Genomic DNA, 114,599 nt, shown 5'->3' with positions numbered 1-114,599 from the left:
CCGCGCCCAACATCTCGGAGATCCGGGCGCGCTTCTCACCGGCGGTGAAGTAGCTGCGCACCCGGGTGGCGATGTCGCCCGAGGTGCCGACGTAGAGCGGCCGGTCGTCGGCGGCCCGGAAGATGTAGACCCCCGGCACCCTGGGCAACCCCTCGGCCAGGTGGCGCTTGCGGCGCTGCGTCGGGGTGACCGCCCGGGCGAACTCGATGGCGTCGCCGACGGTGTCGACCCGGTGCCCGCCGAGCCGGCCGATCAGCCCGTGCAGCACGTCGACGGTGGCCTTCGCGTCGTCGAGCGCCCGGTGGGTGGGCTGGGTGGCGGTGCGGAAGTAGGCGGCCAGGGTGCCCAGCTTGCGGTTGGGCACCTCGTCGCGGGTCAGCACCCGCCGGGCCAACGCCGCCGTGTCCAGCACGCGCGGGTTGGGCCAGCGGTGCCCGTGCTTCGCGCAGGCGGCCTTGAGGAACCCCACGTCGTACGGGGCGTTGTGGGCGACCAGCACCGCGTCGGCGATGAACTCCAGGAAGCTGGGCAGCACCTGCTCGATCGGCGGCGCCGGCACCAGCATGGCCTGGGTGATCCCGGTCAGCACGGTGATGAACGGCGGGATCGGCTGCCCCGGGTTGACCAGGGTGGCCAGCTCGCCCAGGTGCTCGCCACCGCGCACCTTGACCGCGCCGATCTCGGTGATGCCGCCGCCGTCGGGTGCGCCGCCGGTGGTCTCCAGGTCGACCACCACGAAGGTCGTCGCGTACAGCGGCAGGGCCGGGTCCACCCCGCCCACCGCCGGGTCGAGACCGGCCAGTGACTCCTGGACGTACTCCGCCTGTGCCATCGGCGGCACGCTAGCGCCCCGGTCCGACACTCCCGTCGCAGCCGTCCCAGCAGTCACCATGGGGCTAGGATGAGAGATCGGCTCACTCACCGGGCGGTGGGCCCGGTCGCGGTGGGAGACTTGCCACATGCCCCTCACCGAGCCGTACGACGACCACCTCCCGCAGGAGGATCCGGTCGGGGGCGGCGGTGCCGTGGGCGACCCGGACAGCAGTGACACACCTGCCGATTCGGGTGCCGATCCGGCGGTCGAGCCGGAGCCGACGTTGCCCGAGCCGGTCCGGCAGCGGATCGTGGCGCTGACCGCCACCGTGCTGCCCACCCTGCCCGCCGACGAGGTGCCGGTGCCGCTGCGCCGGGTGGCCAAGTTCGCCCCCAACCGACGGGCCCGGCTCGGCACCCCGGCCATCGCCGCCCAGCTCACCGCCGACCCGCTGTTTCGGCAAAGGGTCACCGCCCGGGTGCTTGCCGACGCCGGCGACCTCGGCGCGGCCGTGGTCGAGGGCACCGCGCCGGCCGCCGCCGACCCGGTCGAGGTGGCCGCGCTGGCCTACCTGGCCCGACCCCGCGGCTGGCGGGAGCTGATCGACGCCAGCGGCGCCGCGGTCCGCGCCGAGGCGGACAGCGCCGTCGTCGCCGAGCTGGTCCGTGAGGCCGAGCAGCGGGCCACCCGCGCCGAACACGACCGGGCGGTGGCCCGGGTCGAGGCCGAGAAGCTCCGCGACGAGCTGGCGCGGGTCCGCGAGGAGCTGGGCCAGCTCCGCGAGGAGTCCCGTCAACTGGCCCGTACCCTGCGCGAGACGCAGGCCCGTGAGCGCAAGGCCAGCGAACTCCTGGCCACCGAACGCGGCCGGGCCGCACGCGCCAGCGCCGACGTGGACGCCGAACTGCGCCGCGCCCGCGCCCGGCTCGCCGAGGCCGAGGCCGCCGCCGGGGTGGCCCGGGCCAGCGCCAAGGAGGCGCGTTCGGTCGACGACGCCCGCCTCTGGCTGCTGCTGGAGACCATCGGTCAGGCCGCCGTCGGGCTGCGCCGGGAGCTGGCGCTCGACCCGGTGGACAAGCTCCCCGCCGACTTCGTCGCCGACGCGTTCGCCGAGCAGCCGGGCACCGCCCCGGCCGGCCCGGCCGCCCGTGCCCGCGACACCGACGACCCGGCCCGACTGGACCAGCTGCTCGCCCTGCCCCGGGCGCACCTCGTGGTGGACGGCTACAACGTCACCAAGCGCGGCTTCGGCGAGATGTCGTTGGAGCAGCAGCGCAAGCGCCTCATCACCGGGCTGGGCGGGATCGCCGCGCAGACCGGAGACGAGGTCACCGTCGTGTTCGACGGCGCCGAACGGATGCACGGGCTGCCGCCCGCGCCCCGCGGCGTCCGGGTGCTCTTCTCCCGCAAGGGCGAGACCGCCGACGAGCTGATCCGCCGCCTGGTCCGCGCCGAGCCGGCGGGCCGCCCGGTCGTCGTGATCTCGTCCGACCGCGAGGTCGCCGACGGCGTACGCCGGCACGGCGCGTACCCGCTGGGCGCCGACTCGCTGCTGCGCCGCCTCGCCCGCTCCTGACCACGCGCCCGGGCCGAGCCGTCGGGGCGGGCAAGAATACGGCGAGGTTCCTGCAGGTTCGGTCGGCGACGGTGTCCGCATCGGCCCGGCACCGTCGGGCACCGGACAAAGGCAGGCGAACGGTATGAGAAAAAGACTGCTGGGCACCATCCTCGGCACGGTTGTCACACTGGCGGCGCTCCTCGTCGCCCCGGGACCGGCCCTGGCGGCCTCGGGTGGCGGCTGCACCGGGGCCTACCCGATCAGCTCGTGCATCTCGTACCAGGGTTCCAACCAGACCGTGGTGGGTGACTTCTACATGAACGCCACACCGGACCAGTCCCGGTGCACGGCGTACCTGCAGTTGCGGACCACGAACAACGGCAACACCTCCTGGATCTACTACGACCTCAACCGGACCGGCCGATTCGGGCCGATCAGCCGCAACGTCAACGTGATGAACAACTTCAAGGGCTCCGCCGTGGCGGTGGTCGAGGTCTACACGTGCAGCGGAACGTTGCACGGCATCTTCACCAGCCCTCGGGTGTACTACCCGTGACGTACGGATCCGGCCGCTGGTGCGTCAGCGCCAGCGGCCGGATCGCGTGTCAGCCGCAGCGGGAGACGGCGGGGTTCGGGTCGTGGCCGGTGTACATGTAGTCACCGGCGAGCATGCCGTTCGCGCTGCCGTAGAACGCGTTGTACCAGACGGTGTCGCCGTTGACCGACGATCCGGTCGCCCAGCAGTTCAGGTAGACCGACTGGCCCTTGGGGATCGTGAGGATGACCGAGCACTGCGAGTTGTTCAGCCACTGGCAGTAGCGCAGGTTCAGGTCCGTCTTCGTCTGGAAGTAGCCACCGGCGAACGCCGGTGTGGCGACCAGGCCGACCGCTGCGGTCACCGTGACGGCGCACGCGGCCAGGAGACGTCGTGGATTCATGTCTTCAACCTCCGGCGAGCGGTCAGTAGGAGCAGTACGGGGAGTCCATGATGTCGAGGGCCACCGCGTAGCCGTACGGCTCGAGGTAGGCCAGCTCGCCCGGGGAGACGCACACCCAGTCGCCGTTGGAGTAGAAGATCTTCGCGCCGTCGTCGTTGCGGCTGTTGTAGACCCAGTCCGCGCCCCTGCTCCGGGACCCGAGGGTCTGGTAGTAGTTGTCCTGGAACGACGCGGTCGGCGGGGCGCCGTCGTAGGGGTTCCCGGTCACCCAGAAGCAGACGCGGGGGTAGTTGCAGCCGAGCGCCGAGGTGGCCTGCGCCGGCGTGGCGACGAGCCCGCCCGCGGCCGTCGCGGTGGCCGCAAGGAGCGCGACGGCCGAGAGCCGGGAGCGTGTGGTCGAGGATGGTCCGCGCATTCGAATCCTCCGATGGATCAACGTGGACGGCCGGTTGCACCCGGCCCGGCAGGTGCGTCGGTGGACCCTCGTCGGGCGGTGGATCGGCCGTACCGCAACGATCGCAGCGGCCCCGGTCGAGGGAACAGGCGCTTGACCGGCAGTTGACCGGCGATTGGATCGACGACGATCGGGGGCCCGTGGGCTACCGCGGCACCTTGATCGACAAGAGGTCGGCGATGTCGTGGTGTCCAGTCGGCCGGGATACCCCGATTTCGCTGATCTGGAGTCGATCTAGCCCTCAACGGGGCGGTGCGGGCGGTTCTGTCGTACCCGGTGGATAGCGTCGATGTGACCGACGGTGCTCGGGCGACGACGACAGGGCGTCGACCGCGCATCGCCAGCGATCAGGAGGCGTGATGCTCATCGACTGCGACGGGTGCGCGAAACGGGCCGACGGCTGTGCCGGCTGCCCGCTGACCGCCCTGTTCGACGAGACGTCCCCGGCGGCCGGGCTGGTCGCCGCCGAGGTCGAGGCCATCGAGGTGCTCGCCCGAGCCGGCTTCGACGTCGAGGTGCTGGCCGCGCCCGCGCGGCCCGACGTCGCCGCACGCCGGGTCCGCCGGGTGGCCTGAGTTCCCGCACGGCCGTCCGCGTCGCCGGAGCGCGACACCGCGGGCGAAGCGGGCTTTTCGCGGGCCATAGGATGGGCGGTCACGGCGGGAGGAGCGGCGGGATGAACGGGGTACGACGCGAGCACGGCGGGCCCCGGTGACCCCGCGCGGTTGGGCGTTGCTGACGCTGGCCGGATTGGCGGTGGCCCTGCTGGTGACCGCCGCGCTGTTCATTCCCTGGCACCGGCCACCGGCGCCCCGCGCCGACCAGCTCGCCGCGCTGCGCGATCTCCCGGCGGAGCAGGTGGCCAAGGGGCGTGCGTTCCGTGCCGCGCTGCGCCCCGGGAGCTACGCCGCGCTCGCCGTCGGGCTGCTGATCGCCGTCGCGCTCGGCCTCACCCCGCTGGGCAGCCGCCTGGTCGAGCTGGTGGGCCGGCCGTTCGGCGGGCACTGGATCGCGCGGGCGGTGCTCGGCGGTCTCGCCGTGGTGCTCGTCGCCGACCTGCTCACCCTCCCGTTCTCCGCGTGGCGCCAGAGCGTGCTGACCCGCTACGGGCTGAGCACCAACGGATGGAGTGGCTGGGCCGTCGACCTGCTCAAGTCGTACGCGGTCAGCGCCGTGATCGGCGCGGTGGCGCTGTTCGGCTTCTACGCGGTCATCCGGTTCGCGCCGCGCTGGTGGTGGGCGTTCGGCGCGGCGGGCGCGGCCCTGCTGGTGGTGCTGCTCTCGTTCGTGCTGCCGGTGCTGGTGGAGCCGGTGTTCAACAAGTTCACCCCCATGGAGCAGGGTCCGCTGCGCACCGAGCTGATGAGCATGGCCGCCCGCGACGGGGTGCCGGTGCGCGACGTGCTGGTCGCCGACGCCTCGCGGCGCACCAGGGCGGTCAACGCGTACGTCTCCGGCCTCGGGCCGACCCGCCGGGTGGTCGTCTACGACACGCTGCTGAGCGAGGCCACCCCCGCCGAGGTGACCGCCGTGGTGGCGCACGAGTTGGGGCACGCGAAGGACTCCGACGTGGCGGTGGGCACGCTGACCGGGGCGCTGGGCGCCGCTGCCGCCGTGGTGGCGCTCTACCTGCTCGGCTCGTGGGGGCTGCTGCTGCGGTTGGCCGGCGTCGACTCGGTGGCCGATCCACGCGCGTTCCCGCTGCTGATCGCCCTGGTCACGGTGGCCGGCCTGGTCGCCACCCCGGTGCAGGCGCTGATGTCGCGGCGGGTGGAGGCGCGAGCCGACGCGCACGCGCTCGCGCTCACCCGCGACCCGGTGGCCTTCGAGTCGATGCAGCGCCGCCTCGGCTCGGTCAACCTCGGCGACCCCGATCCGCCGCGCTGGGAATACCTCTACTCGGCCTCGCATCCGTCCACCGTGGAGCGGATGGCCGCCGCCCGCGCGTACGCCCGGGAGGCTGGCCGATGAGCCGCACGCTGCTGATCACCAACGACTTTCCGCCCCGTCCGGGCGGCATCCAGTCCTTCGTGCACAACCTCGCCGTGCGTCAGCCGGCCGGGTCGGTGGTCGTGTACGCGTCGAGCTGGCGCGGCGCCGCGAAGTTCGACGCCGACCAGCCGTTCGAGGTGATCCGCGAGCGCACCCGGGTGCTGCTGCCCACCCCGCTGATCGCCCGCCGGGCGGCCCGCCTCGCCCGCGCGTACGACTGCGACACGGTGTGGTTCGGCGCGGCGGCCCCGCTGGGGTTGCTCGCCGGCGGCCTGCGCCGCCGGGCGGGCGTACGCCGGGTGGTGGCGCAGACCCACGGCCACGAGGTCGGCTGGGCGGCGCTGGCGGCTGCCCGGCCGGCGCTGCGGCGCATCGGTCGGGGTGTCGACGTGACCACCTACCTCGGCGAGTACACCCGCGTCCGGCTGGCCCGCGTGCTGGACGGGGTGACCGACCTGCGCCGGCTGGCGCCCGGGGTGGACGTGGACACCTACCACCCGACGGTGGACGGTGAGCCGGTCCGGGCCCGGTTGGGGCTGACCGACCGGCCGGTGGTGGTGTGCGTGTCCCGGCTGGTGCCGCGCAAGGGTCAGGACATGCTGATCCGGGCGCTGCCGGAGATCCGCCGCCGGGTGCCCGACGCGGCGCTGCTGATCGTCGGCGGCGGTCCGTACCGGGCGACCCTGGAGAAGCTGGCCCGGCAGATGGGCGTCGAGCGGGACGTGGTGTTCACCGGTTCGGTGCCGGCGGCCGCGCTGCCGGCGCACTACGCGGCCGGCGACGTCTACGCGATGCCCTGCCGCACCCGCAACCGCGGCCTGGACGTGGAGGGGCTGGGCATCGTCTACCTGGAGGCGTCCGCGACCGGTCTGCCGGTGGTGGCTGGGGACTCCGGCGGCGCCCCGGACGCCGTCCGTGAGGGCGAGACCGGGTACGTGGTCCGTGGCCGGGACGTCGCCCAGCTCGCCGACCGGGTCGCCCGACTGCTCGCCGACCGGGATCTGGCCCGCCAGCTCGGCGCGGCCGGCCGGGCGTGGGTGGAGCGGGAGTGGCGCTGGGAGGCGCAGGCACAGCGGATGGCGGCTCTGCTCGCCGGCTGACCGCCGCCCGTGTTCAGGTGCGGGCCGGCCGGGGCGGGGCGTAGCGGGGCACGTACTCCTGGCCGGTGAGCCGTTGGATCGCGGCCATCACCTCGTCGGTGATCGTCCGGATGTCGCGGGGCCCGGTGATGCGCCCGGCGACCGGGATCGGCGGACCGAACCGCAGGGTGACCGGGTGTCGGCGGGGCAGCCGCGCGTCGACCGGCAGGACCTCGGCGGTGCCGAGCACACCGACCGGGATGATCGGCACCTCGGCGTCGCGGGCGAGCCGGGTCATGCCGACCCGACCCCGGTAGAGCCGCCCGTCCGGGGACCGGGTGCCCTCCGGGTAGATGGCGACGAGACCGCCGGCGCGCAGCACCGGCACGGCCGCGTCGAGGGCCGTGAGGGCGGCCCGGCCGCCGGTGCGCTCGACCCGGATGGCGCCCATGCCGGAGACGACCCGCCGGCTGAGCCAGCCGCTCGGGCCTCGGCCGGTGAAGTACTCGGCCTTGGCCCAGAAGGTGACGTGGCGCGGCGTCAGGCAGCCGAGGAACACCTCGTCGGCGACGGACAGGTGGTTGCCGGCGAGGATGGCGCCGCCGTGGCGGGGCAGATGCTCCAGCCCCTCCACGCGGGGCCGCCAGCCCAGCCGCAGGGTGGTGCCGACGGTCAGTTTGCCGATGTCGTACAGCAGGGGCACGTCTTCTCCCGGTTCAGTGCGGCGCGGGGCCGAGGTGCGCGTCGAGCGCGGCCCGCAGGAGGGTGTCGTCGTCGGTGACGCCGGTGGCCAGCGGCAGGCTGCCCCAGGCCCAGAGCTGGGCGATGCCGTGCAGGTTGGCCCAGAGCGCGCCGGCCAGCACCGGGGCGGGCGCGTCGGTCGGCTGGCGTGCCTGGGCGACCAGGTCGACCAGGAGGGTGAACAGCGGCAGGCTCGTCTCGCGCAGCCGCAGACGACCGCTGGCCAGCAGGTCGTGGCGGAACATCAGCTCGAACATGCCGTGGTGCGCCGCGGCGAAGTCCAGGTACGTCCGGGCCAGCGCGACCAGGCGGGTACGCGGGTCCGGGCCGGCCGCGCGCAGCGTCTCCTCGACGCGGGCGGTGAGGTCGGCGAAGCCCTCCCGGGCGATGGCGGAGAGCAGGTCGACGTGGGTGGGGAAGTAGCGGCGCGGCGCGCCGTGCGAGACGCCCGCCCGGCGGGCGATCTCCCGCAGTGACACCGCCGACTGGCCCTCGCGCAGCACGAGGTCCACCCCGGCGGCCACCAGTCGGGCCCGCAGGCCCGCCTCCCCCTCGCTCATAGACAGTGTCTACCAGGCGGGCGTAGACGCTGTCTACTGGTGGTGCGGGGGTTCAACGGATGCGGGCCAGGATGCGGTCGGCGGGGGCCGGCCGACCGAAATGCCAGCCCTGGGCGGCGTCGCAGCCGATCGCCCGCAGCCGCTCGGCCTGCCCGGCGGTCTCCACCCCCTCGGCGGTCACCGTCAGGTCCAGCGCGTGTGCCAGCGACACCAGCGAGGCGAGGATCCGCTCGTCGGTACGCCCCACCGCCGGCGAGCGCAGGCCGGCCACGAACTCCCCGGCCACCTTCAGCTCGGTGACGGGCAGGTCCCGCAGGTACGCCAGGTTGCTGTAGCCGGTGCCGAAGTCGTCGATGGCGATGCGTACCCCGAGATCGGCCAGCACCCGCAGCGCGCGCACGGGCTCCTTGGCGCTGCTCATCATCGTGCTCTCGGTGATCTCCAACTGGAGTCGCTCGGGCGGCAGACCGGTCTGGCGCAGCAGCGCCCGGACCTCCTGCACCAGGCCGGGCCGGTGCACCTGCCGGACCGCCAGGTTGACGCTCACGAACGGCGCCTGGACGCCCTCCGCCGACCACGCCTCCGCCTCCCGGCACGCCTCGGCCAGCACCCACCCACCCAGTTGCACGATCAGGCCGGTCTCCTCGGCCAGCGCGATGAAGCTGTCCGGCCGCAGGACGCCCAGCTCCGGATGGCGCCAGCGGACCAGCGCCTCCACGCCGAGCAGCCGGCCGTCGCGCAGCGAGGTCAGGGGTTGGTAGTCGAGGTAGAACTCGCCCCGCTCCAGCGCGGCCGGGATGGCCGCCGAGAGGGCGTAGCGGGCCAGCTCGCGGCGGTTGCGCTCGGCGTCGTAGAGCGCCCAGCGCGCCCCGCCGGCCGACTTCGCCCAGTGCAGGGTGCTGTCGGCGGCCCGCATCAGGTCGCTGGGGGTGGCCCCGGCCACCTGCCGCTCGACGATGCCGATGCTCGCCGTGACCTGGAGTTCGTGCCCGTCGACCACCGCCGGTGTGCGGACCGCGGCCAGGGCGCTCTCGGCCACCTCCACCACGGCGTCGGTGCCGCTGGCGCCCTCCACCAGGATGACGAACTCGTCGCCGCCGAGGCGGGCCACCAGGTGTTCACCGAGGGCCTGGCGCAGCCGCTCGGCCACCGTGGTCAGCAGCCGGTCGCCCACCTGGTGCCCCAGGCTGTCGTTGACGACCTTGAAGCGGTCCAGGTCGAGGAAGCACACCCCCATGCGCTGGGCGCCCCGGCCCGGCTCGTTGAGCGCGGCGGTGAGTCGTTCGGTGAACAGCGTCCGGTTGGGCAGGCCGGTGAGCGGGTCGTGGGTGGCCTGGTGGCGGAACCGGGCCTCACTGGCCCGCAGCGCCCGCTCGGCCTGCGTCCGGGCCATCATGGCGGCCCGGCGGATCGACTCCTGCTCGTCGAGCGTCCGGTCGCGCAGCGCGCGGGCGTAGCCGGTCGCCACGGCGGCCAGCAACCGCGCCATCCGGTCCTCGACGTCCTCGGCCACCAGCCCCAGGTCCCGCACGAGCCGGAGCTGGATGACCTCGACCGTACGACCCAGCCCCTCCGCGGACGCGATGTGCGCGGCGACCAACTCGGCGCCGACCCGGTGCCCGGCCCGCAGGTCGAACGGCTCGGCGAGCAGCGCGCCGGCCAACTGCCCGGTGAGCCGGTGCAGCAGGGCCTCGAGCTGAGCCTGGGTCATCGGCAGGTAGCTCGTGCCGGAGACCGCCTTGGCCCACGCGCGGGCGAAGGTGCCCGGGCGGGTGGCCTTCCCGGGCGACTCAGTCACCGAGTCGTCCGACGCCGCCCATGAAGACCGCGCGCTCGGCGTCCTCCGCGCTCTCCGGGGTGTCCGGTCGCCACTGTGGCACCCAGACGACGCCCGGGTCGACCAGCTCGAACCCGTCGAAGAGCGCGGTCAGCTCGGCCCGGTTACGAATCCAGAGCGGGCTGTCGGTACGCCGGTAGACCCGCTCGGCCTCGGCGCGCTCGTCCTCGCTGCGCCCGTCGTCGCTGGCCTGCGACAGCACCAGGTAGCTGCCGGGCGCCAACGCGTCGCGCAGCGTCGCCAGCAGCTCCGCCGGACGGTCGTCGTCGGAGACGAAGTGCAGGACGGCCACGATCATCACGGCCACCGGCTGGCTCAGGTCGAGCAGCTTGCGGACGTCGGGGTGCGCCAGGATCCGCTCCGGGTGCCGCAGATCCTCCTGTACGACCACGGCGCGGTCGTTGCCAGCCAGGATCTCCCGGCTGTGCGCCACCGCGACCGGATCGACGTCCACATAGACCACCCGCGACTCTGGGTCGATGCGCTGGGCGATCTCGTGCACGTTGCCGACTGTGGGAATGCCCGAGCCGATGTCGAGGAACTGTCGGACGCCGGCCTCGGCGAGGTGGTGGACCGCTCGGCGCAGGAACGCCCGGTTGGCCTGCGCCATCAGCGGCGCCTCCGGGACGGCGGCCACCATCGCCTGCGCGGCGGCCCGGTCGGCGGCGAAGTTGTGCGATCCGCCGAGGTAGTAGTCGTACATCCGCGCGACGCTCGGGCGCTCGATGTCGATGGTGTCGGGTGCCCAGTCCGGCCGCTGCATGCGCTCAACCCCTTGAGTCCGCGACGCGGGCGTCGTCGCCCGCGCGGGTATTCTGCCCCCGACGTACCCGCCAGACCATAGCGTGCCGCCGAATTCCCGCCGACGTCGGTCGATACACGAAGGTCCGCGCCGGCGACGAGCCGGCACGGACCTTCGATCGCGGTGTCCCGCTCGACGAGCGGGCGCGGGTCAGAACTTCGGGGCGTCCGGCGCTTCGAGCAGGCCGAGCCGCAGCGCGGTCATCAGCGCCTGTGCCCGGTTGGCGGCGCCGAGCTTCTCGTAGAGCTTCGAGATGTGCGTCTTGGCGGTGGACTCGCTCACGAACAGCTGCTTCGCGATGCCCGCCACGCTCATCCCGTCGGCGAGCAGCCGCAGCACCTGCCCCTCCCGGGGGGAGAGCTGCGGGCCGGACGGGGCGAGCCGACGCTTCATCGCCTCGGCCAGGTCGGCGGCCGTGAACGCGCTGGGCGAGGAGGCGGCGTGCCGCGCGGCGGCCACCACCTCGTCGGCCGGGGCGGTCTTCGGCACGAAGGCGCTCGCGCCGGCCTCCAGGGCGCCGAAGAGCTGGTCGTCGCCCGCGTACATGGTCAGCACCACGATGCCCATCGACGCGCTGGACTTGCGCAGCGCGCGGGTGGCCTCCAGGCCGCTGCCGTCGGGCAGCCGCAGATCCATGATCACCACGTCCGGCTGCAGGGCGCCGGCCTGGCGTACCCCCTCAGCCGCGGTCGCGGCCTCGCCGACGACCTCGAACTGACGGTCGCGCTCGAAGGCGTGCCGCAGGCCCTTGCGAATCAGGTCATGATCGTCGACAAGGAGAACCTTGGTGCGGGTGGCCGGTGTCGGACTTGTGGTCATCCTCGGGTTACTCCCCTTCTGGTGCTGCGCTGTCGCGCACGTTGTCGCGCCGGGACGAGGTGCCGAGAACCACCGCCACGGTCGTGCCGCTGGGTTGCCGCGGCCTGATCTCCAACCGGCCCCGGATACGTTCCGCCCTCTCGGCCATGATCGCAAGACCGTACCGTCCGTCGGGGCGCTGGTCAGCCATCCCCTGACCGTCATCCGACACTTCAATTTGAGCGTACGGGGGGTCCACCTCACACGTGACCCAGAGATTCGAGGCTCCGGCGTGCTTGCGGGCGTTGGTCACCGCCTCCTGCGCGATGCGCAGCAACTCGGCCTCGGTGGCCGCCGGCAGGCGCGCGGTGGACTCGTCCAGCGACAGGTGCACCCGCAAGCCGCCCGAGGCGCCCACCGTCCGGGCGTACTCGGCGATCGCCGCGGCCAGGCCGCCCTGCCGGTCCACCTCGCTGCGCAGCTCGAAGAGGCTCAGCCGCAGCTCGGTGATCACCCGGGTCACCTCGCCGCGCAGCGTACGCAGCGCCTCGGCGGTCTCGTCCGCGTCGTCGAAGACGGTGGCCAGGGCGTTGTCGATGCCGTAGCCGACCATCACCAGCTCCTGCGCCACCCCGTCGTGGATCTCCCGGGCCAGCCGCTGACGCTCCTCGTTGGTGGCCAGCGAACGGACCTCGTCGAACAGCAGAGCCGCCTCCAGCCGCAGCGCGGCCGGCTGGGTCAGCCCGGTGACCCGGGACACCACCGGCGGCGGGTACGCCTGCGCGACGTCCGCCTCCAGCACCACCAGCCCCACCGTGCGCACCCCGGCGACCAGCGGGACGATCAGCGCCGACACGTCCCCACCCCGGTGGGAGCGCGACTGCGAGCGGGCGGCCGTGGTGGCCTGCTGGCTGGCCCAGGCGTCGGCGATCGCCGAGTCCGCGTCCAGGGTCGTCTCCCAGTCCACCCGGTCCACCCCGGCCTGGGCGAGCACCACGAGCCGGCCCCCGCCGCTGGCCGACAGCACCGCGCCCCGGTCCGCCCGGGCCACCGTGCGCAGCTCCTCCAGCAGGTGCTCGGAGATGCCGCCCGGGTCCAGCGTCGCCCCCGGCAGTTGCCGGGCCACCGTCCGCAGCTGGGTCAGCAGCCGGGTCGCCTCGGCGTACGGCTGGGGCTTGCCGTCGGCGCGGACGGCCATCACCCGGTGCAGGGTGCCGGCGGCGTAGAGCCCGAGCGCGGCGAGGATCAGCCACTGCGCGCAGACCGCGAGGTAGCCGACCTGGCCGAGCTGACGCCCGCCGTCGACCTGGGTCAACGCGCCGCTGACCAGCAGCGTGCCGGCGGTCACCGCGAGCAGCGCCGCGCCCTCGCGGAAGCGGCGGCGCAGGGCGGTGACGGTCACCGGCACCGCCAGGTAGGGCAGCACAGCCGAGGCGCCGAGCCCGTCGACCGTGCCCCCGATCGACGCGACAGCGGCGACCTGGCTCGCGGCCAGCCCCAGCACCACCACCTCGGCCACCCGGCTCAGCGGCCCGATCAGCCGGTGCTGCGGGGCGAGCAGGGAGGGCGCTCCGGCGACCGCCAGCAGCGCGATCCACCACAGCTGGGTGACGTCGCGGGTGGCGAACAGGGTCAGGATCGCGACCAGCGCCAGCATCACCAGGCGGGCGGCCGCGGCGAGGGGATGCGGATGTGGTGGGGCGGATGCGGATGCGGGCACGTGACGGATGGTAGTCAGCTGCGGTAGATGTCGGCGATCTCCGCCGCGTACGTCTTGTGGACGACCTGTCGCTTGACCTTCAGCGACGGGGTCAGCTCACCGGTCGCCTCGGTGAAGTCGCGGGGCAGGATCCGGAAGACCTTGATCGCCTCGGCCTTCGACACGGACTGGTTCGCGGTGTCGATCGCGGACTGGACCTCGGCGCGCAGGCCCTCGTTCTCGCGCAGCTTCTCGACCGGGGTGTCCGGGGGCAGTCCGGCGCTCGCGAGGAACGTCGGCAACGCCTCCTCGTCGATGGTGACAAGCGCGCCGATGAACGGCTTCGCGTCCCCGACGACGACGCACTGGCTGATCAGCGGGTGGGCGCGGACCTGGTCCTCCAGCACCGCGGGGGCGACGTTCTTGCCGCCCGCGGTCACGATCAGCTCCTTCTTGCGGCCGGTGATGCTCAGGTAGCCGTCGGCGTCGAGCTGGCCCAGGTCGCCGGTGCGGAACCAGCCGTCGGCGCTGAGCGCCTCCGCGGTCGCCGCCTCGTTGTGCCAGTAGCCCTGGAAGACCAGGTCGCCGGAGATCAGGATCTCGCCGTCGTCCTCGATCCGGACGGTCACGCCGGGCAGCGGCCGGCCGACGGTGCCGATCCGGGTGCCGGTGGGCAGGTTCGCGGCGGCGGCGGGCGAGGTCTCGGTCAGCCCGTACCCCTCCAGGATCGTCACGCCGACGCCCCGGAAGAAGTGTCCGAGCCGGGGGCCCAGCGGCGCGCCGCCGGAGATGGCGTCGCGGCACCGCCCGCCGAGCGCGGCGCGCAGCTTGCGGTAGACGAGCCGGTCGAAGACCGCGTGCTGGGCGCGCAGCGCCAGGCCGGGCCCGCGCGGGGTCTCCAGAGCCTCGCTGTACGCGATGGCGACCTGCTCGGCGCGGGCGAAGACGCCGCCCTTGCCGTCGGCCTCGGCCTTCTGCTTGGCCGCGTTGTAGACCTTCTCGAACACCCGTGGCACGGACAGCACGAAGGTGGGGCGGAACTCCTGCAGCTCGCCGACCAGGTTCTTGGTGTCGGCGCAGTGCGCCAGGGTGGCCCGGGCCTGCACCACGCCGATCTGGATGAGCCGGGCGAACGCGTGCGCCAGCGGCAGGAAGAGCAGGGTGGCCGCGCCGGCGTTGAACAGGTTCGGCAGCACCGGCACCGCGTTGGCGATGTCGGCGTACATGTTGCGGTGGGTGAGCACGCAACCCTTGGGGCGGCCGGTGGTGCCGCTGGTGTAGATGATCGTGGCCAGGTCGCTGGCCCGGACGGCCTTACGGCGCTGCTCGACCTCGGCCAGCTCGACGGCGGCGCCGGCGGCGACCAGCTCGTCGACCCCGCCGCTGTCGATCTGCCAGAGGTGGACCAGCTCGGGCAGGCGGTCGCGGACGCCGGCGACCAGGTCGGCGTGCGCGTCGGTCTCCACCACGGCGGCGACCGCGCCGGAGTCGGCCAGGATCCAGGCGGCCTGCTCGGCGCTGGAGGTCTCGTAGATCGGCACGGTGACCGCGCCGACCGTCCAGATGGCGTAGTCGAGCAGCGTCCACTCGTAGCGGGTCCGGCTCATCAGCGCGACCCGGGCGCCCGGGGAGACGCCGGCGGCGATCAGCCCCCGGGCCACCGCCGCCACCTCGTCGCGGAACGCCAGGCAGGTCACCTCGGCCCAGGTCGTGCCGCTGCCGTCGGCCGAGCGGGTGGCGCGGGCGAACTGGACGGTGTCCGGCGCGGCCTCGGCGTTTTCCCAGACCGGATCGGTGAGGTTGGCCGCGTCGCCAACGGTGACGATCGGCGGAACGGAGAACTCGCGCACCTGCACTCCTTCGTGCTCGCACTGGCCGGCCGCTGCCCATCCACGGTCTTCGGCTCTGTCGAAACCTACCCGGCGGGGGCGGCGCGGCGTGCAGGCGGGACCCGCCGGGTAGCCTCCCCCCATGGCGGACTCCTCCACCCAGTCGATCATCATCGGCGCGTCACCGGACCGGGTGGCGGCGGTCATCTGCGACTTCCCGAGTTACCCGGAGTGGACCGAGGCGGTGCGCCACGCCGAGGTGATCGAGGAGTACGAGGACGGCTACGCCAGCCAGGTGCGGTTCGCCATCGACGCCGGGGTGATGGCCGACGAGTACGTGCTCGCCTACGAGTACGCCGAGGACCTGTCCCGCGTCGAATGGCACCTGCTCGCCCCCTCGAAGATGCAGAAGAGCCAGCGCGGCTCGTACGACCTGGTGGCGAACCCGGACGGGAGCACCACTGTGACGTACACGCTGGAGGTCGAGCTGTCGGTGGGGATGCTCGGCATGTTTCGGCGCAAGGCCGAGAAGATGATCATGGACACCGCGTTGAAGCAGCTCAAGCGCCGGGTAGAAGCACCCGGTGCGGCGCAGTGACGCGTCCGGCGGCAGGGTAGAGGAGCCGAGGGTGGGCGGAACGGATCCGGGTTCGGCCCGGGAAGAGGCGGAGCGACTGGTCGCCACCCTGCTCGCGGGGGCACGACTGGCCTCCGGCGGGTCGGTGGGCGGCGCGTTCGGCCCGCTGGGCGGGATGCTGGCCGGTGTCCTCGGTCACAGTGCCGCTGCGGGCGGCGGCGCCCACGGCGGTGGTGGTTTCGCCACCGGTTCGGCCGAATGCTGTGTCTGCCCGGTCTGTCGTGGCATCGCCGCGTTGCGTGACCCGAGTCCGGAATTCGCCGAACGCCTGGCCACCGGTGCCGGAGACCTCGCGGCCGGCGTGGCCAGCCTGCTCCGCGCGTTCGCGCCGCCGGAGCCACCCCCGGCGACCGCACCGCAGCCGTCCGCGCCGGCGCAGCCGACGTCCGCCGCGAGCAGCGACGACGAGGCCGCACCCTTCGCCCCGGCCGAGCGGTCCGCCGAGACCGACGACGAGCACGTGTGGCGCGATGCCACCCGCACCGGGCATGATTCTCAGCCGGCGCCGGAGCGGGATGTCTGGTCGGTCGCCACCCGGACGGCGGACCCACCCGCCCCGGCCACCGCAGCACCCGTCGACGACGCCGGGTCGGTGGTCGCGCCGGCGCCGACCAGCCGACCCGTGGTGCCCGCGTCGCGGGCGTCCGACGACACCGGCGCGGACGCGCCGGGCGGCGGCGCCTGAGCGCGGGACATCGCGATCCGGACCGGCGCGTCATCGGCGCGCGCGGACCGGACAGCACAGCAGAGGGGAGCGGCAGCGGTGACGCTGACCATCGGAGTCGACGTCGGTGGCACGAAGGTGGCCGGCGGTGTCGTGGACGACACCGGCACGGTTCTCGTGCAGAGCCGACGGGACACTCCCGCCGATGACGTCGGCAAGACCCGCGACGTCATCATCGAGCTGGTCGGCGAGCTGGCTGCCGGGCGGACGATCGAGGCCGTCGGGATCGGCGCGGCCGGCTGGATCGACGCCACCCGCTCGACCGTGCTCTTCGCTCCGAACCTGGCCTGGCGTGACGAGCCGCTGCGCGAGTACGTCAGCAGCGCCGTCGGCCTGCCGGTGATCGTGGAGAACGACGCCAACGTGGCCGCCTGGGCCGAGTTCCGCTACGGCGCGGCCCGGGACGCCGACGACTCCATGATCATGTTCACCATCGGCACCGGCGTCGGCGGCGGCATCGTGCTCGGCGGCGAGCTGATGCGCGGCGCGCACGGCGTCGCCGCGGAGCTGGGCCACATGCTGGCCGTGCCGGACGGGCACCAGTGCGGCTGCGGGCGGCTGGGCTGCATCGAGCAGTACGCCAGCGGCAGCGCCCTGGTCCGCTTCGCCCGCGCGGGCGCCCGGCAGGAACCGCAGCGGGCCGCGGCCCTCCTGGACCTGGCCGGCGGCGAGGCCGAGGCGATCACCGGCCACATGGTGACCGCCGCCGCGCAGGGCGGCGACCCGGTCTCCGCCGAGGCGTTCGCGCAGATCGGCCGGTGGCTGGGCACCAGCCTCGCCGACATGGCGCAGATCCTCGACCCGCAGACCCTGGTCGTCGGCGGCGGCGTGATCGACGCCGGTGACCTGCTGCTCGGCCCGACGCGCCGCTCGTACCTCGACGCGCTCGCCCAGCGGGGGCGCCTGCCGGTGGCCGAGGTGCTCCCCGCCGAGCTGGGCAACAGCGCCGGGGTGATCGGCGCGGCCGACCTGGCCCGCCGGATCTGAGGCCCTCGGCGATGGGTGAGGCTGCCGGCGTACCGCTGCGCGTGGTGTCGTACAACATCCACAGCCAGCGCGACGACACCGCCGCGCTGGCGGCGGTGGTCCGGGCCGCGAGGCCGGACGTGGTGATCGTGCAGGAGGGGCCGCGCCGGTTCCGGTGGCGGCAGAAGTCCGCCACCCTGGCCGAGTCGTTCGGCCTGGTGGTGGCCGCCGGGGGTCTGCCCGCCCTGGGCAACCTGCTGCTGACCAGCCTGCGGGTGCAGGTGCGCGGCACCCGTTGCCAGCGCTTTCCGCTGACCCCGGGCCGACACCTGCGCGGCGCCGCGTACGCCGACTGCCGGGTCGGCGACGCCCGGTTCACCCTCGCCGGGTCGCACCTGTCCACCGACCCGACCGAGCGGCCCGCGCAGGCCGCCGAGTTCCGGCGCGGGCTGGACGCGGCGAGCAGCCCGGTGGTGGCCGGGGCCGACCTGAACGAGGGTCCGGACGGGCCGGCGTGGACCACGGTGGCGCGTGGCCTGACCGACGCGGCGATCGCGGCCGACCGGGCGGACCGGCTCACCTACTCGTGCGCCGACCCGCGCCGCCGCATCGACGCGCTCTTCGTCGATCCCCGGATCAGCGTGGTCGACTACGACGTGGTGGACACCCCGCAGACCCGCCGGGCCAGCGACCACTTCCCGGTCCTCGTCGACCTGCTGCTGCCCACCGCCGGCTGACCCCCACCGGCCGGTACCCGCCGATCGGTCCGCGCCAGGGCTGGACATCCGGCTCCGATGTGGAGAGGATTTCGCGGCGACCGGCACCCGTGCCGCACAAAAGGAGATGTCCCGGTGTCCACCTCCACCGACCACGGCCGGCCCGACCCGGATGCGACCCCGTCCGCGCAGAGCCCCGACGGCCGTCCGCTCTCCGACCGGGGCGACACGGTCTGCGTCATCGGGGCCGGGGCCAGCGGCCTGACGGCCATCAAGAACCTGCGCGAGCACGGGTTCGGGGTGGACTGCTACGAACGGGAGACCGGCGTCGGCGGCGCCTGGAACTGGCGACACGACCGCAGCCCGGTGTACGCGAGCACCCATCTGCTGTCGTCGAAGCCGTTCACCCAGTTCCCCGACTTCCCGATGCCGGACTCGTGGCCGGACTACCCGCACCACAGCCAGCTCCTGGCGTACTTCGAGCGGTACGCCGACCACTTCGACCTGCGGTCGCACGTCTGGTTCGGCACCGAGGTGATCCGGGTGGAGCCCGCCGAGGGGGACCGCTGGGACGTGACCACCCGCTCCACCGGCGGGTACGGGCCGGAGCGCACCTCCCGATACGCCGCCGTGGTGATCGCCAACGGGCACAACTGGTCGCCGAAACTGCCCCGCTACGAGGGACTGGAGGAGTTCCGCGGCGAGATCATGCACGCGTCGTCCTACAAGGACCCGGCGCAGCTGCGCGGCAAGCGGGTGCTGGTGGTCGGCGCCGGCAACACCGGCTGTGACATCGCCGTGGAGGCCGCCCAGCAGGCGTCGCGGTGCTGGCACTCCACCCGGCGCGGCTACTGGTACGCCCCGAAGTACGTCCTCGGGCGCCCGGCCGACCAGGTCAACGACGCCCTGCTGGCGCTGCGGGTGCCGCTGCGGGTCCGCCAGTGGCTCTACCACTGGACGCTGCGCCTGACCGTCGGCGACCTGACCCGTTTCGGCCTGCCCAAGCCCGACCACCGGGTGTACGAGACGCACCCGATCGCCAACAGCCAGCTCGTCTACTACGTGGGCCACGGCGGGATCGGCCCGGTGCCCGACCTGGCCCGCTTCCGCCCGTACGCCGTGGAGCTGGCCGACGGCCGCGAGATCGACCCGGACCTGGTCATCTTCGCCACCGGCTACCTGCCGCGGTTCGAGTTCCTCGACGCGTCGGTGTTCGGCGACAGCGCCGGCACGGGCCGGCCCACGCTCTGGCTCAACGCCTTCACGCCGGGGCACCCCACGCTGGCGGTCGCCGGCCTCGTGCAACCGGACTCCGGGATGTTCACCCTGGCGCACTGGCAGACGGTGCTCTTCGCCCGGCTGTTGCGGGCCCGCCGGGACCGGCCCGAGCGGGCCGCGGCGTTCGCGCAGCGGGTGCGCGACCGGGCCGGGGAGCGCTACTCGGGGCAGGTCAAGGACAGTAGCCGGCACTGGTTCGAGGTCGGGCACGCCGACTACCTGCGCGCCGTCCAGCGCGCCCTGCACGACCTGGAGGCCAAGTGAGCGCGACGAGTGAGCTTGCGAGCCCCGCAGTCGCGAACGGAAGGCGAGTTCAGTGACCGAGCTGCGGATCATGCGGGGCCGGGAGTGGTCCCGGCCGGTCCGGCCGGCGCGACGCGAGGTGCTCAGCGCCATTCCCGAGGTGGAAGAGGGGCGTCCTCCGCTGCTGTTCGTTCCCGGGTTCGGGCACGGCGCGTGGGCGTTCGCCGAGCACTGGCTGGGTCACGCCGCGTCGCGGGGCTTTCCGGCGTACGCGCTCAGCCTGCGGGGGCACGGCGGCAGCGAGCCGGCGCCGGAGGCGACGCTGCGCGCGTACGCCCACGATGTGGTCCAGGTGGCCGCGAGCCTGCCGCGCCAGGCGGTGCTGGTGGGGCACGGCGCCGGGGCGCTCGTGGTGGCGCACGCGTTGGCGCGCTACCCGGCGCGCGGCGCGGTGCTGGTGGCGCCGGTCTTCGGCGGCTGGGGGGTGCTCTCCGCGGCGGTGCGCCGCAACCCGGCCGGGACGCTGCCGGCGGTGTTCGGCGGGCCGCTGCGGCTCAGCCGCACGCAGTTGTTCAGCCGCGAGTTGCCCGACGAGGAGGCTCGGCGGTACGTGGCGCGGCTGGGTCGGGCCGGTCGGCGGGCGCAGTGGGCGCTGCTGGGCGAGCCGGAGGCCGAGCCGGCCGTGGGCACGCCGCCGGTCCTGGTGCTGGGCAGCCCGGACGACCGGGTGGTGCCGGCGTCGACGTTGACGCGGATCGCCCGCCGGTACGGTTCGGCTCCGCTGCTCTTTCCGGGCATGGGGCACGATCTGATGCTCGACGCGCGCTGGGCCGAGCCGATCGACGCGATTCTGGACTGGCTGGAGAAGGAGCCCGCCTCGCGGTGAGCGGTCGCGCCGGTCAGCCGCCGGCGTGCTGCGTCGCGGAGGTGGCCCGGGTCGCCGGGCGCGGCACCAGGGGGGTGCCGTCGGCGCTGGTGAGGCGGCCGACCAGGGCGCCGTGCTCGTCCAGCGCGCTCAGGTAGGAGCGCGCCCAGGCCCGGATGTCGTGCTGGTGCAGGTGGGCGCGCATGGCTCGCATGCGTTCGGTGACGTCGGCGGGGCTGGCGCGCAGCGCCGTTTGCAGCGCCTGCTTGAGCCCCTCCAGGTCGTGCGGGTTCACCAGGTACGCCTGGGACAGCTCGGCGGCCGTGCCGGCGAACTCGCTGAGCAGCAGCGCGCCCGTGTCGTCCACCCGGGCGGCGACGTACTCCTTGGCGACCAGGTTCATCCCGTCGCGCAGCGGGGTCACCGCCATCACGTCGGCGACCCGGTAGAGCGCGGCCAGCTCGGCCCGGTCGAACGGCTGGGTGAGGTAGTGGATGGCGGGCTCACCGACCCGGCCGAACTCGCCGTTGATCCGGCCCACCTCGCGCTCGATCCGTTCGCGCAGGATCTGGTACTGCCCGACGCGTTCCCGGCTCGGCATGGCGACCTGCACCAGCACTGTGTCGCGGACCTTGACGTCGCCGCTGGCGAGCAGCTCGCTGTACGCCTTGAGGCGCTGCTCGATGCCCTTGGTGTAGTCCATCCGGTCGACGCTGAGGATGACCTGGCGGGGGTCGCCGAGATCCTGGCGCAGGCGGCGGGCCCGCGCGGCAACGTCGGGGCGGGCGGCGAGGGCGGCCATCTCGGCCGTGTCGATGGACACCGGGAAGGCGCCGATGCGCACCACCCGGTCGTCGATCCCGATCCGGCGGTCGGTGGCCGGCAGCTCCAGCACCCGGGTGACCAGTTGGGCGAAGTTGTGCGCCGCCTGGGCGCGCTGGAAGCCGACCAGGTCGGCGCCGAGCATGCCGCGCAGCAGTTCGGCCCGACGGGGCAACTGCATGAACAGCTCCGGCGGCGGGAACGGCACGTGCAGGAAGAACCCGATGCGCAGGTCGGGGCGGAGCGCGCGCAGTTGCCCGGGAACGAGCTGCAGGTGGTAGTCCTGCACCCAGACCACGCCGCCCGGCTCGGCCACCTCGGCGGTCGCCTCGGCGAAGCGCTGGTTGACCCGCTGGTACGCCTCCCACCAGCGACGGTGGTGCTCGGGTTGCTCGACGGCGTCGTGGTAGAGCGGCCAGAGGGTGGCGTTGGAGAAACCCTCGTAGTGGTCGCGCAGATCCTCCTGGCTGAGGGCGACGGTGTGCATGTGGACGCCGTCCACGTCCGGCAGGGCGGGCGCGGCCCCGGTGCCTCCGGCCCAGCCGACCCAGGTCGCCGGGGTGTGCCGGAGCAGGGGGTGCAGCGCGCTGACCAGCCCACCCGGGCTGCGGCGCCACTCGCAGGCGCCGTCGGGCGCTTGGCTGTCGTCGATGGGGAGGCGGTTGGCCACCACCACGAGGGAACTCTGTCGCATCTCGGGCATTCCGATCAGCAGAGGACTGACCGCCACGAGCAAGGAAAAACCGGTCAGTCAGCGGGGGAAGTGACGTACAGCGGTATTCCTACTGACAGTAAGTTACACCATTGTTACGCCCCGGACGGGGGCGTCGTCGTCCCGGAATGCGGTCGGCGGGCGCGGGAGTCAGACGACGGCGCCGTTGTCCGGGTCGTCGTCGTTCTCGTCGCCGGGGCGCAGGCGCCAGATCAGCGTGACGAAGCCGGCCAGGATGCCGGTGAACCCGAACAGGATGACCGCCGAGCGGTCCACCGGGAGCAGCGACGGGAAGAGGAAGAGCACGAACCCGACGACCACCGCGAGCGCGCCGACCACCGCGTACTTGGAGATCCGGGGCAGTGGCGGGGGTGGCGGCGGGTGGTAACCCTCGTCCTCGTCGTCGTCGGGCAGATCGGCGCCGAAGGTGTCCAGACCGTCCAGCAGCGAGGGCTCGTCACCGCGGGTGCCCCGGCCGACAGAGATCCCGGAGAAGTCGGTGGCCGACGGCAGCCGGCGGACGTCGGTGGCGGTCGGCCCGGCCTCGTCGGCGCCGGAGCGGGCGAGCGGACCAGCCGTCGGCTCGTCCCGGGTTTCCCGGTCGTCGCGCTCGTCCACGTCCTCCGCTGCCGGCCACGGGCGCTCGTCGGCGGTCGAGGTGGCGTGGAAGCCGGCCACGATCCGGGCCCACTCGGCGTCGATGTCCGGCTCGTCGCGGGCCGGCGGCTGCTCCGGGGCGCTCTCGTCGGCGAGCTGGGTGAGGTAGTCGCGGGCCGTGGTCAGGTGCGAGCGGTCGACGTAGAGCCGGTCGACCGGGCGGGCCGGAACCGTGGTGGTGCGGGTGACGGGGTTGAGGTCGGCGGAGGGTTGCAGGTAGGCGGCGATGCCGCCAGCGGCCAGCACGTCGAGCAGGTGCTCGCCGACGCGCGGATCGACGTCGCCGACGACGGCGTACTCGCTCGCGTCGAGCCCGTTGTCCCGCCGTCCCCGGCGGGCCCCACCCGCTGACACCCGGACATCCTCCTCAACGCGCCTTCCGACGCGGCCACCCTGCCCCCTCGACGCCCGTACTCACGCCGTGCTCTGAATCGTGACACGTCGGAGGCCGGTTCCGGGAGTGCGTTGTGTCGCGTCTTCCAAAGTCACGGCTGCTGTCGCAGGTCGCGGCGGGCCACCTATGTCCGTTCTTGCGCGACACGTGCGATCTCGGTGATCGTTGACGGCGGCGACTCCACGCCGGGGACGGAGGGGGCATACGTGACCGCTGAGGAATACGAGGAGCCGGACGTCCCGCCGAGGTTCCAGACGTTCGCCGACCGTCACCATCTCGAATACCGGCAGACACCGCCCGGGATCGCGCTCTACCTGGGTCTGGGCTCGACCCTGCTGGGGTTGCTGTTCAGCACGGCACCGAAGATCCCCGACGACCGGATCCTCGGCTACCTGATGCTGGGCGGCGGCGGCATGCTTCTCGTGGCCTCCCGGGTGCTGCACCGGCGCATGCGCAGGCGCGAAGAGGAGCTGTACCGCGAGTTCCTACGGTGGAAGAGCGAGCGGGGCGAATAGGGGTGGGTATGGATCCGGCGCTGGCGGTGACACGCTGGCTGGCCGGTCCCGTCGCGAAGTTCCTCGACGCCGACAGGCGGAGCTGGCAATGGTGAACTCGGGCGACTCGGGGCGAAGTCTGTCGGTGTTGGGGCTCATGCTCCTTTTCACCGTGATCCTGTTGCCCGGCATCGTGAGCGAGGGAGGTTGGCGTGCCTGGATCGCGGTGCCCTCCAGCGTCGGACTCGTCGTTGTCTTCCTGCGTGAACTCGCTGCTGTGATCCAACGACGACGGCATCGTCCTAAACCGGAGCGGCCGGACGCCTGACGGCGGACCGTGCTCAGCGGATGTCGGATTTGGTCGTGAGGCCGGGCACGTGTCTGGCCTCAGGACTAGGTCCGTCGTTTGCGGTGGCCAGCGTGGCTTCGCCGGGTGCCTTCCCGCCCTGCGGAATCTGACTGCGTCACGAACCGGGCCTGTCGAGTCCGGCACGGGCGGACCTTGATCGAGGCCCCGAGCACCTGACGAGATCGAAGCGGTCGTTCGTCCGTTGTGGGTAGAGCTGAGGCTTCGTAGGCTCGTCAGCGACGGCGGCGCTCCCGGGCATGGTGTTGTCGCGGGCACACCACGGAAAGGACACCGGTGCTCTACTGGCTGTTGAAATACGTGCTCCTCGGTCCGCTGCTCAAGCTGATCTTCCGCCCGCAGGTGGAGGGCCTGCGCAATGTGCCGGCGACCGGCCCGGTGATCCTGGCGAGCAACCACCTCTCCTTCTTCGACTCGATCTTCATCCCGTTGATCGTTGCGCGGAGGGTCACCTTCGTGGCCAAGGCGGAGTACTTCACCGGCAAGGGGATCAAGGGCTGGTTCATGAAGATGTTCTTCGTCGGCACCGGGACCATCCCGGTGGACCGCTCCGGCGGTCAGGCCGCCCGCGCCGCCCTGGACACCCAGTTGCGGGTGCTGCGCGCTCAAGGAGTGGCCGGCATCTACCCGGAGGGCACCCGCTCCCCGGACGGGCGGCTCTACCGGGGCAAGACCGGTGTGGCGCGGCTGGCCCTGGAGAGCGGCGCGGTGGTGGTGCCGGTGGCGATGCTCAACGCCGACGAACTTCAGCCGCCCGGCAGGCTCCTCCCGCGGGTCGGCCAGGTGCGGGTCTGCTTCGGCGCGCCCCTGAACTTCTCCCGCTACGCGGGGTTGGCCGGCGACCGGTTCGTCGAGCGCGCGGTCACCGACGAGGTCATGTACGAGTTGATGGAGCTCTCCGGCCGGGAGTACGTCGACATCTACGCGCAGAAACTCAAGACGCCAGTCGCCGCCTGAGTCGGGTCAGCGGCTGAGGCTCCCTAGCCGCCGAGCCGGGTGAGCCTGCTCAACACGCGACCGCCGGCCCGGTCGGGCTGATCGGCCGGCCGGCCAGCGCCAGCAGGCCCGGGGCGTCGTTGCGCAGCGCGAAGGTGCGGACCTCGGCTCGCGGCTCCCGGGCGCCCGCCGGGTCGCCGGCGCGGGTCAGCTCCGCCGCCGCCAGCGCCAGCGCCAGCACCCGGTCGCTGACGTCCGGGATCCGCCCGTACGTCTCGGCGGCGGCCAGGTGCAGCTCGGCCGCCCGCCGGTGGTCGCCGTCGGCCGCCGCCACCGCCGCCGTCACCGTCCGCAGCGCCGCCTCCGACCACGGCGTGCGATGCCCGACCCGGTCCAGCATCGCCCGGACCCGCACGGCGGTGTCCCGCCCGGCCAGGGCGGCGGCGTACGCGGCGGCGGCGATCCACTCCCCGCTGGCGAGCGCCGGCACCGCCGACCAGGACCGGTCCAGCTCGTCGATCAGCTCCGCCGCCTCGGCGTCGCGGCCCTGCAGTGCCCGGCACAGCGCCGCCATGCTCAGCATCGTCCACCGCAGGCGGTGAAAGCCGCTGCGCCACGCGGTGGTCAGCGCGTCGGCCAGGTCGGCCGGATCCTCGTCGTCGCGGAGCACCAGCAGACAGCAGCGCAACCCCCGTACCTGCATGTCCCAGCTGCCGGTCGGCGTGTCCACGAACGCCTCCGCCGCGGCGAGCAACCGGCCGAAGTCACCCTCGAACCAGGCCCGCATCGCCTCCGCCGAATAGCTGGTGGTCAGCGTCTGGCCGCTGGCCGTACGCGCCGGCGCGGCCGAGAGCAGGGCGTTCGAGCGCAGCCAGTCGCCCTCCTCGCGGATGGCCCAGGCCAGGTTCTGGGTGGCCCGGGGCAGCGCGAGCAGCTGGCCGGCGCGGCCGAACTCGACGATCGCGTGCAGCTCGTCCAGGCCGACCCGGTCACCGGCCTGGTAGCGGGCGGTGGCCGCGGTGATCCGCGCGTTGGTGCGCGTCTCGGTCAGGCCCAGCCGCTCCGCGATCTCCGCCGCGGTGTCCGCCGCCGACACGGCCGGGTCGCGCTCGTAGTTGAGCATGTGCAGGCGGCCCAGCTCGGCGTACGCGTCGGCCTTCTGCGGGCTGTCCGGCAACGGCTCGAACAACTGGACCGCGCGATCCAGGCAGGCCAGCGCGTCGCCCCGGTCGGCGCGCAGCCAGGCGGCCTGACCGAGCAGCGTCCACGCCCGTGCGGCGCACGCGTCGTCGCCGTGCGCCGACAGCCGGTCCGCCAGCGCGTGCACCTGCTCCGGCCCACCGCCGGAGAGGAACGCGTTGCCGTCGCGGTAGAACGAGATCTCCGTGCTGAGCAGCTCCAGTTGGAGCCGCCCCACCGGGTCGCTGTCGTCGGCCAGGCCCAGCGCCCGACCCGCATGGCTCGCCGCCGCGTCCAGCCCGTGCAGGGCGTACGCCCGGCGGGCCGCCCGGTGCAGCGCCTGCCGCGCCGGCCCCGCGTACCGGCGGACCTGCATGCCGAGCGAGCGGGCGATCTCGTGGGCCGCCCAGCGGTGGTGGGCGAGCACCTCCGCCAAGTCGGTGTCGCGGCTGTGCGACAGCGCGTCGAGCCAGTCCGCGGCCCGCTCGTGCCGGGCCACCCGCTCGGTGCGCGGCAGCCGCTGGTAGCAGACGTCGCGCACCAGCACGTGCCGGAACCGGAACTCCGCCTGCCCCGCCATCGTCGACGCGGCCTGCTCGTGCACGAAGTCGCGCTGCTCCAGCCGGCGCAGCGCACGCTCGACCGACTCGACCGGCTGCCCCAGCGCGGCGGCCACCGCGCCCGGCCAGAACTGCACCCCGACCACCGAGGCCGCCAGCAGCACCGAGCGGTCCTTGGCGTCCAGCAGGTCGACCCGGTTGGCGATCACCGCGTGCACGCTCTCCGGCATGGTCAGTTCGAGCTGCTTGTCCAGCGACCAGCCCCGCCCGGACTGGCGCAGCGCGCCCTGTTCGATGAGCATCCGGACGTACTCGTGCGCGTAGAGCGGATTGCCGCCGGCCACCTCGATGAGCGGGGTCAACATGTCGGCGGAGAACGCCGCCTGGCCGAACAGGTGCGCGTACAGGGCGGCGATGCCGGTGTCGCGCAGGGGCGGCAGGGTGATGGTCACCGAGCCGGTGATGGTGCCGGCCCAGCTCGGGTCCCGATCGACCAGTTCCGGGCGGGCGGTGCAGAGCAGCAGCAGCGGCGCCTCGCGGGCCGCCGCCCCGAGCAGTTCCACGAAGCGCAGCATCGCGTCGTCGGCCCAGTGCAGGTCCTCGAAGACCAGCACGGTAGGGCGGCGGGCGGCCAACGCCAGCAGGAACCGTCGCCACGACGACTCGGCCTCCTCCGCCGGCAGCGGCGTGCCGGGCAGCCCGACCAGCGGGCGCAGGGCGTCCACCACCCGGTCCCGCTCGCCCGGACCGATCAGCTCGCTCACGGCGGCGGCCAGCCGCTGCGCCGCGCTGGCGGCCGGGTCGGTGTCCAGGATGCCGGCCTCGGTCTTGACGATGTCGGCCAGCGCGGCGAACGTGACGTTCTCCCCGAACGGCGGGCAGCGCCCCGTCCGCCACGTCAGCGGCTCGTCGACCAGCCGGCCCGTGTGCCGGTACAGCTCGCGCAGCAGCCGGCTCTTGCCGATGCCGGCCCGGCCGAAGATCGTCACCACCTGCGGCAGCCGGTCGCGCAGCGACCGGTGCAGGGCGTTGACCAGCATGCCCAGCTCGTGCTCGCGGTCGACCAGCGGCGTGGTGTCCGGCTCCCGGTCGGTTGGCAGGCGGCGCAGCGGCGACAGCGCGAGCCACACCTCGGTCGGCGACGACCGGCCGCGCAAAGTGACCGGGGGCTGCTCCTCGTAGCGGATCGTGTCCCTGGTCAGCGCGTGCGTGGTGCCGCACACCAGCACCCCGCCCGGTGGCGCGACCGACTGCATCCGGGAGGCGGTGTTCACCACGTCGCCGGCCACGATCGCCTGCCCGCCGTCGCGGGCGGCGGCCACGTCGACAAGGGCCTCCCCGGTGGCCACCCCCACCCGGAACCGCATCTCGGTGCTGCCGGTCGGCGCGAACCGGGTGAGCACACGTTGCAGCTCCAGTCCGGCCCGGACGCAGCGCAGCGCGTCGGTCTCGGTGGCGATCGGGGCGCCGAACAGTGCCATCACCGCGTCGCCGATGTACTTCTCCACCACCCCGCCGTACTGGCCGACGACCCGGCGGGCCGCGGAGAAGAAGCCGGTCTGCATGCCGCGGACCTGCTCCGGGTCGGCCCGCTCGACGTACGGGGTGAAGTCGATGAGGTCGACGAAGAGCACGCTCACCCGGCGGCGATCCTCCTGCGGCGCGACGGCGACCGGCCGGTCCGCGCCCGGCCGGGGCGACCCGCACGACGTGCAGAACGTGACGTCCGAGGCGAGGGGGCGCAGGCAGTGCGGGCAGACGGCACCGAGCTCGGCACCGCAGCCACCGCAGAAGCGGTCACCGTCGGCGGCCGTGCGTCCACAGCGCCCACACTGCGCGGCGATGACACACCCTCCATGGCGATCCGGGCCGACGCCCCCCGTCGTCCCGTCACAGGGAGTATCACCGCCCGCGCGGCTGTCAGGTACCGGCCTGTTGGCTTGTGGACAGTCCACCAAGGGTCCGACGGACTACATTCAGTCCGCCACATCTTCGATCAGCGACCAGAGGGGGACAGGTCAATGGTGTACGTCAAGCTGGAGAGCGACTGGACCGACGGCAACGGGGTCAACCACTCCGCGGGCGAGTCGGTGGACGTCGACGCCGCCACGCTCGCCACGCTCCAGGCCGAGGGCATCGTCAGCGAGCAGTCCCACGGCCCGGGCGGCGACGGCAAGGGCCCGGACAAGTGGGCCGGCCCGGGCAGCTCCGGAGTCTGAACCACGCGTCGGTGACGCGACGACACGGCCGGGCCGCCCACGGGTGACCCGGCCGTGTCGTGTTGTCGAAGTGCGCTGCCCGTCGGCGCGGCTCAGCGGTCGTTCAGGCCGGTGCGGCGGAGGTGCGGCTCAGCGGTCGTTCATGCCGGCGCGGCGGCGCAGCGCGGCCACGTCGGTGACCACGATCCGGCGCCCCTCGGTCCGCAGCCAGCCCCGGCTGGCGAAGGAGCCGATGGCCTGGTTGACGCTCTGACGGGAACCGCCGGCCATCTCGGCGAGCTGGCTCTGGTTGAGCTCGATCGTGATCATCGGGGCCTGGCTCTCGCCGGCCAGCCGGACCAGTGTCTTGGCGACCCGGCCGGGCAGGTCGAGGAAGACGTGGTCGGCGTTCTGCTCGGTGAGCCGACGGATCAGGCCGCCCAGCGAGCGCATCACCGCGTCCAGGATGCGCGGATTGGAGTGCACCAGTTCCATGAACGCGCCCCGGGAGAGCGCGAGCGCCGCGCAGTCCTCGATGGCCTCGGCCGACGCGGACCGGGTGGAGGCGTCGAGCAGGGAGACCTCGCCGAGCACGTCCGGCGGACGGATCACCGACAGCACCGCCCGCTCGCCGGTCGGCGCGGTGCGGAAGACGGCGACCGCGCCGCGGCGCAGCACGATCAGCGACTCGCCCGGGTCGTTCTCCACGAAGAGCAACTGACCCTTGCGGTAGGTGCGCGGGACGGCGGCCGCGATGACGCGCTGGCGCACCTCGGGCTCCAACCCGGCGAACATCTCGACACCCGTGAGCGCGTCACCCGGCTCCGGCAGGCGCATCTCCACGGCCCAACCCCTCCCGGTCATGGACCACACAATCGCTCACCGGGTGAACCTGATGGCCCTGACAAGGTGAACTGACACCGATTCGGCGTCCGGTAGCGGTACACATCAGATCATGACGGTCCGGTCGCTTGCTGTACACCCCTCGAAGCACTTCCGTGACCGTCGCGAGCTGCGGCGTACTCCCTGCGCCGGCTCCCGGTCGCAGGTCGGCGCTGGTCCGCGACGGACCGGCCGTGGGTCGCACCCGGGCCCCGCCGGGCGCCGCCGGCCGGCCGTGGGCGAGGATGGCCGGAATGGTCTACCGCTATTTCTACGACTGCGAGTTCATCGAGGACGGCCGGATCGTCGACCTCGTGTCGATCGGCGTCGTCGACGAGTACGGCCGCGAGTTCTACGCGGTCTCCACCGAGTTCGACGACTCCCGTGCCGTGCCCTGGGTCCGGCGCAACGTGCTGGACCGGCTGCCGTCTCCGGCGGACCGGGCCTGGCGTTCCCGGGAGCGCATCCGTGACGACCTGTACGACTTCCTCATGGAGCCGGTTCGGGACCGGCCGGGGGAGCAGCTGGAGCTGTGGGCCTGGTACGCGGCGTACGACCATGTGGTCCTCGCCCAGCTCTGGGGGGCGATGCCGGCGCTGCCCCGGGAGATCCCCCGGTTCACCAAGGACCTGCGGCAGCTCTGGGACGACCGGGGCCGGCCGACCCTGCCGGACGCGGACGCGGCCCGGCACGACGCCCTGGTCGACGCCCGGCACAACCTGGCCCGTTGGCGGGCGATGACGGCACGCTGACCGGTCGTCGTACCTTTGCAGGTTTGACCGGTTCTGTCCCGGGCAACGGTTCGACCAGTCGAGCCGAGGGAGACTGCCATGAGCAACGATCCGACCAGCGTCGCCGAGGCCCGGACGCGGGTCACCGAGCTGGTCCGCGCCGCACGGATCTGCATGCTCACCACGATCGCGCTGGACGGGCGGCAGGTGAGCCGGCCGATGGGGCTGCAGGAAGCCGAGTTCGACGGCGACCTGTGGTTCTTCGCCTACGCAGACTCCGCCAAGGTGCGCCAGATCCGGGTGAACCCGGAGGTCAACGTCGCCTTCTCGGACCAGAAGCACAACGCCTGGGTGTCGGTCTCGGGCACCGCCAATGAGGGCTTCGACGCCGAGCGCGCCCGGCGGCTGTGGAACCCGGTGCTCAGGACCTGGTTCCCGGACGGGCTGGACACGCCCGGCCTGACGCTGATCAAGGTGCACGCCAGCTCCGCCGAGTACTGGGACTCGCCGAGCAGCACCGTGGTCAATCTGCTCGGGTTCGCGAAGGCCGCCGTCACCGGCCACCCGCCGGCGACCGGCGAGAACCGCGAGGTGACCTACTGACCCGCCGCCCCCGGGGCGCGCTGTCGTCGCGCAGGTAGGCCGACTACAGTTCGCAGTGACGGCCCGCCCCGGGCCGGCAATGGCGCCGATGGTCTGACTTGACACATACCTGGGGCATATCGGGCTTTACCTGATGCTCCAGGAGGATGAGCGGATCATGCGTATCGGCGTGCTCACCGGCGGCGGCGACTGCCCAGGTCTCAACGCGGTCATCCGGGCGGTGGTCCGCAAGGGCGTCGCCACCTACGGTCACGAGTTCGTGGGCTTCCGGGACGGTTGGAAGGGCCCGCTGGAGGGTCTGTCCCGTCCCCTGGGCATCGCGGACGTCCGCGGCATCCTGCCCCGTGGCGGCACCATCCTCGGTTCGTCCCGGACCAACCCGTTCAAGATCGAGAACGGCGTCGAGCGGATCAAGGACAACCTCGCCAGCCAGGGCGTGGACGCGCTGATCGCGATCGGCGGCGAGGACACCCTCGGCGTGGCCACCAAGCTCTACGAGCTGGGCGTGCACGTCGTCGGCGTGCCGAAGACGATCGACAACGACCTCGGCGCCACCGACTACACCTTCGGCTTCGACACCGCGGTCAACATCGCGATGGAGGCCATCGACCGGCTGCACACCACCGCGGAGAGCCACCACCGCACCCTGGTCGTCGAGGTGATGGGCCGGCACGCCGGCTGGATCGCCCTGCACGCCGGCCTGGCCGGCGGCGCCAACGTGATCCTGCTGCCCGAGCGGCAGTTCGACGTCGACCAGGTCGCCGGCTACGTCGAGAAGCGCTTCCAGCACCAGTACGCCCCGATCGTCGTAGTCGCCGAGGGTGCCCAGCCGCTCGACGGTCAGATGGTGCTCGCCAACCAGGAGCTGGACTCGTTCGGCCACGTCCGCCTCGGCGGCATCGGCCAGTGGCTGGCCGAGCAGCTGGAGGCCAAGACCGGCAAGGAGGCCCGCACCGTGGTGCTGGGCCACATCCAGCGCGGTGGCACCCCGACCGCCTTCGACCGGGTGCTCGCCACCCGCCTGGGCCTGCAGGCCATCGACGCGGTCAACGACGGCGACTGGGGCAAGATGGTCGCGATGCAGAGCACCGACATCGTCCGGGTGCCCCTCGCGGAGGCCACCCGCGAGCTGAAGACCGTGCCGCTGGAGCGGTACGCCGAGGCCGAGGTCTTCTTCGGCAGCTGATCGACGGTAGGCGGCGCGGCGGGCCACGGGGCCAGCCGCGCCGCGACCCGACGTTCGGCGGCGTATCGGGCCCACAGCCCGCCACGCCGCGACCCGACGTTCGGCGGCGTATCGGGCCCACAGCCCGCCACGCCGCGACCCGACGCGAGGGGGTACGGCCGAGATGTCAGCCGAGGTGCACACGGTCGCGGTGATCGGCGCGGGCAAGATCGGTGAGCTGATGCTCTCCGGGCTGCTGCGCTCCGGATGGCCGGTGGAGCGGCTGCTCGCCACCGCCCGCCGACCGGCCCGCGCCGAGGAGTTGACCGCCCGCTACGGCGTCCGGGTGGTCGACAACCTGGCCGCCGTCGACGAGGCGGCCGTGCTCGCGGTCTCGGTCAAGCCACAGGACGCCGCCGCGCTGCTGGACGAGATCGGCCCCAAGGTGCCCGCCGACAAGCTGGTCATCTCGCTCTGCGCCGGCCTGCCCACCAGCTTCTTCAACCGCCGACTGCCCGACGGCACCCCGGTGGTCCGCGTCATGACCAACACCCCGGCGCTGGTCGACCAGGCGATGACGGCCATCTCGGCGGGCGCGTACGCCACCGGGGAACACCTCGCCCTGGCCGAGGAGATGTTCAAGCCCCTCGGCCAGACCATCCGGGTGCCCGAGTCGCAGCAGGACGCGGTCACGGCGCTCTCCGGCTCCGGCCCGGCCTACTTCTACCTCCTGGTCGAAGCCATGATCGACGCCGGGATCCTGCTCGGACTGCCCCGGCAGGTGGCGCACGAGCTGATCGTGCAGACCGCGATCGGCTCCGCCGTGATGCTGCGCGACTCCGGCGAGCACCCGGTCAAGCTGCGCGAGGCGGTCACGTCGCCCGCCGGCACCACCATCTCCGCGATCCGCGAGCTGGAGAAGCACGGCGTACGCGCGGCGCTGCTCGCCGCGCTGGAGGCCGCCCGGGACCGCGCCCGCGAACTGGCCGCCCAGGCCGACTGACTTCCGCCCGTCACCGGAGCGGTGTTTGCTCTTGAGCGCCGTGCCCTGGCGGTGCAGGCTGTCGGTATGCGGCGAGAGTGTCCTTCGATTCTCGATCTGACGTTTGTACGCGGCTCTCGCCGTTTGCCGCGGTCGGAGGAGTCGTGGTAACCGGCAACGGCCACGTCCGTGAAGTACATCGTGTCCCCCGCCGAGACATGACTATCCGGCCGTTCCCTGTCCTGGCCGCGGAGCAGCAGCCGGAGGTTGTCCTGCAACGCCTGCGTGAGTGGGCGGAGGGTCAGGCTGAGGATTGGGTCGCCTGGTACCTGCGTGACAAGGCGATCCGCCGCACAGCTTCCCGCATTCTGCGCGGTTGTGTCATCCTGCTGGGAATCGCCGGAGGTGTCGTACCACTCGTCAGCGCGGCCAGCGCCGGCCGGGGCGCCAGCTGGGGATACGTCCTCCTCGCCATGGCGGGCGGCTGTCTGGCATTCGATCACTTCTTTGGGCTGTCGTCCGCCTGGATGCGGGATATCGCCACCGTGCAGGCGCTTCAGCGGGCACTCACCGAGTTTAGGTTGGACTGGGCAACCGCAGACTTGAGTACCGCACGTGATGACGACGAGGTGGATCTGGCGGTACGACGCCGTGAGAAACTGATCCGTACGCTTGTGCTGCGCACAGCCGAGCTGGTCGAGGCGGAGACTGGCGAGTGGCTCAGCGAGTTTCGTAGCAACATTGGTGATCTGAACCGGCGAAGCGCGTGGTCCCCGTCAGCGACCCAGCCCGGCGCCGGGTTCGCTCATTCGGCGGACCCGGCTGCCCGGCAATTAGACGCCAACTGAGATCGCCGAGATCCTGGGTCAGCCGCGAATGTGTAGTGCCCAGGTAATTCGTGGAAGGCGTCCAACGTGACGTCAGGCCCAAAGCGGGTCAGGTCGTTACTCGTGTTTTCTGCGGCGGTGACGGCTGCGGGGTCCCAGTGGGACAGCGCGACCAGGTCACGCCAGAGCTCGGGGTCGTGGTGGGTGCCATAACGCGCCCACGCTGCGAGCATTCCCGCTCGTTTGGCCATTACGACGTCCTTGCTCAGGTTGTCACCCACATACAGGCAGCGGTTGGGCGGTACGCCGAGTTGCTCGGCGATCCGACGGGCGATGTCGGGGTTGGGCTTGCGCGCTGTCGGCGGAAGTACACGAACCTCGATCGCGGTAGGGGTCGATGGTCGATCGACGCCTAGAGGGTGCGGTGGTCCGATGAACCGAGGCGCGTAGATCGCTTCCAACATCGCTTCCAGCCCGAGCGCGCGTGCTCGGCTGCTGATGTTCACATCCTTGGCCTCCGTGTGGCCCACGATGCGGCAACCTGTCGACTTGATGGCCTGGAGGGTCCGTTCAACGTCCGCGTAGAGGCGAAGGTGGTGTCGTCGGACTTCGTTGAATGCGGCGAAGGCGGGCAGCAGGTACTCGTGTCGTGCCCGCTGGCTCATGCCGGGAAGGTGGCGCTCGACGGCGGTGGTCTCAAGCAGCGCGAACGGGTGCTCCGTGTTGCCGTGTTTGCGGTGTACGGCCTGGAGGTCGCCACGTAGCTCATCCTCGGACACGTCGAGGAGCTTTGCGGCCTCGGACACCATTGCTCGGACCGCAGGCACGAAGTAAGCGACCCAGTCGTACAACGTGTTGTCCATGTCGAGGATGAGAGCGTTCACCCGCGGGCGTCGGGCGGTCATGGAGAGACGACCTGCCAGGGAGCGATCTCCAGCCGGCCGTCTGTGCCAGTGGCCAAGGGTGCCCTCCAGGTCATGAAGCGTTCGAACGCGCCTTCGTGTTGACTCCGGTACATCTCCAACTCCACGACCGGGCCGGCCATCCTGATCAGGTTGAAGAAGTTACGCCGCCCGTCTGACGATTTCGAGCCGCTGCTTCCGCCGCCCACGATGTTGAAGCGCCCCAACTCCCAGCGCTCGTTGCTGTATTCCGGGAGATGGTACGCCTCGGCTCGCCAGACGAACGCGCGATGCTTGTGGCCGTGCACGACGAGATGTACCCCGTCGCGAGCGCCCATGCGCTGGATCCGGGGCGCATCGACGGCGATCCCAAAACCGGTGGCGTATTCATCGGACGACTCCAGGTCCTCGGTCAGCGCGAGATGGTGGTGCAGCGCGAGTACTCGTAGGGCTGAGCCGGGACTCGACCAGGTCAGGGCGCTCGTCACCTCTCGATATGCGGATTCCTGCACACGGCCCATGCCTGCCAGGAACGACTGGCCCTGTTCCAGAGAGCTGGAGTTGACCGCAGCGACATCCACGAGGTTGCCGCCGGGGAAGACGAAGCGGCGGGCCATTGAGAGGTGGGGTGAAGCCGGGTAGCCATAGAGTGCTTTGAAGAAGTTCCGGTAGTTGGCGGTGGCCTCGGATGGCGCCACCTCAACCGGTGCTCCGTAGTCGTAGGAGTCACTGCGGGTCCACGCGATGTCATGGTTGCCGGGAATGACCACGAGATGCTCCATGCCCAGGCCGAGGAGTCCGTTGGTCAACTTGAAGAGGCCGGCTCGAGCCGCGTCGAACTCCTCACGGGCGGCGACGTAGGTGAGATCGCCCGTTACGAGAACCGCTCCGACTGATCGCTGGTGATGAGCGAGCGCGTTCGAAATTGCGTCAACCATGGTGGGGCGTGTCGCCCCGTCCTCGGTTTCCAGCCGCCACTGATGTTCGGGACGGAACCGGCCGGTCGCGTAGTGCGGATCGGTGAGGTGTAGCAGCCACGGCCCCGGACAGGCGATCGGCTCTGCGGACAGCGCGCCGTCCTCACGCTGCGACGCGGTCAGGAACCGTTCACTGGAATCGCCCGGCTGGGCCGACCGGATTTCCCAAATGGTGGTGTCCATCGCGCGCAGCTCGTCGGCGTCCAGAATCCGCTTGCCCACAAGCCGCTCCAACTGGCTCGCGGGGTGGTGCGGCAACGGCGGCGCCGAGGCGAACGAGAATTTCCCAAAGAACTCGATCGGCTCCTCAGCCAAGGCCACCAGCCGCAGCCAGCCCCGACTGTGCCGACTCGATCGGTAGTACGGAGGAACGCCATCCTGCTCGGCGGTGGGCGGACTGAGCGAAACATAGTTACCCAGATCGTCGGCCTGGGGGACGACTACCCGCTCCACGGATGCCGGATGGACGCTGCCCGTACCGGAGTGGAACAGTCCAATCAGCACCCGCTGCCCTGCGCGCGTCTCCTGTTCCAGAGCCCGCCATATCTCCAGCCGGCCAGGTTCGTTGGGCCGCTTCCACCATCCCCACCAGCACCACCCCCGCTCCTGCAGGACGGCACGATGCTCGGGCAGTGTGTCAGCGACCAGATCGCGGTAGCGGAACAAGAACCGAAGAGCTGGGGACGTGGTGGGGGACGAACCATCGCTCATGCCAGTGAGCCTCCGTTGCACCGACGGATTTCCCGAGAATGAAAGGCTGCTCCGCGAGGAGAACTCTGTATACCTGAGCGCAGCGGCAAGTGACACCCCTGTCCACGGCTCCCACACCCGCAGCCCTGCACTTTCCCGTTCAAGTCCCTTATGGAGCTTGTCGGATGTCCGAAGCTAGCCGGTACGGCTGCTAATAGGTGCCCGACGGGAGCTCTGGCAATGGTGGGACGGTACGTACGCCTGCCAATGCTCGACGAGGGCTGCCGACAGGCATACAGCTCAAGATCCACTTAAGGGAATTCTGATCTCATGCCTGGGGTGACCAGCGGCGCTATGTGACGGGCATACTGGCGACGTGTTCACACTCGCCCAGGCCCGGCACCTGGTGGCCACCCTGCAGCCGCGTGTCGACGAGCTGATCCGGCTCCGCGCCGACCTCGCCGAGCTGCGCGTCGACCTGGCCGACCACGGCGTCAGCGCGCTCGGCGGGCTGGCCGAGGTGAAGGGGCTGGAGGCCCGGCTGCACGCCGTCGTCGAGGAGCTGCACCAGCACGAGATCCAGGTCAAGGGCATCGCGCCGGTGCTGCTCGACTTCCCCGGCGAGCGGGCCGGCCGTGCGGTGCTCTGGTGCTGGCTGGAGGGCGACTCCGACGTGCGCTGGTACCACCGCGCCGAGTGCGGCTTCGCCGGCCGCCGCCCGGTCTGACGCCGGCCCGCCCGGTCTGACGCCGGCCCCGCCAGGCGGTGATCGACTCGGAATCCGGGAATCCGGGGCATCGGGCCGAGCCGGACACCCCGACATCCCGCAAGCCGAGTTGATCAGCCGTCGGCGACCGCGAACACCACCACGTTGTCCCGGTAGTGCCCGCGCCGCCGGTCGAAGTCGCCCCCGCAGGTGACGAGACGCAGCTCCGCCCCGGGCGTCGGGCCGTAGACCACGGCCGTCGGGAACCGGTCCTTGCGGGTACGCAGCGACCCGGTCACCCGGAACGACAGCCACCGCCCGCCGCGCCACACCTGGACCCGGTCACCCGGACGCAGCTCATCGAGCCGGGCGAAGACCGCCGGGCCGCTGCGCGAGTCCAGATGCCCGGCGAGCACGGCCGGGCCGGTGTCGCCGGGTGCCGGGCCGCCGCCGTACCAGCCGGCCGTGTCGAACTCGGTCGGCGGAACGAGGACGCCGGCGCGGTCCAGGCCCAGCACCGTGAGCGCCGAGTCGACGTCGATGCGCGGCACGCGTACCCGCGTGGGTGGACCCTGTGGTCGCGGCGGCGCGGCCACGGACGCGCAGCCGTCGGCGCAGCCGGGGTGCCAGCTCGCGGCCGGCGGCGGCGGGCCGGTCGTCGCCAGCCCGACCCCGGTGCCGGCGGCCAGGCAGACCGCCGCGCCGGCCGCGACCAGCGCGGCCAGCGGCGCCCGGCGGTCGCGGTGGCGTCGGATCGCGGCGGCGGGCCCGATGCTCACCAGGTCGTGCGCCGCCGCCGGCGCCACAGGAGCAGGCTCGCCGCGCCGGCCGCCGCGGCCAACCCGCCGGCCACCAGGGCGTACGCGCCGAACCCTGCGTCGGACGTGCCGCCCGCGCCGGTGTCCACACCGCCGGCCGGTACGACAGTGCCGCCCTCGGCGTCGCGGCGCAGCTCGGCCGTGAGCCCGCCCTGCTTGTCGTCGAGCACCAGCAGCGAGTAGACCGCTCCGCCGGTGAGCCGCACCTCCGCGTCGGTGCTCGGGCCGCCCGCGCCGGTGAGTCGCAGCTTCCAGGTGCCCGGCTCGACCTGCTGGTAGTCCGTGGTGGTGGCGAACTGCACGCCGTCGGCGATCGTCGGCCCGTCGGCGGCGGCCACGTCGAGGACGGGCGTCCGCACCGACGCCTGCACGACGCGCACCTTGGCCCGGCCCTGCCTGGGAGCGCTCAGATCGTCGGTGAGCACCCGCAGCCCCAGGTCGGCGTGCCGACCGACACCGGCCACCGTGTACGCGCCACCACTGGTCACCGCTACCTCGGTGGTGAGCACCGGCGGCTCGCTGGCGGGCGTGCCGGCCTCGCGCATCGCCACCGCGTACCGGCCCGGAGGGAGCTGGAGGTAGTCGGAGACCACGCCGTAGCCGACGCCCGGGAACACTCGCGGCTTCGCGGCGTCGGGGGCGGCCAGGTAGACGTCGACGGCCGGGGTGTCGGGGGAGAGGTGGGCGAGCCGGACGTATCCGACGGTGCCCGCGCTGGCCGGGGCCGCAGCGGCGGCGGCGAGGGCGGTGCCGAGCAGGAGCGCGCCAGCGCCGGCCAGCAGCCGGCGGGACGTGGTACGGAGCGTGTGCATGTCGCCTCCGGAAGGCACGTTCGGTGAACGGGCGGCAACCCACGGACAGAGTCCCGTGTATGGGACTCCGGCGCAAGTTTTGCGTGCAATGTTTCTTCTGCCGCGTTGCCCGTGCCGCGTTGCCCGTGCCGCGTTGCCCGTGCCGCGTTGCCCGTGCCGCGTTGCCCGTGCCGCGTTGCCCGTGCCGCGCTGTCCGCGAGATCGCTGCCCGCGAGATCGTGCTCGATCCAGGATGTAGTGGTCTCGCGTCGGGAGGATGCCACTACATCCAGGTCAACACCGTTTCGTTTGGCGGAACGGCTGTTCGTCGACCGGCACTGCCTCGCCGATCATGGAGTTGTGGTGGGCCACAAAACGCCCGTACCCTGCCAAGGCAGGCACCACAATTCCATGATCGCCGGGGCTTGATCTACCAAGAGTCTTGTTATCCAGCACGGGTTGACCCCGCCGGCCACAGCCCTAACGCAACAGTGTTGACATCCAGGTTCGAGGGCGATCTTGCCGCTTCGCGAGGGAGATCCCGACTCTGGACGCGGGGTTGGTGCCGCTACCGCACCGCGAGGAAGCCGAACAGGTCCGGCACGCCTAGAGAGGTGGACTCGACGAACCGGACCGGTCGGAGGCCGGCGGCCACTGTCGCGTTGAGCAGGTCGGCGAGCGGCACGTGCCAGGCGCCGACCCGGACCCGGACGCCGTCGGTGTTCCAGCTGTCGAAGCTGCGTGACCGGTCCGCGTAGCGCTCGTCGACGACGACGCTCGGGCGCCGGCCCCAGTCGGCGAACGCGCCCACGAAGCACGGGTGCACGCCCACGTGCACGAACCGCCCGCCCGGGCGCAGCACCCGGCCGACCTCACGCAGCACGCCCGGGTAGTCGGGCACGTCGGTGCTGGACAGGACGCACATCGCGGCGGGCAGTGAGGCGTCGGCGATCGGCAGGGCGGTCGCGTCCCCCCGGGCCGCCGGCAGTCGCCCGCGCGCGTGCCGCAACTGCCCGCCGGACAGGTCCACACCCACCGGTGTCCAGCCCAGGTCGCCAGGCACGGACGCGTGCGCGCCGGTGCCGCAGCAGATGTCGAGGCAGGGCCCCGCACCCGTGCCGAGCAGGTCGGCCACGGTCGCGTGCACCCTCCGGAGATAGTCGCCACCGCCCGAGATGAAGCCCTCGTACCAGTCCGCGTGAGCGTCGTACGCCGGTGTGCCCGTCGCTTCCATCCACCGATGCTAGGGACGCACGCCTGGCGCGTGGTCCCCGTTCTTCCGAGGGCAGACGCGGTCGGACCCTCGCAGCCGACTACTCCGCTTCGGCGACGAAGACGCCCTGCCCCTGTTGGCCGTAGACCAGGTTTCGTTGGTGCAGTTCGCGTACGGCCCGGTAGGCGGTCGACCGTGCCACGTTGTAGATCTCGCCAATTTCCGAGACCGAGGGCAGTTGATGGCCGGGCGGGTACTCCCCGGAGTTGATTCTGCGCGCGATGTCGTCGGCGACGCGAAGGTAGTGCGGTGGCCTGGTAGGCATGATCGGCTCTCCTGGACTTCAGCGAAGATCATGCTTCCAGCCGGGACCTGGGCAGGACAAGTGACGACGCGACTCGACTGAGCACAGTGAGAACTTGACTACAGTGAGACAGTGGATACAGTGAGACAGCGGTCGGACGCTTCTGGACTTCAGCATCCCGAGGTTTTCGATCCATCCACCCTGGAGGGCGCGACGCATGGCCTCCGCCCTCCAGGGTGTGCATCTCGTGACCTCGGGAAAGGTGCGGGCGATGGCGATCGATGAGCCGGTGTCCAGGGCGACCGAACTCTTCATGGCGGAGCGGGTCCTCGACGCGCACTGGTCCCGAGCGCGTGATCGGCCCTGGCAGACAGGCGGCTGCCTGGAGTGTCAAGGTCATCACGATTGTCCGCAGTTGGACTGGGCTCTCGGAATCGTGGCGGACGTCGCGTCGGTGCTATTCCAGAAATAGCGCCTGTGCCAGACGGTCGAGGTCGTGCTCGTCGGCGTTGGACTGCGCGGCCAACGGTCGACGGGACCTTCGCTCGGCCTTGCGTTCGCCTATTCTCGGGCGATGCGGGATCGCCGGGTGGCGCTGGCGTGGGCGGCGTTCGGCGTCGTCGCGCTGGTGTCCTGTGTGCTCGTGCTCAGGCGCGGCGACCGGCTCAGCGACCTGCACATCTACTACGGCGCACTGTCCGATCTGCACGCCGGCCGGCCGCTGTACGAGTACCGCGCCCGAAACGGCGGGCCGTTCACCTATCCGCCGTTCGCCGCCCTGGTGCTGGGCCCGATCACCGCCGTCAGCGAGGGCGTACTCCAGGGCGTCTGGCTGGTGGCGACGTGCGCGGCGGTCGTCGCCATCGCCGGCCTGGTCGGCGTCGCGCTGAGCACCGGTCGGTCGCACCGCCCGCTGCTCGTCGCGGTGGCCGCCACGGTGCTGATGCTCTCGGCGCCGGTGCAGAGCAACCTGCGTTTCGGGCAGGTCAGCATCTTCATCGTGTTGCTGGCATTGCTGGACGGGATGGGCGTCGTCCCACCCCGGCTGCGCGGGGTGCTCGTCGGGGTGGCCGCGGCGATCAAGCTGACCCCGCTGCTGTTCGTCGCGTACTTCCTCGCGACCGGGCGCTATCGCGACGCCGGCCGCGCGGTGGCGACGTTCGGAGCCTGTGCCGGGCTGGCGGCGGTCGTGCTGCCCGGCGAGAGCTGGACTTACTGGACCCAGGCGGTCCGGCAGACCTCGCGGATCGGCAACCTGGCCTCGCTGGGCAACCAGTCGGTGCACGGGATGCTGTTGCGCCTCGGGGTCGACGAGGGGGCGCTGCCCGTGCTCTGGGCCGGGCTGGTGGCGGTGATCTGCGGGGCGGCGCTCCTGCGCGCCCGGCAGTTGGCCGGGCAGGGCCGCCCCGGGCACGCGGCGGTCCTCGTCGGCTGCGCCACGGTGGCCGCGTCCCCGGTGTCCTGGACCCACCATCAGGTGTGGCCGGTGCTCGCCGCGATGCTGCTGGTCGGCGCGTCCGGCATCACCCAGCGGGTGGCCGGTGGGGCGTTGCTCGCCGCCATGGTCGTCTCGCTGGGCGCGGTCCTCGGCCCGGTGTCGACGCGGCCGGGCGTGCAGTTCCTGTTCGAGAACGCCCGTGCCGTCGGCGTGTGTCTGCTGTGCCTGGCCGGCTTCGGCGGTGTCGCGGTCGCGACCGCCCGGCGCAACCGGCGATCCGCCGCCCGCCGGGCCTGGCTGCGGGTGAGCGTCTCGGCCGCGGTGGCTCTCGCCTTCTTCGCCGTGCAACCGCTGCCCGCCGGAGCGGACCCGACGTTCAAGGCGTACGCCCTCGGCGACGTCGTCAATCCGCGGTATTTCTTCGTCTGTCGAAGCCCAGCTGAGTGCGCCGCCTATGCCACCGACGCGCCGGTCACCTTCGGCACCCGGGCGGAGAAGACGAAGGTCCGGGTCAACGGTGTGGTCTCCGCGCGGGTGGCCCGGCTGGCGTACTACTCCGCCCCGGGGGGAGCGCCCCGGGACATTCCCCTGCTGGCGGCCTACCCCGGTACGCGGACGTTCTCGTTCCGGTCGGCGAGCATGGCGCAGGGCCGACTCGTCGCGTACGCCGTGGACGGTCAGCCCATCTCCAGCTACGACGACGAACTCGCCGCCGCCCTGGAAACGGCCACCCGGTAGGCGGTCGTCCCAGGACGGCGGCGGTGCTCAGCGGGTGGCGGCGGCCAGCGCGGCGCGCAGCTTCTCGGCGTCACCCGGTGCGGGGCGCTGCCAGTCGGTCGGCGTGGCGGAGTAGGGCACGCCGTACGCCGGGGTGTCCGGCTGGTAACGCCACCCCTCGGCGAGCGGGCCGACATCGACCGCGTCATAACCGATCCGGTCCAGGAAGGCGGTCACCTCGGCCTTCGCGGCGGCGTCGTCACCGGCGATCGCGAGCGCGCTGCGGTCGGCCGCCCCGGCCGGCCGGGGGAGCGCGGCGAGGGCCTTGAAGTAGATGTTGTTGAAGACCTTGACGACCCGCGAGTCCGGCAGGTGCCGCTGGAGCAGCTCGCTGCTGGTGATCTCACCAGCGTCCAGCTCCGGGAAGGCCCCGTCGCGCTCCGGGTAGTAGTTGTTGGTGTCGATGACGACCTTGCCGGCCAGCGGCTGCGCGGGCACCGCCCGGTACGCCTTGAGTGGCACGCTGACCACCACCAGGTCGCCGACCTGCGCCGCGTCCTGCGCCGTGGCGGCGCTGGCCCGCTCGCCCAGCTCGTCGACCAGGTCGGTGAGCGTCTCCGGCCCGCGCGAGTTGCTCAGTACCACGTCGTAGCCGGCGGCCACCGCCAGCCGGGCCACCGTGCCGCCGATGTGGCCGCTGCCGATCAGTCCCACAGTTGTCATGCTTCTTCCCAACTTCGTCCACCCACGACGCATTCCCGACCGGCACGGTGGGTTATTCCGGTTGACCGACGCCGAGCGGCTGCGCGGCCGGCCGGCGTGTGCCGGCGCGGACGCCTGGCTGCGCCGCGAGCCGGTTCTGCACAACGTACTGCGCACGCTGACCGCCGACCGGTCCCGCGGGAATGTGCCACCCGACGGTGGTCGGTCCGGGCGACGCCGCCGCCGACCCCCCGCACCTGGTGATCAAGAGGTTTGCGTCAGATGAAGGCTCACCCCTGACGCAAACCTCTTGATCACCGCGGGCGGGTCAGGGGCGGGCGGGTCAGGCGGGGGCGGGGTGGGGTCAGGCGGGGGTGGGGAGGGTTTTTTCGATCGCCGCGCGGAGGTCTTCGGAGTCGGGTTCGACCGTGGGGGCGAAGCGGGCGGCGACCGTGCCGTCCGGGGTCACCAGGAACTTCTCGAAGTTCCAGCGGACGTCCCCGGTGTGTCCGTCGGCGTCCGGAGTGTCCACCAGCGCGGCGTAGAGCGGGTGCCGGTCGGGCCCGTTCACGTCGACCTTCTCGGTCAGCGGAAAAGTCACCCCGTAGTTGACCTGGCAGAAGTCGCTGATCTCGGCGGCGGTGCCCGGCTCCTGCCCGGCGAACTGGTTGCACGGCACGCCCAGCACCACCAGGCCACGCTCGGCGTAGGTGTCGGCGAGGGTCTGGAGGCCGGCGTACTGCGGGGTGAGGCCGCACCGGGAGGCGACGTTGACCACCAGCAGCGCCCGGCCCCGGTACTGGGCGAGGTCGGCGGGCCCGCCGCTGAGGGCGTCGATCGGGATGTCGAAGACGGTCATGGGCCCGAGGCTACGCGCCGGCCCGCGACCCCCGACCGCTGACCGGCGGCTCGGTGCGGGCGCAGTCCACGCACCAGAAGAAATCGAAACATGGACATCTTGACGAACTGATGACGGCGTGAGTACCGTCTCACCATCTCTTTTGGAAAGTTTCCTAACAGTTCGGGAGACGCCTTATGAAAAGATCGCTCCGCCGGGCCCTCTGGGCCGGTGCCGTGGTCGCCGTGACCGTCGCGGCGGTGCCGATGACGACCGCGTTCGGTGCCGGCTCGGTCACCACCACGTTCGCCAAGGCGCAGGACTGGGGGACCGGTCACGAGACGAAGGTGACCGTGACCAACGGCTCCAGCGCCACGGTCGCCACCTGGCGCATCGAGTTCGACCTGCCGTCAGGCACCACCATCAGCAGCGCGTGGGACGCCGACGTCACGAGCAGCGGCAACCACTACGTCGCCGTCAAGAAGAGCTGGGCCGGCAGCCTCGCGCCCGGCGCCTCGTTCAGCTGGGGCTACAACGGCACCGGCGCCTACAAGGCGCCGCTGAACTGCACCGTCAACGGCGCACCGTGCGGCGGTGGCACCCCGACCACCCCGCCGACCACCACCGCGCCGCCCACCACGGCCCCACCCACCACGGCGCCGCCCACCACCGCTCCGCCCACCACGGCGCCCCCGACCACCACCCCGCCGAACACGGGCGGCAAGAAGGTCGTCGGCTACTTCGCCGAGTGGGGCGTCTACGGCCGCAACTACCACGTCAAGAACATCCAGACCAGCGGCTCGGCCGCCAAGCTGACCCACATCCTGTACGCCTTCGGCAACACCACGGGCGGTCGCTGCACCATCGGTGACAGCTACGCCGACTACGACAAGGCGTACACGGCGGCGGAGAGCGTGGACGGCGTCGCCGACACCTGGGACCAGCCGCTGCGCGGCAGCTTCAACCAGCTGCGCAAGCTCAAGCAGCTGAACCCGCACCTCAAGGTGATCTGGTCGTTCGGCGGCTGGACCTGGTCCGGCGGCTTCACCCAGGCCGCCCAGAACCCGGCCGCGTTCGCCGAGAGCTGCTACAACCTGGTCGAGGACCCGCGCTGGGCGGACGTCTTCGACGGCATCGACGTCGACTGGGAGTACCCGAACGCCTGCGGCCTGACCTGTGACACCAGCGGCCCCAACGCGTTCAAGAACGTGATCGGCGCCCTGCGGTCGAAGTTCGGGTCCAGCGCCCTGGTCACCGCCGCGATCACCGCGGACGGCAGCAACGGCGGCAAGATCGACGCCACCGACTACGCCGGTGCCATCGGCAACCTCAACTGGCTCATGCCGATGACGTACGACTACTTCGGCGCCTTCAACGCCCAGGGCCCGACGGCGCCGCACTCGCCGCTCACCTCGTACACCGGCATTCCGCAGCAGGGCTTCAACTCCGACGCGGCGATCCAGAAGCTCAAGAGCAAGGGCATCCCGGCCAACAAGCTGCTGCTCGGCATCGGCTTCTACGGTCGGGGCTGGACGGGCGTCACGCAGGCCGCACCGGGCGGCAGCGCCACCGGCGCGGCGCCGGGCACCTACGAGGCGGGCATCGAGGACTACAAGGTCCTCAAGAACACCTGCCCGGCCACCGGCACGATCGCCGGCACCGCGTACGCCAAGTGCGGCAGCAACTGGTGGAGCTACGACACCCCGTCGACCATCAACGGCAAGATGACGTACGCGAACAACCAGGGCCTCGGTGGCGCGTTCTTCTGGGAGCTCTCCGGCGACACCAGCAACGGCGAGCTCATCGGCGCCATCAAGGGCGGCCTCGGCTGAGCCGACGGTCGACGCACCACCCACACGGCGGGGAGGGGCCCGCACCGCCTCTCCCCGCCCGTGCCGTACCGGCCCGGTCGACGCCCAGCGTCGGCCGGGCCGCCGGCCTTGGGCAGGTCGGGCCCGATGTGGCAGACTCGCGGCTCGGCACGTCTCGATTCCCCGTCGACGGAGGTGGTCATGCGCCCGATCCACCGCAGGCTGGCGGCGGCCGCCACCGGCCTGGTGCTGCTCCCGGCCGCCCTGGTCGGCTGCGGGATCGGCGGCGGTGACGAGGACGAGTCGACCGCCAAGCCCGAGCGTGCCCCCGCCGAGGAGGCCGGCACCCGGTCCCGCGAGCGCGTGCAGGCGTACCTCGACGCGATGACCGCCAAGGACGTCGCCGCCGGCCGCAGCCAGCTCTGCGAGCTGCTGCACGAAGGGTTCGACCTGGCCGCCACCGGCCCCAACGGCGACTTCGCCGACCACTTCGAGGTGCCCGAGGCGGCCATCACCGACGTCCGGTCCGGCCCGCGCGGCCAGGAGGTCAGCGTCTCGGTCTCGGTCACCGCCGGAAAGAGCAAGGTCACCCGCCCGCTGGTGTTCACCGTCACCCGCGACGGCGGCGACTGGTGCATCGCCGGGGAGGCGCCGGGCGGTAACCCCGCCGCCAGCCCGTCGCCAAACGGGGTCGGCGCCTCACCGGTGTCCTGACCGACCGACATCGGTGGGATTGATCTCCCATCTGCCGGAACCGTCCCCCTCGCCGCTCGGGTACGCCCACGGTCGCCGTACGCTTTCTCTCATGCGCCATGAGTGGCATCAGCTGAGCCATCCCGCGGTAGGCAGCCCGGGCCTGCAGACCAGCCGTCCGACAGTCGACTCCGCCGAGGACGCCGCCCTCGGTCTGGACCGCTGGCGGGAGCTGCCCCGCGAGCAGACCCCACCGTGGTCCGATCCGGCCGCCGTCGCCGAGGTCTGCAAGGTGCTCGACACCGTGCCGTCGGTCGTCGCGCCCTACGAGGTGGACCAGCTCCGGCAGAAGCTGGCCCTGGTCTGCGAGGGCAAGGCGTTCCTGCTCCAGGGCGGTGACTGCGCCGAGACCTTCGTCGACAACACCGAGAGCCACCTGCTGGCCAACGCCCGCACCCTGCTCCAGATGGCGATCGTGCTCACCTACGGCGCGTCGCTGCCGGTGGTCAAGGTCGCCCGGGTCGCCGGCCAGTACACCAAGCCGCGCTCGCTGCCCACCGACGCGCGTGGCCTGCCCGCCTACCGCGGCGACATGATCAACTCGCTGGAGGCCGACCCGGCCGCCCGCGTCGCCGACCCGCAGCGCATGATCCGGGCGTACGCCAACTCGGCCGCCGCGATGAACATGCTGCGGGCGTACCTCGCCGGTGGGCTCGCCGACCTGCACGCGGTGCACGACTGGAACAAGGGCTTCGTGAAGACCTCCCCGGCGGGGGAGCGCTACGAGGCGATCGCCCGGGAGATCGACCGGGCGCTGGCCTTCATCCGGGCCTGCGGGATGACCGACGACGAGGCGCTGCGGACCGTCACCCTCTACTGCTCCCACGAGGCCCTCGCCCTGGAGTACGACCGGGCGCTCACCCGGGTCTCTGACCGCCGGGCGTACGGGCTGTCCGGGCACTTCCTCTGGGTCGGCGAGCGCACCCGGCAGATCACCGGCGCGCACATCGACTTCATCTCCCGGATCGCCAACCCGATCGGCGTCAAGCTCGGCCCGACCACGTCCCCGGACGAGGCGATCGAGCTGTGCGAGAAGCTCAACCCGGACAACATCCCCGGCCGGCTCACCCTGATCAGCCGGATGGGCAACCACCGGGTCCGCGACGCCCTGCCGCCGATCGTGGCCAAGGTCACGGCCTCCGGCGCCAAGGTGGTCTGGCAGTGCGACCCGATGCACGGCAACACCCACGAGTCGTCCAACGGCTACAAGACCCGGCACTTCGACCGGATCGTCGACGAGGTGCTCGGCTACTTCGAGGTGCACCGTGGCCTGGACACCCACCCCGGCGGCCTGCACGTCGAGTTGACCGGTGAGGACGTCACCGAGTGTCTCGGCGGCGCCCAGGGCATCGAGGACCTCGACCTGCCCGACCGGTACGAGACCGCCTGCGATCCTCGGCTGAACACCCAGCAGTCGCTGGAGCTGGCCTTCCTCGTGGCGGAGATGCTGCGTGGCTGACGCGAGGAGTGAGCCTGCGAGCCCCGCAGTCGGCAGTCGAAAGGCAGGTGCCGTGGCTGAGCTGGCGGGCCCCGCAGTCGACGGACGAAGGGATGATCATGGCTGACGCGTTCGTGGACCTGCGTTCCGACACGGTGACCCGGCCGACCGCCGGGATGCGGGAGGCGATGGCCGCCGCCGAGGTCGGTGACGATGTCTACGGCGAGGATCCCACCGTGAACGCGCTGGAGGCGGAGGTCGCCGCGCTGTTCGGGCACGAGGCGGCGCTCTTCGCCCCGAGTGGGTCGATGGCCAACCAGATCGCCCTGCAACTGCTGGTCTCGCCCGGCGACGAGCTGCTCTGCGACGCCGACGCGCACGTCGTCACGTACGAGATCGGCGCCGCGGCCGCGTACGGCGGGATCTCCTCGCGGACCTGGCCCGCTGTCGGCGCGGACATCGACCCGGAGCTGGTCGCCCGGATGATCCGTCTGGACGGCTACTTCGCCGTGCCCACCCGCGCGATCGCCGTCGAGCAGACCCACAACCGGGGCGGTGGCGGGGTTATCCCGCTGGCCACCCTGCGGGAGCTGCGCGGTGTCGCCGACGACGCGGGGGTGGCGCTGCACTGCGACGGCGCCCGGATCTGGCACGCGCACGTCGCCGACGGGGTGCCCCTGACCGAGTACGGCCGGCTCTTCGACACGCTGTCCGTCTGCCTCTCCAAGGGGCTCGGCGCGCCGGTCGGCTCGCTGGTGGTGGGCAGCGCGGAGAAGATCGAACGGGCCCGGCTGATCCGCAAGCGGATGGGCGGCGGCATGCGCCAGGCCGGCATCCTCGCCGCCGCCGGCCGGTACGCCCTCGCGCACCACGTCGACCGGCTGGCCGAGGACCACGCGAGGGCGGCCCGGCTCGCCGAGGCGGTCGCGCCGTTCGGGGTGCTCGCCACAGCGGTCCGCACCAACCTCGTCCCGCTGGACCTGACCAAGCACGCGCTGGACGCCCGCGCTCTGGCCGCCGCCGCACGCGCGGAGGGCGTACTGGTCTCGGTGCTCGGCCCCCGTACCGCCCGCCTGGTCACCCACCTGGGCGTCGACGACACCGCGATCGACCGAGCGGCCACCGCCCTGACCAAGGTCCTGGCCGCCTGACCCACCCCCTGTTGATCAAGAGCTTTGCGTCATCCGGAGACCGGATTCTGACGCAAAGCTCTTGATCACCCCGGGGGGCGGGCCCGGAGGGCCCGGGGCCGGGTGGGGTGCGGGTGGGGGGTTAGGGGTTCAGGCGGTTGAGGGTTGCTATGTCGGCGGTGTGGCCGAGCTGCTTCTCGCTGGGGGTTTCCACCACCACGGGGACACCGGCGGTGGCCGGATGGGCCATCAGCTCCGCGAAGGCCGGCTCGCCGATGGTGCCCTTGCCGATGTTCTCGTGCCGGTCCCGGGTCGAGCCGCACAGATCCTTCGAGTCGTTGGCGTGCACCAGCCGCAACCGGTCGGGCCCCACGGTGGCTACCAGCGTGTCCAGGGTCGCGGTCATCCCGCCCTCGGCGGCCAGGTCGTGACCGGCGGCCCAGGCGTGGCAGGTGTCGAAGCAGACCCCGAGCATGGGATGCCGGTCCACCGTGTCGAGGTAGGGCCCGAGCTGCTCCACGCGGGAGGCGAGCGAGCGGCCGCCACCGGCGCTCGGCTCGACCAGCAGCATCGGCCCACCGGCCTCGGCGGCCCAGTCGAGCAGGGGCAGCAGCTCCCGACGGACCTGCCGCATCGCCGCCTCGGCGTACCCCTCGTCGACCGCGCTGCCGGCGTGGAACACCACCGCCCGCGCGCCGATCGCCACACCCCGGCGCAGCGCGTGCGCCAGCGTCTGCGCCGACTTCTCGACCGTGGCCGGCGTGGGTGAGCCCAGGTTGACCAGCAGCGAGGCGTGGATGAACGCGGGGATGCCCCGCTCGGCGCAGCCCTCGCGGAACAGCGCGTCCTGCGCCGGGTCACCCGGAGGCAGCGCCCAGCCTCGCGAGTTGGAGACGTACACCTGCACGGCCTCGGCGCCGGTCGCGTCGACGTACGGCAGGGCGGCCTTGGCCAACCCCCCGGAGGTCGGAGTGTGCGCGCCCACCGGCCGCGAACGAAGCGTCGGCATCAGAAACACGTGATGGTGACCGGGGTGCCCGGGGGCACCTGTGAATTCTCGCCCGGGGCCTGGATCCGGACCGTGGCGTTCGGGTTGAACGCGACGGTCACCGGGTAGCCCTGGCTCTCCAGCAACTGCTTGGCCTGCGGGCAGGGCAGGTCGATCACCCGGGGCACGACGACCAGCGGCGGACCCTTGCTGATCTCCAGCTTGACCTGGGTGCCCTTCTCCACGCCCGCGCCGTCGGCCGGGCTCTGGCTGAGAATCTCGTCCTTGGGTTTGTCGGAGTCCTTGAAGGTCTCCACCGGCACCAGGCCAAGCCCGCTCAGGGTGGCCCGCGCATCGGTGAGGCTCTTGCCGACCAGGTTCGGCACCGACACCGGCGCCCGGCCTCGGCTCAGGATGAGGGTGATCTTCGTGCCCGGCTTGACCTCGGCCCCCACCTTCGGGGAGCTGTCCAGGACGACGCCGGCCGGCAGGGTGTCGTCGTAACGGGGGGTGCCCTTGGCCACCACCAGTTTGACGTTGACCAGATCGGCCTCGGCCAGCTCGTACTCCTTGCCGATCACGTCCGGCACCGGGAAGCGCTCCGGACCCAGCGAGAGGGTCAGGGTGATCGTGCCACCCTTGACGATCTTGCTGGCCGAGGCCGGGTCCTGCCCGAGCACACTGTCTTTCGGAGCCTTCTCGTCGTAGCGCGGCTCCCCGTACGCCAGGGTCAGGCCGGCGCGTTCGGCCTGGGTCTGCGCGTCGGTCTTGCTCAGGCTGACCAGCTGCGGGGCGGACGTGTAGCGGCCGACACCGAACCACCAGCCGCCCAGCGCGGCCACCAGGCCCAGCGTCACCACCACGGCGGCGACGGCCAGCCGGCCCTGCGGATTGCCCAGCACCGTGGTGCGCAGCGCCGCGAGCCGGGCTCCCAGACCCTCCGACGGCTCCGGTGCGGCCCGCCGCCGGCCCGGCCCCTGACTGGCGCCCTCCGGCAGCCGGGCCCAGGTCGGCCGTTCGGCCGGGCGGACCGTGGCGACCATCATGGTCGGCTGGGAGACCGGCGGCTCGTCCGTCACCCGACGCAGCACGGCGGTGCTGGTGCTGTTGACGTCACCCAGGCGGTCCCGGGCGACCTGAACCTCGGCCAGCAGCGCGCCGGCGTCGGCGGGCCGGGCGGCGGGATCACGCCGGGTGGCCCGCTGGACCAGAGCGTCGAGGGCCGACGGCAGGCCGGGCACCAGCGTCGAGGGCGCGGGCACATCCCGGTCGACGTGCTGCCAGGCCACGTCCACCGGACGGTCCCCGTCGTACGGCACCCGGCCGGTGAGCATCTCGAACAGCACGATGCCGGCGGAGTAGACGTCGGTGCGCGGGTCGGCCCGACCCTCGGTGACCAGCTCCGGGGCGACGTACGCCACGGTGGCCATCAGTTGGTTGCCCTGCTCCTCGTCGGCGCTGGCCTCGACCGCGCGGGCCAACCCGAAGTCGGCCACCTTGACGACGCTGTCCACCAGGTTGGCGACGCCGCCGGTGGGCGCCTCGGCGACCAGCACGTTCTCCGGTTTGACGTCGCGGTGCACGAGGCCGGCCCGGTGCGCGGCGGCGATCGCGGCGAGCATCTGCTCGGCGATGGCCAGCACCTCGTCCGGGTTGAGCCGGCGTCGCTCAGCCAGCACGTCGCGCAGCGTACGGCCGCGGACGTACTCCATCACCAGATACGGCAGGCCGGCGTGGGTGCCCTGGTCGTAGACCGCGACGACGTTCGGGTGGGTCAGCCGGGCGATGGTCTTCGCCTCGTCGGTGAACCGCGCCACGAAGTTGGCGATCCGGGCCCGTGCCTCGGGCGCCTGGGTCGGGTGAATGATCTTGACTGCGACGGTGCGCTCGAGGCGTTCGTCGGTGGCGGTGTACACGGTCGCCATGCCGCCACGGGCCACGCGACCGCGAATGCGGTAGCGCCCGTCGATCAGCGAGCCCAGCAACGTGTCGGCGACCTGTGTGTCCATCGGCAGGGAGTCTATGTGTCCAGGGGGTGGGAGTTGAACAGGATGCTACAGCCCGGAGTCGTCCCTGGTCCGTCCCGTCGTGATCGCCACCTCGGTGGTGGCCCTGATCCGCTGCTCACCGACGGTGCCCGTTAGCGGGCGCGGACTGGCCGTGCGGGGTGCCGGTGGCCCTCGCCGGCCGCGGCGTGGCAGGGTGATCGGGTGACCGAATCCGTACCCGACCAGGCCGTACCCGGCCCCGAGCTCGCCGGCCCCACCGACCCGGCGGGCTGGCTCGCCCTGCCCGACGTCGCCGAGCGGCTCGACGTGTCGATCAGCAAGGTGCACCAGATGATCCGCGACCGGGAGCTGTTGGCGGTCCGCCGCGACGGCATCCGCCGGATACCCGCGGAGCTGGTGGCCAACGAGACAGTTCTCAAGCACCTGCCCGGTGTGCTCAATTTGCTCGCCGACAACGGCTACGACGACGAGGCGGCGCTGCGCTGGCTCTACGAGCCGGACGACACGCTTCCCGGCAACACCCCGGCCGCGGCCCTCTCCGGCGACCAGGCCCGCGAGGTCAAGCGCCGAGCCCAGGCCCTGGGCTTCTAGACGACTCCCGGGCCTCCAGATTCACCGTCGATCATGAAGTTGTTGCCACGACACGCCGCGCGCGTGGGCAACAACTTCATGATCGACGCGCTCCGGGAGGGGGTGGGGGTGGGGGGACGGGGTTAGTCGGCTCGGCGGGTTGCCGCTATGGCCAGGTCTACCAGGGCCTGGCGGGCCTCGGTGTCCAGGTCGACGGCCGTCAGCGCGGCCAGCGCGGAGTCGGTGAGTGTGACGATCCGCTGCTCGGTGCGGGCCAGCGCCCCGCTCGCGTCGATCAGCTCGCGTAGCCGGGCCACGCCCCGCTCGTCCAGGCCCGGGTCGCCGAGCTGGCTGAGCAGCAGCTCCCGGCCCGCGTCGTCGGTGGCCTCCACGGCCGCCGCCACCAGATAGGTGCGCTTGCCCTCGCGCAGGTCGTCACCGGCCGGCTTGCCGGTCTGCGCCGGGTCACCGAAGACCCCCAGCACATCGTCGCGGAGCTGGAACGCCTCGCCCAACGGCAACCCGTACGCCGAGTAGGTCGTCCGGATGTCCTCGCCCGCGTCGGCCAGCGCGGCGCCGAGCAGCAGCGGACGCTCGACGGTGTACTTCGCCGACTTGTACCGGGCGACCTTGCTGGCCCGTTCCACCGACGTGTCCCCGGTGACCTGGGTCAGCACGTCGAGGTACTGCCCGACGGTGACCTCGGTGCGCATCTCGTCGAAGACCGGCCGGGCCCGGGCCACCGCCCGCAGGTCCAGGCCGGCGGAGTGCAGCAGCTCGTCGGACCACACCAGGCAGAGGTCACCGAGCAGGATCGCGGCGGAGTCGCCGAACCCGTCCGGGTCGCCGCCCCAGCCGGCCGCCCGGTGCCGGGTCGCGAACCGCCGGTGCACCGCCGGCTCGCCGCGCCGGGTGTCGGAACGGTCCATCAGGTCGTCGTGGATCAGGGCGCTGGCCTGCACGAACTCCAGCGCCGCGAGGGCCGTGAGGACCTGGTCGCCGTCCACCCCGCCGGCGCCCCGGAACCCCCAGTACGCGAAGGCCGGGCGCAGGCGCTTGCCGCCACCGAGCACGAAGGCTTCGATCGCCTCCGCCACCGGGACGAGAGCCTCGTCCACCCGGGTCAACCGGGCCCGCTGGCCGGCCAGAAACTCGGTGAGCGCCCGGTCGACCCGCTCCCGCAGGCCGGCACGGTCGACGGGGGACACGGGAGCAGCGTGGGTCACGCCACGACGCTAGCGGGTCGTCCCGGCTCGCGCTCCACCGCCACGCGTACTGCCGCCGGTACGGCCCGGACCGGTCCGCCCGGCCGGCCGCGCACCGTCCGCGCCGGGTCGGCCCGACCCGCCGGCCGTGGGCGGGCAGGTTCGCCGGGTGCGCACGGCCGCCTCGGTGAGCACCGCCGCCGGTATGTCCAGCACGACGGCGAGCCAGCCGAGCCAGAACCCGCCGGGTACGCGTCGCTGCCGTTCCCACCGGGACACCTCGTGGCGGCTCAACGTCGGCACGCCCGCGGCGGCGCACAACTCGGCGGCGGTGCGCCGCTGGCTCCAACCCCGGGCCAGCCGATGCCGGACCAGGAGCGGCCCGAGTTGGGTGCGGTGCGGCGGTGGGGACGAGGTCACGGGTCCTCCCGGCGGACGTCGACGCGGTGACACCCCGCCCGCGCCACGGGCCGGGCACACCTCGGCTGGGTGACCCCCACGCGGGAACCGGCCACCCCCGCCGCCCCTCCCGCGCTCCCCCTTCCTACCCCGGGGGTACGACGGCTTCCTTCGCCGAACGTGCCGCGCGTCGCCGGGCCGCACCGCCCCCGCGTCGGGCACTACCGGCTGCGGGCCCGGTCTGTCGGCTTAGGTGAGGTCAATCCAGTAGTCCAACTCCACCAGATCGGCACGCCTGACGATTCGCGCCACCTCGACCACGCGCTCACCGACATACGTCTGTCGAGTGATCACCAGGACGTGAACTCCGCCAGGGATTTGCAGAGCCTCCACCTCATCCGGCGTCGGCATCCTCCATCCCGGCCGCTCACGGATGCCAGTGACTGTGTGCCCGAGGCTATAGAGCTGTGACGTGTTGCCGCCTGGCCAGGGCTCGTTCTCCGGGTCGGCTACCGGGGTGCCGGCGACCATGTCGAGCAGCAGCGACGAGACGGACAGCTGTTGCGGCACGCCGTGAGTACGGAACAGGAAATGGCGCTCCAATAGCATCGTCCCCTGCTCCACCCCGAACAGCTCGGCCATGGACTCGGTAGCCGGCACCTCGAAGAAGCTCTTATCGAGGCTGTAGGCAGACCATTCGACCTGCTGGTCAGCAGTGAAGGACGTCCCGAGCTCGCCGCTGCGAACCTGCTCCAGCTCTTTGCGGTACCTCTCGGAAGCGAGTCGACGCACGGGCATGATCGGACGGGCGTAGGTGCCTCGTCCAACCTCTGTCATCACCAAGCCCTCTGCCCGCAGCAGCGCCAAGGCTTCACGAACGGTTCCGCGCGCGACTGCGAACTCGGCCATCAAGGTCGATTCACTGGGCAGCAAGGAGCCGGGGGCGATCACGCCGGCCTCGATCCGGTGGCGTAGCTCGTCGGCGACCTGCCGGTAGCGGCGCGGCTGTGGGTGCGGGGTAGGCACGCCCGTCACCGTACTCCCGATCTTCCCGACCGCCTGTTCGCCATGACACGACATTACCTGTCTGGACAGGTTGCCTAGACAGGATTAGGGTTGCAGCGTGGTCGGCACGCTGAGTGATCTAGGGGTAGGCACTGCGTGTCGGCCACCCAAGGAGTCTCGGGAGGCAGCTCATGCGTCGATGGAAGTGGTTCCAACGTCCTAACGAATCGATCGACGTCGTCGAGCGCTCGGCCTATCAGCCCGTGGCCTGTGACCCTCCTACGCCGCCACGGAAGCAGGGAGATACCACCAGCGCACGGCCAGCCGCGAAGCGGCACAGCCAGCGAGACGACCGTCCTAATGCTTGAGGAGATCAGGCCGGAGCCACCGTTTCTCGTGATCATGGCCGGTTTCATAGTGGATCTGCACATCCGCAAGACGTGCCCACTGCCGGCAGGATGGCTGTCCAAAGCTCAGAGCCGCTGGACTCATTCTGAAGCTCTGGCGAGCAAGGAAGCAGCCGTGAAGGCCGGTGACGTTCTGCGGCTTGATCGGAAGGTCAGCGTTCAGTTCATGAGCCCGATAACCGTTCGGGTCATCAGAAGGCTTGACTGGGTTACCTACGACGGTTGGTGCTGGATCGACTGTTACCAGCTCGACAGCAGAGGTGATGCCATCGCCAGACGTTCGTTGTTCATCCGACCTGAGTTTGTGGAGTCCGCCGCAGACGGCCTGGCCGCGCCGCAGGGCCGAGATCGACCGACTCGCGTACGGCGGTGGGAAGCTCCTGGGTCCCGATGGCGCCGCCCGCTAGAGTCGGGTCGTGGCGCTCGGTCTTCCCTCGGTACTCCCCAATCCGCAGCCGGCGATCGGGGAGCTCATCCGTGACCGCCAGCCGACCTTCTCGTTCGAGTTCTTCCCGCCCAAGACCGAGGCGGGGGAGCGGCTGCTCTGGCAGGCGATCCGCGAGCTGGAGTCGCTGCGTCCGTCGTTCGTGTCGATCACCTACGGCGCGGGCGGTTCGACCAGGGACACCACCGTGGCGGTGACCGAGCGGATCGCCACCGACACCACCCTGCTGCCGATGGCCCACCTGACCGCGGTCAACCACTCCGTGGCCGAGCTGCGGCACGTGATCGGCCGGCTCGCCGGGGTCGGGGTGCGCAACGTGCTGGCCGTGCGCGGTGACCCGCCGGGCAACCCGGGCGGCGAGTGGGTCCGCCACCCCGAGGGCGTCGACTACGCCGAGGACCTGGTCCGGCTGGTGCGCGACTCCGGTGACTTCAGCGTCGGTGTGGCGGCCTTCCCGTACAAGCACCCCCGCTCGCCCGACGTGGCCAGCGACACCGCGCAGTTCGTCCGCAAGTGCCGGGCCGGCGCCGAGTTCGCGATCACGCAGATGTTCTTCGAGGCCGACGACTACCTGCGCCTGCGCGACCGGGTGGCCGCCGCCGGCTGCGACACCCCGATCCTGGCCGGGGTGATGCCGGTGACCCAGATCGGCACCATCGAGCGGTCCGTGCAGCTGTCCGGGGCGCCCTTCCCGCCGGCGCTGGCGGAGCGCTTCGAGCGGGTGGCCGACGACCCGGAGGCGGTGCGCCGGCTCGGCATCGAGCAGGCCAGCGACATGTGCCGTCGACTGCTGGACGAGGGCGTTCCGGGTGTCCACTTCATCACCCTCAACCGGTCCACCGCCACCCGAGAGGTCTGGCAGAACCTCAAGGCCGGCGCGCGGGTGTGAACACGGAGTCTGCGACACCTGATGCCCGGCACGACGGTTGATCCTCAGGTGGGCACACAGCTGAACTGGGACCAGTACGCCACGGCGTGGGCGCGGTTGCACGGCGGGTTCGACCCGCGGGTCGCCGCGCCGGTGGTGCGCGCCTGGCTGCGGTTCGCCTACCACGTCGGGTATGTGCTGGGTCGGCTGCGGGTCGGCCCCACCCCGGTCACCGCGGCGGGGGTGCTGCTCTGCTTCTGCGTACCGTTGCTGGCGACCCGGCCGGGCGACGGCCCGTTCCTCGGCGCGCTGTTCGTGCTGCTCGCCGCAGTGGCCGACAGCGTGGACGGTGCGGTGGCCGTCGCCACCGGCCGCACCACCCGGCTCGGCTACGTCTACGACTCGCTGGCCGACCGGCTCGGCGAGGTGGCGTGGCTGCTGGCGTTCTGGCTGGTCGGCGCGCCGGGCGCGCTGGCCGTCGCAGCCGGGGCGCTGTCCTGGCTGCACGAGTACGTCCGGGCCCGCGCGGTCTCCGCCGGGATGCGCGACATCGGCGCGGTGACCGTCGGCGAACGACCCACCCGGGTCTCGGTCGCGCTGGCGGGCCTGGTGGTCGCCGGGCTGGCCGGCCTGATCGAGCCGGAGCTGGCCGCCGGCACCATCACCATGGCGACCGCGGTGTGGGTGCTGCTGGCCGGCTTCGGGCTGGGGCAGCTGCTGTCCACCGTCCGCCGCGCGCTGCTCGACGCCGGCTGAGCGGCCCCGTCGGGTCTTACCAGGCGGGGCCGATCTCGTCGGCGACGATCTGCGCGGAGAGGGTCACCATCGGCAGGCCACCGCCGGGGTGGCTGGAGCCGCCCACCAGCCACAGCCCGTGCGCCGGGCCCCGGTTGGCCGGGCGGAGCAGGCCACCAGCGGTGCCGTAGATCGCGCCGCCCGGCGCCCCGGTGGCCGCGTCCAGGTCGGCGGGGGTGCGCACCTCGCGGAACAGCAGCCGGTCCCGCACGTCGACGCCGCGCTCGGCCAGGACATCCAGGATCCGGTCGGCGTACGCGTCGGCCAGCCCCGGGCGTCGCCAGTCGACCGCGCCACCGGCGGTGCCCTGCCGGGCGGCGTTGACCAGCACGAACCACGCCTCGTGCCCGGCGGGGCGGACCATCGGGTCGTCGGCCACGGTGACGAACACCGTCGGGTCGGCCGCCGGTCGGGCCCGGACGCCCCGCCCCGGATCGCCGAAGACCGCGTCGAACTCCGCGTCGTAGTCGCGTGGGAAGAAGACGTTGTGGTGCGCCAGGCCGGTGCTGCCGGAGACGCCGAGCAGCAGCACGAAACCGGCGAGGCTGCGATCGGTCAGGCCGGCCAGCCGGCGCGCGTGTGGCAGCAGGTCGCGGTAGACGGTGAGCGCGTCGACGTTGGCCACCACCACGTCGGCGGGCACCGGCGCGGTGACGCCGGCGAGGCGTACCCCGTGCACCCGGCCGCCCGCCGCGTCGATCCGGGTGACCGTGGTGCCGGTCTGCACCACCACGCCGAGGTCCAGGCAGCGGGTCAGCAGCGCGTCGGCGAGCGTGCCCAGCCCGCCGCGCAGGTACCACCCGCCGTAGGTCAGCTCGGCGTAGGGGACCGCGACCAGCGCCGCCGGGGCCCGCCGCGGGTCGGCGCCGGTGTAGGTGGCGTACCGGTCCAGCAGCATCCGCAGCCGCGGGTCGGACAGGTGCCGGCGGCCCAGCCCGCGCAGGGTGCGGCCCGGGGCGATGGCAGCCAGGTCACCGACGCGCCAGGCCAGCGACGCGAGGTCGCGGGGGGAGTCGACGGTACGGCGCAGGATGTCCCGCGAGGAGGCCTCCCACACCCGTGCGGCCCGGCGCCACAGCCGCTGCCAGTCGGCCGCCGCCCGGTCGCCGAGGGCGGCCCCGATCCGCGCGGCGAACTCCACCGGGTCGGTGCACGAATCCAGGGTCGGGCCGCCACCTGCGAAGACGTGCCGGACGATCGGGTCCAACGGGGCCAGGTCCAGGTACTCGTCGAGCTTCGCCCCGGTCGCCTCGAACAGGTCGTGGAAGACCTCGGGCAGGGTGAGCAGGCTCGGCCCGGTGTCGAAGTGGAACATCCCGGCCGGGGTGTCGTGCGCGTACCGGCCGAGCTTGCCGCCGACCGTGTCGGCGGCCTCGAAGACGGTCACCTGGTGCCCGGTTGCGGCCAGCCGGGCGGCGGTGGCCAGGCCACCCACCCCGGCGCCGACGACCACGATCCGCGCCATGCCGCGCCCTCCTAGCTGACCGGGCGGCCCCGCCAGGTCAGGCGGCGTCGCTTTCGCAGATGGTACGACCGCAGCGTCAACCAACCGAGGACCACGACCGACACGGGGTGTGCGAGCGCGTCGGGCCACCACCGGCCGCCGGTCGCCCGGGCGGTGAGCACCCGCCCGGCCACCCCGAGCAGGTATGCGATGAGCGCAACCATTGACATCCGGGGAGCTGTCGAGGCGACCGCCAGCGCGACCAGCGGCGGGGCGGTGTAGAGCAGGAGCAGCAGCGTCACCACGGCGGCCGCCGCGCCGGGGTGCCCGAACGACGCCCACAGCGACTTCGAGTACCCGTCGCGCAGCTGCGGCCAGTCGTCGTACATCCGGCAGGTGGCCAGCCGGGAGCCGTCGGCCAGGGCGATCCGCCTCCCGGCGCGCTTGACGGCCCGGGCCAGCTCGACGTCCTCCAGGATCTTGTCGGCGACGGACGCGTGCCCGCCGGCGGCGGTGTAGCCGGCCCGGTCCAGCACCAGGAACTGCCCGCCCGCCGCGGCCAGCGACGGCCGCCGCGAGCGCTCCATGGCCCGCAGCGGCAGGAAGGTCAGCCACAACCACTGCAACAGCGGCTGCACGAGCCGGTCGGCCGCCGTCGCCACCACGATCCGGGGGTACGGCGACAGCAGCGTCGCGCGGGCGGCGCGCAGCTCGGTGACCGCCGCGGCCACGGCGTGCGGGGCGAGCACCACGTCGGCGTCGACGAAGACCAGCGCGGTGGCCGCCGGGTCGGCCCGGGTGGCCAACTGCCAGCAGGCGTGCGGCTTGCCCAGCCAGCCCGGCGGCGGGGCGACCCCGCTGAGCAGGGTGACCCGCGGGTCGTCGCCGACGACCGCGCGGACCACGTCGGCGGTGCCGTCGGTGGACCCGTCGTCGAGGACCACGATGCGCAGCGCCGGCACACCACGCTGGGCGAGCAGGGCGCGCAGGCAGGGCGTGACCCGGGTGGCCTCGTCGCGCAGCGGCAGCAGCACGGCCACCGGCTCGTCGACGTCATCCGGCCGGTCGGTGGGTCGGCGCAGCCATCGGGCGGCGTTGACCCAGGTGTGCCCGGTCAGCGCGGCGACGGCGAGCAGCAGGGCGAAGAGGACGGTCATCGGGTCGCGTCGACGCCCGGGCGGTGCGGTTGGTGGTCGTCCCGGCGCGCGTGGTGGGGCCGGCGGGCGCGCAGCAGGGTCACCGCCAACGGCACGGCGGTGACCGCCATGCCGGCCGCGCCCCAGAGCGCCGACGCGGGCAGGTCCAGGAAGACCGCGTGGGCCAGGATGCTGGAGAAGTACGTCCACAGGTAGAGCGCGAGCATCGGGTGGTCCCGCCGGTCGGTGTGCTCGGCGGCCGGGCCGGCCAGCGGGCGCAGCGCGCTCATCAGCAGCACCGCGAAGAGCAGCCAGCCCAGGTAGTTGCTGACCGGGATGCCGGCCAGGCCGGGCAGCGCCGGGGTGGCGTCCCGCCAGACCCAGTAGCCCTCGGCGACCATCTGCGGGTCGAGGAAGAGGTCCCAGGCGGCCAGCCCCACCGCGGCCAGCGCGATCCGGCCCACCCACCGGCCGGCCGGCGTGCCGCTGCCGCCGGTCAGGCGGACCGCGGCCAACCAGGCCGGCCAGGCCATCCAGGTCCAGGCCAGCGGGATGATCAACGGCACCCCGGCCAGCTTGGGGCCCAGCTCACCGGAGTAGTCGTAGCTGCCGAACGGCACACCGGTGGCCACCCCGATCGCCTCGATCGCGAACCCGCCGCCGGTGGCCACCGCGACCAGCGCCGCCGCCACCCGAGGGCCCCGGCTGAGCAGCGCGTGGCCGACCGAGAGCAGCCAGCCGAGCACGACCGTGGCCACGGTCAGCCCGGCCCGGGTGGCGCCGGTGGTCAGCGGGTAGCAGATCTGGGCGAGCACCAGGACGGCGAGCAGCGTCCAGGAGATCCGCCGGGTCATGACGCGGCGGGCTCGAGCGGCAGGTCTCGACCGAGTACGCCGAAGGGCCGCTCGTCACCGGGGAAGTGGAAGTCGCGCAGCACGTCGACGAAGCCGAACCGCCGGTACAGCCGCCAGGCCCGCGAGGTCTGCTCCTCGGCCTCCGGGGTGGACAGCAGTGTGGTGTCGCCCTCGGCCATCGTGAGCAGCGCCCGCAACTGCCCGGCGCCCAGCCCGTGCCCCTGCGCCGGCGGGCGGACGTGCAGCTCGACCACCTCGAAGCAGTGGGTGAGCCAGCGCTTGCGGGTCGGGGCGTCCAGCGCCCGGTGCACCTGGTCGTGCCACCACTGGCCCGGACCGCCCAGATAGCCGTACCCGAAGCCGGCGAGGTGACCCTCGCTGGTCAGGCTGGCCACGGCCCGGAACCCGGGCCGGCGGACGTGGGTGGCGATGTAGCCGCGCCGGGCCTCCAGCAGGTCGGTGCGGTACCCCATCGCCTCGCCGTAGACGGCCACCACGTCGTCCAGCCGTCGGACGAGATCGTCCGGCGTCCAGCGCACCAACCTCATGCCCGTCCACCCTTCACTGTCGCCTGGTCGCCGTCGGCGACCCACCCGAGGACCGTCCGGTCGCCGACCACGTCACGTACCTCGAACCGGGCGAACAGCTCCTCGGCGTACCAGCCCGCGGTGGGGGTTCGCATGATCGCCGCCCGATGCTCCGGGTGACGGTACGCGAACGCCACCAGGTCCGTCGGGTCGCGCCACACGCTCACCGTGCCCTGCCATCCCAGCGGGGCCTCACCGACGCCGAACCGGGCCAGCAACCCGGGCGCGTCGCGCAGCGCGGCGGCCACCGGCGGGATCGCCCGCCAGAAGGTGGCCGCCCGGCGGGCCCGTAACCGGGCCCGGGTCAGCGCCAGCACCGGGCCGGTGACCCGGCCGCCCGGCGGCTCGCCGAACGGTCGCTGGCCGGACCACTCGCCCCGGCTGCTCAGCGGGCGCAGGTCGACCCGGGCCTGGGCGTGGGCGATCCGCGCCCAGGCGCGTCCGACCGGCGAGTCGTCGAAGCCGGCCGCCGCGGCGGGGGAGTCCCAGACGGTCAGCGCCGCCCACCGGGTCAGGTCGGCGTCACCCGGCCCGAAGCCGGTGCCGGTCCCCGTGCCCAGCAGCTTGCCGAACCGGACACCCGGCAGGGCCCGCAGTCGACGCGGGTCCACCGCCATCCGGGTCAGCGCCCGGGGCAGCGCGCCGCGGGAGGTCCGCCACACGTGCAGGGTGACCAGCTCCGGTACGGCGCTGCTGTGCCGGCCGGTTCGCTCGCGCGGCTCGCTCACGCCACCTCGGCCGGGACGCCGGCGGTGACGCGCAGCAGCTCGGCGTAGGTGGTCGGGAAGACCGCCTGCGGTACGCCTCCCGCGGCCCAGATCTGCGGGTACGCCGCCAGCGCGGTGTCCACCAGGGTGCGCAGCGCCTGCGGGTGCCCGAGCGGGGCTACCCCGCCGATCGGCTGCCCGGTGTGCTTCCGGACGAACTCCGGGGTGGCCCGGCGCAGCCGGGTGACTCCGATGGACGCGGCGAGGCCGGCGGTGTCGACCCGGTGCGCGCCGGAGGTGAGCACGAGCAGCGGCGCGTCGTCCGCGTCGAAGATCAGCGAGTTGGCGATCTGGCCGACCTCGACGCCGAGCGCCTCGGCGGCGGCTGCCGCGGTGTGCACCGCGTCGGGCAGCAGGCGGACCGTGCTGGGCTGGCCGGCGCCGTCGCGCGCACCGGCGACGTCGAGTGCGTCCTGCACCGCCCGTACGTTCGGGTGTGGCTGCATGGGGACATTCTTCCCGGTCCGCCGGCGCCGGTTCACTCCTGTGCGTACGGACGGCGAGCCTCGGCGCGTCACACGTTGCATTTTCGTCGGAGGGGAGGTGTACTGTCAGGAGCAGTTAGAACGAGTGTTCGATTGCCTCGAACGCCCGTTCCAACCAGCCGGAGCGCGGTGTTTCGCGGCGCCAGCTCCGGGCGGTGTGGCTTCGCGGGCCGCACCTGGGTTTCCGGGCAGTCGCGAGCCCGGTCCCGTCAGGCAGGAGCGTCGCTCGCCGCCCACGACCCCCGGGCGGCGGGCGACGAACCCGCCGGTACGCCGGCCGGGTGTGGTGTGGGGAAGCATCCACACCCGGCCGGCCACCCTCGGTGCGTCTTCCTCCGCACCACCCGACCTCGGCGTCTCGTCGGCGGCACCACTGCCCCGGCCGACGCCCCGGCCATGTGGAGGAGACAGTCCATGCCGACCAACCCGGCTCAGGCACCGACGGTGCCGGCGCACGTGCTGCCGCACCGCACCCCTGCCCAGCTCCTCACCCTGGCCCGCCGTGGGCTGGTCGAGGCCGGCCAGACCCGACCTGACGGCCTGCGCTACGCGGCCGCCCACCTGGCGGCGCTGCGTGCGGCGGCCGCCCTGCTCGCCGCCCGGGCCCGGCCCGCCCCGAGCCGGCGCAACCGGATCACCAGCGTCTGGGTGCTGCTCTGCGCCGTCGCCCCCGAGCTCGACGAGTGGGCCCGGTTCTTCGCCGCCGGGGCCGGCAAACGAGCCGCCGCCGAAGCCGGCATCCCCCGGGTGGTCAGCGCCCGGGAGGCCGACGATCTGCTCCGCGCCGCCGAACAGTTCGTCACGGTGGTGGAGACCTCGCTCGGCGTGGCACACCAACCGGCCCTGGACGGCCTCGCCGCATGAGCCCGCCGTGACGCCGACCGCCTGGAAGGGAAGCCGGGCGGCCGGCGTCACGGTGCGTCGGTCCTGATCTGTTCCACAGCAACGACGGGGGAGTTGGTCCAATGGCGGGCCGCATGGTGGTTGGTTCCGCCGCACTGGCCGATCTGGTACGCCCGGCGAGCGCACCCGATCCGGTCGGCGGCCACCGGGTGCTACCGGTGGCGCCCGAGCTGACCGGCCTGCTGCCCAACCGGGGCCTGCGCCGCGGCAGCACGATCGCGGTCGCCGCTGGTCAGCCCCGACGCAGTGGCGGCACCTCGCTGGTGCTGGCCCTGCTGGCCGAGGCGTCCCGGGCCGGTTCGTGGTGTGCCGTGGTCGGAGTGCCGACGTTCGGCGCGGGTGCGGCAGCCGAGCTGGGCATCGCCCTGGACCGGCTGGCCCTGGTGCCGAATCCCGGCCCCGAGTGGGCCACAGTGGTCGCCGCGTTGATCGACGGGGTGGACGTCGTGGTCACCGCCGTACCCGCCGCGGTCTCCGCCTCGGTCGCCACCCGGCTGGCCGCGCGGGCCCGGCAGCGCGGCAGCGTACTCGTTCCGTACGGCCGGTGGGACGGCGCGGACGTGACGTTGCAGGTGGTCCGTGGGGTCTGGGAAGGGCTCGGCCAGGGCCGGGGGCGGCTGCGCCGCCGGGAGGTCACCGTCTCGGCGCGCGGGCGCGGAGCGGCCGCCCGCCCCAAGGAGATCAAGGTCTGGCTTCCCGGTGCCGAGCTCACCCGGGTCATTCCCCGGGCGGTGCGGTCGACCGTGGGCCGTCCGTCCGTGCCGCTCGCCCTGGTCGGGTCGGGGTGACCGGCTCGCCGATCCGGACCCTGCTGCTGTGGTGCCCGGACTGGCCGGTGCTCGCCGCCGAGATCGTCGACGGGGTGCCGGCCACCGGTCCGGTCGCCGTGCTGCACGCCAACCGGGTGGTCGCCTGCTCCGAGCGGGCCCGCGCCGAGGGCGTGCGCCGAGGGCTGCGCAAGCGGGAGGCGCAGGGCCGTTGCCCGCAGCTCACCGTCGTGGAGTACGACCCCGGCCGGGACGCCCGGGCGTTCGAGCCGGTGGTCGCCGCGCTGGAGGAACTGGTCGCCGGCGTCGAGGTGGTCCGCCCGGGCGCCTGCGCGGTCGCCGCCCGGGGCCCGAGTCGTTACCTCGGCGGTGAGGAGGCGGCCGCCGAGCGGCTCATCGAGCATGTCGCCCAGTCCTGTCTGGTGGAGAGCCAGGTGGGCATCGCCGACGGGGTGTTCGCCGCGGGGTTGGCCGCCCGCGCCGGCCAGGTGGTGGCGCCGGGCGGAACACCGGCGTTCCTGGCCGGGATGCCGGTCGAGGCGCTCGGTCGGTCCGCACTGGCCGATCTGCTGCGCCGGCTGGGGGTGCGGACCCTCGGCGACTTCGCCGCGCTACCGGCCGGTGACGTGCTGGCCCGGTTCGGGTTCGACGGCGCGCTGGCCCACCGGCTGGCCGCCGGCCGGGATCACCGCCCGCTCGCCGTCCGGCAGCCGCCGACCGACCTGACGGTGACCTCCGCGTACGACGAGCCGATCGACCGGGTCGACGCGGCGGCGTTCGCCGCCCGCGCGCTGGCCGAGCAGTTGCACGACCGGCTCGCCGGGCACGGGCTGGCCTGCACCCGGCTCGGCATCGAGGCGGTCACCGAGCACGGGCAGGAGCTGCACCGGGTGTGGCGGCACGACGGCCTGCTCACCGCCGCCGCCATCGCCGACCGGGTGCGCTGGCAGCTCGATGGCTGGCTCTCCGGCAGCAACGGCCGCGCCGGTGCCCGACCGGCCCGGCCGACGGCCGGCATCATCCGGCTGCGGCTGATCCCGGACGGGGTGATCGCCCAGGCCGGCCTGCAGACCGGCCTCTGGGGGGAGACGGGCGAGGAGCGGGAGAGGGCGCACCGGGCATTGAGTCGGGTGCAGGGCATCCTCGGCCCGGAAGCGGTGGTCACGGCGGTGCTCGGCGGTGGGCGTTCCCCGGCCGACCAGGTGCGCCTGGTGCCGTGGGGCGACGAACGCCTCCCCGCCCGGCCCGGCCCGCCGGCCGTTGCCGGCGCCGACCCGGCCCCCGGCGGTGACCGGGCCGGTGGTGACCGTGCCGGTGGTGACCGGGCCGGCGGTGCCGGTCGGCCTGCTGACCGCGGCGGGGGCGTTCCGCCGTGGCCGGGCCGGCTGCCGCCGCCCGCGCCCGCCGTGGTGCTGCCCAGCCCGCTCGCCGCGACCGTGCACGACGCCACCGGCGAGCCGGTGGTGATCAGCGCGCGGTTGGCGGTGAGCGCTGTTCCCGCCCGGCTGGTGGTCGGCGACGGCCGACCGGCGGAGATCGTGGGCTGGGCCGGGCCGTGGCCGGTGGACGAGCGCTGGTGGGCGCCGGCCGAGGCTCGCCGTCGGGCACGGTTCCAGGTCAGCCTCGCCGACGGCACCGCTCTGCTGCTCGCTGTGGAGTCCGGGCAGTGGCTGGTGGAGGCGATCTATGACTGAGTCAGGTTGGCCCATGACCGGCGTTGGCCGGGAGGCAGATGTCCTGATGAGCGGTATGACTGTGAGTCATAAATATGACTCACAGTCATACCGCTCCTGGTGGCTGTTGCCGCTGGCGGGGTCGCGCACCGCCGGGCGGCTGGTCGGTCATGCCACCGCCGTCGGGCCGGCAGAAGCGGGCGGCGCGATCCGAGCGGGCGGCGCGGGCGGCGCGGTCCGAGCGGGCGGCGCGGGCGGAGCGGGCGGAGCGGGCGGATGAGCTTTCACAACCCGAAGATGCCCTGGTCGGAGCTGGAGCGGGTGCTCTCCGGCCGGGCCAGCGGCGGCTCCGGCGGCGGGCGGTCGCGCGAGGAGCGGCACCTGCACGTGGTGGACCCGCTCGCCGTGGACGCCGACGGTGGGGACTCCCCGGCCTGGAGTCGCCGGCGCGAGCAGTACCAGCCGCCGGAGCTGCCCCGCCCCGACGGCGTGGTGCCCTACGCGGAGCTGCACGCGCACACCAACTTCAGCTTCCTCGACGGCGCCAGCCATCCCGAGGAGCTGGCCGAGGAGGCGGCCCGGTTGGGGCTCACCGCGCTCGCCGTCACCGACCACGACGGCTTCTACGGGGTGGTCCGCTTCGCCGAGGCGGCCCGCACGCTGGGCCTGCCGACCATCTTCGGCGCGGAGCTGTCCCTCGGGCTGCCCGGCCCGCAGAACGGCGAACCCGACCCGCACGGCGCGCACCTGTTGGTGCTCGCGCACGGCCACGAGGGGTACGCCCGGCTGGCCACCACCATCGCCCGTGCCCAACTGCGCGGCGGGGAGAAGGGCCGCCCGATCTACGGGGACCTGGAGGAGGTCGCCGCCGAGCTGCGCGACCACGTGCTGGTGCTGACCGGCTGCCGCAAGGGGCACGTGCCGGGCGCGCTGCTCACCGAGGGAGTGGACGCGGCGGCCCGCGAACTGGACCGGCTGACCGCGCTGTTCGGCGCGGAGACGGTGGCGGTGGAGCTGACCGACCACGGGCATCCCGTCGACGCCGACCGCAACGACGCGCTCGCCGAGCTGGCCGCCGCGGCCGGGCTGCCGACGGTGGCCAGCAACAACGTGCACTACGCCAGCCCCGGTCGGCGTCGGCTGGCCACCACTGTCGCCGCCGTCCGGGCCCGGCGCAGCCTCGACGAGATCGACGGCTGGTTGCCCGCGGCGGCCACCGCCCACCTGCGCAGCGGCGCGGAGATGGCGGCCCGGTTCGCCGCGTACCCGGGCGCGGTGGCGCGGGCCGCCGAGTTCGGCGCCGAGCTGGCCTTCGACCTGCAACTGGTCGCGCCGCAACTGCCGGCGTACCCGGTGCCGCCGGGGCACACCGAGATGAGCTGGCTGCGCAAGCTGACCGCCGACGGGGCACACGAGCGCTACGGGCCGCCGCAGGCGCACCCGACGGCGTACGCGCAGCTCGACCACGAGCTGAACATGATCGAGGAGCTGGGCTTCCCCGGCTACTTCCTGGTGGTCTACGACATCGTCACGTTCTGCCGCGAGCAGGACATCTACTGCCAAGGTCGGGGCTCGGCGGCCAACTCGGCGGTCTGCTACGCGCTGCGCATCACCAACGTGGACGCCGTCCGGCACCGGCTGCTCTTCGAGCGGTTCCTCGCCCCGGAGCGGGACGGTCCGCCGGACATCGACGTGGACATCGAGTCCGACCGCCGGGAGGAGGTGATCCAGCACGTCTACACCCGCTACGGCCGGGAGCACGCCGCCCAGGTCGCCAACGTCATCTCCTACCGGCCCCGGTCGGCGGTGCGGGACGTGGCCAAGGCGTTCGGCTTCTCACCCGGTCAGCAGGACGCCTGGAGCAAGCAGATCGACAGGTGGGGCTCGGTCGCCACGGTCGACGTCGAGGGCATCCCGGAGCAGGTGGTGGAGTACGCCAACGAGCTGCAGACGTTCCCCCGGCACCTGGGCATCCACTCCGGCGGCATGGTGATCTGCGACCGTCCGGTGATCGAGGTCTGCCCGGTGGAGTGGGGGCGGATGCCCGGCCGCAGCGTGCTCCAGTGGGACAAGGACGACTGTGCCGCCGTCGGCCTGGTGAAGTTCGACCTGCTCGGCCTCGGCATGCTCTCCGCGCTGCACTACGGCTACGACATGATCGGGTCCCGGCTCGACCTCGGCGACATGACGCTGGACGACCCCGAGGTCTACGACATGCTCTGCCGGGCCGACTCGGTCGGGGTGTTCCAGGTGGAGAGTCGCGCCCAGATGGCCACCCTGCCCCGACTCAAGCCCCGCGAGTTCTACGACCTGGTGGTCGAGGTGGCGCTGATCCGACCGGGTCCGATCCAGGGCGGTTCGGTGCACCCGTTCATCCGGCGCAAGAACGGTCAGGAGCCGGTGACCTTCGCCCACCCGTTGATGCGCAACGCGCTGGAGAAGACCCTGGGTGTGCCGCTGTTCCAGGAGCAGTTGATGCAGCTCGCCATCGACCTGGCCGGTTTCGACGCGGCCGAGGCCGACCAGCTGCGCCGGGCGATGGGGGCGAAACGCTCGGTCGAGCGGATGACCCGCATCGCCGACCGGCTCTACGCCGGGATGGCCGAGCGGGGCATCACCGGCGAGCTGGCCGACGACGTCTACCGCAAGCTCACCGCGTTCGCCAGCTACGGCTTCCCGGAGAGCCACGCGATGAGCTTCGCCTACCTGGTGTACGCCAGCTCGTGGCTCAAGCGCTACCACCCGGCGCCGTTCCTGGCGGCGCTGCTCAACGCCCAGCCGATGGGCTTCTACTCCCCGCAGACCCTGGTCGACGACGCCCGCCGGCACGGGGTGGAGGTCCGCCGCCCGGACATCAACGCCAGCGGGGCGCTGGCGGTGTTGGAGTCCACCCCGGACACCCGGTGGGGCAGCGGGCCGGGGGAGCCGCCGCACGCCTGGGGACTGGGCGGCCCGGCCGTCCGGCTCGGACTGTCCAGCGTGCGTACCCTCGGCGCCGAGGTGGCCGAGCGGATCGAGGCCGAGCGGGCGGCCGGCGGGGCGTACCGCGATATGCCGGATCTGGCCCGGCGGGTCGGTCTCACCGCCGCGCAGCTGGAGGCGCTGGCCACCGCGGACGCCTTCGCCTGTTTCGGGCTGACCCGGCGGGAGGCGCTCTGGGCCGCCGGCGCGGCGGCCCAGGACCGACCGGGCCGGCTGCCCGGCACGGTGACCGGCGCGGCGGCGCCCACGCTGCCCGGCATGGAGGCGGTGGACCGGCTGGTCGCCGACGTGTGGGCCACCGGGTTGTCGCCGGAGAGCCACCCGGCCCGGTTCATCCGGGGGCAGCTCGACGTGCTCGGCGCGGTGCCGATCGCCCGGCTCGGTCGGGTGGAGCCGGGCCAGCGGATCCGGGTCGGCGGCATCGTCACCCACCGGCAGCGCCCGGCGACCGCCGGCGGGGTGACCTTCCTCAACCTGGAGGACGAGACCGGGATGCTGAATGTCACCTGCTCACCGGGGCTGTGGCAGCGTTACCGGCGGGTGGCCCGCACCAGCGCCGCACTGGTGGTCCGGGGGCGACTGCAACGGCACGAGGGAGTGACCAACCTGGTCGCCGACCGGCTGGACGCGATCGAGCCGCCGGTTAGCCCCGCGTCCCGTGACTTCCGCTGATCCAGTGATCCACATTACGGTTTTCGGCGTCGCCGGGCGGGAGACTCGTCCTGAGCGGGCAGAGCGGCCCGTGATCCGTGAGGGGGAATGACAAGTGATGGGGAACCACACGTACACCGGCGGCGGAATCGCCAACGCCCGGCGGACCCGGCTGGGCTCCGGCTGGATGCCGTCGCACCTCACCGATCCCCGCGAGTACGAGGTGACCAACGGTCCGGTGGCCAACGAGCGCCGGTCCCGGGCCGAGGACGCGGTCGAGGGCACCGAGTCCTGACCACTAGGCTCGACCGGGTGGAGCAGACCCGAGGCCGGTTCGCCGGGCCGCCGCTGACCCCCCGTACCGCCGTGATCTGGTCGGTGCTCCGCGCCGAGCTGGACCGGCGCGGCGCCGCCGAGCTGACCGTGCTGGACGTGGGCGGCGGCACCGGCGGGTTCGCCGTCCCGCTGGCCCGCGCCGGGCACCGGGTCACCGTCGTCGACGCGAGCCCGGACGCGCTGGCCGCGCTCACCCGTCGGGCCGCCGAGGCCGGGGTCGCCGACCGGATCGTGGCCGTGCAGGGCGACGGCGACGCCCTGGCCGGGCTGGTCGAGCCGGCCAGCGTCGACCTGGTGCTCTGCCACGCCGTCCTGGAGGTCGTCGACGACCCCACTCCGGTGGTCGCCGCGCTGGCCAGCGCGTTGCGCCCCGGTGGCGCGGCGAGCGTCCTGGTCGCGGGGCGGGCCGCCGCCGTGCTGGGCCGCGCCATGAACGGCCATCTGGAGGTCGCGGCGGCGCTGGCCGCCGACCCGGCCGGCACCGCCGGGCCGCGCGACACGCTGCGCCGCCGCTACGACGCCCCCGGCGCCGCCGCGCTGCTCACCGCCGCCGGGCTGGCGGTCGAGGAGATCCACGGGGTACGCGTACTGGCCGACCTCCTGCCGGCCGCGGTCGCCGACGGGCAGTCCGCGGCCCTGGTCGAGCTGGAACTGGCGCTGGCCGCGCAGTCCCCGTACCGGGACCTGGCCGCCCAACTGCACCTGTTCGCCCGCCGGCCGGCATGATCGTCGCGCCGGGTGGTGGGCCGCCGCCGCTGGCCGTCCTCGGCCCGGCGCACAGCGGGGACCGGCTCGCCGACGTGCTGCCCAGCGCGCTCGCCGTGCTGGGCGTGCCCGGGTCGACCGACCCGCTCGGGCTGGCCCCCGCCCTGGCCGGGGTACGCCGGATCGCCGTGCTGCTGGTCGACGGGCTCGGCTGGTACCAGGTGCCGACCGCCGCGCCGCACGCGCCGACCCTCGCCGGGCTGGCCGCGACGGTGGGTCGGCCGCTCATCGCCGGTTTCCCGTCCACCACCCCGACGAGCCTGGTGACGCTGGGCACCGGCGTCGCGCCCGGAGCGCACGGGGTGCTCGGCTTCACCGTGCGGGTGCCCGGCACCGACCGGGTGCTCACCCACACCGACTGGGCCGCCGACCCGTCGCCGCTGCGCTGGCAGCCGGTGCCCACGCAGCTCCAACGGGCCCGCGCGGCCGGGGTGGCGGTGAGCGTGGTGAGCCGGCCGGAGTTCGGCGGCAGCGGGTTGACCCTGGCCGCCAACCGGGGTGGCGACTTCCGGGGCGCCGCCGGCGTCGACGAGGTGGCTGCCACCATGCTGGCCGCGTTGTCCGCCGGCCCGGGGCCGACCCTGGTCTCCGGCTACCACGCCGACCTGGACCGGCACGGGCACCTCAGCGGAGTCGACTCCGCGCCCTGGCGGGTCGCCGCCGCCGAGGTGGACAACCTGCTCGCCCGGCTGGTCGACGGGTTGCCACCGGACGCGGCGCTGCTGGTGACCGCCGACCACGGGCAGCTCGACGTGCCCCTGACGCACCGTTTCGACCTGGACACCGATCCACGGCTGCGCGACGGGGTCCGGGTGGTCGCCGGCGAGGCCCGGGTGCGTTACCTGCACGTCGAGCCGGGCGCGGTGGACGACGTGGTGGCCGCCTGGTCGGCGGTGCTCGGCGACGCGGCGCGGGTGCGTACCCGGGCGGAGACGGTGGCCACCGGCTGGTTCGGGCCGGTGCCGGAGGAGCACCTGGAACGGATCGGCGACGTGGTGGTGACCTGCAACGACACGTACGCCGTCATGGCCAGCCGCACCGAGCGGCCGATGGCGTCGAAGTTGGTGGCGTACCACGGGGCGGACACCGCCGCCGAGCTGACCGTGCCGCTGCTGGTCGTGCGGGGCTGAGCGGCGCGCGGTCCGGCCGGTCGGCCGGTGGTGCTGTCGTACCCCCGGGTTAACCTGCCGGGATGGGTCGCAGCCAATCGTTGCCCCGGGGCGACGATCCGCGCTTCGGGCCGGACGCCGACGACTCCGCCAGCCCGATCCTGCACGTCGACATGGACGCCTTCTTCGCCGCCGTCGAGGTACGCCGCCGGCCCGAGCTGCGCGGCCGGCCGGTCGTCGTCGGCGGGGTGGGGCCGCGCGGCGTGGTCAGCTCGGCCAGCTACGAGGCCCGCCGGTACGGGGTCCGCAGCGCGATGCCGACCAGCCAGGCCCGCGCCCGCTGCCCCCACGCGGTCTACCTGCCTCCGGACTTCACCGCGTACACGGCCGCGTCCCGGGCGGTCATGCAGATCTTCCGGGACGTCACCCCGCTGGTCGAGCCGCTCTCCCTCGACGAGGCGTTCCTCGACGTGACCGGTGCCCGCAGACTGTTCGGCTCCCCGGCGACGATCGCCCGGCTGATCCGGCGCCGGGTCGTCGACGAGCAGGGGCTGACCTGCTCGGTCGGGGTGGCGCCCAGCAAGTTCGTGGCCAAGCTGGGCTCCACCCGGGCCAAACCCGACGGTCTGTTGGTCGTGCCTCCGGGGCAGGTCCTCGACTTCCTGCACCCGCTACCGGTGGACGCGCTGTGGGGCGTGGGGGAGCGGGCTGCCGAGACACTGCGCCGGCTCGGCCTGGCCACCGTCGGCGACCTCGCCGCGGCACCGCTGGGCATGCTCCGCCGCGCGGTGGGTGCGGCGTCCGCGGCGCACCTGCACGAGCTGGCCGCAGGGCGTGACCCGCGGCGGGTCACCCCGGAGCACGTCGACAAGTCGATCGGCGCCGAGGTGACCTTCGACGCCGACGTGGCCGACCCGGTGGAGATCCGCCGCGCCCTGCTGGCGCTCAGCGCGAAGGTCGGCGTCCGGTTGCGCGGTTCCGGCCAGGTCGGGCGCACGGTCACCCTCAAGGTGCGGCTGGCCGACTTTCGCACCGTCAACCGCTCCCGCACCCTCGGCGTGCCCACCGACGCGGCCCGCGAGATGTTCGACACGGTCTGGGCGCTCTACACCGCACTGGACCCGGGCGAGCGGATCCGGCTCGTCGGTGTCCGGGTGGAAGGGCTCGCCCCGGCGCAGGGCGCTCCCCGGCAGCTCACCCTCGGCGCGCCCGAGCGCGGTTGGCGGGAGGCGGAAGCTGCCGCGGACGCCGCTGCTGCCCGATTCGGGCGGTCCGTCATAGGTCCGGCCAGTCTGATGGGCGACCGTGACGCCCATCGAAAGGAAAATCCGCCCCACCCGTAGGTCGTCCCGCTTTCCGACGCGCGACCCCCCTCGTAGACTTGCGGGTAAGCAGCCGGTTGGCTGCCACGGTCTGTCGGCCCGAGTGGGCCCGACCAACGTGACCGGGGAGGAGTGCCGTGCCGCTCTCGGAGCACGAGCAGCGGCTGTTCGAGCAGATCGAGCGGTCGCTTGCCGAGGACCCCAAATTCGCCTCGGCCGTGCGCGCCAGCGATCCGCGCTTCCACGCGCGGCGTCGCCTGCTCGTCGCTGCCGGCGTGATCATCGCTGGCTTGGCTCTACTGGTCTATGGCGCGGTGATCAAGACTCCACCGCTGGCGGTGGCGGGCTTTGTCGTCATGCTGGCGTCGGCCGCGTTCGCGGTGCAGTCGCACCGGCGGGCGCAGTCACCTGACCTGCACGTGGTGGGTGGCACGACGAGTCGTCGTCCCCGCGGTGGCCGGTCCGGTCGCCGCCGGTCGATCCTGGACCGGATGGAAGACAGGTGGCGGCAGCGCCCGGAGGGGCACCGCTGAGCCCGTCCCGCCGCTGAGGTGGGCCGTACACCGCGACGAGCGGGTCGCCGGGAACGCCCCGGCGACCACTGTCGTATCCGTGCGCCCCGCCACCCTCCCCGACTGCCCGCCGCTTCCCGCGCGCGCCCGCCGCTTCCCGCGCATGCACGCTGCCTGCCGCTCTCCGCGCGTGTCTTCGGTGGGCGCGAAGATCCAGGCCAGGTCGCCGATGTGGGCGTTTCCAGAGGCTCGGATCCGCCCACATCGCCGACCCGGAGTCGATCAAACATTCGGGGCGACGGCCGCCGGCCGTCGCCCCGAACGTGACAGACGTCGGTCAGCGGGCCGCTCGGTCGGCCAGCATCCGCCGCGGATTCCAGCGCAGCAGCCGGTAGCGGATCCGCCCGGTCAGCGCCACCAGGCGGCCGGAAGCGTCCGCCAGGGCGATCCGCCAACGCAACAGCACCGAGGGCGGCAGCACGGTGGCGACCAGTCGGGTCCGTCGATCCGCCCGGGTGGCGAGCGCGCCGCGGATCGCGCGTAGCGCCGGCGGTAGCGGCTCGCCGGTCAGCGGGTTCCGCGCGTACCGGGCCCGCTCCTCCGCCCGGCCGAGCAGACGCGCCGCTCCGACCGCCGCCGTGTCGTCGGCGAGGGCATCGCGGACCAGCCGGTCCGCGGTCGCCCGGGGCGTCTCGGTCTGGTCCACCCGGACCTTGAAGTCGACCATCGTGTCCAGCAGCTCCGCCCAGGCGGCGTGCGCGTCCGCGCGAGCGCGACTGGCGTCCGCCTCGACCACCATCACCGGCTTGCCGTCGGCCGACGGGGTGTCGTCCCCGGCGGCGGTGGCCACCATGGCGTCGGCCCGGCCGGCCCGCCGCCGACGCAGCGCCAGTCGACGAAGCGCCGGCACCGCCAGCAGCGCCAACAGGGCCAGCACGCCCGCCGTCCACCATGGCCAGACCGGCGGCTGCTCGGCCGGCGTCTCACCGCCGAGGGAGAGCCCGGAGTCGGTGTCGCGGTCGGCGTTGTCCGGGCCGGCCGGCCCCGCCGACGAGTCCGGGCCGGTCGGGCTGTCCGTGGCGCCCGTCTCCGGACTGGACGGCTCGGGCGCGTCAGTGTCCGGAGCCCAGGCCGACCGGGTGGAGCCGGGCACGCCGTACGCCGGGGTGGCGTCGAACGGCACCCAGCCGATCCCGTCGAAGAAGACCTCGGTCCAGGCGTGCAGGTTGAGGTTGGTCAGCGTGTACGTGTCGCCGTCGCGCTTGCTGCCATTGGTGAACCCGAACGCGACCCGGGCCGGGATGCCGGCCGAACGGACCAGCCAGGCCATCGCGGCGGCGTACTGCTGGCAGTAGCCGACCTTGTTGGTGAGGAAGTTGACGATGTCCTGGCCGCTGCTGCCGCTCTCGGTGCTGAGCCGGTAGCTGAACCCGTTTTCCGCCGAGAAGTGCTGGTAGATCGCGAGCACGCGGTCGTAGTCGGTGCGCTTGCCCTGGGTCAACCCCTTGACCAGCTCCTCCACCTCGGGCACCGGCCCGGGGGTGGCGGTGAGCTGGCGGCGGACCGGATGGTCGGCGGGCAGCGGCCGAGCGGCCCGCAGCGCCGCCGGCGTGTACGTCGAGCGGACGTAGTCGAAGGAGTACTTGCGACCCCGGGAGTTCTCCCGGTTGGAGAAGATGACCTGCTGGCTGGGGTCGTACAGCCAGTTGCTGTTGAGGCCCTCGGTGCGCACCGGCTCGGCGTACACCGGCATGAGGGACATGCTGAGGCTCTTGGTGACCTCGACGGTCGCCTGGTAGCGGATCTGCTGCACTCCCTGGCCGGCCCGCTCGGTCGGGTCCGGCAGATCCCGGTTGGCCGGCCGGCCACTCGGGTTGCGGGCCTGGAAACCACTCGGGCGCAGCTCGTCGGCCACCGCGTAGCGCAGGTAGAACGGGTTCGGCTCGGAGGTGGTCACCTTGACCAGGTCGGCCACCTCGGACTGGTTGAGCTGGCCGGCGAGCGACGCGAACAGGTCGATCCGGCCGGACGAACCGCCCGCGCCCCGGCCGGTGCCGCTGCCGTTGCCCGTGCCGCCGGAGAGCGTGTCGAGCAGCCCACCGGTCATGCCGGGCACCGCCAGTGGCAGCGCCACGGCCACCACCACGCCGACCACGGCGAGCCGACGGCCGGCGGAGGCCAGCGGCGACGCCTCCCACACGTCGACGTCCCGACCGTCGCCGGTGAACCGCCGGCCGAACCGACGGACCCGGTCGACGTTGTCGGTGACCAGCAGCCACAGGTAACCGGCGGCGCCCACCACGAACGGCGCCGGGGGGACGCTGTCCACGTAGACGGCGACCGGCACCGAGTAGATCGCGAGCATCGGCAGCCCGGCCAGCGCGGGCCGCCGCAGCCCCACCGCCAGCAGGTCCACGAGCACGGCCACCCCACCGACGCCGAGCACGGTGATGAACAGCAGCGGGTCCGTGTCCGGAACCTCGACGCCGTACGAGCGCATGTCCTGCGCCGAGCCGGCGAGCAGGTCGGCGAAGTGCTCGATCGTGGCCGGCGTGGGCAGGAAGGTCAGCAGCTCGCTGCCGCTGGGGAACAGCCAGGTCAGCGCGAGCAACAGGGCGACCAGCATGCCGAGCACCTGACCCCAGAGCGGTGCGCGGACGAGCCGCGTCAGCGCGGCGACCCCGGCCACCACGGCTACCGCGATCACGCACTGGATCAGCCACGTCCAGGTCTGGAAGATGGCCGACAGCGGCGCGGCGGCGAGCAGTGTCGCGGCGGCCGCCACCGCGCCGGTGTTCCGGCTGGCGATCATGAGGGGAACCTTCCGTTCATCGCACGCCGCCGGCGACCGTCTCGGCCAGCGCGGCGCGCAGGGCGAAGCCCTGAGATCCTCGGCCGGCCTGCGGCCACAGCGCGGGCAGTCGGCTGCCGTGGTCGACGCCGACCACCCGCCAGCCACTGCGCACCATGGCCAGCACCGCCGCGCCGTGCGCGTGCTCCGCCTCGGCGCGGGCCTTCTCCGGCAGGCTCAGCCAGGTGGAGCTGTCCAACAGGAAACCGGCGCACGTCGCGCCGTTGCCCCGCAGCCCGGCCAGCAACTCGGCCTCGGCGACGCTCACCATGCCGAACAGCCCGATGATCAGACCACCGTCGGCGCGCTGCCGAACCCGCTGCACCAGCCCGGTCACGTCGGCCCGCTGGTCCAGACGTACCTCGGCCAGGTGGTCGAGCAGCACACCGTCGCCGCCGCCCTCCGAGGCGTCCACGTCGACCCCCGAGCCGGTGACCAGGCGCAGCTTGTAGCCGGCCTGCCGCAGGTGCACGGCGATGCTGGCGGCGGCGGAGACCGCCCACTCGAAACTCGCCGTCGGGCCGTCGCCCCGGTGGCCGTACGCGCGGGTGTCCAGGACGACCGTGGCCCGACTCTCCCAGGGCTGCTCCTCCCGGCGCACCATCAGCTCGCCGGTGCGGGCGGTGGACTTCCAGTGCACCCGGCGCAGGTCGTCGCCCCGGCGGTACTCCCGGGTCGCCGCGTCGTCCTCGCCGTGCACCGCCACCGAACGCGCCCGGCTGTCGCCGCTGCCCGCGTACTCCCCGGGGAGCCGGACCGACGGCAGAGGCGTGACCTGCGGGATGACCGTCAGGTGGTCGGTGCTGGGAAACGCCCGGGTGAGCTCGCAGAGACCGAACGGGTCGGTCATCCAAACCACCAGCGGGCCCACGTCGTAACGGCCCCGCACGTCGGCACGGACCGTGTACGCCACGGAGCTGGCCTGGTGCGCGCCGAGCCGCTCCAGCACGACCCGTGGCCGGCTGCCCAGCGCGTAGGGCAGCCGGTCCTCCAGCAACAGGGTGCCGGTGGGCAGCCGGGAGAGGTTCTGCAGGCGCAGCACCACCCGCGAGTTGGCCCCGACCGGGACCCGGTGCGGGTCCAGCGACCGGTTGCAGGCCAGCTTGTAGCGGCTGCGACCCACGTAGGCGGCGGCCAGCAGCGGCAGGATGGCCAGCAGCACGGCCACCCGGAGCAGGTCCTTCTCGCCCAGGATGACGGCCGAGATCGCCGCCGCGATCGCGGCCGCGAGGAACGAGCGCCCGCGGGTGGTCAACCCGCGCAGCCCGGCACGCACGTCACGGCCTCCGCGGCTCGTAGGGCGCGCGACCGTTGCCGGTGGCGGGCCGGGTGTCGTAGGGGCTGCGTTGCCGGTCGTGCGGCAACGGCAGTCGGTGCACCAGCTCGGAGACGATCGCGTCGGTGGTGCGTCGGGCGAGCTGCGCGTCGGCCGTCGGGATGATCCGGTGCGCGAGCACCGGCACCGCCAGGGCCTGCAGGTCGTCGGGGAGGACGTAGTCGCGGCCCTCCAGCGCGGCGACCGCCCGGGCCGTGCGCAGCAGTTGCAGGGTCGCCCGGGGGGACGCGCCGAGGCGCAGGTCGGGGGCCTCCCGGGTGGCGGTGACCAGGTCGATGGCGTACTGCTTGACGGCGTCCGCGACGTGCACCTGCCGGACGGTGGCGATGAGCTGCCGGACGATGTCCGCGTCGGAGACCGGGCGCAGCTCGTTCAGCGGGTCGGTGCCGCCGTGCCCGTCCAGCATGGCCAGTTCGGCGCCGGCGTCGGGGTAACCCATCGCGATCCGGGCGGTGAACCGGTCGCGCTGCGCCTCGGGCAGCGGGTACGTCCCCTCCATCTCGATCGGGTTCTGGGTGGCGATGACCATGAACGGGGTCTGTAGCTGGTAGGTCACGCCGTCGACGGTGACCTGCCGTTCCTCCATGCACTCCAGCAACGCCGACTGGGTCTTCGGCGACGCCCGGTTGATCTCGTCGCCGACGACCAGGTTGGCGAAGACGGCCCCCGGGCGGAACTCGAAGTCGTGGGTCTCCTGGTTGTAGACGCTGACGCCGGTGACATCGCTGGGCAGCAGGTCGGGGGTGAACTGGATCCGGCGCACCGTGCAGTCGATGGACCGCGCCAGGGCCTTGGCCAGCTTGGTCTTGCCGACGCCGGGAACGTCTTCGATGAGGAGGTGACCCTCGGCGAGCAGAACGGCCAGGGCCAGCCGCACGGTGGCGGTCTTACCCTCGATGACCTGCTCGATGTTGGCCACGATGGCCTCGCTGGCGGCGCGGAACTCGTCGTGCGGCAACAGGCCGCCCACCTCGTCCCAGGTCTGTTGTGTCACGGGCCTCCTCCTCGTCGCCGTCACGGCAGCTCTGTAGAGAGCACCTGGACCCGCCGTTGGGTTCGCGACGTCGAGCCTCGTTTGCCGCAGGATTCTCACTGGCCTCTCAGGCTAACCATGTTTGTCGTTATCGCCGACCCCCGCAGGTAGTCCGCCGCTTACGCACGGATATTCGCCGAGTTGGGGGATCGACCCGACCGCGCCCGGCGGTTCCTCCGGTCCCGTCGGCGACGGGGTACACTGCCGGACATGGCCGGAGTCTTCCTGCTTCTTACCGGGCCGTGCTGATGCGCTGAACGCGCGACAGCACGGCGGCCCCTCCTGCGCGAGGGGCTTTTTTGTGCCCGCCGCCGGTCCGGCCCGGCGGTGCCGAGACGAAGCGAAGCGAAGCGAGGAGAAACGATGAGTGAGGCAGCCGCACCGGCGGGCGACATCCCCCCGTTCCGGTACACCGCGGCCCTGGCCGACGAGATCGAGACCCGTTGGCAGGACACCTGGGCGCGCGAGGGCACCTTTCACGCACCGAACCCGACCGGTCCGCTGGCCGATCCGGGCCACCCCCGGGCCGGGGCGGAGAAGCTGTACGTGCTGGACATGTTCCCGTACCCGTCCGGCGCCGGCCTGCACGTCGGCCACCCGCTGGGCTACATCGGCACCGACTGCTTCGCCCGCTACCAGCGGATGGCCGGGCGCAACGTGCTGCACGCGATGGGGTTCGACGCGTTCGGCCTGCCCGCCGAGCAGTACGCCGTGCAGACCGGCACCCACCCCCGGACCACCACTGTCGCGAACATCGAGCGCTACAAGTCGCAGCTGCGGCGCCTGGGGCTGGCGCACGACGAGCGCCGGTCGGTGGCGACCATCGACACCGACTTCTACCGCTGGACGCAGTGGATCTTCCTGCAGATCTTCAACTCCTGGTACGACCGCGACGCCGGCAGGGCCCGGCCGATCGCCGAGCTGATCGCCGAGTTCGAGGGCGGCAACCGCTCCACCCCGGACGGCCGGCCCTGGGCCGAGCTGAGCGTCGCCGAGCGCCGCCAGGTCGTCGACGACCACCGGCTGGCGTACGTCTCGCAGGCCCCGGTCAACTGGTGCCCCGGCCTGGGCACCGTGCTGGCCAACGAGGAGGTCACCGCCGACGGGCGCTCCGAGCGCGGCAACTTCCCGGTCTTCAAGCGCAACCTGAAGCAGTGGATGATGCGGATCACCGCGTACGGCGACCGGCTGCTGGACGACCTGGACAGCCTGGACTGGCCCGAGGCGATCAAGCACATGCAGCGCAACTGGATCGGTCGCTCCACCGGCGCGCACATCGACTTCCCGACCACCCGGGAGCCGATCCGGGTGTTCACGACCCGCCCGGACACCGTCTTCGGGGCCACCTACATGGTGCTGGCGCCCGAGCACGAGCTGGTCGACACGCTGGCGCCGGCCAGTTGGCCCGACGGCACGAGGGACGCCTGGACCGGCGGGCACGCCAGCCCCTCCGAGGCCGTCGAGGCGTACCGCAAGGCGGCGGCGGCCAAGACCGACGTCGAGCGGCAGTCCGACAGCAAGGAGAAGACAGGCGTCTTCATCGGCGCGTACGCCACCAACCCGGTCACCGGCGGGCAGATCCCGATCTTCATCGCCGACTACGTGCTGGCCGGCTACGGCACCGGCGCGATCATGGCGGTGCCCGCGCAGGACGAGCGGGACTGGGCGTTCGCCGAGGTCTTCGAGCTGCCCATCGTGCGTACCGTGCAGCCGGCGGAGGGCTTCGACGGCAAGGCGTACACCGGGGACGGCCCGGCCATCAACAGCGCCGCGCCCGAGCGCGGCCTGGACCTGAACGGCCTGGGGGTCGCCGACGCCAAGGCGGCGATCATCTCCTGGCTGGAGGCGAACGGGCACGGCACCGGCGCGGTGACCTACCGGCTGCGCGACTGGCTGTTCTCCCGCCAGCGCTACTGGGGTGAGCCGTTCCCGATCGTCTACGACGAGACCGGCGCGGCCATCGCCCTGCCGGAGGAGATGCTGCCCGTCGAGCTGCCCGAGGTGGACGACTTCTCGCCGAAGACGTTCGACGCCGACGACGCGAACAGCAACCCGGAGACCCCGCTGTCGCGGCGGCGGGACTGGGTCGAGGTCGAGCTGGACCTGGGTGACGGGCCGAAGCGCTACACCCGGGAGACCAACGTGATGCCGCAGTGGGCCGGCTCCTGCTGGTACGAGCTGCGCTACCTGGACCCGACCAACAGCGAGCGGTTCGTCGACGCGGAGAACGAGCGGTACTGGATGGGCCCGCGCGCCGAGGGCGACTGCGGGGGCACCGACCTGTACGTCGGCGGCGCCGAGCACGCCGTGCTGCACCTGCTGTACGCGCGGTTCTGGCACAAGGTGCTGTTCGACCTGGGGCACGTCTCGTCGTTCGAGCCGTTCCGCAAGCTGTTCAACCAGGGCATGATCCAGGCGTACGCGTACACCGACTCGCGCGGCAGCTACGTGCAGGCCGAGGAGGTCGTCGAGCGCGACGGCGCCTACTACCTGGGCGACCTGACGGTCAACCGCGAGTACGGCAAGATGGGCAAGTCGCTGAAGAACGTGGTGACCCCCGACGACATGTGCGCCGCCTACGGCGCGGACACCTTCCGGGTGTACGAGATGTCGATGGGCCCGCTGGAGGTGTCCCGACCCTGGGAGACCCGGGCGGTGGTCGGCTCGTACCGGTTCCTGCAGCGGGTCTGGCGGGCCGTCGTCGACGAGCAGACCGGCGCGCTGCGGATCACCGAGGCTCCGGCCAACGAAGCGACCCGTCGGCTGCTGCACAAGGTGATCGACGGGGTCCGCGGCGACATGGACGGCATCCGGTTCAACACCGCGATCGCCAAGCTGATCGAGCTGACCAACGGGCTGACCCGACTGTCGGCCACGCCGCGGGAGGTGGCCGAGCCGCTGGTGCTGATGGTGGCGCCGTTCGCCCCGCACGTGGCCGAGGAGCTGTGGCGCAAGCTGGGCCACGACACCTCGCTGACGTACGCGGACTTCCCGACCGCCGACCCGGAGCTGCTGGTGGCCGAGACGCTGACCTATCCGGTGCAGGTCAACGGCAAGGTCCGTGGCCGCATCGAGGTCCCCGCCGACGCCTCCGAGGAGACCGTCCGCGCCGCCGCCCTGGAAGCGGTGACCGCCTCCCTGACCGGCAAGGAACCCCGCAAGGTCATCGTGGTGAAGGGCCGGATGGTCTCCGTCGTCATGTGATGGTGGTCGGTCGTCATTACGTCCCGTACCGGCCGGCCGCTTGTCCACCGTGCCGGTACGGGATGCACTCAGCGGACGACGGCCGCCACCTCCGGCCGGCGACGGGGATGGCCGTGGCCCGCCGAGAGCTTGTCGCGCAACTGCGCGGCAGCTGGGTGCCGCATGTCGCTATGGATCTCGAAGGCACGCAGCCAGCAGTCGTGTGCGGCAGCCAGGTCGCCGAGGGCCTCGTGGTTGTCGCCCAGGTGGTGCAGCGTCTCCGCCTCGTTGTAGCGGTGTCCCAATTCTCGACTGAGCGCCAGTGACCGTCGAAAGCAGCGGGCTGCCCGGCGGTAGCGGCTGAGATGGTGATGGGCGTAGCCCAACGTGTCCCAACTGTTCGCCTCCCCGACCCCGTCACCGAGCCGGCGCTGCAGGACCAGCGCCCGCTGGCAGTAGCCGACCGCCTCCCGGTACGCGCCGAGCACGGCATGATCCCAGCCGATCGCATTGAGCGCCCGGGCTTCCCCCGCCTGGTGCCCGTCGGCCCGGAAGAGGGCCAGCGCCCGCTCGTCGTGGTGCAGCGCGGTCATCTGGTCACCCTCCTTCTCGTTGATCCAGCTGAGGGTCAGCAACGTCTGCGCCTGCCCGGTCCGGTCGCCGAGTTCCCGCAGCAGCGCCAGAGCCGACTCCAGGTGCTGACGGGCCAACCGGAGGCGGCCGGTCTCGGAGAAGGCCGCGACGACGTCGCGATGTGCCTGCGCCGCTGCGGCCCTGTCGCCGCAGCGTTCAGCCGCGGCCAGCGCGCGGTGCTGTACGGCGATCAGGTCCTCCCAGCAGCCACGACGGGACAGGAAGGTGGTCACCGCCCACGCCAACTGCCACACGTGCCGGTCGAAGCCGTGCCGAGCAGCCAGCTCGACCACCCGGATGAGCACGCCGTGCTCCTCGGCGAGCCAGGCCAAGGCCGAGGCGCCGTCCGCAGGCTCCTCCGGAGTCACGCCCGTCGTCAACGACGGCGGCGTGATCGGCTGCCGTAGCGGGGACAGTCGCGCGTCGGCCGTGCGGGCGCTGAGCAGATAGTGGTCGACGATCCGGCGCCGCGCCGCGTGGCCTACCTCCGGGGGCTCCGACGCGACCAGCTCCGCCGCGTACGCCCGGAGCAGATCGTGGCAGGTGTACCTGCCCGGTGCCCGCTCCATGACGAGTTGCGCACGGGCCAGTTCGGCGAGGACGGGGCGGACCTGCCGCTCGGGCAGTGCGGCGAGGCTTGCGGCGGCCCGCACCGAGATGTCCTGCCCGGGGTGCAGCCCGAGTAGGCGGAACAACCGCGCTGCCGCACCGCCGAGAGCCCGGTACGACCAGGAGAAGACCGACCGGAGGTCGGTGGCCGGATCGCCGGCCGCGAAGCCGTCGAGGCTGCCGCGGGACTCGGTCAGTTCCCGGGCCAGCACGGCGAGCGGGAACCGGGGATGAGTCGCCGCGCGGGCCGCCACGATCGCCAGGGCCAGCGGCAGCCGGTCACACCGTTCGATGATCCCTGCCACGGGCCCCGGCTCCGTCGCCACCCGGTCGCCACCCAGTCGGCTCGTCAGCAGATCGCGGGCTTCGGCGGCAGTGAGCAGGTCGAGGGTGACCGGTTGGGCGCCCTCGACGGTCACCAGGCCGGGTAGTTGCTGTCGACTGGTCACCACCACCGCGCACCCGGCGGCACCGGGCAGGAGTGGGCGCACCTGACCGGCGTCCCGGGCGTTGTCGAGCACGATCAGCATGCGGCGCTCCGACAGCAGCCTCCGGTAGTGGCCGGCCCGACTCTCCTCGCGCGCCGGCGTCTGCTCCGGTGGCACCCGCAAGGCGTCCAGGAAGAGTCGCACCGCCTCGTCCCCGGCGATCGCCGTACCGCCCGGATCGAAGCCGCGCAGGTTGACGTATAGGCATCCGTCCGGGAAATCCTCGGCGAGCAGGTGCGCCAAGCGGACGGCGAAGCTGGTCTTGCCCACGCCGGCCGCACCGGTCACGAGCAGGATCTGCTGCCGTTTCAGCGCCAGGCAGTGCCGCCGAGCCGCATCGAGCTCGGCGGCCCGGCCGACGAAGTGCGGCGGGTCCGGTGGCAGCAGGCTCGCCGGCGCCACCGGCGCGAGTCCGCCGACCACCGCCGCGGGTGCCGGGATCGGCAGCTCGTCGCGCCGCAGGATAGCGGCGTACAGACGGTGGAGTTGCGGTGCGTCCATGCCTCGTTCCCGCAGCAGGGCGATGCCCCGTCGGCAGACCTCGGCGGCCTCGTCCACCCGCTGCTCGGCGTAGAGGGCGAGCGTGAGCAGGTGGCGGACGCCCTCGTCGTACGGGTCGTCCAGAACCGCGCCGGTGAGCACGCCGACGGCTGCGGCGGGTCGCCCGAGCGCGATCAGCGCCTCGGCGTGACCGCGTCGGGCGGTGCGGCGCAACGCGTCGAGGCGGGCCACCTCGGGCAGGGCGAACGGCCGGTCGGCGACGTCAGCGAAGGCCGGCCCCCGCCAGTGGGCCAGTGCGGCGCCGAAGAGCTCGGCGGCGCGTGGGATCAGCGCCGGGTCGCTGGCGTCGAGCAGCCGCCGCCCCTGCGTGGCCTGCTGTTCGAAAAGGCAGGCGTCCACACAGTCGGGGGGCAGATCCAGCCGGTACGCCAGGCCGGGGCCGGTGCCGACGGTGGCGACGATCGAGGCCTCCGCGGGCGCGGACCGGCCGGGCCCCAGGGCACGCCGCAGGTGCGAGACATGGCTGCGGAGCGTCGGCGCCGCGCCGTCGCCGGCGGTGGTACCCCAGAGGAGATCCACCAGGCGGCGGGCCAACACCGGGCGGCCGAGTTCGATGACGAGCACGGAGAGCAGCTCCACCTGCCGCGGGCCGAGCCGGATCACGGCGCCAGCCCGTTCGGCCTCCAGCGGACCGAGCACGGTGAGCCGCAGTTGCTCCATCCGAGACCCCCCGTGCTCGTCGCGGCCACCCCGACGCATTGTATCGATCCTGGCGGATTGAGCGCTGCACCCGACTTCCACTCCGCTTCCACCACGCGCCGGGAGAGTGTGCGCAACGGGGGGCGGCAAAGCGCCTCGACCGGGCGTCGACGAAGCGGCGTCCGGGCACGATGAGGAGGGCACATGAAGCAAGCCTGGCAGCGTGGCCTGCGAACCGTCGTAGCCACCGGCCTTGTCGGGACCGCCGCAGTGGTCCTGTCACCAACGGCCGCGTCCGCGGCCGCATGCCGCAGCGGCACGGCCAGCATCTCCGGAGCCGATCTGACGTACCAGATCTGCCCCGAGGCCTTTACCACCGGCCTCAGCTACTTTCTCGAAGACACGGCCAAGGACGGTCGCCGCGCCGAGGTGTGGATCAGGACACCGAGCACGTCGACTGCCGGCGTGAAGCTCGACGAGGCGACCGGAGGCGTCGGCGACTGGGCCGAGGACGAGTGGTACGGCCCCTTCAGCTCGGGCGTCTACCTCAAGGTCTGCACCAGTGACGGCAACACCAACCGCCGCTGCGGCGGCTGGCTCTGATCGCCGGACAGGAGACAACCGTGAAAGCACTCCGCATGGCCGTGGTGGCCGTGGTCGCCGCCACCTCCAGCATCTTCGTCGTGCCAGGAATTGCGCACGCCGCCGACACCCAACTGGGCATCGACGTCGGTAACATCGCCTGGGAACAGTTCACTTCGGAGAACACCGATGTGCAGTACCGCCTGAAGGAGCGCAGCGGCCAGGACTGCAACTTCTACACCGGCTTCTGGGCCGACCCGAACAACGATCGCTACGACAGCTCGGGGACCGGCACCTGCGGTCCGGTGAGCCCCGGGTACATGTACCGGAACGGGTCAAAGACCTGGGACGACGTGAGGTGGCGGGCCCGGGCGTGGTGCGCCGACTTCGCGAAGTTCGCGTTCTACTGGGGTGGTGCGAAGTACACCGGGCTCAACGCCGCCGCGTCGAGCTTCCGGACCTACGGCATCAACAACGGCACCTGGCACGGCCGGGGCAGCGGCTACGTCCCGCGCAAGGGTGACGCCGCGTCCTACGACTGGGGTGGCGACGGAGTCATCGACCACGTGGCCATCGTGACTTCGTACTACGACACCAGCACGGACGGCAATCACTACGTGGTCGGCGGCAACCAGTCGAACACGGTCTCCCACGTGTTGCACTCCAACTGGGAGTCAGCCGTCGTCGGCTACACGTCGCCGGTGCCGAAGTAGGATCCCGGTTCGCAACCGGCCCTGCGTCTCTCGCCGGGTCGGTTGCGTTCCGATGTGGCTGAGCACCTGCCGGCCGAGGGCGTCGACCCCCAGGTACCGAGGCGGGAGGTCCGCGCCGACCACGGCCAGGTGGTCCAGGAGCCGCCGACGAAGTCCAGGTTGGCAGGTGGCGTCCGACGCACCGTGTCGCCGATCCGGACCACGTCGCTGACGAAGCCCTCAGCCAGTCGCTGCTCGCCCGTCGGATCCGTCGGGTTGGGCACGGTCAGACCGACATCGACCGGCGGCGTCGTTCGCCGCGCCACCACTGGTGGACGAGCACGACGCTGGCGATCAGGCCGAGGCTGGCCGGGGCGGCGGCGTACCAGTTGACGTGGCCGGGCGAGCTGACGGCCGCGCCGATCGCGGCGTAGCCGAACGCGGTCGGCGCGGCGGCGATCACGCTGCCGGCCAGGAACGGCAGCATCCGGGCGCCGGTCGTGCCGTAGCCGTAGCTGACCAGGCCGAAGCCGGCGATCGGCAGCAGCCGGACGGTGACCACGCCGACCACGCTCTGCCGGGCGAACCACCCGTCGAGGCGGGCCAGTCGGCCCCGGACCCGATCGGCGACGAACTCCCGGCCGAGCAGCCGGCCGACCGTGAACCCGATCGCCGCCGCCACCAGCGCGGCGCCCAGGGCGTACGCCGCGCCCTCCAGGGGGCCGAAGATCGCGCCCGCGGCGAGCGTGATGAAGGTACGGGGAACCAGCGCGACCAGCAGCAGCGCCCCACCGAGGATCGCCGCCACCGGAGCGAGGCCGCCCAACCGGTCGGCCAGTTCCGGCAGGTGCGCCGGATCCGGCCGGGGCACCAGGAGCAGCAGCAGCCCGCAGCCGCCGATCAGCAGCACGAGCAGGGCGAACCGGGCGGCCGACGGCTGCCGGAGCAGCCGCCGGACGGCTCGGATCATGCCCGGGCGGGGGCCACTGCGGCGCGGCGCTCGTTGCGCAGCCGGTCGGACCAGGTGTCGTCCAGCGGCGGCAGCTGGTGTGCCCCGGTGGCCCAGCGCAGCAGCAGGTCGGCCAGGGCCGGGTTGCGGGCCAGGGCCGGGCCGTGCGAGTAGGTGCCCAGCAGCTTGCCACGCCACGCGCCCTCGGTGGCGCCGTCGTTGCCGACCCCGGTGGTGACCCGGGCCAGCGGGGCGACCTCCGGACCGAGATGGGTGCGACCGCCGTGGTTCTCGAAACCGGTCAGCGGGGGCAGGCCCAGTCGGGGGTCGATCTCACCGGCCAGCTCGCCGACGGCCCGGCTCTCGCCCCGGTCGGACTGCAGGTCCAGCAGCTCCAGCCCGCGACACTGCACACCCTTGGCGAAGAAGGAGGTGCCGAGCAGCTGGTAACCGGCACACACGCCGAACACCACAGACCCCTGGGCGACCGCCCGGTGCAGACCGCCGTCGGCGATCAGCCGCTGGGCGCCCAACGCCTGCGGGCCGTCCTCGCCACCGCCGACCAGGTAGATGTCGGCGGTCGCGGGCAGCCGCTGGTCGGAGCGGACCTCCAGCACCTCGACCGGCATGCCGCGTTGGCGGGCCCGTCGGGCGAGGATCAGGGCGTTGCCCCGGTCGCCGTAGGTGGACAGCAGGTCGGGGTAGATCCAGACGATGCGCAGGCTCTCAGATGACACGGTCCAACTCCGCTCGGATGTCCTGGAACGCGGTGTAGTTCGCGATGACCTCCAGTCGCCCGGGCGGGACCGACCGGATCGCGTCGTCGAAGGTGCGCACGTGCTGGAACGGTACGTCGTTGACGTCCAGTCGGACCGCCAGGTCGTAGGCCCGGTCGCCGGTGATCAACACCTGCCGGCCGCGCAGCGGGGCGAAGTCGACGTCGTAGAGCCAGGAGGTGTCCAGACCGTCGGGGTCGCGCGCGTTGATGGAGAGCAGGGTCGGCGCGTCGTCGGCCATGTCGAAGGCCTCCAACCAACTGGCCGGGTTCTTGGCCAGCAGCAGCCGGATGTTGCGGCCGTCCTTGTCGACCTGCGCGTAACGGCCGGCCACCGAGGTGACGATGCCGAGGCGGGACACCGCGTCGACCGGGCGTACGCCGAACTCGGCCGCCACGGCCAGCGCGGTCGCCGCGTTGCCGAGGTTGACCTTGCCGGGCAGCTGGAGGGAGACCTTGTGCCAGGCGCCGGTGGGGTCGAGCACGCCCTCGTCCTCGACGACCCAGTTCGGCTCCGGTCGGCGCAGCGGGCAGCCGGTGCACCACCACTGGTCGCCCGAGCGCTGGATCGTGGAGCCGCACTCCGGGCAGACCCAGGAGTCGTCGTGCCAGCGCTGACCGGCACTGAACCAGGTCACGTGCGGCGGGTTGATGCCCCGGGCGGGGTCGCCCGGCGGGGTGGCGGCCCAGACCACCAGCGGGTCGTCGGCGTTGGCCACCACCCGTACGTCGGTGTGCCGGACCAGCGCCGCGCGCCAGAGCTGCGCCATCATGGCGACCTCCTTGGCCCGGTCCAGCTGGTCGCGGGAGAGGTTCAGCAGCGCGACCACGTGCGGCTCGGTCGACTCCAGGACCTGGGCGAGGTAGTGCTCGTCGACCTCCAGCACCGCGTACGGGGTGCTGCCGGCCTTGGCCAGCGCCGAGGTGTGCCCGCTGGGCATGTTGGCGCCGAAGGAGTTGGTGGCGACCCGGCCGAGCACGCCGACCGCGGCGGCGGTCAACCGGGTGGTGGTCGTCTTGCCGTTGGTGCCGGAGACGAGCGCGATGGCGCGTCCGGCCGACAGGTGTGCCAGCAGCTCCGGGTCGATCTTCAGCCCGATCCATCCGCCGATCACCGATCCGTCGCCACGGCCGGCGGCCCGGGAGAGCGCCGCGGCGGTCCGTGACACGGAGCTGGCCACCTTGGCCCGTAGGGGCATTTTCGCGTCCGTCACGCGAGCGAGGTTACCGGACCGCCCGCTTCACCAGATCGCCGCCGACGGTGAACCGTTCGGCCGTGGCATCCGCGCGGGTGGGCGGTTCGCGCTCCACCGGACGGAGTCGATCTATGTCGGAAAGCGGACCACGCCGGGGGAGGGCTCCGGCCCTCCACTCCGCTCCACCCCGTGTGACGTGCGGTTTTGCGCGTGAATCGGCCGCGCCACGCGGGCGAATCTGGTTGCAGGTGGAGGGAAGTGGAGTAAGGTGGGGCCCAATGGTGAGGCCGGGAGGGCTCACCGGCCCGGGGGGTCAGCGGCGCCGCGAACGCCGCTCAAGGGCGAGGGGGTAGGGCCGGATGTTCCTCGGCACCCATACTCCGCGCCTGGACGACAAAGGCCGGTTGATCCTTCCGGCCAGGTTCCGGGATGAGCTGGCGGGGGGTGTCGTGGTCACCAAAGGGCAGGATCGTTGCCTCTATGTCTTTCCGACACCCGAGTTCCAGCGGATCGCGGAGCAGTTGCGCGCGCAGCCGATGACGCACAAGGCGGCCCGGGCCTACAGCCGGGTCTTCTTCGCCAGCGCGCACGACGAGGTGCCGGACAAGCAGGGCCGCGTGACGATTCCGGCACACCTTCGGGAGTACGCGGCGCTCGACCGTGACCTGGTGGTCATCGGCGCGAGCACACGGGTGGAGATCTGGGACAAGGTCGCCTGGGAGACCTACCTCGCCGAGAGCGAAGACGACTTCGCCGACATCGAGGAGGGGGTGCTGCCCGGCGGTCTGTAGGGCGGAACGGCGCCCGACGTACTGCGAGATCTCCAGCCGCTTTCGAGTTCCTGGCACCCCTTCCCCGGTGCCAGGCGCACGATCCAGTCATCGGGCGAGCGTCCGGTGTCCGGCGGGAGCGGATGGGGATCTGGCGGTACGACGGCAGCGCCGTCCGACGGCAGGCGCGCGAGAAGAACGGACGTTTCAACCAGTGGGGGTCGACATGGGGGAGTTGCGCGGCACGCACGTGCCGGTGCTGCTCGAGCGGTGTCTCGAGCTGCTGGCCCCCGCGCTGGGTCGAGGCGGCCGGACGGTGCACGTCGACGCGACGCTCGGCCTGGCCGGGCACGCGGAGGCGGTGTTGGAGGCACACCCGGAGACGGTCCTGATCGGGCTCGACCGGGACACCGAGGCGCTCGCTCACGCGCGGGTCCGGCTGGCGCGGTTCGCCGACCGGGTGCACCTGGAGCACGCCGTCTACGACGAGCTGCCCGAGGTGCTGGAGCGGCTGGGCTATCCGGGGATCGACGGGATCCTGTTCGACCTGGGTGTCTCGTCGCTGCAACTGGACGCGCCCGACCGCGGGTTCGCGTACGCGCAGGACGCGCCGCTGGACATGCGGATGGACCAGACGCGGGGGGTGACCGCCGAAGAGGTGGTCAACACGTACGCCCATCCGGATCTGGCCCGGGTGCTGCGGGTGTACGGCGAGGAGAAGTTCGCCGGCCGGATCGCCTCGGCGATCATCCGGGAGCGCGAGCGCGCCCGGATCACCTCGTCCGCGCGGCTGGCGGAGCTGGTCCGGGACTCCATTCCGGCGCCAGCGCGACGAACGGGCGGACACCCGGCAAAGAGAACGTTTCAGGCTTTACGGATCGAGGTAAACAGAGAGCTGGCAGCGCTGGAGACGGCGCTGCCGTCCGCGCTCGACGCTCTGACCGTGGGCGGTCGCATGGTGGTCCTGTCCTACCACTCGCTGGAGGACCGGCTCACCAAGGCGGCGCTCGCGGACCGGGTCCGCAGTAAGGGCCCGATCGACCTCCCGGTTGAGCTGCCCGGGTCCGGTCCGACGTTCCGGCTGCTCAGCCGGGGCGCCGAACTGCCCGGGGAGGAGGAGGTTGCCGCGAACCCGCGCGCCGCTTCGGTGCGGTTGCGGGCAGCGGTTCGACTCGACCCGAACGCGACAGAACAGGCGCGGACCGACCGCGAACGGTCCCGCCGCAGGGTGAAGGGGATGCACCAACCGGGCACTGGGTCAGCCTGATCCGTGGGGGATCAGGGGCACCGGGACGGCAGAGGGACGGATGTAGAGGGGGAGGGGACATGAACATTGACAAGCGCGACCGCCGGGACGTCACCGGCGGCGGGCAGCGCGCACCGCGGTCGGGGGGCCGGACCGCGGCGGAGCGAGCCCCGCGCGTGGGGAACGGTACGCCACGCATCGATCGAGTCAACCGGCAGGGGGAGGCTCGCGCCCGGGGGGCGCGCGAGTTCCCGACCCAGGGCAGCGCCGCGCTGCGTCCGGCCGAGAAGGCTAGCGTCGCGGCGACCGCTCGCTCGCCTCGGCTGCGGGTGGCGCCGCCGCCGCCGGTGTCGGTGCCGCGTGCGCCGTTCGCGGCGCTGATCGTGGTGCTGGTGGTCGGCGGGGTGCTCGGCATCCTGGCGGTCAACACCAAGATCAATGAGAACGCGTTCCGGCTGGAGAAGCTGCAGCAGCAGCAGGCCCGACTGGACCTGGAGAAGCAGCAGCTGGACAAGCAGATCACCGAGTACGAGGCGCCGGGCAACCTGACCGCCGAGGCGCGTCGGCTGGGTCTGGTGGACGCCGGTGAGCCGGCGTACATCCGGATGCCGGACGGCAAGACCATCGGCGTGCCGAAGCCGGCGACCGGCCAGCCGTCGGTCACCAGCCAGGGCGCGGGAGGCTGACCAGTGCCACCGAGGTCGGACGAGCCGCGCCGGAACCCCCCGGGGTCCCGGCGCGGTTCTTCGCGTGCGGCCGGGCCCGCCGACGAGGAGTCGCGGGCCGGCGAGCCGGGCATCGGGGGCATCTCCGGCGCCCGCGCGTACACCCCGAGAGGCCGGACCGTCCGCGAGGGCACACCGGCGCGCGGCGGGGGCGCCGAGCAGCGGCGTACCCCGCGTAGCACCCGGTCCGGCGACCCGTTCCGGCCGGCGTTGCAGGTGCTCGACGGCGGCCGGGCCGCCGCCCGTTCGGGCCGGCGGGACGCTCCGGCGGCCGGCCGGGGCGGCGTCGTGCGGACCGTCGCGCCGCGCACCCCGCGTGGGCCGGCCGGCGACGAGCCGCCGCGGCGCCGCACCACGCCGCGCGCGCCCGGCCGCGCCGACCGACCGGCGGCCCGCCGGCCGTCGCGCAAGCCGCCGCGCCCGCCGAAGCTCGCCGACCCGCGGCTGCGGCTGCGCCTGGGCACCGTGCTCACCCTGGCGCTCTTCGTCGTCATCGGGGTGCGGCTGATCTTCCTGCAGGCGGTCGACACCCCGGCCTACGCCGGTGGTGGCGTCGCCGACCGGACCCGCACGGTCGAGCTGCCCGCGCCGCGCGGCGCGATCTACGACTTCCGGGGCGAGCCGCTGGCCCACAGCGTCGAGGCGCGGTACGTGTTCGCCGACCCGACGCTGATCGAGGACCGGCCCGCCACCGCCAAGGCGCTCTCGCCGCTGCTCGGCATCCCGGTGTCCAAGCTCACCGACCTGATGAAGCCCCGCAAGCTGGAAAACGGCAACCCGTCGCGGTTCGAGTACCTGGCCCGGGGGGTGGAGATCCCGGCGGCCAAGCAGGTGCTGGCGTTGGAGCTGCCCGGCATCGGGGTGCACCGCGACGAGCGCCGGGAGGTGCCCGGCGACGACCTGGCGGCCAACCTGATCGGCTTCACCAGCCAGGACATGGTCGGGCTGGAGGGTCTGGAGGCCCGCTACGACGACCTGCTCGCCGGGCAGGACGGCAAGCGGGTGTACGAGGCCGGCCTCGGTGACCTCGCCGCGCCGATCCCCGGCGGCTACAGCAGGACGACCCCGGCCAAGCCGGGCAGTTCGCTGACCCTCACCATCGACCGGGACCTGCAGTTCCGCACCCAGCAGATCCTCAGCGCGGGGATGGCGGGGCAGCGGGGCGCGACCGCCGCCGCCGTGATCATCGACGTCGCCACCGGCGAGGTGCGGGCCCAGGCCAGCGACCCCACCTACAACGCCGCCAAGCCGGTGCCGAGCGATCCGGTCGCCCGCGAGGACGCCGCGACCAGCTTCGTGGTCGACCCCGGCTCGGTGCACAAGGCGATCACCTACGGCGCGGCGCTGCAGGAGGGGGTGATCACCCCGGACACGACGCTGCCCATCGCGAACAGCATCAAGAAGGGTGACACCTGGTTCTCCGACACCCACCCGGCCAACGGCCGGAAGATGAGCGTGCCCGGGATGCTGGCCTTCTCGTCGAACGTCGGCGCGATCACCGTCGCCGACCGGCTCGGCCCGGAGCGGCTGATCGACTACCAGAAGCGGTTCGGGCTGGGCAAGCCCACCGGCGAGGGCCTGCCCGGCGAGGCCAGCGGCCGGCTGCTGCCGGTCGACGAGTGGAGCGGGTCGTCGGCCGGGTCGGTGCCGATCGGGCACAGCGTCGACGCCACGCCCCTGCAGATGGCCGCCGCGTACGCCGCCATCGCCAATGACGGCACGTACGTGCAGCCGCACCTCGTGAAGGAGACGATCGGCCCGGACGGCAAGCGCACCCCCGCGCCGGCGCCGGTCACCCGCTCGGTGCTCAGCCCGCAGAACGCGGCGGCGCTGCGCACCATGCTGGAGGCGGTCACCACGGTCGAGGGCGCCACCGGCACCCTGGCGGCGGTCCCCGGCTACCGGGTCGCCGGCAAGACCGGCACCGGTTGGCGTCTGGTGGACGGCAAGAAGCAGCCGGGCGAGGTGTCCTCCTTCATCGGCATGGCCCCCGCCGAGAAGCCCCGGTACGTGATCGCGGTCTTCGTGTACGCGCCCGGTGGTGGGGGCGCGGCGATCGCCAACCCGGCGTTCCGCGACATGATGCAGTTCACGCTGCGTCACTACCGTGTGCCGCCGTCCCCGAGTGGTTCCGCACCCAAGTTCGTGGTCTATCCGCGCTGACCAGCGGAGGCGCGACATCATCGGTGAGTGCCGACGAACCACCGGGGCGGCTGTGCGGCCGGAACCGGGCGACCGGGTAGGGTCTGACGCCGTGCCCGGCAATCCACGTCCACGTACCGTGACCGGCGTCCGGCTCGGTGACCTCGCCGTCCGGCTCGCCGTCGACCTCCCGGCGGACGCCGCCGACGTGGTCGTCACCGGTGCCACCCACGCCAGCCAGGAAGTCCGCCCCGGCGACCTGTACGCGGCCCTGCCCGGCGCCCGCCGGCACGGCGCGGAGTTCGCCGTCGGCGCCGCCGAGGCCGGCGCGGTGGCCCTGTTGACCGACCCGGCCGGCGCCGAGCTGGCGGCGGCGAGCGGCCTGCCCGCCCTGGTGGTGCCCGACCCCCGCGCGGTGCTCGGCGAGCTGGCCTCGGCGGTGTACGGCGACCCGACGGCGGCGCTCACCGTGATCGGCGTGACCGGGACCGCCGGCAAGACCTCCACGGCGTACCTGGTCGAGTCGGGGTTGCGCGCCGCCGGGCACACCACCGGGCTGATCGGCACCGTGGAGACCCGGCTCGGCGATCTGGTGATCGACAGCGTGCGCACCACCCCGGAGGCGACCGACCTGCACGCGATGCTGGCCACCGCCCGGGAGCGCGGCGTCACCGCCGTGGTCATGGAGGTCTCCAGCCACGCCCTGGCCATGGGCCGGGTCGGCGGGGTGCGCTTCGCCGTCGGCGGGTACACGAACTTCGGCTCCGACCACCTGGACTTCCACGCCGACAGCGCCGACTACTTCGCCGCCAAGGCGCAGCTCTTCGACGGCCGGTGCGCGGTCGAGGTGCTCAACCACGACGATCCGGCGCTCAAGCCGCTCTACAAGCCGGCGACGGTCAGCTACTCGGCTGCCGGCGACCCGACCGCGACCTGGTGGGCCGACGGCGTCGACGGCGAGGGGTACGCGCAGCGGTTCATCGCGCACGGCCCGGACGGCGTGGCGCTGACCGCCGGGGTGGCGCTGCCCGGGCGGCACAACGTGGCCAACGCGCTGCTGGCGATCGCCGCCCTGGTGGGCGCCGGGGTGGAGCCGGCGACCGCGGCGGCCGGCGTGGCCGCCTGCGGTGGCGTGCCCGGCCGTCTGCAACTGGTCGACGTCGTCGGGCCGGTACGCGGGGTCGTCGACTACGCGCACAAGGCCGACGCGATCGTGGCCGCGCTGGCCGCGCTGCGCGAGCTGAGCGCCGGCCGGCTGATCTGTGTGATCGGCGCCGGCGGGGACCGCGACCGGGGCAAGCGCCCGGTGATGGGCGCCGCCGCGGCCGAGGGGGCCGACGTGGTGCTGGTGACCGACGACAACCCGCGTACCGAGGACCCGGCGGAGATCCGCGCCGAGGTGCTCGCCGGGGCGTACCGGGCGGGCACCGCCGCCCGGATCATCGAGGTGGCCGGTCGCCGGGACGCGATCGACGAGGCGGTCCGACTGGCCGAGCCGGGCGACGTGATCGCGCTGCTCGGCAAGGGCCATGAGCGGGGCCAGGAGGTGGCGGGCGAGATGTTCCCGTTCGACGACAGCACCGAGCTGGCCGACGCGCTGCGGGCCCGCTTCTCCGACCGGGCGGGTCAGCGGTGATCGCGCTGACCCTGGCCGAGGTGGCCGCCGCGGTCGACGGGCGGCTCGTGCACGCGGACCCGGCCGCCACCGTCAGCGGTTCGGTCGAGTTCGACTCGCGCAAGGTAGGGCCCGGTTCGCTCTTCGTGGCCTTCCCGGGGGAGAAGGTCGACGGGCACGACTACGCGGCGACGGCGCTGGCGGCCGGCGCGGTGGCGGTGCTCGGCACCCGCGAGGTGCCCGAGGTGCCGATGGTGCTGGTCGACGACGCGCTGACCGCGATGGGCCGGCTGGCCCGCGCGGCGGTGGCCCGGCTGCCCGAGCTGACCGTGATCGGTGTGACCGGCTCCTCGGGCAAGACCACCACGAAGGACCTGATCGGCCAGCTCACCGCCCGCCTCGGCGCCACGGTGGCCCCGCCCGGCTCGTTCAACAACGAGCTGGGCCACCCGTACACGGCTCTGCTGGCCGGGCCGGACACCCGCTACCTGGTGATGGAGAAGGGCGCTCGCGGCATCGGGCACGTGCGTTACCTGTGTGAGCTGGTGCCGCCCCGCATCTCGGTGGTGCTCAACGTCGGGACGTCGCACATCGGCGAGTTCGGCTCGCAGGACAACATCGCGCTGGCCAAGGGCGAGCTGGTCGAGGCGCTGCCGGCCGACGGCCTCGCCGTGCTGAACGCCGACGACCCCCGGGTGGACGCCATGGCGGGTCGCACCCGGGCCCGGGTGGTCCGCTACGGCGAGGCGCCGGACGCCGACCTGCGCGCCGAGGACGTCACGCTCGACGAGCGGGGGCACCCGTCGTACACCCTGGTCACGCCGGAGGGGCGCGTGCCGGTGCGGCTCGCGTTGACCGGCCGTCACCAGGTCGGCAACACCCTCGCCGCCGCCGCGGTCGCCCGGGAGCTGGGCATGCCGCTGGCCGACGTGGGCACGGCCCTCGGCGAGCTGGGGCTGAAGTCCACCCGGCGGATGGACGTCTTCGACCGGCCCGACGGGGTGACGGTCATCGACGACTCGTACAACGCCAACCCGGCCTCGATGGCTGTCGCGCTCCGGGCGCTCGCGAGCCTCGGTCGGGGGCGGCGTACCGTCGCGGTGCTCGGTTACATGGCCGAGCTGGGCCCGTTCGAGCGCGACGGCCACGCCGAGGTCGGCCGTCTCGCGGCCGAGCTGGGTGTCGACCGGCTGCTCGTGGTGGGTGAGCCGGCCGCGCCGATCCACGAAGGCGCGACAGCGGTAGCGAACTGGGGAGGAGAGTCGGTGCTGCTCACCGATCAGGCGGCGGCCGTCGAGGTGCTGCGGGGCGAGCTACGGCCGGGCGACGTCGTCCTGGTCAAGGGCTCCCGGTACCGGACCTGGGAGGTGGCCGACGCCCTGCGCGCCGACGCCGCCGAGGAGGCCGGTCGATGAGGGCCATCATCGTCGCCATCGGGGTGGCCTTCGTCGTCTCGCTGTTCTGCACGCCGATCGCGATCAAGGTGTTCACCCGGCTCAAGGCCGGCCAGCCGATCCGGTCCGACGGCCCGGCCATGCACCAGGGCAAGAAGGGCACGCCCACGATGGGCGGCGTGGTCTTCATCCTGGCCACGGTGATCGCGTACGTGGCCGGGCACCTGGCCCTGACCACCCTGCCGGACGCGCAGATCGCCCAGGTGGAGCCGACCATCACGGCGCTGGTGCTGCTGGGGCTGATGGTGTTCTCCGGCGCGGTGGGCTTCCTCGACGACTTCCTCAAGGTGCGCAAGCGCAACAGCGCCGGCCTCAACAAGCGCGGCAAGTTGCTCGGCCAGATCCTGGTCGGCGCGGTCTTCGGGGTCATCGCGCTGTGGTTCCCGAGCACCATGACCGACGCGACGGGTAAGGCCACCAACACCCAGACCGTGGGCAGCACCACGCTGAGCTTCATCCGGGACATCGACTTTCTGGAGGTCAGCAAGGTCGGCGCGGTGATTATCTTCATCTTCGTGGTGATGGCCGCGACGAACGGCGTCAACCTCACCGACGGACTGGACGGTCTGGCCACCGGCGCCTCGGTGATGGTTCTCGCGGCGTACGCGCTTATCGCGTTCTGGCAGTACCGGCACTGGTGCGCCGACCCGAGCTACACCCAGCCGTACTGCTACGAGGTCCGTGACCCGTTGGAGATCGCGCTGATAGCCGGGGCCGCGGCCGGGGCCTGTGTGGGCTTCCTGTGGTGGAACACGTCCCCGGCGCGGATCTTCATGGGTGACACCGGGGCGCTGGGCCTGGGCGGCCTGATCGCCGGCATGGCGATGTCCACCCGGACCATCCTGCTGCTGCCGATCATCGGTGGGCTCTTCGTGATCATCACGATGTCCGTGGTGATCCAGATCATCTCCTTCCGGACCACCGGCAAACGCGTGTTCCGGATGTCGCCGCTGCAGCACCACTTCGAGTTGGCCGGCTGGAGCGAGGTCAACATCGTGGTCCGGTTCTGGATCATCGCCGGCATCGGTGTGGCCATCGCCCTGGGCCTGTTCTACAGCGAGTTCCTCGCCAACATGACCTGATCCACCCTGTTCACCCGCCTGCCTGCCCGGCCGGCCGGGCGGGCGGTGCGGTGTGCGCGTAGCCGGTCGGGTGGCAGGGTAGTCGAACTCTCCTTTGCTCTGCTTCAACGGACGCAACACTCGCGCGGCAGAAGTGTTGCGTGGGGTGAAGCAGAGCAAAGGGGTGAGGCGCCTTCCCTGGGGGCGAAGCCCGACACGCCCGGTGCATCGTTGTGGGCCTGTCGGGCGTGCCGAACGGTGATGATGTCCGGGTGGGGGAGGAACCAGGCACCGAGGACAGGACAACCGGTCGACCGCGACGGTCATCGGGCACGGCGCGTGCGGCGGAGGCCGGCCGCGCGGCCCGCGAGCCCGACCGCGCGGCCCGCCAGGCGGACGGCCCGGCGCGTCCGGCGGAAGGCGCAGCGCGTCCGGCGGAAGGCGCAGCGCGTGAGCCGGGCGCCCCGGGACGTGCGGCGGGATCGACGGGGCGTGAGCCGGAGGGCGGCGCTGCCGTCCCGCTGCGCGGATTCGACGCGGCCGGCGGACTGGCCGCGCTGCGCGGCCTGCTGGACCGGCCGCTGGCGTCGTACTACCTGCTGCTGTCCAGCGCCGGCCTGCTGTTGCTCATCGGGCTGACCATGGTCTTCTCGGCGACAAGCGTGAAGGACTACGCCGAGGACGGCAACGCGTCCGCCTCGGTGACCAAGCAGGCCATCTTCGCGGTGATCGGCATCGGGGCGTTCTGGGCGTGTCAGCGCCTGCCCGCCAGCACCTACCGCTCACTGGGCCGTCCGCTGTTGTTCACGTCGGTGGCGCTGCTGCTGGTGCTCAACCTGCTGGTGGCCTACGGCCGGCTCACCAAACAGAAGTCGGTCGTGTTCGGGCCGGTCGAGGCGACGCTGAACTGGCTTTTCGTCGGCGGGATCCAGGTGCAGCCGTCCGAGTTGGCCAAGTTCGCACTGGTGCTGTGGGGCGCGCATGTCATCGCCCGCAAGGGGGCCGCGCTGGGCTGGTGGCGGGAGCTGGCCACCCCGCTCTTTCCGGTGATGGGTCTGCTGTTCGTCCTGGTCGGCTACAACGACACGGGCACCATGCTCTGCCTGCTGGCGCTTGTGGTCGGCCTGCTCTGGGCCGCCGGGGTGCGGGCGCGCGTCTTCGGCGCGCTGACCGCGATCGGCCTGCTCGGCGTCGGTCTGCTCGTCGCGGTGGCCTCGCTGGGCGCCGGCTCCGGAGAGCGCGGCGCGGACAACTACCGGCTCGCCCGACTGGACATGTTCTTCAATCCACCGGACCCGGAGACCTGCAAACTCAACGACTGCCTCCAGTTCTACCAGGGGCGGCTGGCCATCGAGCACGGTGGCTGGTTCGGTGTCGGGCTGGGCAAGGGCAGCCTGAAGTGGGACTGGCTGCCCGAGGCGCACAACGACTTCATCTTCGCGATCATCGCCGAGGAGTTGGGCGTGATCGGCTGCGCGGTGGTGCTGAGCCTGTTCGCGGTGCTCGCGTACACCGGTCTGCGCATCGCCCGACGGGTCGACGACCCGTTCCGGCGGCTCGCGGCCGCCGCGGTGACCACCTGGCTGGTGAGCCAGGCGGTGATCAACATCGGTGGGGTGGTCGGGCTGCTGCCGATCACCGGCCTGCCGCTGCCGTTCATCTCCGACGGCGGAAGCGCCCTGGTCGTGACGTTGGCCGGCATCGGCATGCTGGCGTCCTTCGCCCGCGCCGAACCCGATGCGGCCAGAGCGCTGCATGCCCGTCCGCCGGCCCGGTGGGTCCGACTACTCTGGGCCCCGTTGCCGCCGCTTCCCGGCCGGCGTCGCCGACCGGCGCCGCCGCCGGCCGGCCGAGGGTCCGTGCCCCGGTCCCGCGAGCGGCGCCAGGACGACCAGGCCGCACCGCGCGGCGCCCGGCAGGGCCGGAGCCGCCAGGGTACGGCGAGCGAGAGGAGACGCTGATGGGTCCGCTGCGTTCGGTGGTGCTCGCGGGAGGTGGCACCGGGGGGCATATCTACCCGCTGCTCGCCTTCGCCGACTGCCTGCGCCGACACGACCCGGGCGTCCGGATCACCTGCCTCGGCACACCCAAGGGCATGGAGAACGAGCTGATCCCGCCGCAGGGTTACGACCTGCGGCAGATCCCGGCGTACCAGCTGCCCCGGTCGGTGAACATGAACCTGGTGCGTACGCCGGGCCGGATGTGGACCGCGGCCCGCGCCGCGGGCAAGGTGATCGACGAGGTACGCGCCGACGCGGTCGTCGGCTTCGGCGGGTACGTCTCGGTGCCGGCCTACCTGGCCGCGTGGCGCCGCGAGCTGCCCATGGTGATCCATGAGGTGAACGTGCCGCCGGGCGTGGCCAACCGGCTGGGCATGAAGTTCACCAAGAACATCGCGGTCGGCTTCCCGCACCAGCCGAGCCAGGCCGAGTCGCTGCGCGACGCGACGGTGGTGGGGGTGCCGCTGCGCCGCAGCATCGCCTCGCTGGATCGGTACGCGCTGCGCAACGCCGCCCGCGCCCACTTCGGGCTCCGCCCCGACCTGCCGGTGCTCTTCGTCGCGGGCGGCTCGTCGGGCGCCCGCTCGATCAACCTGGCGGTCTCCGGCGCGGCCAAGGAGCTGGCCCGCAACGGTGTGCAGGTGCTGCACGTGATGGGGGCCCGCAACGAGCCGGTGCCGATCCCCACCGACCTGCCGGTGCCGTACGTGACGCTGCCGTACCTGTCCGAGATGGAGCTGGGCTACGCGGCGGCCGACCTCATGCTGGCCCGGGGCGGTGCGATGACCGTCGCCGAGGTGGCCGCGATCGGCCTGCCGACGATCTTCGTGCCGTACCCGCACAGCAACCAGGAGCAGAAGCGCAACGCGCTGCCCGTGGTGGAGGCTGGCGGCGGGCTGCTCGTCGACGACGGGGAGCTGACCCCGGACTGGCTGGAGCGCGCGGTGATCCCGCTGATCCGCGATCCGCAACGGCTCTACGCGATGGGCGCCGCGGCGTCGGCGTACGGGCGGCGCGACGGTGACGAGGCGCTGCGCTCGTTCGTCCTCGAGGCGGTGGCGCGGTGACCGCGCAGTTCACCCCGGCGGGCACGCTGACCGCCGAGGACCTGGGCGCCGTCCACCTGATCGGCGTGGGCGGGGTGGGCATGCTCGGCGTGGCCCGACTGCTGCTCACCCGGGGCATCCGGGTCTCCGGCAGCGACCTGCGCGAGTGGCCCTCGCTGGCGGGTCTGCGGGCGCTCGGCGGCACCATCTACCTCAGCCACGAGGCGACCAACCTCGACGGGGTGGACACCGTCGTCTACTCCTCGGCCATCCCGAATGACCACCTGGAACTGGTCGAGGCGCGTCGCCGCGGCCTGCGGGTGCTGCACCGCTCGGAGGCCCTGGCCGCGGCGATGACCGGCCGCCGGGCGGTGGCGGTCGCCGGCACCCACGGCAAGACCACCACCACCTCGATGGTGACCATGGTGCTCCAGCAGGCCGGGGTCGACCCGTCCTTCGTGATCGGCGGGGAGATCTCCGAGGTCGGCTCGGGCGCGCACCACGGCACCGGCGAGTACTTCGTGGTGGAGGCCGACGAGAGCGACCGCTCGTTCCTCATCTACCGCCCGTACGTCTCGATCATCACGAACGTCGAGCCGGACCACCTGAACACCTACGGCGACTACGAGACGCTGGAGGCGGCGTTCGTCGAGTTCGCCCGGCTCACCGACCCGAACGGGTTCATCATCACCTGCGCCGACGACCCGGGCGGTCGGCGGCTGGCGGCGACCCTGCGCGCCGAGGGGCGGCGGGTGTTCACCTACGGCGCGGCCGAGGACGCCGACCTGCGGCTGACCGAGATCGTCTCCTCCGCGCGGGGGGTGCGCTACCTGGCCGCGATCGACGGCCGGTCGCTGGGCGAGTTCCGGCTGCCGGTGCCGGGGCGGCACATGGGGCTCAACAGCGCCTCGGCGGTGCTGACCGCGTACCTGCTCAAGCTGCCGCTGGAGGCGGCGGAGGCGGCGCTGGCGGTCTTCCCCGGCGTGCGACGGCGCTTCGAGCGCAAGGGCGTCGCGGACGGCGTGCTGGTCTACGACGAGTACGCCTACCACCCCACGTCGATGACGCTGGCGATGCAGACGCTGCGCGAGGTGGCCGGCGACGGACGGTTGATCGTCGTCTTCCAGCCGTACCGGCTGTACCGCACCCGCGACAACCAGGCGGAGATCGCCGAGGCGCTGGCCATCGCCGACGAGGTGGTGCTGCTGGAGGTCTTCGGGCCGGGCGAGCTGCGCCAGCCCGGTGAGGGCTCGGCGGCGCTGATCGAGGCGGTGGCGCTGCCGGCCGAGCGGAAGGTGTTCGTCGACTCCTGGGATGCCGCGCCGGTCGAGGTGGTCCGCCGGGCCCGCCCGGGGGACGTGGTGGTGACCATGGGCGCTCCGCCGATCTCGCTGATGGGTGACGAGCTGCTGGCCGCCCTGGGCGCGCGTACCGCCGAGTCCGCGCCGGGGGCGACGGTCGACCCGGTGGCCACGACCCCGGCGATCGGCCAGCCGGTGCCCGGCGGGTCCACGGCCGGTGGCGACGGGGCGGCGCTCGGGGGCGCCGCCGCACCGGACGGCGCGGCCCCCACGGCCGGATGAGCCCCGGCCCCGCCCGAGGGCGGACCAGCGGCGCCGACGGCGGCGCCCCACGACGCGGTCCGGTCCGGCGTTGGCAGTTGGTCCGGGCCGGCAGCGACGCGGTGCCGGCGTCGACCCGCCGCTTCATGGCCCGGGCCCGGCAGCGCCGGATGCGGGCGGCGTTGCCGTGGGCGGTGGCCGCCGGGGTGCTGGCCCTGCTCGGGATGGTCGCCTGGACGGTCCTCGGTACCGGGCTGCTCGGGGTCCGCACGGTGACGGTCGAGGGCGCCAGGCTGGTCACGGACGTGCAGGTGCGCGACGCGGTGGGGGTGGCCGACGGGGTGCCCCTGGCCCGGGTGGATCTGGCGGCCGCCGCGCGTCGGGTCGGCGCGTTGGCGCCGGTGGAGCGGGCCACGGTGTCGCGGGACTGGCCGGGCACGCTTGTGGTCCGGGTGACCGAGCGGACGGCGGTGGCGGTGGTGCCGCAGGCGGACACGTTCGCGCTTGTCGACCGCAGCGGCGTGGCGTTCCAGACGGTGGCCCGCCGCCCCGCCGGGCTGCCGCTGGTGCAGGTGGCCCGGCCCGCCGCCGACGACCCGGACACCCGGGCCGCGCTGGAGGTGCTCGGGGCGCTGACCCCGCAACTGCGGGCCGAGCTGGTGGAGCTGAGGGTGGAGGGGCTGGCCCGGATCAGCCTGCGGCTGCGCGGAGACCGCGCGGTGGTCTGGGGCGACGCCACGCGGGGTACGGACAAGGCCCGGGTGGCCACCGCGTTGCTCGACGAGGACAGCAAGCGCATCGACGTGAGCGCGCCGGACGTGGTGACCTTCCGCTGACCGGCGAGCGTGCTCCGGACGTGACGAGTCGCGCTCCGGCGGCGACACGCCGGTCAGGTCCTTGGCTCATCGCGTGGTGGCGCTTACGTTGCCCCGAAGAGGTTCAGTGGTTGACATAACTGTAAGCCTCTAGTAGAGGGTGAGGGTTCACCCCTGACTCTCGCTGGTGACAGCTGTCGTCGGCCGCTGGTCTGGCCACGCCGTACCCGGTCGGCCGAAGCCAATCTCGAAGGAAAGGACCGGAGATGACACCTCCGCACAACTACCTGGCGGTCATCAAGGTCGTCGGCATCGGGGGCGGCGGCGTCAACGCCGTCAACCGGATGATCGAGGTTGGGCTCAAGGGCGTCGAGTTCATCGCGATCAACACCGATGCCCAGGCGCTGCTGATGAGTGACGCCGACGTCAAGCTCGACGTCGGCCGGGAGCTGACCCGTGGCCTGGGGGCCGGGGCCAACCCGGACGTCGGCAAGAACGCCGCGGAGGACCACCGCGACGAGATCGAAGAGGTGCTCAAGGGCGCCGACATGGTCTTCGTGACCTGCGGCGAGGGTGGCGGCACCGGCACCGGCGGCGCGCCCGTGGTGGCCAACATCGCCCGCAAGCTCGGCGCGCTGACCATCGGCGTGGTGACCCGCCCGTTCTCCTTCGAGGGCAAGCGCCGCCAGGTGCAGGCCGAGACGGGGATAGACGAACTCCGCAACCAGTGCGACACGCTCATCGTCATCCCGAACGACCGGCTGCTGGCGCTCGGTGACCGCAACATCAGCATGATGGACGCCTTCCGCACGGCCGACCAGGTGCTGCTCTCCGGTGTGCAGGGCATCACGGACCTGATCACCACCCCGGGTCTGATCAACCTGGACTTCGCCGACGTCAAGAGCGTGATGAGCGGCGCCGGCAGCGCGTTGATGGGCATCGGCAGCGCCCGCGGGGAGAACCGCGCGGTCGAGGCGGCCGAGGCGGCCATCTCCAGCCCGCTGCTGGAGCAGAGCATGGACGGCGCGCGCGGCGTGCTGCTCTCCATCGCCGGCGGCTCCGACCTGGGCCTGTTCGAGATCAACGACGCGGCCCAGCTGGTCACCGACGCGGCCCACCCGGACGCCAACATCATCTTCGGCGCGGTGATCGACGACGCGCTCGGCGACGAGGTGCGGGTGACTGTCATCGCGGCGGGCTTCGACGGTGGCACGCCGGCGTACAAGGCGGCCGAGCCGACCCGCAAGACCAACACCAACCAGCCGGCGCCGCAGAGCACCCCGGTGCCGCCGCCGGCCACCCTGCCGGCTCCGGCCCAGTCGCCGCGCCGGGTGCTCTTCGACGACGTGGACGTGCCCGACTTTCTCAAGAACGGTTCCTGAGCGCCGCCGATGACCGACAGTTCAGCCACGGTACGACCGGACCGCCGCGCCGAACTCGCGGCCGGCCTGGCCCAGGTGCGAGCCCGGATCGCCGACGCCTGCGCGGACGCGGGCCGGGACCACGCCGACGTCACGATGATCGCCGTGACCAAGACGTACCCGGCCGGGGACGTGCTGGCGTTGGCCGGGCTCGGGGTGACCGACATGGGGGAGAACCGCGACCAGGAGGCGGCCGGCAAGGCCGCCGAGGTGGCTGCGGCCGGCGTACGCCCCCGCTGGCACTTCATCGGGCAGTTGCAGCGCAACAAGGCCCGCTCGGTCGTCCGCTACGCCGACGTCGTGCACTCGGTGGACAGCGTGCGGCTGGCCCGCGCGCTGGGTAACGCGGCGGCGGAGCGGGAACGGCCGCTGGAGGCCCTGGTGCAGGTGAGCATCGACGGCGACCCGGCGCGCGGCGGCGCGTTGCCCGACTCGGCCGATGAGGGCGCGGGGCTGGAGGCGGTCGCCGCTGCGGTGGCCGACGCGCCCGCGCTGCGGTTGGCCGGTCTGATGGCGGTGGCGCCGCTGGGGTGGTCGCCGGAGCGGGCCTTCGCCCGACTGGCCGAGGTGGCCGAGGCGTTTCGGACGCTCCATCCGGGAGCGACAGCGTTGTCGGCGGGAATGAGCGGCGACCTGGAAATCGCGATCCGATACGGCGCGACACATGTCCGCGTCGGTAGCGCGTTGCTCGGAATGCGTCCCACGCTGCGGTAGCCTGACCGCGAGACAGGCAAATTACATCAGTGTTGTTTCAGGGCGGCGGATCCTTGTGGGGGTCGTGACGCGCGACGCGAATCGCGCGCCAGGGGGATTGCCGTTCCGGTCCGATGGGCATGGTTGTCCACTCGCGACGGGCGACATGGCACGGGGGCGAGTGCCGCACGGCGGACGGAAGGGCGCGGGATGGGTGCACTGCGCAAGGCGGGGGTCTGGCTCGGTCTCGTCGAGGAAGACGACGAGCGGGCCTACGACGACGGTGGCTACGACAAGGGTGGCTACCGCGACTCGCGGTACCGGCAGAGCCGGTACGCCGAGGAGTTCGCCGACGAGGACGACGACGACACCGAGGAGCCACCGGCTCCCCGGCCGCGCTCCAGCGAGCGGGGCCGGCTCTCCGAGCGGTCCACCGGGCGTGGCGGCGAGTCCGACCGCGGTGACGGTGAGCGTCCGGAGCGGGCCGAGCGGTCCAGCGTACGGTCGATCACGCGGTCCTCGGCCGGCGACACGTCGGGCGCGCTGACGTACCACACGCGCGACAATCTGGCCCTCGCGCCGCAGGCCGCGACGCGGGAGCGCGTGGCCGTGCCCGAGGAGGAGCAGCGGTACCAGATCACCACGCTGCACCCGACCACCTACCGCGAGGCGCGCACCATCGGTGAGCATTTCCGCGACGGCGTACCAGTGATCATCAACCTCACCGAGATGGACGAGGCCGACGCCCGCCGTCTGGTTGACTTCGCGGCCGGTCTGGCGTTCGGGCTGCGCGGTACGATCGAGCGCGTGACCAATCGGGTGTTCCTGCTCTCACCGGCCAATGTCCAGGTCACCGCGGAGGACAAGGCCAAGATCGCTGAGGGCGGTTTTTTCAGCCTGAGTTGACCCCGCCCGACCCGAGGGACGTCGCTGACCGTGTTGTCGATCTTACTGCAAGTGCTGTACCTGGTCCTTTATGTCTTCCTGCTTCTTCTTCTGTCCCGGTTCGTGTTGAGCGCCGTTCTGCAGTACGGCCGGCGGTGGCAGCCGGGACGCGGCGCATCGGCAGGACTGGAATCCGTGTGGAGCGTCACTGATCCCCCTCTCAACGCGTTGAGGCGTGTGATCCCTCCGCTGCGAATTGGTACCGTGAGCATCGACCTGGCCTCCCTTGTGCTCCTGGTTATCCTGTTCGTGCTGATGGAGTTCGTGTTAGGGCCGTCGATCAGGGCATCTGCCTGATGACCGACGCGCTTTCGCGGCCGCAACTGACCCGAGGAGTTTCGATGCCGCTGACCCCGGCCGACGTCCACAACGTCGCCTTCAAAAAGCCGCCGATCGGCAAGCGGGGGTATGACGAGGAGGAGGTCGACGCTTTCCTGGACGAGGTGGAGCGCGAGCTCGCCCGTCTCATCGAGGAGAACAACGAGCTGCGCGCCCAGGTGGAGCGCGGCGGCCGTGGCGGTGCCCCCGCCGGCCCCGGCGGCGACGCCCGACTGGCGGCGGAGCTCAACGACGTCAAGGCCCAACTGGACCGGGTGCAGCGCGACAAGTCCGCTGCCGAGCAGGCCGCCCGCGCCATGCAGGCCGAGCTGGAGCAGGTCCGCGCGACCGGCGGCCCGGCCGGCGGCGTCACCGGTGACGGTGAGCAGCAGGCCCTCCGCGTGCTGATGATGGCCCAGCGCACCGCCGACGACCACGTGTCCGACGCGCGCCGCGAGGCCGACCAGCTGCTGTCCGAGGCCCGCAGCAAGGCCGAGGAGGTGACCCGCGAGGCGCGCGCGAAGGCCGACGCCCTGGAGCGGGACGCCCGCCAGCGGCACCAGGAGGCCATGGGCGGCCTGGACGCCAAGCGCACGGCCCTGCAGAAGCACATCGAGGAGCTCAAGCAGTTCGAGCGCGAGTACCGCACCCGGCTCAAGGCGTACCTGGAGAGCCAGCTGCGGGACCTCGACGGTCGCGGCCAGGGCCTCGAAGCCGAGATGACCCGCTCCGAGGCAGGCCGGGTCGCCGGCGGCAACGGGCTGGCGGCGGCAGGTCTCGCCGGTTCGTACGGCGGCGGGCGCTCCGGCGCCCTCGAAGCCGGACGCTGAGCACCGGCCGGCGATCGCTGTCCGCAGATGGTGACGGTCGCCGGCCCTGCCTGGACGGTACGACGCGGCGGGGGTGAGCCGTGATAGTCGCGAGTCTTCTGCTCATCCTCGTCGCTGTGGTGCTGCTGGTGTTCGGTCTGGCCGGTGGCTCCAGCATTCTGTTGACCATTTCCATCGCGGCCAGTCTGCTGGCCGCCGTCGCGTTGGTGGTGGGCGCCCGCCAGGCAGCCGCCAACCGCGCGACGGCGGATCCCGGTCGGGCCGGTCCGCGGGACCGCGCGACATTCCGCAGGGCCAGCCAGGCCCAGCCGGGTTTCGCGTACGGTCCACCGCTGGCCGAGCCGGATGTGCCGGTCCAGCACGTACCATCGACGGTCGGCAACGGCGGCACCGGGTGGCGGCAACCACCCGAGCCGCCGTCCGACCCCGACGCGGCCCCGCCCTTTGACGCGGCCCCGTCCTTTGACGCGGCCCCGCCGTTCGAGCCCGAGGCGCCGCTCGTGACCCCGGCCGACGGGTCACGCTCCTCGCCCGTCAGCCCGGCATCGCCCTTCGTGGCCCGGGGCGACGAGGCGTACCCCGCCAACACGATGTCGGTCGACGCGCTGGCCGACGAGCCGGCCGAGCAGCCGATCACCCCGGCCGAGGCGGCCCGGGTCTCCCGGCTGCCCGACCCCGTCGTGGTGGTCGACGGGCGGCCCCGCTACCACCTGGCCGGGTGCCGACGCCTGGCCGGCCGGGTGCCCGAGACTCTTCCGGTCGCCGAGGCCGTCGAGCTGGGATTCACGCCGTGTGCGACGTGTGCGCCGGCCACCGCCCTGCTCACCGACGCCCGGCCGATCTGAGAGCCGTGTCGGTGCCCCCGCAGGACGCGCTCACCGTCGCGGTACGGGTGAAGCCTGGCGCCTCCCGGAACACCGTCGGCGGCCGCTTCGACGGCACGTACGGGCCCGCCCTGGTGATCGCGGTCCACGCTCCGGCTGTGGACGGCCGGGCGACCGAGGCGGCCCGCCGCGCCCTCGCCGACGCGTTGGGGGTCCGGGCGGCCACGGTGTCGCTGCGCACCGGCGCGACCAGCCGGGACAAGCTGTTCGTCGTCGACCGGCCCGGCCCCGAGCTGACCGACGTGCTGCACCGACTGCGCGACGGATCCGCAGGGTGAGGACCGCCCGGGCTCGGCAACCGTGACGCCCGGGCTGGACATCGCGCTGCTGCTCGGCGCGGCCGTGCTGCTGGTGGCGGTCGGCGCCGTCCGGCTCTCCAGTCGCCTCGGGGTGCCCAGCCTGCTGTTCTACCTGGCGCTCGGCGTGGCCATCGGCGAGGCCGGGCTGGGTATCCGCTTCGACGACGTCGAGTTGACCCGGACCCTCGGCTTCTGCGCGCTCATCGTGATCATCGCCGAGGGTGGCCTGACCGCCCGGTGGAGCGCGCTGCGCCCGGTCCTCGGGTTGGCCTCCGCGCTCTCCACGGTCGGCGTGATCGTCAGCATCGTGGTGGTCGGCATCGCCGTACACCTGTTGTTGGGTCTGGACTGGCGGCTGGCGTTGCTCTACGGCGCGGTGCTCTCCTCCACCGACGCGGCGGCCGTGTTCGCCACCCTGCGACGGCTGCGGTTGCCACCGCGGCTGGTGGCCACACTGGAGGCCGAGTCGGGCATGAACGACGCCCCGGTGGTGCTGCTGGTGGTGCTGCTGTCGCACGCGGGCTGGTCGCATCCGTGGTGGTACGAGGTCGGCCTGGTCTGCTACGAGCTGGGCGTCGGCGCGGCGGTGGGCGTGGGCGCGGGCCTCGCCGGTACGTGGGCGCTGCGCCGGGCGGCGCTGCCGTCCGCCGGGCTGTACCCGATCGCGGCGGTGGGGATCACCGTCCTGGCGTACGCCGCCGGCGCCGTGCTGCACGCCTCGGGCTTCCTCGCCGTCTACGTGGCCGGGGTGCTGCTGGGCAACGCCCGGCTGTCGCACCGGCAGGCGATCCTCGGCTTCGCCGACGGGCTGGCGTGGGTCGCCCAGATCGGGCTGTTCGTGCTGCTCGGGTTGCTGGTCTCGCCGGGCCGGTTGGACGCGGCGGTGCTGCCGGCGGTGGTCGCCGGTCTGGCGCTGGTGCTGCTGGCCCGGCCGCTGTCGGTGGCCGTCTCGGCGTTGCCGTTCCGGCTTGGCCTGCGGGAGCAGGCGTTCCTGTCCTGGGCCGGGCTGCGCGGGGCGGTGCCGATCGTGCTGGCCACCATTCCGCTCTCGGAGCGGGTGCCGGGCGCGGAGCGCCTCTTCGACGCGGTCTTCGTGCTGGTGGTGATCTTCACGCTGGTGCAGACCAGCACGCTCGGTCCGTTCGCCCGCTGGCTGGGGACCACCGCGCCGGCCGAGGCCACCGAGATCCACGTGGAGACCGCGCCACTGGAGCGGATGCGGGCCGATCTGCTCCAACTTGAGGTGCCTCCGGGCTCGCGGCTGGCCGGCGTGCACGTCGACGAGTTGCGGCTGCCGCTGGGCGCCTCGGTGACCCTCGTGCTGCGCGACGGGGTGGGCTTCGTGCCCGGCCCGGACACCCGGCTGAAAACCGGCGACAGCCTGCTGATCGTCGCCACCGGTGGGGTGCGCGACGCCGCCGAACGGCGGCTGCGGGCGGTCAGCCGACGCGGTCGGCTGGCCCGATGGTTTGGCGAGTACGGGGATGACGCGGTCGGTTGATCTGCTAGCGTTCCCTTTGCCCCGGTTAGGCAGGGCTCGGGGCTGTTGAGCGGTGCGACGGTGCGCCACGTTGTCGGACGCCTGTACGTTCCGTATTCTTGCCAACCTCCGGAGTGCGCGGCCATCGTCGCCGTGCGCCCCTTTTCGTACTTGGGGGACGCCTTCGTCGGCGCCCCTGACCAGGTGCCGCGACCGAGCGGCTCCGCGGCCGAGGAGCGACCCATGGCGAAGCCAGCCGACACCAGGACCGCCGGCCGCAAGCCGGTGGCCAAGGCCACCCGCAGCGCGGCGGAGACCGAGAAGATCCGGGCGGCGCTGGCGGCGCGGCGGGACGAGCTGCGCGCCGAGTACGATCAGACGCTGAGCGAGATCACCGAGCTGCAGCGCGATCGGTTGACGGACTCGGCCGGGGACGACCAGGCCGACACCGGCACCAAGACGTTCGAGCGGGAGCAGGAGATCTCCCTCGCCAACAGCATTCTGGAACGGATCACGCAGGTCGAGCGCGCCCTGGAGCGCCTCGACGAGGGTGGTTACGGCTGGTGCGAGCGGTGCGGCAACCCGATCCCGGTCGAGCGCCTCGCCGCCTTCCCGTCGGCCACCCTGTGTGTGACGTGCAAGCAGTTGGAGGAGCGGCGCTGACGCCCGGTCCCCGTCTGCGATGAGACGGTGAGCGATCACCGCCGAGACACCTCGATGGGGAGCGCATGACCGCAGCACCGCCCGCCGAACCCGGCCGTACCGACCCGGGCGGCGGCAAGCCCCGGCCCCGGGCCGTCGCGATCCTCGCCGGGGTGGCCCTGGTGGCCCTGGTGGCCGACCTGCTGACCAAGCACCTCGCGCTGGCCGCGCTGAGCGACCGGGAGCCGGTCCGGGTGCTGGGTGGGCTGGTCTACCTGAGCCTGACCCGTAACAGCGGCGCCGCGTGGAGCATCGGTGCGAACTACACCTGGGTGTTCCCGCTGATCACCATCGGCGTGGTCGGCTGGATCGTCTGGATGGCGCTGCGGCTGCGTTCCCTGCCGTGGGCGATCTCCCTCGGCCTGGTGCTCGGTGGCGCGCTGGGCAACCTCATGGACCGGATCTTCCGGGCGCCCGCTCCGTTCCACGGTCACGTGGTCGACATGATCAGCGTCTTCGGGCCGTACGGCGAATATTTCCCGGTGTTCAACCTGGCCGACAGCTCGCTGGTCTGCGGTGTGCTGCTGGCCGTGCTGCTGGAGCTGACCGGTCGCCAGCGTGACGGGCGGCGGGCCGGCCGTGACGGCGCCCCCGCCGACGCGGACGCCACCGCCGACGCCGAGCAGAGGGAGCGGGCATGACCTCCGCGTTCGCCGCCGGTGGCGACCACCGTTCGCTGCCCGTGCCCGACGGCCTCGACGGCATGCGCCTGGACCAGGCGGTGTCCCGGCTGTTCGGCCTCTCCCGTACCGCAGCCGCCGCCCTGGTCGACGCGGGCGACGCCCTCGTCGACGGCGCTGCCCGGCCCAACTCCCACAAGGTCAAGGCCGGCTCCTGGCTGGAGGTCACGCTGCCCGCCCCGGTCGCCCCACCGACCGTGGTGCCGCAGGCGGTGCCCGGCCTGCGCGTCGTGTACGCCGACGACGACATCGTGGTGGTGGACAAGCCGGTGGGGGTGGCCGCGCATCCCAGCCCGGGGTGGACCGGCCCGACGGTGATCGGTGCCCTCGCCGCGATCGGGCACCGCATCTCCACCAGCGGCGCCGCCGAGCGGCAGGGCGTGGTGCACCGTCTCGACGTGGGCACCACGGGGATCATGGTGGTGGCCAAGAGCGAGCAGGCGTACACGGCGTTGAAGCGGGCCTTCAAGTACCGCGAGGTGGACAAGGGCTACCACGCGGTGGTGCAGGGGCACCTGGACCCGCTGCGGGGCACCGTGGACGCGCCGATCGACCGGCACCCCACCCACGACTACCGCTGGGCGGTGGTGTCCGGCGGCAAGCCCAGCATCACCCACTACGACACCCTTGAGGCGTTCCCGGCGGCCAGCCTGGTCGATGTGCGATTGGAGACCGGCCGGACGCACCAGATCCGGGTGCACTTCTCCACGCTGCGGCACCCCTGTGTCGGTGATCTCACCTACGGCGCCGATCCCACCCTCTCGGCCCGTCTCGGCCTGGCCCGACAGTGGCTGCACGCCCGCGAACTGAGCTTTTTGCACCCCCGTTCGGGGGACGAGGTCCGGTTCGTCAGCGACTACCCTGACGACCTGGAACGTGCGCTTGAGATCCTGCGTGACTGAGCGGCGACCACCCGACATCGATCCGACGAGGGGATCCCGCCTGTGCGCGCCGGCGACCTGCTGCGGCAGCTGGACCAACGGCTGCTGCCGCCGCTGACCCGGGCGGTGGCCCGTCTCGGTGACCGGTCGGGGCGGTCCGGGGTGCTCACCTGGGCCGCCGTGCTCTCCGCGGCGGCGGTGCTGGGCACCGCCGTGTGGGCCGCCGACGATGCTCCGGTGGGCGACCGGACGGTTGGCGAGGTGACCCGCGTCGGGGTGGCCGACGGCGACTGGGTCCCCGGCTACCTGCGTTCGGCCGCAGCCGATCTGGCCGCGCTGAGCCCGACGGCCCCGGCCACCGGGGACGGGACGTACGCCCTGGTGATGCTCGACGCGTACCTGCCGCCGCAGCGGCTGGCCGCGGTGCTCGGTGACGTGTCGGTGTCGACGGTCTTCGGCCGGGTGCCGCTGCCCGGCCGGCAGACCGAGATCGTCCGGATCCCCGCGTCGCGGGTGCCGGACGACGTGGTCGCTCAGATGGCGCAGGTGGCCGCCCGCAAGGACGGCGAGGCCGCCGACTACCGGGCCAGGGCCGCCGGGGTGCGTGGCGACGGCGCCGCCGAGCGCGAGCTGCGCCAGCGGTACGTCACCGGGGCAGACGTGGCGAGCGCCGAGGCGGCGGCGTACCGCACCGGCTGCGCCTGCGTCTACGCCGCGGTGGTGCGCGCGGCGCCGGAGGTGCTGCGGGGCGTGGCCGCCCGCCCGGACGTGCGGGCCGTCGATCCGGCGCCCGAGGTGTACCGCCTCGACCGTACGGTCTTCACGCCGCCGCTGCCCGAGCAGCGCGACGTGGTCCGCCCGCCGGCCGACACCGGGCCGAGCCCGGAGCCGACGCCGCTGGCGAGTGGCGGGCCGACGTCGAGCACGCCGAGACCGCCGGTGCCGATGGGCGAATCGTCGGAACCCGCACCGCTCGTAACGATTCCGTCACCCGCGTCGCCCTCGGCCGAACCCACCGAGGCGGCCCCGCCGGGTGTCGCCACCTCCCCGGACGCGATCGACGAGGGGCTGCTGACGCCCTCCCCGTCGTGATCTGCGCCGGGTGGTGTGCGTGCTCAGGTGTGGTCCGAATAGGGTTTGGTTCGTAGCCTGTCAGACAGAGATCGATGGTGCTGGGAGGGCGGGCCGTGGAGGGCAGTGAGACCGGCTGGGGCCGGCCGGCCGAACCAGCGCCGAGGTGGCGGGCATTGCT

At 72.9% G+C, this 114,599-nt stretch carries 103 protein-coding genes and 1 pseudogene (2 of these 104 running past the window's edge); 64 read left to right on the top strand and 40 right to left on the bottom strand.

Going from position 1 to position 114,599, the window contains the following annotated elements:
- A protein-coding gene (locus ABZT87_RS10430; RefSeq protein ID WP_355134947.1) for a DEDD exonuclease domain-containing protein crosses the window boundary here: on the bottom strand, positions 1-832 show its beginning. 923 nt of this gene lie to the left of the window's left edge; the window shows 832 of its 1,755 coding nt (coding positions 1-832); the start codon lies at positions 830-832; the stop codon falls past the left edge of the window.
- Between the two features lie 127 nt (positions 833-959).
- Here ABZT87_RS10430 and ABZT87_RS10425 point away from each other — a divergent pair, with 127 nt between their 5' ends.
- Positions 960-2,390 (top strand): NYN domain-containing protein, encoded by a 1,431-nt coding sequence (locus ABZT87_RS10425; RefSeq protein WP_355066907.1) that lies wholly within the window; start codon positions 960-962, stop codon positions 2,388-2,390.
- 124 nt (positions 2,391-2,514) lie between these two features.
- On the top strand, positions 2,515-2,928 hold the full coding sequence (locus tag ABZT87_RS10420) for a hypothetical protein (RefSeq protein ID WP_354858179.1): 414 nt from the start codon (positions 2,515-2,517) through the stop codon (positions 2,926-2,928).
- 49 nt (positions 2,929-2,977) lie between these two features.
- On the opposite strand, the gene ABZT87_RS10415 is transcribed toward ABZT87_RS10420, so the two are convergent.
- Together ABZT87_RS10415 and ABZT87_RS10410 are read right to left on the bottom strand one after the other, a co-directional pair.
- Positions 2,978-3,310, bottom strand: coding sequence for a hypothetical protein (locus ABZT87_RS10415; protein WP_355066906.1), 333 nt, complete (start codon positions 3,308-3,310; stop codon positions 2,978-2,980).
- 22 nt (positions 3,311-3,332) lie between these two features.
- A complete protein-coding gene (locus ABZT87_RS10410) occupies positions 3,333-3,725 on the bottom strand; it encodes a hypothetical protein (RefSeq protein WP_354858182.1) in 393 nt (130 codons plus the stop codon).
- 398 nt (positions 3,726-4,123) lie between these two features.
- Here ABZT87_RS10410 and ABZT87_RS10405 point away from each other — a divergent pair, with 398 nt between their 5' ends.
- The 3 genes from ABZT87_RS10405 (at position 4,124) to ABZT87_RS10395 (ending at position 6,856) form a co-directional block, all read left to right on the top strand.
- The gene (locus ABZT87_RS10405) at positions 4,124-4,339 is read left to right on the top strand and encodes a hypothetical protein (protein WP_355134945.1); all 216 of its coding nucleotides are present in this window, start codon (positions 4,124-4,126) and stop codon (positions 4,337-4,339) included.
- A 136-nt stretch (positions 4,340-4,475) separates the two neighbouring features.
- Complete coding sequence (locus ABZT87_RS10400) at positions 4,476-5,735, top strand: M48 family metallopeptidase (protein ID WP_355134943.1); 1,260 nt, start codon at positions 4,476-4,478, stop codon at positions 5,733-5,735.
- On the top strand, positions 5,732-6,856 hold the full coding sequence (locus tag ABZT87_RS10395) for a glycosyltransferase family 4 protein (RefSeq protein ID WP_354858187.1): 1,125 nt from the start codon (positions 5,732-5,734) through the stop codon (positions 6,854-6,856). The genes ABZT87_RS10400 and ABZT87_RS10395 overlap by 4 nt, the downstream gene beginning before the upstream one ends.
- Before the next feature lie 13 nt (positions 6,857-6,869).
- On the opposite strand, the gene ABZT87_RS10390 is transcribed toward ABZT87_RS10395, so the two are convergent.
- The 7 genes from ABZT87_RS10390 to ABZT87_RS10360 all read right to left on the bottom strand — a co-directional run bounded on the left by ABZT87_RS10390 (position 6,870) and on the right by ABZT87_RS10360 (position 15,122).
- The gene (locus ABZT87_RS10390; RefSeq protein WP_355134941.1) at positions 6,870-7,538 is read right to left on the bottom strand and encodes a lysophospholipid acyltransferase family protein; all 669 of its coding nucleotides are present in this window, start codon (positions 7,536-7,538) and stop codon (positions 6,870-6,872) included.
- A 13-nt stretch (positions 7,539-7,551) separates the two neighbouring features.
- The gene (locus ABZT87_RS10385; RefSeq protein WP_354858191.1) at positions 7,552-8,136 is read right to left on the bottom strand and encodes a TetR/AcrR family transcriptional regulator; all 585 of its coding nucleotides are present in this window, start codon (positions 8,134-8,136) and stop codon (positions 7,552-7,554) included.
- 52 nt (positions 8,137-8,188) lie between these two features.
- On the bottom strand, positions 8,189-9,847 hold the full coding sequence (locus ABZT87_RS10380) for an EAL domain-containing protein (RefSeq protein WP_354858261.1): 1,659 nt from the start codon (positions 9,845-9,847) through the stop codon (positions 8,189-8,191).
- Between the two features lie 79 nt (positions 9,848-9,926).
- A complete protein-coding gene (locus tag ABZT87_RS10375; protein ID WP_354858194.1) occupies positions 9,927-10,736 on the bottom strand; it encodes an SAM-dependent methyltransferase in 810 nt (269 codons plus the stop codon).
- Between the two features lie 189 nt (positions 10,737-10,925).
- The gene (locus ABZT87_RS10370) at positions 10,926-11,594 is read right to left on the bottom strand and encodes a response regulator transcription factor (protein WP_007072219.1); all 669 of its coding nucleotides are present in this window, start codon (positions 11,592-11,594) and stop codon (positions 10,926-10,928) included.
- A gap of 7 nt (positions 11,595-11,601) precedes the next feature.
- On the bottom strand, positions 11,602-13,293 hold the full coding sequence (locus tag ABZT87_RS10365) for a GAF domain-containing sensor histidine kinase (protein ID WP_354858196.1): 1,692 nt from the start codon (positions 13,291-13,293) through the stop codon (positions 11,602-11,604).
- Positions 13,294-13,307: 14 nt separating this feature from the next.
- Complete coding sequence (locus ABZT87_RS10360; protein ID WP_355134939.1) at positions 13,308-15,122, bottom strand: long-chain fatty acid--CoA ligase; 1,815 nt, start codon at positions 15,120-15,122, stop codon at positions 13,308-13,310.
- Between the two features lie 121 nt (positions 15,123-15,243).
- Here ABZT87_RS10360 and ABZT87_RS10355 point away from each other — a divergent pair, with 121 nt between their 5' ends.
- From ABZT87_RS10355 to ABZT87_RS10330, 6 genes are all read left to right on the top strand, one after another.
- Positions 15,244-15,699, top strand: a complete 456-nt coding sequence (locus ABZT87_RS10355; RefSeq protein ID WP_354858200.1) for an SRPBCC family protein — start codon at positions 15,244-15,246, stop codon at positions 15,697-15,699.
- 31 nt (positions 15,700-15,730) lie between these two features.
- Positions 15,731-16,423, top strand: a complete 693-nt coding sequence (locus ABZT87_RS10350; protein WP_354858202.1) for a hypothetical protein — start codon at positions 15,731-15,733, stop codon at positions 16,421-16,423.
- A gap of 78 nt (positions 16,424-16,501) precedes the next feature.
- Positions 16,502-17,449: an ROK family glucokinase gene (locus tag ABZT87_RS10345; RefSeq protein ID WP_354858204.1), complete on the top strand. Its 948-nt coding sequence runs from the start codon at positions 16,502-16,504 to the stop codon at positions 17,447-17,449.
- 11 nt (positions 17,450-17,460) lie between these two features.
- The gene (locus ABZT87_RS10340; protein ID WP_355134937.1) at positions 17,461-18,165 is read left to right on the top strand and encodes an endonuclease/exonuclease/phosphatase family protein; all 705 of its coding nucleotides are present in this window, start codon (positions 17,461-17,463) and stop codon (positions 18,163-18,165) included.
- Positions 18,166-18,279: 114 nt separating this feature from the next.
- A complete protein-coding gene (locus ABZT87_RS10335) occupies positions 18,280-19,686 on the top strand; it encodes an NAD(P)-binding domain-containing protein (RefSeq protein ID WP_355066899.1) in 1,407 nt (468 codons plus the stop codon).
- A 70-nt stretch (positions 19,687-19,756) separates the two neighbouring features.
- A complete protein-coding gene (locus ABZT87_RS10330) occupies positions 19,757-20,551 on the top strand; it encodes an alpha/beta fold hydrolase (RefSeq protein ID WP_355135390.1) in 795 nt (264 codons plus the stop codon).
- A gap of 13 nt (positions 20,552-20,564) precedes the next feature.
- Here the strand turns inward: ABZT87_RS10330 and ABZT87_RS10325 are convergent, their stop codons facing one another.
- Positions 20,565-22,046 (bottom strand): trehalose-6-phosphate synthase, encoded by a 1,482-nt coding sequence (locus ABZT87_RS10325; protein ID WP_355134935.1) that lies wholly within the window; start codon positions 22,044-22,046, stop codon positions 20,565-20,567.
- Positions 22,047-22,214: 168 nt separating this feature from the next.
- A complete protein-coding gene (locus ABZT87_RS10320; RefSeq protein WP_354858213.1) occupies positions 22,215-23,075 on the bottom strand; it encodes a DUF308 domain-containing protein in 861 nt (286 codons plus the stop codon).
- A gap of 246 nt (positions 23,076-23,321) precedes the next feature.
- Between ABZT87_RS10320 and ABZT87_RS10315 the strand changes: the two genes are divergently transcribed.
- Together ABZT87_RS10315 and ABZT87_RS10310 are read left to right on the top strand one after the other, a co-directional pair.
- Entirely contained in the window at positions 23,322-23,630 is a 309-nt protein-coding gene (locus ABZT87_RS10315; RefSeq protein ID WP_354858215.1) for a hypothetical protein, read from the top strand.
- A 622-nt stretch (positions 23,631-24,252) separates the two neighbouring features.
- Positions 24,253-24,933 (top strand): lysophospholipid acyltransferase family protein, encoded by a 681-nt coding sequence (locus ABZT87_RS10310; RefSeq protein ID WP_355134933.1) that lies wholly within the window; start codon positions 24,253-24,255, stop codon positions 24,931-24,933.
- A 49-nt stretch (positions 24,934-24,982) separates the two neighbouring features.
- Here ABZT87_RS10310 and ABZT87_RS10305 read toward each other — a convergent pair whose 3' ends face one another.
- Positions 24,983-28,606, bottom strand: a complete 3,624-nt coding sequence (locus ABZT87_RS10305; protein WP_355134931.1) for an adenylate/guanylate cyclase domain-containing protein — start codon at positions 28,604-28,606, stop codon at positions 24,983-24,985.
- 66 nt (positions 28,607-28,672) lie between these two features.
- Here ABZT87_RS10305 and ABZT87_RS10300 point away from each other — a divergent pair, with 66 nt between their 5' ends.
- The gene (locus ABZT87_RS10300) at positions 28,673-28,870 is read left to right on the top strand and encodes a hypothetical protein (protein ID WP_354858223.1); all 198 of its coding nucleotides are present in this window, start codon (positions 28,673-28,675) and stop codon (positions 28,868-28,870) included.
- Positions 28,871-28,999: 129 nt separating this feature from the next.
- On the opposite strand, the gene ABZT87_RS10295 is transcribed toward ABZT87_RS10300, so the two are convergent.
- A complete protein-coding gene (locus ABZT87_RS10295; protein ID WP_007463121.1) occupies positions 29,000-29,692 on the bottom strand; it encodes a Crp/Fnr family transcriptional regulator in 693 nt (230 codons plus the stop codon).
- Positions 29,693-29,985: 293 nt separating this feature from the next.
- On the opposite strand from ABZT87_RS10295, the pseudogene ABZT87_RS10290 reads away from it, so the two are divergent.
- The 5 genes and pseudogenes from ABZT87_RS10290 to ABZT87_RS10270 form a co-directional block, all read left to right on the top strand.
- A pseudogene (locus tag ABZT87_RS10290) lies at positions 29,986-30,507 on the top strand (polyadenylate-specific 3'-exoribonuclease AS); the annotation flags it as partial.
- A gap of 54 nt (positions 30,508-30,561) precedes the next feature.
- Entirely contained in the window at positions 30,562-31,065 is a 504-nt protein-coding gene (locus ABZT87_RS10285; RefSeq protein WP_354858226.1) for a pyridoxamine 5'-phosphate oxidase family protein, read from the top strand.
- A 157-nt stretch (positions 31,066-31,222) separates the two neighbouring features.
- The gene (locus ABZT87_RS10280; RefSeq protein WP_354858266.1) at positions 31,223-32,251 is read left to right on the top strand and encodes a 6-phosphofructokinase; all 1,029 of its coding nucleotides are present in this window, start codon (positions 31,223-31,225) and stop codon (positions 32,249-32,251) included.
- Between the two features lie 163 nt (positions 32,252-32,414).
- On the top strand, positions 32,415-33,233 hold the full coding sequence (gene proC / locus ABZT87_RS10275) for a pyrroline-5-carboxylate reductase (RefSeq protein ID WP_354858227.1): 819 nt from the start codon (positions 32,415-32,417) through the stop codon (positions 33,231-33,233).
- A gap of 197 nt (positions 33,234-33,430) precedes the next feature.
- On the top strand, positions 33,431-34,060 hold the full coding sequence (locus ABZT87_RS10270; RefSeq protein ID WP_355134929.1) for an SLATT domain-containing protein: 630 nt from the start codon (positions 33,431-33,433) through the stop codon (positions 34,058-34,060).
- Here the strand turns inward: ABZT87_RS10270 and ABZT87_RS10265 are convergent.
- Both ABZT87_RS10265 and ABZT87_RS10260 read right to left on the bottom strand, forming a co-directional pair.
- A complete protein-coding gene (locus ABZT87_RS10265) occupies positions 34,018-34,944 on the bottom strand; it encodes an HAD-IA family hydrolase (protein WP_355066896.1) in 927 nt (308 codons plus the stop codon). The genes ABZT87_RS10270 and ABZT87_RS10265 overlap by 43 nt on opposite strands.
- Positions 34,941-36,629, bottom strand: coding sequence for a metallophosphoesterase (locus ABZT87_RS10260; RefSeq protein ID WP_355134927.1), 1,689 nt, complete (start codon positions 36,627-36,629; stop codon positions 34,941-34,943). The genes ABZT87_RS10265 and ABZT87_RS10260 overlap by 4 nt, the downstream gene beginning before the upstream one ends.
- 355 nt (positions 36,630-36,984) lie before the next feature.
- Between ABZT87_RS10260 and ABZT87_RS10255 the strand changes: the two genes are divergently transcribed.
- Entirely contained in the window at positions 36,985-37,335 is a 351-nt protein-coding gene (locus tag ABZT87_RS10255) for a DUF2203 domain-containing protein (protein ID WP_234586913.1), read from the top strand.
- Between the two features lie 113 nt (positions 37,336-37,448).
- On the opposite strand, the gene ABZT87_RS10250 is transcribed toward ABZT87_RS10255, so the two are convergent.
- The 4 genes from ABZT87_RS10250 to ABZT87_RS10235 all read right to left on the bottom strand — a co-directional run bounded on the left by ABZT87_RS10250 (position 37,449) and on the right by ABZT87_RS10235 (position 40,461).
- Positions 37,449-38,120 carry a class F sortase gene (locus ABZT87_RS10250; RefSeq protein ID WP_355134925.1) on the bottom strand — a complete coding sequence of 224 codons (672 nt, stop codon included), beginning with the start codon at positions 38,118-38,120 and terminating at the stop codon, positions 37,449-37,451.
- Complete coding sequence (locus tag ABZT87_RS10245) at positions 38,090-38,944, bottom strand: DUF4397 domain-containing protein (protein ID WP_355134923.1); 855 nt, start codon at positions 38,942-38,944, stop codon at positions 38,090-38,092. The genes ABZT87_RS10250 and ABZT87_RS10245 overlap by 31 nt, the downstream gene beginning before the upstream one ends.
- A gap of 547 nt (positions 38,945-39,491) precedes the next feature.
- Complete coding sequence (locus ABZT87_RS10240; RefSeq protein WP_354858233.1) at positions 39,492-40,157, bottom strand: methyltransferase domain-containing protein; 666 nt, start codon at positions 40,155-40,157, stop codon at positions 39,492-39,494.
- Between the two features lie 79 nt (positions 40,158-40,236).
- Positions 40,237-40,461 carry a GntR family transcriptional regulator gene (locus ABZT87_RS10235; RefSeq protein ID WP_354858235.1) on the bottom strand — a complete coding sequence of 75 codons (225 nt, stop codon included), beginning with the start codon at positions 40,459-40,461 and terminating at the stop codon, positions 40,237-40,239.
- Positions 40,462-41,014: 553 nt separating this feature from the next.
- Between ABZT87_RS10235 and ABZT87_RS10230 the strand changes: the two genes are divergently transcribed.
- The gene (locus ABZT87_RS10230) at positions 41,015-42,616 is read left to right on the top strand and encodes a glycosyltransferase 87 family protein (protein ID WP_355134921.1); all 1,602 of its coding nucleotides are present in this window, start codon (positions 41,015-41,017) and stop codon (positions 42,614-42,616) included.
- 27 nt (positions 42,617-42,643) lie between these two features.
- On the opposite strand, the gene ABZT87_RS10225 is transcribed toward ABZT87_RS10230, so the two are convergent.
- Complete coding sequence (locus ABZT87_RS10225; protein WP_355134919.1) at positions 42,644-43,318, bottom strand: NAD(P)-binding domain-containing protein; 675 nt, start codon at positions 43,316-43,318, stop codon at positions 42,644-42,646.
- Between the two features lie 343 nt (positions 43,319-43,661).
- On the bottom strand, positions 43,662-44,156 hold the full coding sequence (locus ABZT87_RS10220; protein WP_354858242.1) for a glutathione peroxidase: 495 nt from the start codon (positions 44,154-44,156) through the stop codon (positions 43,662-43,664).
- A 176-nt stretch (positions 44,157-44,332) separates the two neighbouring features.
- Here ABZT87_RS10220 and ABZT87_RS10215 point away from each other — a divergent pair, with 176 nt between their 5' ends.
- The 4 genes from ABZT87_RS10215 (at position 44,333) to ABZT87_RS10200 (ending at position 49,288) form a co-directional block, all read left to right on the top strand.
- A complete protein-coding gene (locus ABZT87_RS10215) occupies positions 44,333-45,967 on the top strand; it encodes a glycosyl hydrolase family 18 protein (RefSeq protein WP_354858245.1) in 1,635 nt (544 codons plus the stop codon).
- 180 nt (positions 45,968-46,147) lie between these two features.
- Positions 46,148-46,660 carry a nuclear transport factor 2 family protein gene (locus tag ABZT87_RS10210; RefSeq protein ID WP_355066888.1) on the top strand — a complete coding sequence of 171 codons (513 nt, stop codon included), beginning with the start codon at positions 46,148-46,150 and terminating at the stop codon, positions 46,658-46,660.
- 91 nt (positions 46,661-46,751) lie between these two features.
- Positions 46,752-48,158 (top strand): class II 3-deoxy-7-phosphoheptulonate synthase, encoded by a 1,407-nt coding sequence (locus ABZT87_RS10205; RefSeq protein WP_354858250.1) that lies wholly within the window; start codon positions 46,752-46,754, stop codon positions 48,156-48,158.
- Positions 48,159-48,256: 98 nt separating this feature from the next.
- A complete protein-coding gene (locus ABZT87_RS10200) occupies positions 48,257-49,288 on the top strand; it encodes a GntG family PLP-dependent aldolase (RefSeq protein ID WP_355134917.1) in 1,032 nt (343 codons plus the stop codon).
- 121 nt (positions 49,289-49,409) lie between these two features.
- On the opposite strand, the gene ABZT87_RS10195 is transcribed toward ABZT87_RS10200, so the two are convergent.
- Together ABZT87_RS10195 and pknB are read right to left on the bottom strand one after the other, a co-directional pair.
- The gene (locus tag ABZT87_RS10195; RefSeq protein ID WP_354858253.1) at positions 49,410-50,276 is read right to left on the bottom strand and encodes a deoxyribonuclease IV; all 867 of its coding nucleotides are present in this window, start codon (positions 50,274-50,276) and stop codon (positions 49,410-49,412) included.
- Complete coding sequence (gene pknB, locus ABZT87_RS10190; RefSeq protein ID WP_355134915.1) at positions 50,276-52,264, bottom strand: Stk1 family PASTA domain-containing Ser/Thr kinase; 1,989 nt, start codon at positions 52,262-52,264, stop codon at positions 50,276-50,278. Before pknB ends, ABZT87_RS10195 begins: the two co-directional genes overlap by 1 nt.
- 201 nt (positions 52,265-52,465) lie before the next feature.
- On the opposite strand from pknB, the gene ABZT87_RS10185 reads away from it, so the two are divergent.
- Positions 52,466-52,855 (top strand): Rv2175c family DNA-binding protein, encoded by a 390-nt coding sequence (locus tag ABZT87_RS10185; protein ID WP_354858258.1) that lies wholly within the window; start codon positions 52,466-52,468, stop codon positions 52,853-52,855.
- 122 nt (positions 52,856-52,977) lie between these two features.
- Here ABZT87_RS10185 and ABZT87_RS10180 read toward each other — a convergent pair whose 3' ends face one another.
- From ABZT87_RS10180 to ABZT87_RS10170, 3 genes are all read right to left on the bottom strand, one after another.
- Positions 52,978-54,060 (bottom strand): polyprenyl synthetase family protein, encoded by a 1,083-nt coding sequence (locus tag ABZT87_RS10180; protein ID WP_354862758.1) that lies wholly within the window; start codon positions 54,058-54,060, stop codon positions 52,978-52,980.
- Positions 54,061-54,069: 9 nt separating this feature from the next.
- Positions 54,070-54,459 (bottom strand): helix-turn-helix transcriptional regulator, encoded by a 390-nt coding sequence (locus ABZT87_RS10175; protein WP_354862760.1) that lies wholly within the window; start codon positions 54,457-54,459, stop codon positions 54,070-54,072.
- A 228-nt stretch (positions 54,460-54,687) separates the two neighbouring features.
- A complete protein-coding gene (locus ABZT87_RS10170; RefSeq protein ID WP_355134913.1) occupies positions 54,688-55,464 on the bottom strand; it encodes a GntR family transcriptional regulator in 777 nt (258 codons plus the stop codon).
- Positions 55,465-56,266: 802 nt separating this feature from the next.
- Here ABZT87_RS10170 and metF point away from each other — a divergent pair.
- A complete protein-coding gene (metF, locus tag ABZT87_RS10165; RefSeq protein ID WP_355134911.1) occupies positions 56,267-57,184 on the top strand; it encodes a methylenetetrahydrofolate reductase [NAD(P)H] in 918 nt (305 codons plus the stop codon).
- A 21-nt stretch (positions 57,185-57,205) separates the two neighbouring features.
- Positions 57,206-57,919 (top strand): CDP-alcohol phosphatidyltransferase family protein, encoded by a 714-nt coding sequence (locus tag ABZT87_RS10160; protein ID WP_355134909.1) that lies wholly within the window; start codon positions 57,206-57,208, stop codon positions 57,917-57,919.
- Between the two features lie 16 nt (positions 57,920-57,935).
- Here ABZT87_RS10160 and crtI read toward each other — a convergent pair whose 3' ends face one another.
- Genes crtI through ABZT87_RS10130 form a run of 6 tightly spaced genes read right to left on the bottom strand, consistent with a single transcriptional unit; the run spans position 57,936 to position 63,192 of the window.
- Entirely contained in the window at positions 57,936-59,423 is a 1,488-nt protein-coding gene (gene crtI, locus ABZT87_RS10155; RefSeq protein ID WP_355134907.1) for a phytoene desaturase family protein, read from the bottom strand.
- Positions 59,424-59,434: 11 nt separating this feature from the next.
- Positions 59,435-60,559: a glycosyltransferase family 2 protein gene (locus ABZT87_RS10150; protein ID WP_355134905.1), complete on the bottom strand. Its 1,125-nt coding sequence runs from the start codon at positions 60,557-60,559 to the stop codon at positions 59,435-59,437.
- On the bottom strand, positions 60,556-61,392 hold the full coding sequence (locus ABZT87_RS10145) for a carotenoid biosynthesis protein (RefSeq protein WP_355134903.1): 837 nt from the start codon (positions 61,390-61,392) through the stop codon (positions 60,556-60,558). The genes ABZT87_RS10150 and ABZT87_RS10145 overlap by 4 nt, the downstream gene beginning before the upstream one ends.
- Positions 61,389-61,940, bottom strand: coding sequence for a GNAT family N-acetyltransferase (locus ABZT87_RS10140; RefSeq protein ID WP_354862773.1), 552 nt, complete (start codon positions 61,938-61,940; stop codon positions 61,389-61,391). Before ABZT87_RS10140 ends, ABZT87_RS10145 begins: the two co-directional genes overlap by 4 nt.
- Positions 61,937-62,707, bottom strand: coding sequence for a monooxygenase (locus tag ABZT87_RS10135; protein ID WP_355066881.1), 771 nt, complete (start codon positions 62,705-62,707; stop codon positions 61,937-61,939). Before ABZT87_RS10135 ends, ABZT87_RS10140 begins: the two co-directional genes overlap by 4 nt.
- Positions 62,704-63,192, bottom strand: coding sequence for a YbaK/EbsC family protein (locus ABZT87_RS10130; protein WP_354862371.1), 489 nt, complete (start codon positions 63,190-63,192; stop codon positions 62,704-62,706). The genes ABZT87_RS10135 and ABZT87_RS10130 overlap by 4 nt, the downstream gene beginning before the upstream one ends.
- A gap of 453 nt (positions 63,193-63,645) precedes the next feature.
- Here ABZT87_RS10130 and ABZT87_RS10125 point away from each other — a divergent pair, with 453 nt between their 5' ends.
- The 9 genes from ABZT87_RS10125 to ABZT87_RS10085 all read left to right on the top strand — a co-directional run bounded on the left by ABZT87_RS10125 (position 63,646) and on the right by ABZT87_RS10085 (position 74,272).
- Positions 63,646-64,095: an SAV_6107 family HEPN domain-containing protein gene (locus tag ABZT87_RS10125; RefSeq protein ID WP_355134901.1), complete on the top strand. Its 450-nt coding sequence runs from the start codon at positions 63,646-63,648 to the stop codon at positions 64,093-64,095.
- A 101-nt stretch (positions 64,096-64,196) separates the two neighbouring features.
- On the top strand, positions 64,197-64,922 hold the full coding sequence (locus ABZT87_RS10120; protein WP_355134899.1) for a hypothetical protein: 726 nt from the start codon (positions 64,197-64,199) through the stop codon (positions 64,920-64,922).
- On the top strand, positions 64,919-66,595 hold the full coding sequence (locus ABZT87_RS10115) for a DNA polymerase Y family protein (protein WP_355134897.1): 1,677 nt from the start codon (positions 64,919-64,921) through the stop codon (positions 66,593-66,595). The genes ABZT87_RS10120 and ABZT87_RS10115 overlap by 4 nt, the downstream gene beginning before the upstream one ends.
- A gap of 255 nt (positions 66,596-66,850) precedes the next feature.
- A complete protein-coding gene (locus tag ABZT87_RS10110; RefSeq protein ID WP_355066878.1) occupies positions 66,851-70,228 on the top strand; it encodes an error-prone DNA polymerase in 3,378 nt (1,125 codons plus the stop codon).
- Between the two features lie 97 nt (positions 70,229-70,325).
- Positions 70,326-70,502, top strand: coding sequence for a hypothetical protein (locus ABZT87_RS10105; RefSeq protein ID WP_354862384.1), 177 nt, complete (start codon positions 70,326-70,328; stop codon positions 70,500-70,502).
- Positions 70,499-71,269 carry a methyltransferase domain-containing protein gene (locus ABZT87_RS10100; protein ID WP_354862385.1) on the top strand — a complete coding sequence of 257 codons (771 nt, stop codon included), beginning with the start codon at positions 70,499-70,501 and terminating at the stop codon, positions 71,267-71,269. Before ABZT87_RS10105 ends, ABZT87_RS10100 begins: the two co-directional genes overlap by 4 nt.
- Positions 71,266-72,438: a nucleotide pyrophosphatase/phosphodiesterase family protein gene (locus ABZT87_RS10095; protein ID WP_355134895.1), complete on the top strand. Its 1,173-nt coding sequence runs from the start codon at positions 71,266-71,268 to the stop codon at positions 72,436-72,438. Before ABZT87_RS10100 ends, ABZT87_RS10095 begins: the two co-directional genes overlap by 4 nt.
- Before the next feature lie 62 nt (positions 72,439-72,500).
- Positions 72,501-73,760, top strand: a complete 1,260-nt coding sequence (locus tag ABZT87_RS10090) for a DNA polymerase IV (protein ID WP_355134893.1) — start codon at positions 72,501-72,503, stop codon at positions 73,758-73,760.
- A gap of 116 nt (positions 73,761-73,876) precedes the next feature.
- Complete coding sequence (locus tag ABZT87_RS10085; RefSeq protein ID WP_234590673.1) at positions 73,877-74,272, top strand: DUF3040 domain-containing protein; 396 nt, start codon at positions 73,877-73,879, stop codon at positions 74,270-74,272.
- A gap of 316 nt (positions 74,273-74,588) precedes the next feature.
- Here ABZT87_RS10085 and ABZT87_RS10080 read toward each other — a convergent pair whose 3' ends face one another.
- From ABZT87_RS10080 to ABZT87_RS10070, 3 genes are read right to left on the bottom strand one after another with little or no spacing between them, the layout of a single operon-like run.
- Entirely contained in the window at positions 74,589-77,063 is a 2,475-nt protein-coding gene (locus ABZT87_RS10080; RefSeq protein ID WP_355134891.1) for a DUF3488 and transglutaminase-like domain-containing protein, read from the bottom strand.
- A 16-nt stretch (positions 77,064-77,079) separates the two neighbouring features.
- Entirely contained in the window at positions 77,080-78,378 is a 1,299-nt protein-coding gene (locus tag ABZT87_RS10075) for a DUF58 domain-containing protein (RefSeq protein ID WP_355134889.1), read from the bottom strand.
- A 1-nt stretch (position 78,379) separates the two neighbouring features.
- A complete protein-coding gene (locus tag ABZT87_RS10070; RefSeq protein ID WP_234590654.1) occupies positions 78,380-79,432 on the bottom strand; it encodes a MoxR family ATPase in 1,053 nt (350 codons plus the stop codon).
- A 402-nt stretch (positions 79,433-79,834) separates the two neighbouring features.
- Here ABZT87_RS10070 and leuS point away from each other — a divergent pair, with 402 nt between their 5' ends.
- Positions 79,835-82,675: a leucine--tRNA ligase gene (gene leuS, locus ABZT87_RS10065; RefSeq protein ID WP_355134887.1), complete on the top strand. Its 2,841-nt coding sequence runs from the start codon at positions 79,835-79,837 to the stop codon at positions 82,673-82,675.
- Between the two features lie 68 nt (positions 82,676-82,743).
- On the opposite strand, the gene ABZT87_RS10060 is transcribed toward leuS, so the two are convergent.
- Positions 82,744-85,605 (bottom strand): BTAD domain-containing putative transcriptional regulator, encoded by a 2,862-nt coding sequence (locus ABZT87_RS10060; RefSeq protein WP_355134885.1) that lies wholly within the window; start codon positions 85,603-85,605, stop codon positions 82,744-82,746.
- A 183-nt stretch (positions 85,606-85,788) separates the two neighbouring features.
- Between ABZT87_RS10060 and ABZT87_RS10055 the strand changes: the two genes are divergently transcribed.
- Positions 85,789-86,187 carry a hypothetical protein gene (locus ABZT87_RS10055; RefSeq protein ID WP_354856124.1) on the top strand — a complete coding sequence of 133 codons (399 nt, stop codon included), beginning with the start codon at positions 85,789-85,791 and terminating at the stop codon, positions 86,185-86,187.
- 20 nt (positions 86,188-86,207) lie between these two features.
- Positions 86,208-86,879: a CHAP domain-containing protein gene (locus tag ABZT87_RS10050; RefSeq protein WP_354856125.1), complete on the top strand. Its 672-nt coding sequence runs from the start codon at positions 86,208-86,210 to the stop codon at positions 86,877-86,879.
- A gap of 265 nt (positions 86,880-87,144) precedes the next feature.
- Here ABZT87_RS10050 and ABZT87_RS10045 read toward each other — a convergent pair whose 3' ends face one another.
- The 3 genes from ABZT87_RS10045 to ABZT87_RS10035 are packed head-to-tail and all read right to left on the bottom strand — an operon-like array spanning position 87,145 to position 89,781.
- Entirely contained in the window at positions 87,145-87,828 is a 684-nt protein-coding gene (locus ABZT87_RS10045) for a VTT domain-containing protein (RefSeq protein WP_355066875.1), read from the bottom strand.
- Positions 87,825-88,544: a glutamine amidotransferase gene (locus tag ABZT87_RS10040; protein WP_354856127.1), complete on the bottom strand. Its 720-nt coding sequence runs from the start codon at positions 88,542-88,544 to the stop codon at positions 87,825-87,827. Before ABZT87_RS10040 ends, ABZT87_RS10045 begins: the two co-directional genes overlap by 4 nt.
- Complete coding sequence (locus ABZT87_RS10035; RefSeq protein WP_354856178.1) at positions 88,534-89,781, bottom strand: MurT ligase domain-containing protein; 1,248 nt, start codon at positions 89,779-89,781, stop codon at positions 88,534-88,536. The genes ABZT87_RS10040 and ABZT87_RS10035 overlap by 11 nt, the downstream gene beginning before the upstream one ends.
- A 356-nt stretch (positions 89,782-90,137) precedes the next feature.
- Here ABZT87_RS10035 and mraZ point away from each other — a divergent pair, with 356 nt between their 5' ends.
- The 24 genes from mraZ to ABZT87_RS09915 all read left to right on the top strand — a co-directional run.
- A complete protein-coding gene (gene mraZ / locus ABZT87_RS10030) occupies positions 90,138-90,569 on the top strand; it encodes a division/cell wall cluster transcriptional repressor MraZ (RefSeq protein WP_355066874.1) in 432 nt (143 codons plus the stop codon).
- Positions 90,570-90,774: 205 nt separating this feature from the next.
- The gene (gene rsmH, locus ABZT87_RS10025) at positions 90,775-91,815 is read left to right on the top strand and encodes a 16S rRNA (cytosine(1402)-N(4))-methyltransferase RsmH (RefSeq protein ID WP_355066914.1); all 1,041 of its coding nucleotides are present in this window, start codon (positions 90,775-90,777) and stop codon (positions 91,813-91,815) included.
- A 59-nt stretch (positions 91,816-91,874) separates the two neighbouring features.
- Positions 91,875-92,480 (top strand): hypothetical protein, encoded by a 606-nt coding sequence (locus tag ABZT87_RS10020; RefSeq protein WP_355134883.1) that lies wholly within the window; start codon positions 91,875-91,877, stop codon positions 92,478-92,480.
- A gap of 3 nt (positions 92,481-92,483) precedes the next feature.
- Entirely contained in the window at positions 92,484-94,682 is a 2,199-nt protein-coding gene (locus ABZT87_RS10015; RefSeq protein ID WP_355134881.1) for a penicillin-binding transpeptidase domain-containing protein, read from the top strand.
- 52 nt (positions 94,683-94,734) lie between these two features.
- A complete protein-coding gene (locus ABZT87_RS10010; protein ID WP_355134879.1) occupies positions 94,735-96,297 on the top strand; it encodes a UDP-N-acetylmuramoyl-L-alanyl-D-glutamate--2,6-diaminopimelate ligase in 1,563 nt (520 codons plus the stop codon).
- Positions 96,294-97,691, top strand: a complete 1,398-nt coding sequence (gene murF / locus ABZT87_RS10005) for a UDP-N-acetylmuramoyl-tripeptide--D-alanyl-D-alanine ligase (protein ID WP_355067226.1) — start codon at positions 96,294-96,296, stop codon at positions 97,689-97,691. The genes ABZT87_RS10010 and murF overlap by 4 nt, the downstream gene beginning before the upstream one ends.
- On the top strand, positions 97,688-98,812 hold the full coding sequence (gene mraY, locus ABZT87_RS10000; protein WP_354856133.1) for a phospho-N-acetylmuramoyl-pentapeptide-transferase: 1,125 nt from the start codon (positions 97,688-97,690) through the stop codon (positions 98,810-98,812). The genes murF and mraY overlap by 4 nt, the downstream gene beginning before the upstream one ends.
- 527 nt (positions 98,813-99,339) lie before the next feature.
- Positions 99,340-100,752: a putative peptidoglycan glycosyltransferase FtsW gene (locus tag ABZT87_RS09995; RefSeq protein ID WP_355135388.1), complete on the top strand. Its 1,413-nt coding sequence runs from the start codon at positions 99,340-99,342 to the stop codon at positions 100,750-100,752.
- Positions 100,752-101,858, top strand: coding sequence for an undecaprenyldiphospho-muramoylpentapeptide beta-N-acetylglucosaminyltransferase (gene murG / locus ABZT87_RS09990; protein WP_354856134.1), 1,107 nt, complete (start codon positions 100,752-100,754; stop codon positions 101,856-101,858). Before ABZT87_RS09995 ends, murG begins: the two co-directional genes overlap by 1 nt.
- On the top strand, positions 101,855-103,420 hold the full coding sequence (murC, locus tag ABZT87_RS09985) for a UDP-N-acetylmuramate--L-alanine ligase (RefSeq protein WP_355134877.1): 1,566 nt from the start codon (positions 101,855-101,857) through the stop codon (positions 103,418-103,420). The genes murG and murC overlap by 4 nt, the downstream gene beginning before the upstream one ends.
- Complete coding sequence (locus ABZT87_RS09980) at positions 103,417-104,235, top strand: FtsQ-type POTRA domain-containing protein (protein WP_355134875.1); 819 nt, start codon at positions 103,417-103,419, stop codon at positions 104,233-104,235. Before murC ends, ABZT87_RS09980 begins: the two co-directional genes overlap by 4 nt.
- Positions 104,236-104,480: 245 nt before the next feature.
- Positions 104,481-105,596: a cell division protein FtsZ gene (ftsZ, locus tag ABZT87_RS09975; RefSeq protein ID WP_234588050.1), complete on the top strand. Its 1,116-nt coding sequence runs from the start codon at positions 104,481-104,483 to the stop codon at positions 105,594-105,596.
- Between the two features lie 9 nt (positions 105,597-105,605).
- Positions 105,606-106,349 (top strand): YggS family pyridoxal phosphate-dependent enzyme, encoded by a 744-nt coding sequence (locus ABZT87_RS09970; RefSeq protein WP_355134873.1) that lies wholly within the window; start codon positions 105,606-105,608, stop codon positions 106,347-106,349.
- Positions 106,350-106,538: 189 nt separating this feature from the next.
- The gene (gene sepF, locus ABZT87_RS09965; RefSeq protein WP_354856138.1) at positions 106,539-107,234 is read left to right on the top strand and encodes a cell division protein SepF; all 696 of its coding nucleotides are present in this window, start codon (positions 106,539-106,541) and stop codon (positions 107,232-107,234) included.
- A 30-nt stretch (positions 107,235-107,264) separates the two neighbouring features.
- The gene (locus ABZT87_RS09960; protein ID WP_088949372.1) at positions 107,265-107,570 is read left to right on the top strand and encodes a YggT family protein; all 306 of its coding nucleotides are present in this window, start codon (positions 107,265-107,267) and stop codon (positions 107,568-107,570) included.
- A 44-nt stretch (positions 107,571-107,614) separates the two neighbouring features.
- Positions 107,615-108,421, top strand: coding sequence for a DivIVA domain-containing protein (locus ABZT87_RS09955; protein ID WP_007463015.1), 807 nt, complete (start codon positions 107,615-107,617; stop codon positions 108,419-108,421).
- Between the two features lie 80 nt (positions 108,422-108,501).
- Positions 108,502-109,266: a hypothetical protein gene (locus ABZT87_RS09950; protein ID WP_355134871.1), complete on the top strand. Its 765-nt coding sequence runs from the start codon at positions 108,502-108,504 to the stop codon at positions 109,264-109,266.
- A gap of 5 nt (positions 109,267-109,271) precedes the next feature.
- Positions 109,272-109,583, top strand: a complete 312-nt coding sequence (locus ABZT87_RS09945; RefSeq protein ID WP_355067223.1) for a DUF167 domain-containing protein — start codon at positions 109,272-109,274, stop codon at positions 109,581-109,583.
- 22 nt (positions 109,584-109,605) lie between these two features.
- Positions 109,606-111,105 carry a potassium/proton antiporter gene (locus tag ABZT87_RS09940; protein ID WP_355134869.1) on the top strand — a complete coding sequence of 500 codons (1,500 nt, stop codon included), beginning with the start codon at positions 109,606-109,608 and terminating at the stop codon, positions 111,103-111,105.
- A 222-nt stretch (positions 111,106-111,327) separates the two neighbouring features.
- Positions 111,328-111,747, top strand: coding sequence for a TraR/DksA C4-type zinc finger protein (locus ABZT87_RS09935; protein ID WP_007463005.1), 420 nt, complete (start codon positions 111,328-111,330; stop codon positions 111,745-111,747).
- 65 nt (positions 111,748-111,812) lie between these two features.
- A complete protein-coding gene (gene lspA / locus ABZT87_RS09930) occupies positions 111,813-112,427 on the top strand; it encodes a signal peptidase II (RefSeq protein ID WP_355134867.1) in 615 nt (204 codons plus the stop codon).
- Complete coding sequence (locus tag ABZT87_RS09925) at positions 112,424-113,368, top strand: RluA family pseudouridine synthase (protein ID WP_354856143.1); 945 nt, start codon at positions 112,424-112,426, stop codon at positions 113,366-113,368. Before lspA ends, ABZT87_RS09925 begins: the two co-directional genes overlap by 4 nt.
- A gap of 42 nt (positions 113,369-113,410) precedes the next feature.
- The gene (locus ABZT87_RS09920) at positions 113,411-114,439 is read left to right on the top strand and encodes a hypothetical protein (RefSeq protein ID WP_355134865.1); all 1,029 of its coding nucleotides are present in this window, start codon (positions 113,411-113,413) and stop codon (positions 114,437-114,439) included.
- Between the two features lie 95 nt (positions 114,440-114,534).
- Positions 114,535-114,599 carry the start of an AAA family ATPase gene (locus ABZT87_RS09915; protein ID WP_355134863.1) on the top strand. It continues 1,678 nt past the right edge of the window, so the window shows 65 of its 1,743 coding nt (coding positions 1-65); it begins with the start codon at positions 114,535-114,537; its stop codon lies off the right edge, out of view.

Source organism: Micromonospora sp. NPDC005237 (genome assembly GCF_040607775.1).
Lineage (GTDB): Bacteria > Actinomycetota > Actinomycetes > Mycobacteriales > Micromonosporaceae > Micromonospora.
Note: the sequence above shows the minus strand (reverse complement) of the source record. Positions and strands in the feature narration are given on the sequence as shown.

Coding starts and splice junctions, on each gene's coding strand:
- ABZT87_RS10425 (WP_355066907.1), top strand. CDS start 960: ATGCCCCTCACCGAGCCGTACGACGACCACCTCCCGCAGGAGGATCCG.
- ABZT87_RS10420 (WP_354858179.1), top strand. CDS start 2,515: ATGAGAAAAAGACTGCTGGGCACCATCCTCGGCACGGTTGTCACACTG.
- ABZT87_RS10415 (WP_355066906.1), bottom strand. CDS start 3,310: ATGAATCCACGACGTCTCCTGGCCGCGTGCGCCGTCACGGTGACCGCA.
- ABZT87_RS10410 (WP_354858182.1), bottom strand. CDS start 3,725: ATGCGCGGACCATCCTCGACCACACGCTCCCGGCTCTCGGCCGTCGCG.
- ABZT87_RS10405 (WP_355134945.1), top strand. CDS start 4,124: ATGCTCATCGACTGCGACGGGTGCGCGAAACGGGCCGACGGCTGTGCC.
- ABZT87_RS10395 (WP_354858187.1), top strand. CDS start 5,732: ATGAGCCGCACGCTGCTGATCACCAACGACTTTCCGCCCCGTCCGGGC.
- ABZT87_RS10385 (WP_354858191.1), bottom strand. CDS start 8,136: ATGAGCGAGGGGGAGGCGGGCCTGCGGGCCCGACTGGTGGCCGCCGGG.
- ABZT87_RS10380 (WP_354858261.1), bottom strand. CDS start 9,847: ATGACCCAGGCTCAGCTCGAGGCCCTGCTGCACCGGCTCACCGGGCAG.
- ABZT87_RS10375 (WP_354858194.1), bottom strand. CDS start 10,736: ATGCAGCGGCCGGACTGGGCACCCGACACCATCGACATCGAGCGCCCG.
- ABZT87_RS10370 (WP_007072219.1), bottom strand. CDS start 11,594: ATGACCACAAGTCCGACACCGGCCACCCGCACCAAGGTTCTCCTTGTC.
- ABZT87_RS10355 (WP_354858200.1), top strand. CDS start 15,244: ATGGCGGACTCCTCCACCCAGTCGATCATCATCGGCGCGTCACCGGAC.
- ABZT87_RS10340 (WP_355134937.1), top strand. CDS start 17,461: ATGGGTGAGGCTGCCGGCGTACCGCTGCGCGTGGTGTCGTACAACATC.
- ABZT87_RS10330 (WP_355135390.1), top strand. CDS start 19,757: ATGCGGGGCCGGGAGTGGTCCCGGCCGGTCCGGCCGGCGCGACGCGAG.
- ABZT87_RS10325 (WP_355134935.1), bottom strand. CDS start 22,046: ATGCGACAGAGTTCCCTCGTGGTGGTGGCCAACCGCCTCCCCATCGAC.
- ABZT87_RS10300 (WP_354858223.1), top strand. CDS start 28,673: ATGGTGTACGTCAAGCTGGAGAGCGACTGGACCGACGGCAACGGGGTC.
- ABZT87_RS10285 (WP_354858226.1), top strand. CDS start 30,562: ATGAGCAACGATCCGACCAGCGTCGCCGAGGCCCGGACGCGGGTCACC.
- ABZT87_RS10280 (WP_354858266.1), top strand. CDS start 31,223: ATGCGTATCGGCGTGCTCACCGGCGGCGGCGACTGCCCAGGTCTCAAC.
- proC (WP_354858227.1), top strand. CDS start 32,415: ATGTCAGCCGAGGTGCACACGGTCGCGGTGATCGGCGCGGGCAAGATC.
- ABZT87_RS10270 (WP_355134929.1), top strand. CDS start 33,431: ATGACTATCCGGCCGTTCCCTGTCCTGGCCGCGGAGCAGCAGCCGGAG.
- ABZT87_RS10265 (WP_355066896.1), bottom strand. CDS start 34,944: ATGACCGCCCGACGCCCGCGGGTGAACGCTCTCATCCTCGACATGGAC.
- ABZT87_RS10260 (WP_355134927.1), bottom strand. CDS start 36,629: ATGAGCGATGGTTCGTCCCCCACCACGTCCCCAGCTCTTCGGTTCTTG.
- ABZT87_RS10245 (WP_355134923.1), bottom strand. CDS start 38,944: ATGCACACGCTCCGTACCACGTCCCGCCGGCTGCTGGCCGGCGCTGGC.
- ABZT87_RS10240 (WP_354858233.1), bottom strand. CDS start 40,157: ATGGAAGCGACGGGCACACCGGCGTACGACGCTCACGCGGACTGGTAC.
- ABZT87_RS10235 (WP_354858235.1), bottom strand. CDS start 40,461: ATGCCTACCAGGCCACCGCACTACCTTCGCGTCGCCGACGACATCGCG.
- ABZT87_RS10230 (WP_355134921.1), top strand. CDS start 41,015: ATGCGGGATCGCCGGGTGGCGCTGGCGTGGGCGGCGTTCGGCGTCGTC.
- ABZT87_RS10225 (WP_355134919.1), bottom strand. CDS start 43,318: ATGACAACTGTGGGACTGATCGGCAGCGGCCACATCGGCGGCACGGTG.
- ABZT87_RS10220 (WP_354858242.1), bottom strand. CDS start 44,156: ATGACCGTCTTCGACATCCCGATCGACGCCCTCAGCGGCGGGCCCGCC.
- ABZT87_RS10215 (WP_354858245.1), top strand. CDS start 44,333: ATGAAAAGATCGCTCCGCCGGGCCCTCTGGGCCGGTGCCGTGGTCGCC.
- ABZT87_RS10210 (WP_355066888.1), top strand. CDS start 46,148: ATGCGCCCGATCCACCGCAGGCTGGCGGCGGCCGCCACCGGCCTGGTG.
- ABZT87_RS10205 (WP_354858250.1), top strand. CDS start 46,752: ATGCGCCATGAGTGGCATCAGCTGAGCCATCCCGCGGTAGGCAGCCCG.
- ABZT87_RS10200 (WP_355134917.1), top strand. CDS start 48,257: ATGGCTGACGCGTTCGTGGACCTGCGTTCCGACACGGTGACCCGGCCG.
- ABZT87_RS10195 (WP_354858253.1), bottom strand. CDS start 50,276: ATGCCGACGCTTCGTTCGCGGCCGGTGGGCGCGCACACTCCGACCTCC.
- pknB (WP_355134915.1), bottom strand. CDS start 52,264: ATGGACACACAGGTCGCCGACACGTTGCTGGGCTCGCTGATCGACGGG.
- ABZT87_RS10160 (WP_355134909.1), top strand. CDS start 57,206: ATGCCCGGCACGACGGTTGATCCTCAGGTGGGCACACAGCTGAACTGG.
- crtI (WP_355134907.1), bottom strand. CDS start 59,423: ATGGCGCGGATCGTGGTCGTCGGCGCCGGGGTGGGTGGCCTGGCCACC.
- ABZT87_RS10150 (WP_355134905.1), bottom strand. CDS start 60,559: ATGACCGTCCTCTTCGCCCTGCTGCTCGCCGTCGCCGCGCTGACCGGG.
- ABZT87_RS10145 (WP_355134903.1), bottom strand. CDS start 61,392: ATGACCCGGCGGATCTCCTGGACGCTGCTCGCCGTCCTGGTGCTCGCC.
- ABZT87_RS10140 (WP_354862773.1), bottom strand. CDS start 61,940: ATGAGGTTGGTGCGCTGGACGCCGGACGATCTCGTCCGACGGCTGGAC.
- ABZT87_RS10130 (WP_354862371.1), bottom strand. CDS start 63,192: ATGCAGCCACACCCGAACGTACGGGCGGTGCAGGACGCACTCGACGTC.
- ABZT87_RS10125 (WP_355134901.1), top strand. CDS start 63,646: ATGCCGACCAACCCGGCTCAGGCACCGACGGTGCCGGCGCACGTGCTG.
- ABZT87_RS10120 (WP_355134899.1), top strand. CDS start 64,197: ATGGCGGGCCGCATGGTGGTTGGTTCCGCCGCACTGGCCGATCTGGTA.
- ABZT87_RS10110 (WP_355066878.1), top strand. CDS start 66,851: ATGAGCTTTCACAACCCGAAGATGCCCTGGTCGGAGCTGGAGCGGGTG.
- ABZT87_RS10105 (WP_354862384.1), top strand. CDS start 70,326: ATGGGGAACCACACGTACACCGGCGGCGGAATCGCCAACGCCCGGCGG.
- ABZT87_RS10095 (WP_355134895.1), top strand. CDS start 71,266: ATGATCGTCGCGCCGGGTGGTGGGCCGCCGCCGCTGGCCGTCCTCGGC.
- ABZT87_RS10090 (WP_355134893.1), top strand. CDS start 72,501: ATGGGTCGCAGCCAATCGTTGCCCCGGGGCGACGATCCGCGCTTCGGG.
- ABZT87_RS10080 (WP_355134891.1), bottom strand. CDS start 77,063: ATGATCGCCAGCCGGAACACCGGCGCGGTGGCGGCCGCCGCGACACTG.
- leuS (WP_355134887.1), top strand. CDS start 79,835: ATGAGTGAGGCAGCCGCACCGGCGGGCGACATCCCCCCGTTCCGGTAC.
- ABZT87_RS10060 (WP_355134885.1), bottom strand. CDS start 85,605: ATGGAGCAACTGCGGCTCACCGTGCTCGGTCCGCTGGAGGCCGAACGG.
- ABZT87_RS10055 (WP_354856124.1), top strand. CDS start 85,789: ATGAAGCAAGCCTGGCAGCGTGGCCTGCGAACCGTCGTAGCCACCGGC.
- ABZT87_RS10045 (WP_355066875.1), bottom strand. CDS start 87,828: ATGATCCGAGCCGTCCGGCGGCTGCTCCGGCAGCCGTCGGCCGCCCGG.
- ABZT87_RS10035 (WP_354856178.1), bottom strand. CDS start 89,781: ATGCCCCTACGGGCCAAGGTGGCCAGCTCCGTGTCACGGACCGCCGCG.
- mraZ (WP_355066874.1), top strand. CDS start 90,138: ATGTTCCTCGGCACCCATACTCCGCGCCTGGACGACAAAGGCCGGTTG.
- rsmH (WP_355066914.1), top strand. CDS start 90,775: ATGGGGGAGTTGCGCGGCACGCACGTGCCGGTGCTGCTCGAGCGGTGT.
- ABZT87_RS10020 (WP_355134883.1), top strand. CDS start 91,875: ATGAACATTGACAAGCGCGACCGCCGGGACGTCACCGGCGGCGGGCAG.
- mraY (WP_354856133.1), top strand. CDS start 97,688: ATGAGGGCCATCATCGTCGCCATCGGGGTGGCCTTCGTCGTCTCGCTG.
- murG (WP_354856134.1), top strand. CDS start 100,752: ATGGGTCCGCTGCGTTCGGTGGTGCTCGCGGGAGGTGGCACCGGGGGG.
- ABZT87_RS09980 (WP_355134875.1), top strand. CDS start 103,417: ATGAGCCCCGGCCCCGCCCGAGGGCGGACCAGCGGCGCCGACGGCGGC.
- ftsZ (WP_234588050.1), top strand. CDS start 104,481: ATGACACCTCCGCACAACTACCTGGCGGTCATCAAGGTCGTCGGCATC.
- ABZT87_RS09970 (WP_355134873.1), top strand. CDS start 105,606: ATGACCGACAGTTCAGCCACGGTACGACCGGACCGCCGCGCCGAACTC.
- sepF (WP_354856138.1), top strand. CDS start 106,539: ATGGGTGCACTGCGCAAGGCGGGGGTCTGGCTCGGTCTCGTCGAGGAA.
- ABZT87_RS09955 (WP_007463015.1), top strand. CDS start 107,615: ATGCCGCTGACCCCGGCCGACGTCCACAACGTCGCCTTCAAAAAGCCG.
- ABZT87_RS09935 (WP_007463005.1), top strand. CDS start 111,328: ATGGCGAAGCCAGCCGACACCAGGACCGCCGGCCGCAAGCCGGTGGCC.
- lspA (WP_355134867.1), top strand. CDS start 111,813: ATGACCGCAGCACCGCCCGCCGAACCCGGCCGTACCGACCCGGGCGGC.
- ABZT87_RS09925 (WP_354856143.1), top strand. CDS start 112,424: ATGACCTCCGCGTTCGCCGCCGGTGGCGACCACCGTTCGCTGCCCGTG.